86 protein-coding genes and 2 pseudogenes (1 of these 88 running past the window's edge) are annotated in these 115,343 nt (G+C 59.8%); 52 read left to right on the plus strand and 36 right to left on the minus strand.

Annotated features, from left to right (window positions below; all coding sequences use genetic code 11):
* Window positions 1-170 precede the first annotated feature (170 nt).
* From BK659_RS03070 to BK659_RS03080, 3 genes are all read right to left on the minus strand, one after another.
* Window positions 171-557 carry a DUF6124 family protein gene (locus BK659_RS03070; protein WP_123423665.1) on the minus strand — a complete coding sequence of 129 codons (387 nt, stop codon included), beginning with the start codon at window positions 555-557 and terminating at the stop codon, window positions 171-173.
* 616 nt (window positions 558-1,173) lie between these two features.
* Complete coding sequence (locus BK659_RS03075; RefSeq protein WP_123424069.1) at window positions 1,174-1,953, minus strand: response regulator transcription factor; 780 nt, start codon at window positions 1,951-1,953, stop codon at window positions 1,174-1,176.
* Window positions 1,954-2,078: 125 nt separating this feature from the next.
* The gene (locus tag BK659_RS03080; protein WP_123423666.1) at window positions 2,079-2,549 is read right to left on the minus strand and encodes a prepilin peptidase; all 471 of its coding nucleotides are present in this window, start codon (window positions 2,547-2,549) and stop codon (window positions 2,079-2,081) included.
* Window positions 2,550-2,624: 75 nt separating this feature from the next.
* Here BK659_RS03080 and BK659_RS03085 point away from each other — a divergent pair, with 75 nt between their 5' ends.
* Both BK659_RS03085 and BK659_RS03090 read left to right on the plus strand, forming a co-directional pair.
* The gene (locus BK659_RS03085) at window positions 2,625-3,065 is read left to right on the plus strand and encodes a TadE/TadG family type IV pilus assembly protein (protein ID WP_123423667.1); all 441 of its coding nucleotides are present in this window, start codon (window positions 2,625-2,627) and stop codon (window positions 3,063-3,065) included.
* Entirely contained in the window at window positions 3,062-5,815 is a 2,754-nt protein-coding gene (locus BK659_RS03090) for a PAS domain-containing sensor histidine kinase (RefSeq protein ID WP_123423668.1), read from the plus strand. The genes BK659_RS03085 and BK659_RS03090 overlap by 4 nt, the downstream gene beginning before the upstream one ends.
* Here BK659_RS03090 and BK659_RS03095 read toward each other — a convergent pair.
* From BK659_RS03095 to pbpC, 6 genes are all read right to left on the minus strand, one after another.
* Window positions 5,812-7,740 carry a pilus assembly protein TadG-related protein gene (locus BK659_RS03095; protein ID WP_123423669.1) on the minus strand — a complete coding sequence of 643 codons (1,929 nt, stop codon included), beginning with the start codon at window positions 7,738-7,740 and terminating at the stop codon, window positions 5,812-5,814. The genes BK659_RS03090 and BK659_RS03095 overlap by 4 nt on opposite strands.
* A gap of 192 nt (window positions 7,741-7,932) precedes the next feature.
* Complete coding sequence (locus tag BK659_RS03100) at window positions 7,933-8,490, minus strand: DUF4136 domain-containing protein (protein WP_123423670.1); 558 nt, start codon at window positions 8,488-8,490, stop codon at window positions 7,933-7,935.
* Between the two features lie 28 nt (window positions 8,491-8,518).
* The gene (locus BK659_RS03105; protein WP_123423671.1) at window positions 8,519-9,127 is read right to left on the minus strand and encodes a DUF4136 domain-containing protein; all 609 of its coding nucleotides are present in this window, start codon (window positions 9,125-9,127) and stop codon (window positions 8,519-8,521) included.
* Between the two features lie 179 nt (window positions 9,128-9,306).
* Window positions 9,307-10,056 carry a methyltransferase domain-containing protein gene (locus BK659_RS03110; protein ID WP_123423672.1) on the minus strand — a complete coding sequence of 250 codons (750 nt, stop codon included), beginning with the start codon at window positions 10,054-10,056 and terminating at the stop codon, window positions 9,307-9,309.
* Entirely contained in the window at window positions 10,056-10,358 is a 303-nt protein-coding gene (locus BK659_RS03115) for a MazG-like family protein (protein WP_123423673.1), read from the minus strand. The genes BK659_RS03110 and BK659_RS03115 overlap by 1 nt, the downstream gene beginning before the upstream one ends.
* A 149-nt stretch (window positions 10,359-10,507) precedes the next feature.
* Window positions 10,508-12,820 carry a peptidoglycan glycosyltransferase PbpC gene (gene pbpC, locus BK659_RS03120; RefSeq protein ID WP_123424070.1) on the minus strand — a complete coding sequence of 771 codons (2,313 nt, stop codon included), beginning with the start codon at window positions 12,818-12,820 and terminating at the stop codon, window positions 10,508-10,510.
* Window positions 12,821-12,962: 142 nt separating this feature from the next.
* Here pbpC and BK659_RS03125 point away from each other — a divergent pair, with 142 nt between their 5' ends.
* On the plus strand, window positions 12,963-13,256 hold the full coding sequence (locus BK659_RS03125; RefSeq protein WP_123423674.1) for a hypothetical protein: 294 nt from the start codon (window positions 12,963-12,965) through the stop codon (window positions 13,254-13,256).
* 137 nt (window positions 13,257-13,393) lie between these two features.
* Here BK659_RS03125 and BK659_RS03130 read toward each other — a convergent pair whose 3' ends face one another.
* Window positions 13,394-18,292: an alpha-2-macroglobulin family protein gene (locus BK659_RS03130; protein ID WP_123423675.1), complete on the minus strand. Its 4,899-nt coding sequence runs from the start codon at window positions 18,290-18,292 to the stop codon at window positions 13,394-13,396.
* Between the two features lie 234 nt (window positions 18,293-18,526).
* Between BK659_RS03130 and BK659_RS03135 the strand changes: the two genes are divergently transcribed.
* Window positions 18,527-19,867, plus strand: a complete 1,341-nt coding sequence (locus BK659_RS03135) for an MATE family efflux transporter (protein ID WP_123423676.1) — start codon at window positions 18,527-18,529, stop codon at window positions 19,865-19,867.
* A 190-nt stretch (window positions 19,868-20,057) separates the two neighbouring features.
* On the opposite strand, the gene BK659_RS03140 is transcribed toward BK659_RS03135, so the two are convergent.
* The 6 genes from BK659_RS03140 to BK659_RS03165 all read right to left on the minus strand — a co-directional run bounded on the left by BK659_RS03140 (window position 20,058) and on the right by BK659_RS03165 (window position 26,838).
* Window positions 20,058-20,843, minus strand: a complete 786-nt coding sequence (locus BK659_RS03140; RefSeq protein WP_123423677.1) for a DUF4123 domain-containing protein — start codon at window positions 20,841-20,843, stop codon at window positions 20,058-20,060.
* Window positions 20,840-22,279: a contractile injection system protein, VgrG/Pvc8 family gene (locus BK659_RS03145; RefSeq protein WP_123423678.1), complete on the minus strand. Its 1,440-nt coding sequence runs from the start codon at window positions 22,277-22,279 to the stop codon at window positions 20,840-20,842. The genes BK659_RS03140 and BK659_RS03145 overlap by 4 nt, the downstream gene beginning before the upstream one ends.
* 233 nt (window positions 22,280-22,512) lie before the next feature.
* Window positions 22,513-24,426, minus strand: a complete 1,914-nt coding sequence (speA, locus tag BK659_RS03150) for an arginine decarboxylase (protein ID WP_123423679.1) — start codon at window positions 24,424-24,426, stop codon at window positions 22,513-22,515.
* 221 nt (window positions 24,427-24,647) lie between these two features.
* Complete coding sequence (locus BK659_RS03155; RefSeq protein ID WP_123423680.1) at window positions 24,648-25,019, minus strand: translation initiation factor Sui1; 372 nt, start codon at window positions 25,017-25,019, stop codon at window positions 24,648-24,650.
* Window positions 25,020-25,197: 178 nt separating this feature from the next.
* On the minus strand, window positions 25,198-25,767 hold the full coding sequence (locus tag BK659_RS03160) for an NUDIX hydrolase (protein ID WP_123423681.1): 570 nt from the start codon (window positions 25,765-25,767) through the stop codon (window positions 25,198-25,200).
* A 3-nt stretch (window positions 25,768-25,770) separates the two neighbouring features.
* On the minus strand, window positions 25,771-26,838 hold the full coding sequence (locus BK659_RS03165) for a DUF2333 family protein (RefSeq protein WP_123423682.1): 1,068 nt from the start codon (window positions 26,836-26,838) through the stop codon (window positions 25,771-25,773).
* A 374-nt stretch (window positions 26,839-27,212) separates the two neighbouring features.
* Here BK659_RS03165 and BK659_RS03170 point away from each other — a divergent pair, with 374 nt between their 5' ends.
* From BK659_RS03170 to BK659_RS03260, 17 genes are all read left to right on the plus strand, one after another.
* The gene (locus BK659_RS03170; RefSeq protein WP_123423683.1) at window positions 27,213-29,033 is read left to right on the plus strand and encodes a phospholipase effector Tle1 domain-containing protein; all 1,821 of its coding nucleotides are present in this window, start codon (window positions 27,213-27,215) and stop codon (window positions 29,031-29,033) included.
* Window positions 29,034-29,044: 11 nt separating this feature from the next.
* Window positions 29,045-29,692 carry a DUF2931 family protein gene (locus tag BK659_RS03175; protein WP_123423684.1) on the plus strand — a complete coding sequence of 216 codons (648 nt, stop codon included), beginning with the start codon at window positions 29,045-29,047 and terminating at the stop codon, window positions 29,690-29,692.
* 14 nt (window positions 29,693-29,706) lie between these two features.
* A complete protein-coding gene (locus BK659_RS03180) occupies window positions 29,707-30,792 on the plus strand; it encodes a hypothetical protein (protein ID WP_123423685.1) in 1,086 nt (361 codons plus the stop codon).
* 255 nt (window positions 30,793-31,047) lie between these two features.
* Window positions 31,048-32,718, plus strand: a complete 1,671-nt coding sequence (gene gcbA / locus BK659_RS03185; RefSeq protein WP_123423686.1) for a diguanylate cyclase GcbA — start codon at window positions 31,048-31,050, stop codon at window positions 32,716-32,718.
* A gap of 967 nt (window positions 32,719-33,685) precedes the next feature.
* Complete coding sequence (locus BK659_RS28215) at window positions 33,686-34,729, plus strand: methyl-accepting chemotaxis protein (RefSeq protein ID WP_404942508.1); 1,044 nt, start codon at window positions 33,686-33,688, stop codon at window positions 34,727-34,729.
* 176 nt (window positions 34,730-34,905) lie between these two features.
* Entirely contained in the window at window positions 34,906-36,669 is a 1,764-nt protein-coding gene (locus tag BK659_RS03195; RefSeq protein WP_123424071.1) for a protein-disulfide reductase DsbD, read from the plus strand.
* Window positions 36,670-36,800: 131 nt separating this feature from the next.
* A complete protein-coding gene (gene aroQ, locus BK659_RS03200; protein ID WP_019693755.1) occupies window positions 36,801-37,253 on the plus strand; it encodes a type II 3-dehydroquinate dehydratase in 453 nt (150 codons plus the stop codon).
* Window positions 37,254-37,301: 48 nt separating this feature from the next.
* Entirely contained in the window at window positions 37,302-37,766 is a 465-nt protein-coding gene (gene accB / locus BK659_RS03205; RefSeq protein WP_123423688.1) for an acetyl-CoA carboxylase biotin carboxyl carrier protein, read from the plus strand.
* A gap of 17 nt (window positions 37,767-37,783) precedes the next feature.
* Entirely contained in the window at window positions 37,784-39,148 is a 1,365-nt protein-coding gene (gene accC / locus BK659_RS03210) for an acetyl-CoA carboxylase biotin carboxylase subunit (protein WP_123423689.1), read from the plus strand.
* Window positions 39,149-39,453: 305 nt separating this feature from the next.
* Window positions 39,454-40,332 (plus strand): 50S ribosomal protein L11 methyltransferase, encoded by an 879-nt coding sequence (prmA, locus tag BK659_RS03220; protein ID WP_123423690.1) that lies wholly within the window; start codon window positions 39,454-39,456, stop codon window positions 40,330-40,332.
* 30 nt (window positions 40,333-40,362) lie between these two features.
* Entirely contained in the window at window positions 40,363-41,622 is a 1,260-nt protein-coding gene (locus BK659_RS03225) for a DUF3426 domain-containing protein (RefSeq protein WP_123423691.1), read from the plus strand.
* A 197-nt stretch (window positions 41,623-41,819) separates the two neighbouring features.
* Complete coding sequence (dusB, locus tag BK659_RS03235; protein WP_123423693.1) at window positions 41,820-42,830, plus strand: tRNA dihydrouridine synthase DusB; 1,011 nt, start codon at window positions 41,820-41,822, stop codon at window positions 42,828-42,830.
* Window positions 42,827-43,147 (plus strand): DNA-binding transcriptional regulator Fis, encoded by a 321-nt coding sequence (gene fis, locus BK659_RS03240; protein WP_007921650.1) that lies wholly within the window; start codon window positions 42,827-42,829, stop codon window positions 43,145-43,147. Before dusB ends, fis begins: the two co-directional genes overlap by 4 nt.
* 82 nt (window positions 43,148-43,229) lie before the next feature.
* Window positions 43,230-44,837 carry a bifunctional phosphoribosylaminoimidazolecarboxamide formyltransferase/IMP cyclohydrolase gene (purH, locus tag BK659_RS03245; RefSeq protein WP_123423694.1) on the plus strand — a complete coding sequence of 536 codons (1,608 nt, stop codon included), beginning with the start codon at window positions 43,230-43,232 and terminating at the stop codon, window positions 44,835-44,837.
* A 168-nt stretch (window positions 44,838-45,005) separates the two neighbouring features.
* The gene (gene purD, locus BK659_RS03250; protein WP_123423695.1) at window positions 45,006-46,301 is read left to right on the plus strand and encodes a phosphoribosylamine--glycine ligase; all 1,296 of its coding nucleotides are present in this window, start codon (window positions 45,006-45,008) and stop codon (window positions 46,299-46,301) included.
* A 99-nt stretch (window positions 46,302-46,400) separates the two neighbouring features.
* Window positions 46,401-49,178, plus strand: a complete 2,778-nt coding sequence (locus tag BK659_RS03255) for a hybrid sensor histidine kinase/response regulator (RefSeq protein WP_123423696.1) — start codon at window positions 46,401-46,403, stop codon at window positions 49,176-49,178.
* Window positions 49,179-49,242: 64 nt separating this feature from the next.
* Window positions 49,243-49,839, plus strand: a complete 597-nt coding sequence (locus BK659_RS03260; RefSeq protein ID WP_123423697.1) for a MarC family protein — start codon at window positions 49,243-49,245, stop codon at window positions 49,837-49,839.
* Window positions 49,840-49,922: 83 nt separating this feature from the next.
* On the opposite strand, the gene BK659_RS03265 is transcribed toward BK659_RS03260, so the two are convergent.
* The 6 genes from BK659_RS03265 to cobG form a co-directional block, all read right to left on the minus strand.
* Window positions 49,923-50,573, minus strand: coding sequence for a hypothetical protein (locus BK659_RS03265; RefSeq protein ID WP_123424072.1), 651 nt, complete (start codon window positions 50,571-50,573; stop codon window positions 49,923-49,925).
* 66 nt (window positions 50,574-50,639) lie between these two features.
* Entirely contained in the window at window positions 50,640-51,452 is an 813-nt protein-coding gene (locus BK659_RS03270; protein WP_123423698.1) for a hypothetical protein, read from the minus strand.
* A 244-nt stretch (window positions 51,453-51,696) separates the two neighbouring features.
* Window positions 51,697-53,397: a precorrin-3B C(17)-methyltransferase gene (gene cobJ / locus BK659_RS03275; RefSeq protein ID WP_123423699.1), complete on the minus strand. Its 1,701-nt coding sequence runs from the start codon at window positions 53,395-53,397 to the stop codon at window positions 51,697-51,699.
* Complete coding sequence (locus tag BK659_RS03280; protein WP_123424073.1) at window positions 53,397-54,128, minus strand: precorrin-2 C(20)-methyltransferase; 732 nt, start codon at window positions 54,126-54,128, stop codon at window positions 53,397-53,399. Before BK659_RS03280 ends, cobJ begins: the two co-directional genes overlap by 1 nt.
* Entirely contained in the window at window positions 54,128-54,754 is a 627-nt protein-coding gene (locus BK659_RS03285; RefSeq protein ID WP_123423700.1) for a precorrin-8X methylmutase, read from the minus strand. Before BK659_RS03285 ends, BK659_RS03280 begins: the two co-directional genes overlap by 1 nt.
* Window positions 54,747-56,054: a precorrin-3B synthase gene (cobG, locus tag BK659_RS03290; RefSeq protein ID WP_123423701.1), complete on the minus strand. Its 1,308-nt coding sequence runs from the start codon at window positions 56,052-56,054 to the stop codon at window positions 54,747-54,749. The genes BK659_RS03285 and cobG overlap by 8 nt, the downstream gene beginning before the upstream one ends.
* Before the next feature lie 132 nt (window positions 56,055-56,186).
* Between cobG and cbiE the strand changes: the two genes are divergently transcribed.
* The 18 genes and pseudogenes from cbiE (at window position 56,187) to urtD (ending at window position 73,857) form a co-directional block, all read left to right on the plus strand.
* Window positions 56,187-57,398, plus strand: coding sequence for a precorrin-6y C5,15-methyltransferase (decarboxylating) subunit CbiE (gene cbiE, locus BK659_RS03295; RefSeq protein ID WP_123423702.1), 1,212 nt, complete (start codon window positions 56,187-56,189; stop codon window positions 57,396-57,398).
* Window positions 57,391-58,488, plus strand: a complete 1,098-nt coding sequence (locus BK659_RS03300) for a cobalt-precorrin-5B (C(1))-methyltransferase (RefSeq protein ID WP_123423703.1) — start codon at window positions 57,391-57,393, stop codon at window positions 58,486-58,488. Before cbiE ends, BK659_RS03300 begins: the two co-directional genes overlap by 8 nt.
* Entirely contained in the window at window positions 58,485-59,210 is a 726-nt protein-coding gene (locus BK659_RS03305; protein WP_123423704.1) for a cobalt-precorrin-6A reductase, read from the plus strand. The genes BK659_RS03300 and BK659_RS03305 overlap by 4 nt, the downstream gene beginning before the upstream one ends.
* A 56-nt stretch (window positions 59,211-59,266) precedes the next feature.
* Window positions 59,267-59,602 (plus strand): type II toxin-antitoxin system RelE/ParE family toxin, encoded by a 336-nt coding sequence (locus BK659_RS03310; protein ID WP_123423705.1) that lies wholly within the window; start codon window positions 59,267-59,269, stop codon window positions 59,600-59,602.
* Between the two features lie 4 nt (window positions 59,603-59,606).
* Window positions 59,607-59,930 carry a helix-turn-helix domain-containing transcriptional regulator gene (locus BK659_RS03315; protein ID WP_123423706.1) on the plus strand — a complete coding sequence of 108 codons (324 nt, stop codon included), beginning with the start codon at window positions 59,607-59,609 and terminating at the stop codon, window positions 59,928-59,930.
* A 112-nt stretch (window positions 59,931-60,042) separates the two neighbouring features.
* The gene (locus tag BK659_RS03320; protein ID WP_123423707.1) at window positions 60,043-60,444 is read left to right on the plus strand and encodes a DUF2946 domain-containing protein; all 402 of its coding nucleotides are present in this window, start codon (window positions 60,043-60,045) and stop codon (window positions 60,442-60,444) included.
* A gap of 47 nt (window positions 60,445-60,491) precedes the next feature.
* Window positions 60,492-60,971, plus strand: coding sequence for a copper chaperone PCu(A)C (locus BK659_RS03325; protein WP_123423708.1), 480 nt, complete (start codon window positions 60,492-60,494; stop codon window positions 60,969-60,971).
* A gap of 54 nt (window positions 60,972-61,025) precedes the next feature.
* Window positions 61,026-61,445, plus strand: a complete 420-nt coding sequence (locus tag BK659_RS03330) for a DUF2946 domain-containing protein (protein ID WP_123423709.1) — start codon at window positions 61,026-61,028, stop codon at window positions 61,443-61,445.
* A gap of 91 nt (window positions 61,446-61,536) precedes the next feature.
* Window positions 61,537-63,654: a TonB-dependent copper receptor gene (locus tag BK659_RS03335; RefSeq protein WP_123423710.1), complete on the plus strand. Its 2,118-nt coding sequence runs from the start codon at window positions 61,537-61,539 to the stop codon at window positions 63,652-63,654.
* Window positions 63,655-63,865: 211 nt separating this feature from the next.
* Window positions 63,866-65,248: a PepSY-associated TM helix domain-containing protein gene (locus BK659_RS03340; protein ID WP_123423711.1), complete on the plus strand. Its 1,383-nt coding sequence runs from the start codon at window positions 63,866-63,868 to the stop codon at window positions 65,246-65,248.
* A 78-nt stretch (window positions 65,249-65,326) separates the two neighbouring features.
* A pseudogene (locus BK659_RS03345) lies at window positions 65,327-66,109 on the plus strand (ABC transporter ATP-binding protein); the annotation flags it as partial.
* 1 nt (window position 66,110) lies between these two features.
* Window positions 66,111-67,070 carry an ABC transporter substrate-binding protein gene (locus tag BK659_RS03350; protein WP_123423712.1) on the plus strand — a complete coding sequence of 320 codons (960 nt, stop codon included), beginning with the start codon at window positions 66,111-66,113 and terminating at the stop codon, window positions 67,068-67,070.
* Window positions 67,067-68,077, plus strand: coding sequence for a FecCD family ABC transporter permease (locus BK659_RS03355; RefSeq protein ID WP_123423713.1), 1,011 nt, complete (start codon window positions 67,067-67,069; stop codon window positions 68,075-68,077). The genes BK659_RS03350 and BK659_RS03355 overlap by 4 nt, the downstream gene beginning before the upstream one ends.
* A 261-nt stretch (window positions 68,078-68,338) precedes the next feature.
* Window positions 68,339-68,761 carry a hypothetical protein gene (locus tag BK659_RS03360; protein WP_123423714.1) on the plus strand — a complete coding sequence of 141 codons (423 nt, stop codon included), beginning with the start codon at window positions 68,339-68,341 and terminating at the stop codon, window positions 68,759-68,761.
* Window positions 68,762-68,991: 230 nt separating this feature from the next.
* Window positions 68,992-70,257 (plus strand): urea ABC transporter substrate-binding protein, encoded by a 1,266-nt coding sequence (gene urtA, locus BK659_RS03365; RefSeq protein ID WP_123423715.1) that lies wholly within the window; start codon window positions 68,992-68,994, stop codon window positions 70,255-70,257.
* A 161-nt stretch (window positions 70,258-70,418) separates the two neighbouring features.
* On the plus strand, window positions 70,419-71,921 hold the full coding sequence (urtB, locus tag BK659_RS03370) for an urea ABC transporter permease subunit UrtB (RefSeq protein ID WP_123423716.1): 1,503 nt from the start codon (window positions 70,419-70,421) through the stop codon (window positions 71,919-71,921).
* Window positions 71,921-73,000 carry an urea ABC transporter permease subunit UrtC gene (urtC, locus tag BK659_RS03375; RefSeq protein WP_123423717.1) on the plus strand — a complete coding sequence of 360 codons (1,080 nt, stop codon included), beginning with the start codon at window positions 71,921-71,923 and terminating at the stop codon, window positions 72,998-73,000. Before urtB ends, urtC begins: the two co-directional genes overlap by 1 nt.
* The gene (gene urtD, locus BK659_RS03380) at window positions 72,997-73,857 is read left to right on the plus strand and encodes an urea ABC transporter ATP-binding protein UrtD (protein ID WP_123423718.1); all 861 of its coding nucleotides are present in this window, start codon (window positions 72,997-72,999) and stop codon (window positions 73,855-73,857) included. Before urtC ends, urtD begins: the two co-directional genes overlap by 4 nt.
* Window positions 73,858-73,880: 23 nt before the next feature.
* Here the strand turns inward: urtD and BK659_RS28150 are convergent.
* Window positions 73,881-73,967 (minus strand): annotated as a pseudogene (locus BK659_RS28150) (DUF4381 domain-containing protein); the annotation flags it as partial.
* A 32-nt stretch (window positions 73,968-73,999) separates the two neighbouring features.
* On the opposite strand from BK659_RS28150, the gene urtE reads away from it, so the two are divergent.
* The 7 genes from urtE to ureC all read left to right on the plus strand — a co-directional run bounded on the left by urtE (window position 74,000) and on the right by ureC (window position 79,302).
* Window positions 74,000-74,698, plus strand: coding sequence for an urea ABC transporter ATP-binding subunit UrtE (gene urtE / locus BK659_RS03390; protein ID WP_123423719.1), 699 nt, complete (start codon window positions 74,000-74,002; stop codon window positions 74,696-74,698).
* A 54-nt stretch (window positions 74,699-74,752) separates the two neighbouring features.
* A complete protein-coding gene (locus BK659_RS03395; RefSeq protein ID WP_185015282.1) occupies window positions 74,753-75,580 on the plus strand; it encodes an urease accessory protein UreD in 828 nt (275 codons plus the stop codon).
* A gap of 157 nt (window positions 75,581-75,737) precedes the next feature.
* Window positions 75,738-76,040, plus strand: a complete 303-nt coding sequence (gene ureA / locus BK659_RS03400) for an urease subunit gamma (protein WP_123423721.1) — start codon at window positions 75,738-75,740, stop codon at window positions 76,038-76,040.
* Window positions 76,041-76,049: 9 nt separating this feature from the next.
* Complete coding sequence (locus BK659_RS03405) at window positions 76,050-76,583, plus strand: GNAT family N-acetyltransferase (protein WP_123423722.1); 534 nt, start codon at window positions 76,050-76,052, stop codon at window positions 76,581-76,583.
* Between the two features lie 6 nt (window positions 76,584-76,589).
* Window positions 76,590-77,123: a GNAT family N-acetyltransferase gene (locus tag BK659_RS03410; protein WP_123423723.1), complete on the plus strand. Its 534-nt coding sequence runs from the start codon at window positions 76,590-76,592 to the stop codon at window positions 77,121-77,123.
* The gene (locus BK659_RS03415) at window positions 77,120-77,428 is read left to right on the plus strand and encodes an urease subunit beta (RefSeq protein ID WP_123423724.1); all 309 of its coding nucleotides are present in this window, start codon (window positions 77,120-77,122) and stop codon (window positions 77,426-77,428) included. Before BK659_RS03410 ends, BK659_RS03415 begins: the two co-directional genes overlap by 4 nt.
* 173 nt (window positions 77,429-77,601) lie before the next feature.
* Complete coding sequence (ureC, locus tag BK659_RS03420; RefSeq protein WP_123423725.1) at window positions 77,602-79,302, plus strand: urease subunit alpha; 1,701 nt, start codon at window positions 77,602-77,604, stop codon at window positions 79,300-79,302.
* A gap of 72 nt (window positions 79,303-79,374) precedes the next feature.
* Here ureC and BK659_RS03425 read toward each other — a convergent pair whose 3' ends face one another.
* From BK659_RS03425 to BK659_RS03435, 3 genes are all read right to left on the minus strand, one after another.
* Entirely contained in the window at window positions 79,375-85,497 is a 6,123-nt protein-coding gene (locus BK659_RS03425) for an NEL-type E3 ubiquitin ligase domain-containing protein (protein ID WP_148050414.1), read from the minus strand.
* A gap of 22 nt (window positions 85,498-85,519) precedes the next feature.
* Window positions 85,520-90,817: an NEL-type E3 ubiquitin ligase domain-containing protein gene (locus BK659_RS03430; RefSeq protein WP_123423727.1), complete on the minus strand. Its 5,298-nt coding sequence runs from the start codon at window positions 90,815-90,817 to the stop codon at window positions 85,520-85,522.
* Between the two features lie 241 nt (window positions 90,818-91,058).
* A complete protein-coding gene (locus BK659_RS03435; RefSeq protein ID WP_185015280.1) occupies window positions 91,059-95,957 on the minus strand; it encodes an NEL-type E3 ubiquitin ligase domain-containing protein in 4,899 nt (1,632 codons plus the stop codon).
* A 282-nt stretch (window positions 95,958-96,239) separates the two neighbouring features.
* Between BK659_RS03435 and BK659_RS03440 the strand changes: the two genes are divergently transcribed.
* Together BK659_RS03440 and BK659_RS03445 are read left to right on the plus strand one after the other, a co-directional pair.
* Window positions 96,240-97,379: a sensor histidine kinase gene (locus BK659_RS03440; RefSeq protein ID WP_123423729.1), complete on the plus strand. Its 1,140-nt coding sequence runs from the start codon at window positions 96,240-96,242 to the stop codon at window positions 97,377-97,379.
* Between the two features lie 172 nt (window positions 97,380-97,551).
* The gene (locus tag BK659_RS03445) at window positions 97,552-97,911 is read left to right on the plus strand and encodes a DUF6124 family protein (RefSeq protein ID WP_123423730.1); all 360 of its coding nucleotides are present in this window, start codon (window positions 97,552-97,554) and stop codon (window positions 97,909-97,911) included.
* A 575-nt stretch (window positions 97,912-98,486) separates the two neighbouring features.
* On the opposite strand, the gene BK659_RS03450 is transcribed toward BK659_RS03445, so the two are convergent.
* Together BK659_RS03450 and BK659_RS03455 are read right to left on the minus strand one after the other, a co-directional pair.
* The gene (locus tag BK659_RS03450; RefSeq protein WP_123423731.1) at window positions 98,487-98,792 is read right to left on the minus strand and encodes a chaperone modulator CbpM; all 306 of its coding nucleotides are present in this window, start codon (window positions 98,790-98,792) and stop codon (window positions 98,487-98,489) included.
* 25 nt (window positions 98,793-98,817) lie between these two features.
* Window positions 98,818-99,765 carry a DnaJ C-terminal domain-containing protein gene (locus BK659_RS03455; RefSeq protein ID WP_123424074.1) on the minus strand — a complete coding sequence of 316 codons (948 nt, stop codon included), beginning with the start codon at window positions 99,763-99,765 and terminating at the stop codon, window positions 98,818-98,820.
* Between the two features lie 204 nt (window positions 99,766-99,969).
* Between BK659_RS03455 and BK659_RS03460 the strand changes: the two genes are divergently transcribed.
* On the plus strand, window positions 99,970-101,244 hold the full coding sequence (locus BK659_RS03460; RefSeq protein ID WP_123423732.1) for an Hsp70 family protein: 1,275 nt from the start codon (window positions 99,970-99,972) through the stop codon (window positions 101,242-101,244).
* Between the two features lie 123 nt (window positions 101,245-101,367).
* Here BK659_RS03460 and BK659_RS03465 read toward each other — a convergent pair whose 3' ends face one another.
* From BK659_RS03465 to BK659_RS03480, 4 genes are all read right to left on the minus strand, one after another.
* The gene (locus tag BK659_RS03465) at window positions 101,368-102,381 is read right to left on the minus strand and encodes an AI-2E family transporter (RefSeq protein ID WP_123423733.1); all 1,014 of its coding nucleotides are present in this window, start codon (window positions 102,379-102,381) and stop codon (window positions 101,368-101,370) included.
* A gap of 263 nt (window positions 102,382-102,644) precedes the next feature.
* Window positions 102,645-102,950, minus strand: coding sequence for a PsiF family protein (locus tag BK659_RS03470; RefSeq protein ID WP_123423734.1), 306 nt, complete (start codon window positions 102,948-102,950; stop codon window positions 102,645-102,647).
* A 151-nt stretch (window positions 102,951-103,101) separates the two neighbouring features.
* A complete protein-coding gene (locus BK659_RS03475; protein WP_259740204.1) occupies window positions 103,102-107,511 on the minus strand; it encodes a dermonecrotic toxin domain-containing protein in 4,410 nt (1,469 codons plus the stop codon).
* A 260-nt stretch (window positions 107,512-107,771) separates the two neighbouring features.
* Window positions 107,772-108,554 (minus strand): AraC family transcriptional regulator, encoded by a 783-nt coding sequence (locus tag BK659_RS03480; RefSeq protein ID WP_123423736.1) that lies wholly within the window; start codon window positions 108,552-108,554, stop codon window positions 107,772-107,774.
* A gap of 95 nt (window positions 108,555-108,649) precedes the next feature.
* On the opposite strand from BK659_RS03480, the gene BK659_RS03485 reads away from it, so the two are divergent.
* Window positions 108,650-109,537, plus strand: coding sequence for a DMT family transporter (locus tag BK659_RS03485; RefSeq protein WP_123423737.1), 888 nt, complete (start codon window positions 108,650-108,652; stop codon window positions 109,535-109,537).
* 107 nt (window positions 109,538-109,644) lie between these two features.
* Here the strand turns inward: BK659_RS03485 and BK659_RS03490 are convergent, their stop codons facing one another.
* The 3 genes from BK659_RS03490 to BK659_RS03500 all read right to left on the minus strand — a co-directional run bounded on the left by BK659_RS03490 (window position 109,645) and on the right by BK659_RS03500 (window position 111,596).
* Window positions 109,645-110,535, minus strand: coding sequence for an esterase/lipase family protein (locus BK659_RS03490; protein ID WP_123423738.1), 891 nt, complete (start codon window positions 110,533-110,535; stop codon window positions 109,645-109,647).
* A gap of 115 nt (window positions 110,536-110,650) precedes the next feature.
* The gene (locus BK659_RS03495) at window positions 110,651-110,956 is read right to left on the minus strand and encodes a DMT family transporter (RefSeq protein WP_123423739.1); all 306 of its coding nucleotides are present in this window, start codon (window positions 110,954-110,956) and stop codon (window positions 110,651-110,653) included.
* Window position 110,957: 1 nt separating this feature from the next.
* Entirely contained in the window at window positions 110,958-111,596 is a 639-nt protein-coding gene (locus BK659_RS03500) for an FMN-dependent NADH-azoreductase (protein WP_123423740.1), read from the minus strand.
* Window positions 111,597-111,737: 141 nt separating this feature from the next.
* Between BK659_RS03500 and BK659_RS03505 the strand changes: the two genes are divergently transcribed.
* The gene (locus BK659_RS03505) at window positions 111,738-112,664 is read left to right on the plus strand and encodes a LysR substrate-binding domain-containing protein (RefSeq protein ID WP_123423741.1); all 927 of its coding nucleotides are present in this window, start codon (window positions 111,738-111,740) and stop codon (window positions 112,662-112,664) included.
* Between the two features lie 56 nt (window positions 112,665-112,720).
* On the opposite strand, the gene BK659_RS03510 is transcribed toward BK659_RS03505, so the two are convergent.
* Window positions 112,721-114,796: an AsmA family protein gene (locus BK659_RS03510; RefSeq protein ID WP_123423742.1), complete on the minus strand. Its 2,076-nt coding sequence runs from the start codon at window positions 114,794-114,796 to the stop codon at window positions 112,721-112,723.
* Between the two features lie 388 nt (window positions 114,797-115,184).
* Between BK659_RS03510 and BK659_RS03515 the strand changes: the two genes are divergently transcribed.
* Window positions 115,185-115,343, plus strand: the beginning of a protein-coding gene (locus BK659_RS03515; RefSeq protein WP_123423743.1) for a hypothetical protein. Its footprint extends 318 nt past the window's final position; the window shows 159 of its 477 coding nt (coding positions 1-159); it begins with the start codon at window positions 115,185-115,187; the stop codon falls past the right edge of the window.

Genomic DNA, 115,343 nt, shown 5'->3' on the forward strand with positions numbered 1-115,343 from the left:
AAAGCGGTCGTAAAATCGGGCAACGCGTTCTATCAGGCAATCCGCGTATATAGGGTTTGCGAGGACTTCGTCCTCGAACGCAGCCTCGCAGGCTCGACAGCTGCTACGAGCGGTTCATCCGCCGTATTTCAATGTTGTGTTGCCGCCAAAATAATCGCCGTCCCAAGCGGTTAAGGTTTGACGACATATTCCGCCGGTTCTTCAGGATCCAGATTGTCCAGCGCCCGGTCTACCAGCAGCCGGATTCCGTCAAGCATCCTGCAGATGCCCAATGCCACATTGCGTCGCGAGCCTTCGATTTCGAATGCCAGATCGGCGGCCATGGCTTTGACGGAGGCCAGGTCTTCGGAAGCGTTCGCCAACAGACTTTCGGTGTCGATATCCGGGTTGACGGCAAACAACCTGTCCGAATGGAGATCACTGAAGCGTAGCTTCACAAGGGTCGGTTTCAGGTAATGATCGAGTGCACGGTGGGCAGCGTCGTGGAGTTTTTTCGAGTCGGGAGAATCGTAGGGGGAAACGTCGTCGGTTTCGGGGGGGATTGGGGATGGATATATGCATGTCGGTACTCCGAATATGAAATGGATATACCAAGTTATTCGGGCCGCGACGCCCGGACGCTGAATAGGCAGCGACGTTCAAAGGCTAGAGGTGGCGCTTCCGAGCGGCAACCTGAAAGACATGTCGGAGATTTCTACGTTGCTCGTGATGCTGTCATCGAATTCAAGCCGCTTCCTACGGGCATTACACAAGCCCCAATAACGTAGAAACAATCGAGCAAGATCAAAAGATCGCAGCCTGCGGCAGCTCCTACGAAGATCATCACCAGTGGCGCGCCTTTACCACTCAGGCCGGCTGTCAGGCCGCCGTGCTTTGCTTGTGATCCACCCGCCCCTTTCGGGAGGCCGAGTGGAGGTGTTCATCAGGGGGTGGGCGCACAGCGCCGTACGGCGCAGCCGGACACATCGAGAGGAGGTCGTCGCGAAGCAGACCGTAGGCGATGCCCCCTGATGGACACCGGAGCGAGGGAACGCCGAGCCTAGGCGAGGTGCCGTACGCTTGGGGCGAGCGTTTTTTTGCTTACTTTTTTTAGGCGCTTGTAAAAAAAGTGAGTCGCCGTCAGGCGAAACCCTAAGTGGCCGTTACCGCAGCAACGGATATGTACCCCAGACCCTAGTGCGCCGTCACCCGCGCCCGCCCCCCAGAACCACTCGGCGACAGAGCCAACGCCAACTGCGTCCGATTATGCATATGCGTCAACCGCAGCACCTGCGACACATACAACTTCACCGTGTTCTCGGTAATCCCCAACTCGCAGGCAATCTGGTAATTGGTCTGCCCCTTGCCCACCAATCGGGCCACATCAAGTTGACGAGGCGACAGCTGATTGAAAATCGCCGGCATCCCCTCACGATCCACCTCACCGCCTGAACTCCCGGATGGCGACACTAGCGGAACACGGCGAACTTTATCGAGGTCCTGATAAAGGTCATCGATGGATTCCGAAAGGCATTGCAACTTCTGATTCAAATACCCCAGCTGGACACTTCTTTGCCGTTCCTGGAGCGCGACTTCCTGACGCTGTACCCCTTCGAGCAGCTCTTGCAGGTCAATCGGCTTCTGATAGTAGTCCGCGATCCCGGCGCGCAATGCCTTGATCACATCCTGTTTGTCGGCACGGCCGGTCAGCATGATCGCTTCGAATGCCCGGTGCTTGCCGGCGATGCGTTGCAGCTCCTGAACCAGTTGAATACCGTCGAGCCCAGGCATGTGCAAATCACAAAGCACCAGGCCAATGTCGACGTCTTCGCCGAAGCGCGCGATGGCTTGCTGGCTGGACTCACACGGGACGCAACGGTAGCCGCCGCTTTCAAGAAACTCGCAAAGCTCTTCCACAATCAACGGTTGATCATCGACCACCAGCACTTTTACTGCAGAGGTAGGCTTGTTCACTTGCAACTCCATGCCCTGTCCGAAGACTGTCAGTTCCTGTACCGACAACGACAGGTTGTACAGGCTCCGAGTTGAAAGTAGACCTACTTTCCTACTATGTACATAGCGCTAGTCGCGCCACGCGACTAGTGGATCCAAGGCAGTGTCAGCAGCATGCCGATCAGCACGAAAGGCGCGAAGGGTGGATTTTTTGACAGTTCTGGCGCCAGGTACTGAAGACGACCTCTAAGTCCTTGACTCATATGCGGCCAGATTTTTTGAGCGATCAATAACCACAGTAGGCTGGCCACCCCGGCGCCGATAAAACTGCCGAGTAAATGCAGGCTGTCGGTCGCCAGACCGATCGTCGCCATCAGCTTCACATCAGCGGCCCCCATCCGCCCCAACACATAACCGGGCACGGTAAACAGCAGCGCCAGCAACAGTGCCCAACCACCCTGGGCAGCCGGCGCGCCCAGCCAGGTGGTGCCGGTCCAGAGCAAATAAATCAGCGCCAACAACCCTGCTCCCAACGTCAGGCTGTTGGCGATATGCCGTTGCTGAACATCCTGCGCCGCGCAGAGCGCCAGCCAGATCAGTAAGACAAAACTCTGCATCTGGTAAAAATCGTCCGCTTTGGCTGAATGATTCTATGCTGATACCACGTAGTCGTTGTCAGGGTAGACGCACTCATGAAATCAGGCCTCCCTAGAAAGCAAAAAGGCGCTGTGGCGATTGAGTTCGCCTTGGTATTCGTAATCTTTTTTGCGGTGTTTTACGGAATCGTCAGTTACAGCCTGCCGCTGTTGCTGGTGCAGTCATTCAACGAGGCTACTGCCGAGGCGGTCCGGCAAAGCGTCGCACTGGACCCGAACACGACCAACTACCCACAAGCCGTGCAGGACTTGGCAAATAGCGTACTGAAAAATCAGCTGTCCTGGGTGCCGAGCGCCTTCAACATCACCTACGGTGTGGACACCACCGCGGCCTATAGCGCAGGTGTGCTGACAGTCAGCGTGAAATACCCCACCAGCAAGCTCAATCAAGTCATCCCGTTCCTCGTCCTGCCAGGTGTCGGCACGGTGCCCAATCTGCCGACGAATCTGACTGCGCAATCGAGTCTTCAATTTTGACGCCAGGGGAAAAGCTCTTCGGCCGGCTGCTCAATCGTCCGCCGTTCCAGGAACCCGACACGCCCTACAGCCTGGTGACGCAGAACGTCGGATTACACCTGCTGCTGAACCACCAGGGACGGGTGCTGCAAATGAGCGGACCGTTGCGCCATGCGCTGGCGCAGCATCCGCCCGCCGACCAGTCCCCGCCGCTGATCAACTACCTGCTCCCCCACAGCCACCTGGCCGTCGAAGGCACACCCGCTGACTGGCAAGGCCAAAGTCTGGATCTGGACTTCTGCGGCATCGGCGGACAAACCTTGCACCTGCGCGGCTGGGTTCTGCCGGCGCCTGACGGCTGGCTGCTGCAGTTGCTCGACATTGGCGATCTGCTCCACGAACGTCAACAGGCCCACAGTCGCGAGGAGTGTCAGGTGTTCGAGGGGCACATGAGCGAACAGCTTCGCCAGTGCAGCCTGATGCGCCTGCCGGACGTTCTGACCGAGCAGCTACAAGGTTTGGCTCAGCGCTGGCACATCCCTTGTGTCGCCATCGCCCTGCTCGATGAGCAAGAACAAAGCTGGCTGATCCACAGTCAGTACCGCGCACACGATGCGCCTGAGCTGTGGCAAACCGGTCAGTCGCTGGGCACTAGCCTGGACAGTTTGAGCGGTAATACCCCGCTGCGTTTGAGTGTGGTTCACGGCCTCAGCGAGCATCCGCGGTTGCAGGGGACTTTCGGTAATACCGACGGGTTTCTGGTGCCTTATCGCGATGATCACGGTGTCGCGGCCTGGTTGCTCTGTGGCTTTTACCCGGTGCAACAGCGCGCTCCGGAGCTCAGCGAGCGTGACTGGTTGCTGCTGGCCGCAGCGTTGGCCGGGCCGCTACTGGGGCGTTTGCGCGAGCAGCATCAACATCAGCAACTGGAACGACTCGAAGCCCTGCAAGGCTTGCTCGGCACCGGTTGGTGGGAGCTGTTCGGCCACACTGACGAGGTTCAACTGGCGCCGCAATTGGCCCTCACTCTGCATCTGGAGAGCGCCCGGTTAGCGCTGGCTGAGTGGTTGACGCTGATCCATCCGGCCGCCCGCCAAGAGCTGACCAGCCGCGTGCAAGACCTGCAACTACACGGCAAAACCTTACTGCTGTGCGTGCGCCTGCACCGACCCGACGACGCCCACACACCGATCTGGTATCGCTTGCAAGGTCAGGCGCTGGGCGTGGGTGAGCAGCGGCGGCTGGTGGGTTTCATGCTCGACATCAGCGACATCAAAAATCAACAACAGCAAGCCGCCGCTGCCCATGCCCGGCTGGACAACCTGATCGCCAGTTCGCCGGCGGTGATCTACGTGCAGCGCTATGTCGAAGGTGCGCTGCAACCGAGTTTTTTCAGCGACAGCCTGCTGCCGTTGCTCGGCTGGAACCTGAACGATTTTGCTGACAACGCGATGATCGAGCGGGTTCATCCTGAAGACCGCGACCTGTATTTCGAGCGCACCCGCCAGTTGCTGCGCGAGGGATCCGTACGCGCGCGTTACCGTCTGCGCGACCAGCGTGGCGACTACCATTGGCTGCTCGATGAAGCGAAGTTGCTGCGCGATGATCTCGGGCTGCCGGTGGAGGCGGTCGGCTTGTGGCTGGATGTCACCGAAGCGACCCTTGCTGCCGAACAGGTCAAGCAAAGCGAGGAGCGTTACCGGATTCTGGTGGAAGATTCGCCCGCGATGATCTGCCGCTACCGTCCCGACTTGACGCTGACGTTTGGTAATCGTCCATTGGCGACGTACCTGGAATGCGCTCCCGAACAACTGCCCGGTGTCGATCTGGGCAGTTGGTTGTCGGCCGAACAGCGCGAAGCCTTTGTACAGCGATTGCGCCAACTGACGCCAGAATTTCCGGTGAATACTGCCGAGATCAGCCTGCAACTTCCCGGGCGCGAACACGCCTGGTGGGTCTGGTCGGATCGCGGGGTGTTCGATGAGCAGGGTCGTCTGGTGGAAATTCAGGCCGTGGGCCGTGACAACACCGAGGTCCGCCGCTCGCAACAACAGCTCACGCAAAGCGCAAAAATGGCCACCCTGGGGGAAATGGCGACCGGGCTGGCGCATGAAATCAACCAGCCGCTGAACGTGATGCGCATGGCCATCGTCAACGTGCTCAAGCGCTTGAGCAGCGGCGATGTGCAGATCGATTACCTGCAAGACAAACTCAAGCGCATCGACGCCCAGGTCCAGCGCGCGGCACGGGTGGTCGATCACATGCGGGTGTTCGGCCGGCGCTCGGAGATCGAGCAACAGTTGTTCAACCCGGCACAAGCGGTGGAAGGCACGCTGGCGTTGCTGGCCGAAGGCATGCGTGGCAAAGGCGTCGACTTGCGGATCAGCGAGTTCGGTTTCGAGGCCAACGTACGCGGTTACGTTGATCAGCTGGAACAGGTGCTGATCAACCTGATGGTCAACGCTCGCGACGCGCTGCTGAGCAAGCGCGAAGGCGATTCAGCGTTCAAGCCGTGGATTTCGCTGTATGCCGAACGCGACCACAGCTCGCTGCGGCTATGGGTGGAAGACAACGGCGGTGGCATCGATCCACGTTTGCTGGAGCGAATCTTCGAGCCGTTCTTCACCACCAAACCGGTGGGTGTCGGCACTGGGCTGGGGCTGTCGGTGAGCTACGGCATCGTCGAAAACATGGGCGGACGGCTGAGCGTGCGCAACTCGATCCAGGGCGCGCGGTTCTGTATCGAACTGCCGATTGCGCTGGGTGACTAGATCGCCAGGTAGGCTTTGCCTTTCTGCCCACAGGTCAAATTGAAACCCACATCGACCTTGTTGACGTCGATCCCCAGATTGAGCAACAGGTTATTGACCAACGGATCGACCAATGGCGCGAGCAAACCATCGATTGCACCGATCAGCAGCGTTGTTGCATTTGCCAGCAGCGATGACAACGTGTTGAGCAGTAAAGCCGTCAGACCGCCAATCGTCGGCGTGTGCTGAATGAGCGTTACACCTCCTAACGTCCCGCTCAAACTGCCTACGACACCCGATACCGAAACGGTGTGAGTCGGCAGTGGCGGGACATTGATTTCCTTGGGGTTGTTGTAGGTGTAATTCGGGTCGCTGGTTCCGGCGATCGGGCTGTCGATCATGATTTCGCTGCCACCACCGGTAAACGGTGTGCGTGGGCCGCAGATGAAGGTCAATCCGTGGCAGGTCCTGCTGCCGATATCGACCAGGGTTAATGGCGAAAGAGCTGACAACGGTGACGAGGAAAACCAAATCGCGGGGTCTATTCTGCCGACTTTGACTTTGAGCGCGGTAATGTCCGTGGTGGCGGTGAGACTTTTACTGGTCGGACTGACACATGAGTAATCGGTGACATAACTACTACCCACACCGGCTTCCAGCCCCACGTCCAGATTGAGACCCTCAGGCGCTATTTGCAGATCGGTTTGAGTGCAGGTTGCCAACAGACACCCCGGTGCCAGCAGCGTGTTAATGGAAACGATGATCGGGCTCAACAGCGTATTAACCAGCTGTAACACAGCGTTGATCAGGGAAAGGTCGACCGTTGTGAGAACTCTTACCTGTGCCGTTTTCACATAGATTCGGTTCACGCCCAACGGGTCAGCCTTGGCCAGTTCCGGATCGCCGATGGCAGAAAACTGCGGCGGCTCAATCACTTTTATACGAGTCGTCACACCCAGCAGACCCAATACGTTGACCGGTAGAACGGCGGTCACTGTACTGTTTTTATTCGCCAGTTGGACAACCCCCTGAACCAGTTGGAACAGTTGCACCGTGGCGTCCAGACTGGCCGCCGAGCTGCCCGCCTGAAGTTGAAGTACATCGCCGAGTTTGATCGGCGGTGCATTGTCGGTCCCCAGCTGCAAACTGGTCAAAGCCGTCGTTACGTCGGCCGAGGCACCATTCTGACCCGCAACCGTTGCAGCGGCGTGGATGAACTGAGTCACCGTTCCTTGCGCGCTGAGCAATGCCGTGTAATCACCTGCGGTTACCCCCAGCTCGATGGCTAACTGGTCCATGAAACTGAGCAGGTTGATATCGGTATTGACCAATCCATCCCAGCCCAACGCTGTCAGGCTCACGTTGCCGCCCAGAAGGCTCGAGAACAGTGGATTCAAGAGGTTCGACCTGGCGGTGTCGACACTTACGAGTGAGCTGCGAATACTCAACTGCGCCAGCGTCGGCTTGGGCGCCGCTGCCACCGCCGTAGCCGTCAACAGGGTATTGGCACTGGCCGAAGCCCCACTGAACAACGCTTGAAGAGCACCCGCCGCACTGGTCGGCACCACGTTGGTGGCAACTACCTGAATGGCCGTCGATTGCGCGGCATTGGCGACGAAGGTGCGCAGGTTGGTCGGCGCCGTTACCAGCGAGCCGCAGGTGGTGGTCAGGGTGCTGGTGGCGCTGACGATGAACGAGTTACGAACCGCGCTTTGCCCGGCGTAACTGGCCGCCGTCAGGCCCGGCAGGCAGTTGCCACCGCGGCTGACCGCTTCCAGCGCGGCGTTGTCCGCCACCCGTTGCAACTTGCGCTGTTCCAGATAGAGCCGGCCGCTGTCGACCACCAACAGTGCAAACAATAGCGCGAGGCCGAAGGTCATTGCCGCGAGCAAACCGATAGCGCCACGTTGCCGGGCCGGGCCGCGAAACTGCAAACGAGGAGACATCGAGCACTCCTTTGCCGGCGCACTGCCGAGCGCTACCTCCAGCAGTGTAGTAGGAGCTGCCGAAGGCTGCGATCTTTTGATCTTGGCGTCCGTTCAGCAACGAATCGTCTGTCGGGAAGATCAAAGGATCGCAGCCTTCGGCAGCTCCTACGCAGGGTCAGTATGAGGTCGGTGTTCGGATGTTTTTTCGCTTTATCTCGGTGGGTAGTTGCTCAATATCCGCCCTACTGTCTCGCGAATCGCGGCGCTGCGGTCGGCGGGCTGAGGCGATCGGCTGAGCAACTGCTCATCGCTGCCACGCCAGACCAGCTTGCCATCCTTGCCATCGAACAGGTCGATCTGAAGCGTGGCGACCTTGTAAGAGACGTTGCGGGTTTCGTTGTACATCGGTGCGCCCCAGTAACCGTTCCAGGGGCCACCCCAGCCACCACCGTAGTTAGTGGTGATCTGTTGCTGGCGATCCTCGACGATCAGGTAGGTCCGCACATTGACGTCAGCCTTGGCACCAGTAGCTGCCGGGCGCAGACCACGCTGGTCGAGTTGGTCGGCGACGGCCTGACGAATGCGTTGTTCGGTGAGGTCGCTCTTGATCCGGGGATCGTCGGGACGGTATTGCAAGGCAGGCTCTTTCCAGGCCCAGCTACGATAGGCGGCGAAGTCGCGGCTGGCATCAAAATCGTGATTGACCTGGTTCGATTGGCAAGCGCTGAGCAGCACAGCGCACGCCAGTACGGCGAGACGGCGGGACATGATTTTTCTCCGGTTCTAGTCAGGGAACCTAACTGGGAGGATACGCCGCTACCGCCTTTTCTACAGCTGTTCGTAACGCATCGCCACGCTCTATTTCGTTGCCCTGAAGGCCGGTTTCAGCGCTGGCACTCCAGACCGGTTGCCCGGTGCCGGCATCGAACAAGTCCACCCGAATCACCAGCACTTGTACCTGATAGGTACGGACGATCGGCACCGTGTTGTACATGCCGTAGCCGTTGCCGTAACGGTTATAACCACCGTAGCCGCCATAGCCGTAATCGTCCTGAACCTGTTTCAGGCGGGTTTCCTGGTGCAGGTCGGCGCTGACCCACAGGTCGGCCGGACGATTGTCGTGCAGCGGGCGTAACCCTCGTTGATCCAGCGCATTGCTGACCGCTTCGGCGATCTGCGCCGAGTCGGCCCAGGCCGAGCCGTTGGGCAACCGACCGTTGAGCCAGGCCCAACTGTGGTAGCGAGCGTAATCACGCGGTGGCGCCGGGTAGGCGCTGCGATCAAACGTCTTGGCAGCTTGCGGTGGGGCCGGCGGTAGAGGGTTGGAGCTGGCGATATACGGATTGCTGCCCTGACAGGCACCGAGCCCCAGACACAACATGATCAATCCCAAACGGCGTTTCATTGTCCTCTCCACAGAAGCATCAGCGTTCTAACCCTTGTAGCAGCTGCCGAGCCTGCGAGGCTGCGTTCGGCTGCGGAGCAGTCGTTGAATCAGGCCACGAGTTCCTGGTCCAGGATTTACGAGGACTTCGTCCTCGAACGCAGCCTCGCAGCCTCGACAGCTGCTACGGAAACCATGGTTCAGACCGGGCGGCAGATCCAGTGCAGGTAACGCCCCAGACCCGCAAAGCTCGGGTGACGACGGTGGGCCAGTTCCATTTCCAGCAAGTCGATGAGTTCGGCACGGGCCTGGAATTCCAGCGGCATGTAGTCGTGAAAAACCCGCACTCCGCTCTGGGTTTCGACCTGCCACAGGCCTTCCAGTTGCGTCGCCAGTTCGCGCGGATCCAGCGGCATTTGCGGGGTCAGGCTCTGCTTCTCGCCCGCCATGTCGTTCTTGCGCATCTTGCGGAAATGCCCCTTGAGCAAGTTGCGGTAAATCAGCGCATCGCGGTTATAGAACGCCAGCGACAGCCAGCCGTCTTTAGTCGTCAGCTGATGCAGTACCGGCAGAATCGCGTGAGGCTCGGCCAGCCACTCCAGCACCGCGTGGCACAGCACCAGGTCGTAGGGTTCGGTGAGCTGACCCAGCAGCTCTTGCCACGGTGCCTGGATAAACGTTGCCGTTTGCCCTGCATCGGCGAAGCGCTGGCGGGCGCCTTCGAGCATTGGTTCGGCAGGCTCGGCCAGGGTCACTTGATGGCCGCGCTGGGCCAGCCATAACGACATGTGTCCCAGACCGGCGCCGATATCCAGCACCCGCAATGGTCGATCCGGCAGGGCTTCAGCCAGATCGGCCTGAAGCACCGCCAGACGGATCGCGCCTTTGGCACCGCCGTAGATTTTTTCGGCGAAACGGGTCGCCAACTGATCGAAATGACGGTCGCTCATCAGCTGAACCGCCGTTCGCTGTCAGTCAGCTTGCTGCGTACTACCTGTTCCATGTCCAACCCCAACTCGCTGCACAGCAGCAGTAGATAGAGCACGATGTCACCGACTTCCTGACCGGCATGGGCGAGTTTGTCCGCCGACAACTGGCGCGACTGGTCTTCGCTCAGCCACTGGAAAATTTCCACCAGCTCGGCCATTTCGACGCTGGCGGCCATCGCCAGGTTTTTCGGGCTGTGAAATTGCCGCCAGTCGTTGCGGTCACGGATGCAGTGTAGGCGTTCGGTCAGTTCAACAAGGTTCATCGGGCTCTCCTGAAGGCGTATAGCTTCGGGCCGATTTTCTCAGGAAGCAAGCTGTCGCTGCGCGACAGATCGCGAGCAAGCTCGCTCCCACATTAGTTTTGCGCTCACCGCGGATCCCCTGTGGGAGCGAGCTTGCTCGCGATGGCGGACTAATCGACGACGTTGAACTCGACCCGTGCCGTCTGTCCGCCTTCATCGAGCACACTCAACTCAACGCGCCCGAGCTGTTCAAAGGTGGCGTTGATGCTCTCTTGATTAGCGCTGTCGCCCAGCGGCGTGCCGTTGACGAACCACCAGCGCCGTCCACTGCCGCCGAGTGCCGACAGCTTCAGCCGCAGCAGTTCCTGACTGGCCGCTGGCCGGCGCAGTTGATCACCTTCACGTACGCCAACAATCGACAGCGGCGAAGACGCCGCCAACACTGGCCCTGGGCAATCCGGGTCGTTGGCCGGCAAGCGCGCTTCACGGCGCTCGACCCGTGGCAGCCAAGGCTCCAGCGGTGCCGGCCACAAGGCAATATCCCGAGCCACGGCGCCTGGGCATTTGGCGTCGACCCGCAGACCTTTGGCGTTGACCCAGACCTTCTCCAGCAGTCCCACGCTCAGCGGCTGATCCATAGCCTGAAGCGTCGGCGGCGTAGTGCCGTCCAACGTCCAGGCGAAGCGCTGGCGACGGCAGTTCGGGTCATTGCGGCTCATCGGCTGACCCAGCGGCCAACAGATCGCCGCCACCCCGACGTTCAACGGCACCGGTTCTACCGGCGCGCTGATGCCACGCTGGCTGTCGCGGTTGATCAACACATCGTGGACTTGCAGCATCAACGGTGCTGCCGACGCCAAGCCAAATTGACCCGGCACCGGCGTGCCGTCCGGGCGACCGATCCAGATGCCGATCAGGTAACGCGGCCCGACGCCAATCGCCCAGGCATCGCGAAAGCCATAGCTGGTGCCGGTTTTCCAGGCCAGCACCGGGCGCTGCACCAGCTCGGCGCGCGGATCGCGGTCGGGACGCGCCTGCCCACTGAGAATCCGCCGCACGATCCACGCCGAACCCGGTGACAGCAGCGGCCGCTCACGCAGTTCATCGTCGGGCTGTAAACGGAGGTTGGCGCTCTTGCCGCCACGGGCGAACGCGCTGTAACCGCTGACCAGATCCTCCAGACGACTACCAGCACCGCCAAGGATCAACGCCAGGTTCGGCTCGGCCAGTGGCGGCAAGGTCAACGGCATGCCGCCGATACGCATTTCGGCGGCAAAGCGTTTCGGCCCGTAGGCTTCCAGCAACTGCACTGCCGGCAGATTCAATGAGGTCGACAGCGCGCTGCTGGCCGGCACCGGGCCGCTGAAGCCCATGGAAAAGTTGCCCGGCCGATAATCGCCGTAACGCCGAGGTACATCCTGCAGCAGCGATTCGGAATGAATCAGACCGGCGTCCATGGCCATGCCGTAAAGAAAGGGTTTGAGGGTGGAACCGGGCGAACGCATCGCACTGATCATGTCCACATGGCCGAATCGCCGGTCGTCATTGATATCCACCGAACCGAGATAGGCGCGCACCGCCATGCTTTCTTCCTCGACCACCAGAATCGCCGCCGACGTGTACTCCGGCAGGCGTGCGCGCCAGCCCAGCAGCAAGTCTTCGAGACGCCGTTGCAGGTTGGCGTCGAGGGTGGTGCGAATCAGTGGCGGGCTGTCCGGACGGTTCAAGCGCCGCGCCAATAGTGGCGCGAGGCTCGGCTCCAGACGGGGCGCCAGCAGCAACGGTTCTTCCAGTGCTTCATCGACCGCCGATTGCGGCCACACCTGAAATTGCGCCAGACGCCGCAGCACTTTGTCCCGCGCCACCTGCGCGCGCGCCGCGTGTCGATCCGGACGCAAGCGGCTCGGAGCTTGCGGCAATACCGCCAGCAACGCGGCTTCGGCGTGGGTCAGGTGTTGCGGCGACTTGCCCAGATAAGCCCAACTCGCCGCCGCCACACCTTGAAGCGTGCCGCCGAACGGTGCGCGGTTGAGGTAAAGGTTGAGAATCTGATCCTTGGACAGGTGCCATTCCAGTTGTGCGGTACGCCACAATTGGCGCAGCTTGCCGAACAGCGTTCGCGAATGCGGATCGAGCAGCCGCGCGACCTGCATCGATAAAGTGCTGCCGCCGGACAACACCCGTCCGCCGGTGAGGTTTTGCCACGTCGCCCGACCGAGCGCCAAGGGGTTCACGCCGGGATGCCGATAGAACCAGCGGTCCTCATAGGTCAGCAGCGCGTCAAGGTAATAGGGCGATACCTGCGACGTTTCCACCGGATAGCGCCACACGCCGTTGGCATCGGCGAACCGCCACAGCGGCGTGCCGTCTTCGGCCAGCACCACCCGCGCCAGGTCGTCCTTGGGCAAGGGCAACGGCCAGATCCGGTCAGCCAGCCACAGCAGCGCGACCAGAAGCAGCACACTACCTGAAGCCCAACGCAGAAGCTTGCCCAGTGGGCGCAGACGTTCAGTTACTATTCGCAAATTCAAACCACCAAACCTCTATGCTTCAAGGGCGCTCGCCAGCACTGACAATGGCCAAAGAGTTCAGCTCTGGCTCCCACTCTTCCATCAGGACGTACACATGCAGGTAGATAGCTTTTTCGAATGGCTCGGCCAGGCGCTGGGTTCGGTCATCCGGTTCATCGTCGATACGCTCAGTGGGTTGTTCAATGCCTTGACTCACGCCAGCGGCAACTTTGTCGACGGGCTGTCGCGGGCACTCGGCATGGAGCCCTCGATCATCAGCATTCTCGTGCTGATCATCGGTTTGATGCTGTTGTACTCGGCGATCCGCGCCTTTATGCGTGCGTCGATCATCGCAGGGGTAATCTGGCTGGTACTGGGGTTGTGGGTGCTGAGCTGGGTTGTTCACTAATCCGAATCAGTGCCACGACTCTGTGGGAGCGAGCTTGCTCGCGATGATGGCTTCACATTCAACAAATATGTTGCCTGCCAGACCGCTATCGCGAGCAAGCTCGCTCCCACAATGTACTGATGCATCATCTCTTTCGGTTAGTGGCCCTTGATCACCATCTCCGGCACGGTTTCGCCCACGGCTTGCCAGTTCGGCCGGTACATCGATTCCACTTGCGGTGGCGGTACGCGATAGGTGCCGGGGGTGACGGCCCGCGCCAGGTACAGCAAATGCGTGGTGCCGTAGCTGTCCAGGTTCAGCGCCGCAACGTAACGGTCATCGCGAAATTCCTGATGCTTGAGGCTGGCGTTCTGCATCGAACCGCGCCACTCCTTGACCTTGCTGCTGGCGTTTTCCAGGCTCGCGGCGCTTTGCGCCAGGTTCTGGTTTTCCAGTTCCAGACCGGCCGGCAGCAAGTCCACCACTAACGCATCCGGTACTCGCTGCTTGGCGGCGACCGCAATATGCACCAGCACCAGATCGCCGCTGGCCAAAGCCTGGAGGTTCAACGGCTGGCCGTTCATGCCCAGGTACTCGCGGCGAATGCTCAGGTTCTCGCCACCGGGAACCGGAGCCTGAACCGGATACCCGGAAATGGTCAGTTGCTGATAGACCGGTTCGCTGCCCTCATTTTTCAAGGTCAATGCCGATGACAACAGCTTGCCTTCCAGTCCCAGAGCTGGCCGATCATTGTTCAGTTCGACTTCAGCGTTGCCACTCACCAGAACCTTCCAGCTGGCTTCCGGTTTACCGATCAAGCCGCGACCTGCAAGAAACAGCGAGTTGCGCTCCTGGGTCGACAGGTAGCGACTGGCGGCCAGTTGATCGGACAGTTCGAACAACCGTTCTTCGAGCTTGCCCTTGCCCAAATCGTTTTCTTCCAGCAACGCCAGAATCAGTGCCTGATCGCGCAATGGACTGCCGTAATCGGCCAACCAGTCATTCGGCTTGCGTGAGGCCGCAAGCCCCGCGAGCAAGGCCTGATCAGCACGCGGTTGATCGCCCATCTTCTGCAAGGCGATCGACAGCTGCACCAGCGGCAAACCGGAACGGGCATCGGTGCGACGATCGAACAGGCTGCGCAGCGCGCCCAACGGTGCCTGCTGGCTACGGGCCAACACCAGACCGGCGTAGGCCTGCACTGCAAAACGGGTGTGCTCAGCGTTTTCGCTGTAGTTCACTTCGATCAGGTTGCGTTCTTGCAGGTAACGCAATAGTCGCTCGCTGGCTTTTTTCAGCGCCTCGGGCGGCACACCAAAACCCTGGTCGCGAGCACGCAGCAGGAAATCGGTGACATAGGCGGTCAACCAGTATTCTTCTTCACCCTCGGCGCCCCACAGACCAAAGCTGCCGTTGTAGCGCTGCATGCCCAGTAAGCGCTCGATACCGAGTTCGATCTTGCGTTTGCGGTCGGCGTCCGGCTCGCCTTCCAGGCCAAGCCGTTTCAGGCTCGCGGCGTCGGCATAGAGCGATGGGTAGAGTCCGCTGGTGGTTTGTTCCAGGCAACCGTAAGGGTAAGCCTTGAGTGCCCGAATCTGCTCGCCAAGGTTCAGCGGCGGCCGGCTCGACAGGCTGAGCAAGGCCTCACGCCCGGACGCGTCGAACAGCGACAACTCACCCTCCGGCAAACTCCACGGCTGATCCTTGAGCACCGCACGATAGTGCTTGAGCAACGCCGGATACGCCGGACGCACGCCCAAGGTCCACTCGCGAGTGAATGGCGGCAGGTTCTCGCCCGGCAGGTCGAGGCCATTGACCAGCACCTTGACCTTGCCCTGACCAAAACCACCCTGTGCACGCACCGGGATCCGCAGCGTAGTGCGCTGGCCCTGAGTCAGCTGCACGCGGTGCACCTCCTCGTTGTTCAGGTCCAACGGGCCTTGGGTGCTCAATTGCACCTCCAACGTCTGTGCCTTACCCGAGAGGTTCGACAGGTCCAGCGCCAACGTCGTCTGGTCGCCACCCGCGAGGAAGCGCGGCGCCGACAGTTCAGCAATCAGCGGCGCAGCGATCACGGTTTTGCCTTCGGCCATGCCATAACGATCATCGGTCCAGGCCTGGGCCATCAACCGCAGTTCACCGTTGAAGTCCGGGATGTTGACGCTGACCTCACCTTCGCCCTGCTCGTTCAACGTCACCGGTGCGCTTTGCAAAGCGACGATGGTCACGCTGGTGTCCGGACGTTTGCCGCCCTTGGCCAGCGCCGCGTCACCACCGAAGGCCAGACTGGCCAAACGACCCTGACCAGCTTCGATCAGTTGCCCGTAAACGTCGAGTTGGTCGGCGCTATAGGCCTTGCGACCAAACAGGCTGGAGTACGGATCCGGCGTCGGGTATTCGGTGATATTGAGGATGCCGACGTCCACCGCCGCCAGCAGCACATGCACCTGTTTCGGCACGCTGCCATCGGCGTTTTTCGCTTGAATCTTCACGCTCAGCGGTTGTTTCGGGCGCATTTTTTCCGGCGCCGTCAGGCTCAGGCCGAGTTTGCGCTGAGTCCGGTCCAGCGGCAGATGCAGCACGCCGACTGCACGTTTCGGGGTGACGTTAGCCTTGCGTTCGCCGGGACGAATCACCAGCGCACTGACGTACAGATCGTGGCGTGCCCACTTCGGATCAAGCTTCACCGCGAAGCTTTTGCCCTCGGCCGGCACATCGATTTCCTGCCACCACAACGGGCCATCGGCCGATTCCACCAGCAAATAGCCATTGCCGGCAGCCGGTGGGGTCACGGTGACGTTGGCGGTATCGTCATCGCCATAGGCGGGCTTATCCAGCGCCAGTTTGACCTGGTCCGGACGCACCGCGCCGCCTTGGGCGTTGTCTTGGGCACGGTAGCCGGCCCAGAAGCGCAGACTGCTGACGATGCCGGTTTGCGGGTCTTCAACTTCGACGCGATACGGGCCCCACTCCACCGGGAAGCTGATCTTCGCCGTATCGCCGGCCTTGATGCTGACGGTTTCTTCGTCGAGGTTGAGGAATTTTTCGTTGAAGTGATAGCTCCAGCCATCGCTCTCCGAGTAGTTCCAGTAGTAGTCGCGGCGCTCACGGACCAGCCGCACCTTGAGGTTGTCGGCGGCCAGTTTCTGGCCTTCATTGTTGGCCATCAACAGTTCGAATTCGACCGGGCCATCGCCGTTGGTTTCCTGGCCATTGAACAATGCGCGCAGACCCGGCAAGCGATCCGCCGGCCAGACCGGTTGCACCACGCGCCGGGTAATCGGCCGGCCACCGGACTCGTGCAGGCTGGCCTGGACGATCAGTTGCAGCGGCGACTTGGCCCCGGCCCATTTGCTCTCAAGCGAAATCACCGCCTTGCCGTCGGCGTCCAGTGCAGTTTCATCCAGTTCCAGGTCCTGGCTCAGTTCTTCTTCGGTGACCGAGCCGAATTGATAGCCCGGTAAACCTTTGACCGCCTCACGCAATGGCCGTACGTAAACCTGACCACTCAAGCGATTGCCTGACGCCGGCGCGCCGTAGAGGTAGCGACCGTTGACGCTGATTTCAGCGGTGTCGGCCGGTTTGATTGGCGTATCGCTGCCCTTGAGCTCCAGTGCCAGACGCTCAGGCAGGAAGTCCTCGACCAGAAACTCGTAGAGCTGCGGCTTGCCGTCGCCCAGATCGAACACCAGTTGCCAACGCCCGGTCGGCGCTTCGCCGGCCAGTTGCAGTTGATATTGATAGAGGCCCGAGGCATCGGCGTCCCAGACGAACTTGCGACTGACCTGCGCATCCGGCCGACGCACTTCGACGCTGACCGGCTGCGGTTTGACCGCGTTGCCGTCCTTGTCCCGCAACAGAGCGTTGAGCAGCACGGTTTCGCCGGGGCGATAGAGGTCACGCGGGCCAAACACGAAGAATTGCAGCGGATGGGCTTGTGGCCCACCGATATTGAACTCGGCCAGATCCAGCGCCGCGCTGTTAAGGCGCAGCATGCTGGTCTGTTCGCCCTGATGGGCCAGTAGCACTTCGGCCTTTTTCGCCAGCGGCAACTCGGCGTGGCCACCCTTCTCGGTTTTGCCCTGACCGACCACTCGGCCATTGGCGTCGAGCAGTTCGAGGCTGACGTCGTCCAGCGCTTTGCCGCCTTCCAGCGCTTGGGTAAACACGTCCAGACGGTTCTGGTAACGGTGCACCGACAGGCCGATATCGCTGAGGGTGAACAGGGTCGCCGGTTGCGAGTAACTGTAGGTGCCGGAGGCGCGCATCACCGCCAGGTAGACACCCGGCTGTTGCAACGGCTTGAGGCCGGCAATTGGCAGCAGCAGGGTTTCACGGGTGTTGCGCGCCGGGTTCAGGTCGAAACGGCCGCCGTACACCAGATCGGCCATCGGCAGCAGTTCACGCGACTCATAGCTTTGCAGGCTGCTGTTGCGGCCCCATTGGGTGAGGAACGCCGGCAGCGATTCGGGCTTGATGCGGAAGAATTCGACATCGATCCTGGCGACGTTCAAGGCGATTACCGGCAGACCTTCCGCCAGGCGAGTCGGCAGCAAGGTGCCACGGCTGGCGAAACCCACAGTCGGTTGCAGGTCGCGGGTTTCCAGACGACTGCTGTATTCGGTGGCCAGTTTGGTGTCGTTTACCCCCAGCAGTCCGGCGTCGATGGTCAGCACCAATTTGCGCTGTGGCTCAAGGTGGCGCAGGCGCAGCTCCATCAGGTTGTCCGAAAGCTCCCAGGCGCCATCGACCTTGCCAGTCTTGCTGTCCACCAGATGCAGTTTGTCGGCGAACTTCTGCTCCGGGTCCAGCGGCACCGAGAAACTCACCGACAGTGTGCTGGCACCGTCGAGCTGGATTTCCGAGACATCCACCACGCTCAGTTCTCGACCGGTGTAACGCTGCTTCAGCGTAGCGACATCCTGCACAGCCTTGGCCTTGGGTGTCGTAACCGGCGCCGCTGGCGCAGGACTGGCCGGCGCTTTGGTCGAGGTCGATGAATCGCAGGCGCTGAGCAGCATCAGCGCGCAGGCCAGAAACAATCCTTTGTTAAGCATGGGGCACTCGTCGGCAAGAGTATCGAAGGGGTGAACTATAGCCCAAGCGCTCGCCGGGCTGGTCAGATTGACCTAAAAGCCGCCGCACGACTCGTAGCAGCTGGCGAAGCCTGCTGCTACGGATCGTGTAACGGCCTAACTTACCGGCATCCCTCCTCACAAAAAGCCTGCTTTTCACAAGACTACTGTCGGTCGGATCTACCGCTACAATGCCAGCTCCCCCAAGGAGCCTGCATGTCTACGCTGATTACCGACTGGCGCGATCGCCCGACTCATCGCCGCGTCTGGGCGCTTGCCGCGCCGATGATTCTTTCGAACATTTCCGTGCCGCTGGTGGCGCTGGTCGACAGCACGGTGATCGGCCACCTGCCCCACGCGCATCAGCTCGGCGCCGTCGCGGTGGGCGCCAGTCTGTACACTTTTCTGGCCTGGGCCATGGGTTTCCTGCGCATGGGCTCCACCGGGTTTGCCGCGCAGGCGGCCGGACGCGGTGACGGCGCAGCGCTGCGGCAGATCCTGCTGCAAGGCTTGCTATTGGCGATGGGCTTGTCGCTGCTGCTTGGAATGCTTGGCGTACCGCTGAGCGGTGTGGCGCTGCACTTCATGCAACCGTCTGCCGAGCTCGATCAACTGACCCGCGAGTTTTTCCACACCCGGTTGTTTGGCTTACCGGCGGCGCTGGCCAGTTATGCGCTGGTCGGCTGGTTCCTCGGCACCCAAAACGCCCGCGCGCCGCTGGCGATTCTGTTGACCACCAATCTGGTGAACATCGCTCTCAACCTGTGGTTCGTCCTGGGTCTGGAATGGGGTGTCGTCGGGGCGGCCCGCGCGTCAGTGATCGCCGAATGGACCGGCACCCTGCTCGGCCTGGCCATGACCCGTAACGCCCTGCGCGCCTACCCCGGGCATATCGCCTGGGCGGCACTGGCACTGTGGCAGAGTTGGCGACCGCTGCTGGCGGTCAACCGCGACATCTTCATTCGCAGCCTGGCGCTGCAATCGGTGTTTTTCATGGTCACCGTGCAAGGCGCACGGCTCGGCGATGCGACGGTGGCGGCGAATGCCCTGCTGTTGAATGGCTTGCTGTTGACGGCTCATGCCCTGGATGGCCTGGCCCATGCGGTGGAAGCTCTTTGCGGCCACGCCATCGGCGCCCGCGACCGTCAGGCCTTGCGTCGGTCCTTGGTGGTGGCCTGCGGCTGGTCACTGATTGCCAGCCTGGGTTTTGCGCTGTTGTTCCTGTGCGCCGGGCATCTGTTCATCGAAATGCAAACCAGCATCCAAAGCGTGCGCGACACCGCATTCATCTATTTGCCGTACCTCGCAGCCCTGCCGCTGATCGCCGTCTGGAGCTACTTGCTCGATGGTCTGTTCATCGGCGCCACCCGTGCCCGGGAAATGCGCAACGGCATGCTGCTGACGGTACTTGTGCTGCTGCCATTTGCCTGGGCGTTGCGAGATTTCGGCAACCACGGACTGTGGTTGACCTTTCTGCTGTTCATGTTATTGCGCAGCCTGACGCTTGGGACTTTCGCCTGGAACCTGCGCAAGAACGATGGCTGGTTCGCAGTCTGAATATCGTGCTGTTCCGTAGCAGCTGTCGAGCCTGCGAGGCTGCGTTCGGCCGCGCAGCGGTCGTAATATCAGACAGCGCGTTCTTTCAGGCAAACCGCGTACTCAGGATTTACGAGGACTTCGTCCTCGAACGCTGCCTCGCGGGCTCGACAGCTGCTACGAGTGCAGTTCTTCGTCGTAATTTATGAATTCAGGAGCGATGGCTCTGCCAGCGGTTGCGCAAGCTGTCGAGTCGCTCTTGCTGAGTCCGCCCCGGCAGGTGTTCTTCAGGCGTGGCTGACGGGTACTGCAAGCGCAGCCGCAACCAGCCATCGAGTACGGCGCTTTCGCTGAAACCCTGCTCGAGTCCTTCCTGCACACAGGACCAGATCGCGTCAAAGTCGTGGCCCGTCGAGCGACTCCAGTGCCAGGCATGCCGCTCCAGCAGGCACACCTGCAACTTGCCCTGCTGGTGAAGACTGAGGTTGTCTTCGATGGCCAATTCGCTGACGGTCAACCGGGGGTTGACCAAGTGTTGCCAACCCAGACTGCCGATCGCCCGGTCTGCCCAGGTGCCGCCATACCAGTACACTTTATCGATCGGCCCCAGCCAGCGGCTCAACTCGCGGGCATCACAGGCATCAAAAAAGTAACTGGCGATAAACGGGTTGTAGTAGCTCAGCAGGCCCTTGTAATGAAGCCCGAAGGTGACCGTGAGCATACGGCGAAGGTGCCCGAGCAATTGCTCCGATCGCACGGAACTGACCAGCAGCAACCCCGGCCAGTCCGCTGGCTCGCCGTGGCAACATTGCGCCAGAGACGATTGCGCCGAGAGTTCGATCAGCTGTGGTCCCTGGTCGCGCAACGCATGCAGGTCGGTGTTCTCGAACAGCGCGTAACACGGTGCATCGGCAAAACGCTGCTGCAGGTTCCACCCGGCGTCCGGCGAACCCGGTACATCCAGCAAAAGCCATTGCGCCGACTGGACAGCGATCATGCCGCACCACTTTGGCCAAGCCCTGCCACCGTGCGGCAGACACAGATCGCTTGCCGGCAATACATCAAGCTCCCCCCGCCGGGTATCAAACACAGCAACACCAAGGGCTGACTGCTCTGGACCAACGTCAACAAGTCATGCCGGCCAGCCGGCGGCAAATCCGCAAACGTCGGGGTCTGCTCCCCGACCAGTGCTTGCTCCACGGTCTTGAGGCTGACCGGGAGTGGCAACAGCGCCTCGTTTGCCATGGCTGGGGGAGCCTCGTCGGGAGGCAGCAGCGTGTCGGCGATAAACGTCGGCCCGCGAAATACACCGGTGATCAATGGCTGGTCCGGGTCACCCTCGATAAAGCTCACACAGACCTCAACCCCCGTCGTTAAACCGGCAACCGTTTCGGCACACAGTCGGGGCGAAACCGGTAGCCAGCAATGGCTGGGCCGTGCGCCCTCGCCCTGATAAAGCCAATCGAACTGTACGGCGATGCGTTGCGCGCAGTCGCTGCGCACTTCGTCCACCTCGACCACCCAACCACGTTGCACGCTATTCATCCGCGGCTTCGCGCTTGGACAAGACGCTGCAAACGGCGTCTCCCAAGGAATCGCACCAATACGATTCCGGTAGTACGGCATCTGCACCTGGCTACCCGAATGCTCGACTCGAGTCAGCAACCACAAGTGATTCCAGTCGGCACAGGGATGCCCCGACAACGGCATCAACACACCGCTACGCACGTTCGGCAGGTCCGTTTCGCCTTCGACGACAGGTTTCAGCGCTCCATCCTGACCGGGCATATCGGCGTGAGCATGAACCTTGAACCGCCTGACCGCAGGTGCAGTGCCCAGCTCGTCAAACGTCGCGCTGTCGCCTGGACGAAAGCTTCGTTGAGAGTCGGCAAAGATCAGGAGATGACCACCTTTGCGGTGCTGGAAATGGTAGTGAATCCGTTCTTCTTCGCACAGGCGCTGCACAAACGCCAAATCCGATTCGCGGTACTGGGTGCAAAAGTCCCGCACGGGGTAGTCGTCCCTGAGCTCAAATCGACAGGCTTTTTCGTTTATGCCGTGCTCCCTCAGCACCTGAACCAGAATCTGCGGGACGGACAGCCCGGTAAAAATCCGCTGGTTGAAGCGTTGCGCCAGGCAGGCCAGTTTCGGCCCAAGGCACAGACGCCAGAGCGCAGGCATCGCGTCGTCATGAAGCGGAGTGAGGTCATGAATCTGTCCATGGATACCGCTGCCCGCGCTCCCGAAACCCAAATAGGCTGAACGGAACATCAGGCTGGCGATGTCCAGTCGCCGCTCATCGAGCTGCAGATCCAGCTCGAAGGCAAAGGGCTGGCTGATAGACTCGCTACCGATAAAGGCTACAACGGTAAAGGGTTGGGGCTGACCCGCTATCTCCAGACGAAATGACGGCTCGTTGACGGAATCGAACATCGGCGTTTCTCTACAGGAGGGGCGGCCGGGGATTCTCGCTGAGAGACATGGCCGAGTAGAGTGCCGAAATACAACTTAGGAAATGACCTACGCGAAATGAGGACCACGCATCGTTGATAGTGCGCAGGCGCGGCAATTCGCTACAAAAATCAGGAAATGCCGTACCAGATCCTCCGAAAATTCCACATTACGCGGAGTATTTTCAGACAACCTGGTCACAGCAGTTCGCTACCTCAAGAAGACAGGTAAGACGAGCGAGTCAGACCCAGACGCAACGCATCCAGGTACTGGGTACGCTCGGAGGCACTGATTCGGGCGCTGGCAACCTTGTCGCGGTAATGCGTCATCAGCTCTTCTGGCGACAAGTGCACGTAACGCAGCATGTCTTCGATGGTGTCGTGGGTTTCGATACCGGCGTGGTAAACGCTGCCGTCGGCATTCTGGTAGATGTTCACCGAATCGGTGTCACCAAACAGGTTGTGCATGTCACCGAGAATTTCCTGGTAAGCCCCCACCAGGAAGATCCCCAGCAGGTAATCTTCGCCATCGTTCAACCCGTGTACCGGCAGGCTGGTTTCGATGCTCTGCTCGTCGACGTACTGCTTGATCTTGCCGTCGGAATCGCAGGTCAGGTCTTGCAGCACGGCACGGCGCATCGGCTCTTCATCAAGACGGTGCAGCGGCAGGATCGGCAGTACCTGGCCGATGGCCCAGGTGTCCGGCAGGCTCTGGAATACCGAGAAGTTGCAGATGTATTTGTCGGCCAGCTTGTCGTTGAGTTCGTCGAGCACCTGACGGTGCGAGCGCTGACGGGCTTTCAACGAGTTGTGCAGGCGACGGCAAACAGCGAAGTAGCATTGCTCGGCCAGGGCTTTCTCGGCCAGGGTCAGCTTGCCATCGGCGTACTGGGTGGCCACGTCGCTCATGTAGTGAGTGGCGCGCCAGTAGGTTTCGGTGACCATTTCGATGTCGGTCGGACCGAGCAGGTCTACCAGCCATTGCACGGTTTCCGGCAGCTCTTCCTTGTTCTCGATCATCGGCACGTCGTCGTTGTGTTTCTCGACGTCGGTGACCTGTACCACCAGCATGGCGTGGTGAGCGGTCAGCGAACGGCCACTCTCGGAGAAAATGTTCGGGTGCGGCAGGTTCTGCGCGTCGCAGAACTCCTTGAGCATGCCGACCACGACACCGGCGTAATCGTCCATGTCGTAGTTGATCGAACTGGCGTTACGCGAGTGGGTACCGTCGTAGTCGACGCCCAGGCCACCGCCAACGTCGATGTGATCCACCGGCAGGCCAAGGTTGCGCAGCTCGCCGTAGTAACGGATCGCTTCCTTGAAGCCGTGCTGGTAGTCCGCCAGGTTGGCAATCTGCGAGCCCATGTGGAAGTGCAGCAAGCGAATGCCCTGATCCAGGCCCGCCGCGCGGAAGCGTTCAACCACCGACAACAGTTGCGCGGCAGACAGACCGAACTTGGATTTTTCGCCGCCCGTGTCAGCCCATTTGCTCGATGCCAGGGACGACAGGCGAACCCGCAGACCGACTTGAGGCTTGACCTTCAGCGAGGCGGCTTCTTCGATCACCAGCCCGACTTCGGATTCCTTCTCGATCACGATGAACACATTGTGGCCGAGCTTCTGGCCCATCAGTGCCAGACGGATGAACTCACGGTCCTTGTAACCGTTGCAGACAATGGTGCCGCCTTTTGGCGCCAGGGCCAGCACGGCCAGCAGCTCCGGCTTGGAGCCAGCTTCCAGACCGATCGAAACGTTCTGGGTGGCGATGATGTTCTCGATCACCGCTTCTTGCTGGTTAACCTTGATCGGGTACAGCGCGGTGTACTTGCTCTGGTATTCCAGACGCTCGATGTTTGCGTCAAAGGCGCCGGTCAGCTGACGAACGCGGTCTTGCAGAATATCGGGAAAACGCACCAGCAGTGGCAAGGACAGGCCGCTTTTGCGCAGCTGTGCGACTTGTTCGAACAGATCGATAGGTGCGCTGCTCGGGCCGTTCGGACGAACTTCTACGCGACCGGCGTCACTGATCGCGAAATACCCGGCCCCCCAATGGCGAATCCCGTAAACACTGCGGCTGTCCGCAACTGTCCATTGGCTGCCATCGTCTTTGCGTGTGCGTCGTACGGACATCGAAGTCCCCTATAAAGAAGTCAAAGAGCGCCACCCGGGTTGAGGGCTGGCGCAGTCTAAAGAATGAAAATGACGATTAGCCTGCAACGGGCTTGTAGACCTCGTTATCAGCGCTGAGTTTAGAAACCGGTCAGAACAGGCTCTGTGAAAACCATGGAGACGACGTTAAACCTGAATCGGATCAGGACTGCATCAAGTCGGGGTGGTTTTCACAGAGGCTGCTAGCCGCCGGATTTCTTCGCTTTGAAACCAAGTTTGATCAGCTCTGCCAAGAGTAGCTCGACATGATCACCCTGGATCTCGATGATCCCGTCCTTCAACGCGCCACCCGTACCGCAACGTTTCTTCAATGTCGTGGCAAGCGTATTGAGCGCATCGATGGCCAGCGGCACGCCGCTGATGGTGGTCACCGTCTTGCCGCCACGGCCCTTGCTTTCGCGACGCACGCGCGCGATGCCGTCGCCGGCAGGGATAACGGTTTGTTTGCAGATGCAGGCTGCCACCGGCTGGCTACAGTCCGGGCAATGTCGACCTGCGTCGGTGGAGAATACCAGGCCACCAAGGGCGGCGAAGGATGCGGCTTTTTTGGCCACCGGCAATCCTCTTGGGAGGACAAAGACTGGTCGCAGCAACGTTGGCACGTGCTATCGACCGCGAAGCCCCACTCAGGCAGGGGCAGCGCTACTGGACCAGGCAACGCCGGTTCAGCTTGAAAAGGTCGCGCAGTGTAACGGCAAAAAGCGCACTTGCTAAGAGCCAATCGGCGCCAATTTATAGATCTTTTGCGACGCCCTTTACAGCGTCACCCCCTCTTGAGCGCAGATAGCGCTTCAACGCCGCCAGAGAGTCCGGGCAATAAGGCTTTTGCTGTATTTCCTGCATCACTTGTTCGATGGGAATAAAGCGTGCCTGGAGCACTTCTTCCGGCTGCAGGTTCAACGGACCGTCCCAGACCGCCGAGAACGCCGAACACCACAGGCGGTTGCCGGTGTCTTCGAAGAAAAAATGATCATGGGCGGTCAGCTCGACCCCACTGACACCCAACTCTTCTTCCAGCTCACGGGCCGCCGACTCGGCGTAGGTTTCGGTCGCCAGCACCATCCCGCCCGCCGCTACATCCCAGTATCCCGGATAGATGGCTTTGCTGAACGTGCGCTGATGCACGCACAGCTCACCGGCAGAGTTGAACAGCATGATGTAAGTGCCGCGCCCGATCAGCCCGCGCTCACGCAAATCCGAGCGCACCAGGGAGCCGAGCAGGTTGTCCTGCTCGTCGACCCAGGCGATCTGTTCGGCGTCAGAGGCCGCGCGGTGCGCAGCCTCATTGGAGGTGGCGACCATGACTTAGCCCTGGTTAAGCAGTTGACGCAAGTCGATAACCGCCGCGTTGGCCCGCGAGATGTAGTTGGCCATGACCAGCGAGTGGTTAGCCAGTATCCCGAAACCGCTGCCGTTGAGGATCATCGGGCTCCAGACCGGCTCCTGCGAAGCCTCCAGCTCACGAATGATCTGACGCACGCTGACCGTGGCGTTCTTCTTCGCCAGCACATCGGCGAAGTCGACTTCGATGGCGCGCAGCAAATGCGACAGCGCCCAGGCCTGACCGCGCGCTTCGTAGAATACGTCGTCGATCTGCAGCCAAGGGGTTTCCACCCGCTCTTCATCCACCTGCGGCACCTGGCCCGGCGCCAGGGTTTCGGTTTTCAGCGCGGTGTTCAGCTTGACCCGGCCAACGCTGGCCGACAGCCGTTGCGACAGTGAACCCAAACGGGTCGCGACATCACCCAGCCAGTTGTTCAGGTTGTCGGCACGCGCATAGAACTGGGCATTTTTTTGCGTTGGATCGGACAGACGAGCCTGGTAGCGGCTCAGGGAGTTGATGCCTTCCTGGTACTCCGACTCGCTGGACGGCAGCATCCAGCTCTTGTTGTCGAAGTTGAAGCGCGGCTCGGCCTTGGCCAGATCGGCGTCTTCAGCCGATTGCGATTGCGAACGGGCAAAGTCTTTACGCAAGGCGCGGGTCAGATCGCGCACTTGCACCAGCACGCCGTATTCCCAATTTGGCATGTCATCCAGCCACAAGCCCGGCGGAAAACGGTCGTTGGAAATATAGCCACCCGGTTTGTTCAGCAAGGTACCGGCGACAGTCTTGAGGGTTTCCACCGTGGTGTAGCCGACGACCATCTGTCTGCCTTCCTTCTCGGCGGCCAGTTGCGCGCTCTGCTGAACCGGGAACAGCGCAGGCTCATGGCTCCAGTACCAGCCCACGGCGAGAGTCACCAGTAAATACAGGCCGATCAACGTGGCCAATGCACGGCTGAACAGCAGGCCACCGAAATAGCTGCGGGTTGCCGACTTGGGTTCGGCGGCACGTTCAGGCGCGCTGCCTGTGCGGTTCTTCCAGTCCAGCATGGCGATATCCTTTCAATCACTTGAGTTCATCGGTTCGACCACAACCATACAACAACCGGCCTTTGACCGGCACTTGCCGTTGAGCTTATGCCAAAAAAAAGGTTGCTCTTAAACACCGGCGCCAGCGGTTCGTTCGTGACGCGATTACTGCCGCGAAAAATCCTCGGCGGGGGTTTCACCCACTTAATGCCCCCTGTTTCTGAAACCTATTCCTTAAACATTCGTGGGACATTTCCTGTTCGCTCCCAGTGCCTTGAATTACCTCTCTGCCCAAGTACTTTGCGCCAGCACAATTCATTCCTGAGTCGGTGCAACCCATCGTTAACAGCAGCGCGCCCCTCGCTTGGGGCGCCAAAGGACAGGGAGTTCAAACAATGGCGGTCGGACATTTTATTAGACTGGGCGACAAGACCACCTGCGGTGGCAAGGTGCTGGAAGGCGATACACGCGTCATGATGCATGACATCCCCCATGCTCGCGCAGGGGATCGGGTTTCCTGTGGCAAGGACAACAAAACCTACGTGATCGAGGGCGGCATTTCATACATCGACAGTCACGGACGATTGGCGGCCGGCACACTGGACAGCATCAGCAGTTGCCCCTGCAAAGCCGAACTGATCCCTTCGTTGCTCACTTCCACTTACCTGTCCAAGAAGGCCCCTGCCCCCAAAACCAGCAGGGTCGTTGCTCAACCCGCCCCCCAACCTGCCCGCTTTTCATCGACAACGCAGGCCCCAACCCAGCAACAACCACCCTCGGGCTTGATGGCGAAGCAGCCGACACCGAACAAAATCAGCATTGCGCTGCGTATCGGGGTGTTCTTCGATGGCACCGGCAATAACGCCGACAACACGGCCCGAGGTCTGGCGTGCGGTGCACACCATCCCATCACCCCTGAAGATCTGGACGCCAGCTGCAAGCCGTATATGAGTGACCCGGATAGCAGTTACGGCAATGATCTGACCAACATAAAGAAGCTGAGCGATCTTTACTCTGCACCTGAGGGACTGGAAGGAGAAGGCTCGAACAAAGTGGCGCAGCGCATGATCTATGTGGAGGGCATCGGCACCCAGGCTGGCGAAAAAGACAGTCTGATGGGCGCGGGGACCGGGCGGGGTGACACCGGCGTTGTTGGTCGAGTACAGCAGGCGTTTGATTTCATCGCCAACCTTATCGACAGAGTTGTCCAGGAAAACCCGGACGGCGAAATCACCTCGCTGACCTTCGACACCTTCGGCTTCAGTCGTGGCGCAGCGGCGGCCCGGCACTTCGCCAATGAGGTGGCGCTGGGTGGCCGGGGATTGCTGGAAAGGGTCCTGATCAGCAATGCCCAGGGTTTTAGCCGCCACTTCCTCGGCCAGTACAACCATGATATTCACGTGGGCTTTATCGGGCTGTTCGACACCGTCGCCTCGATTGCCGGTTTCACCAACCTGGGCAATGTCCAAAGCGCGGTCGCCCCAGGCCTGCGCCTGCATCTGCCACGGGCCAAGTTTTCCAATGTGGTGCATCTGGTGGCCAGTGATGAGCACCGGGCCAATTACCCCTTGAGCCGGGTCAGGCCCGATCACCCTGAAATCGTCTTGCCCGGCGTGCATTCGAACATTGGGGGCGGCTATCGGGTCGAGGCGCAGGAACAAGTGCTGATCGGCCCGATGCAAGGGCTGACCGTGACCCAGGGCACGGAGGTGACGAGCACCTCGATCTACCGTGATGCGCAGTGGTACAAAAACCAGATGATCGAACTGGGTTGGCCGGCCGCCGTGCTGGAGATTGTCACCCCAGCGCCAAAACTGCTGCCCCGGGACCAGCAAGACCCTTCAGGCGTGCGGGAGCAACGGGTCTACGCCGGCTTGCAGCTTAAGCGTTCAGTACGGGGTGAGCTGTCGCGTGTGTACTTGCGGGTGATGTATGCGTTGGCCAAACAAAAAGGCGTGCGGTTTGAGGATATTGATGAACATGACCCCGATTACACCGTTCCGACAGAGCTTCAACCACTGTGCAGCCGGTTTGTCGCCGGTGACTACCGGGTGACAGCGGCCGAGGAAGCGCTGCTCAAGCTGCGCTACATCCATACTTCGGCGCACTGGAATCACCCACTGGATAAAACCGTGCAACGCGAAGCCAAACTGTTCTATATCAATGCCCCCACCGCCGATGCCATGCGTGTGCAGCACCCCCACGTACCCGACTGAGATCAAGGAAGATGAACATATTGATGGCCCTCATGGGCCTGTTGCTGATCAGTGGTTGTCAGGCCACGGACCCATTGTCGGCTGAGCAGGACCCACACTCGCCTTGGTGGAGTATTGATTTTCAAGGGCCAAAATACATGGTCGGCTGGGTCGAAAACAGTACCGTAGAAGACATTAATGGGCGGCTTTTCAATAACCATAGTGGGGGGACGATTGGGACATCGACCCCTGAAGATGGCACTGAATCCGCTCGAGGCTGGCGCGAGATCAGCGGGAATGTCAGGCCTGTGACCGGTGCCGCCCTGCCCAAGCGCATCTTTGTTCGTTGGCAGTCGGTCGTCGAGCCGCAAACCTACAAGGGCTGGGTGGAAATCCCGGAGGAGGCGCGCGAGGTCATGCGCACGTCAATCAGTCGGCGCTGCGCGCAAACCGGTCGATCCCCCTACGTGGCCTCGCTGATTTTGGGATTAGCCCCCGGTGGCGTGGTGCAGGTGTGGGTGACGGATAGTTGTCATGACGCGATCAAGGTTGCTCGGGCTCAAGTTGGGATAGAGCCCTTGGGGCCTCACCGGGGTAAGTCCAATGGACACTACTACCCACAATCCGAGAAATCTAAGCGCTACATCGAGCGCTACGGCATCCCCTATGGCAGTTGGTGAGGAGCGGTTATTACATGGATTTAAGAACATTCTTTTGGATAGGCCTTATGTGTTTGCCTACCGCTTACGCCAAAGCAGAACCCACCACGCTGGAGGGGCATTACTACTTGCACGGGGTAATGGAAATGGGCGCAGAGTTGCTGCTTCGAAAAGACGGGACTTTCTCCGGCGGGGTGGAATATGGAAGTGCCAGTGGTATTGCCAAGGGGAAGTGGTATGTCGAGGATGAGCTCCTGAGTCTAGAGAGCGATGCCGACTCTCAGCCGGCGAAGAAACTTGCCTTCAGCTTTTCCACGGAAACTACCTTGCAGCAACTTGAGAGGTATGCCCAATACCAGAATGACGACTTCGTTGATTTGTGGCGAAAAAACCATGTTTTAGAGATGCGATACGCTCGCTACCTACAACCACCGATCATGAAGCCTGAGTACGTCTATTTTGAATTCGACCAAGGGCCTGGCGGTCGATTGCGGTTGAGTTCGAATGAGCCAGCCTACCTGTGGATCCCTTACGATCCACAGAGAACCTTAAAAAAAATCGGTTTTAGCACCGGTCGCAATTCCGGGCCAAGCCAATGGTTCGATGTCTCACCTGTCAGCCGCCTATTCACCATCAACTGGAAAAAGCCGAAAAACCAGCCCATCTCATTTACTCAACCTGAAGAAAACGGGCTGGCTGAAGCTCAACGCTTCCTGGACAACGATGAGCAGAATCGTATCAAGACCAACTACAGGGTTAGCCTGTATCACTACCACCCTATGCCACCGCCCTCTATCAAACCGGTCGACGTGTATTGGCAGTTTCAGGACGGGGCGACCCGGCAAAAGGTTTGGGCGGACTCGAACCAGCGGGATGTGATCCTGCCCTACACCGGCGCAAGCCCCCTGCAAAAAATTGGCATGCGCATGCAGGGCGCGACTGGGGACATTAAATGGTTCGAAGTCACCCCGGATGCCCGGTATGTACGATTAGAATGGGAAGCCTACCCCGATCCCGCCAATGGCGAGTTGTCGTTGCTGTTTCAGGATCTACAGCTAGCGATTGAGCCAAACTGCCTGGCGGTGAATTTTGGGACTGGTAAAGGCTGCTTTCGTCGCTGATAGTGGCCCAAAGGTGATCCGACGCGGATATCGAGCGCTACGGCATCCCCTATGGCAGTTGATGAACCCTCCAGTGGTATCGATGCCCCCAAAAGCATCCGCCTGCTACCGCAGAATCGGCTACGACTACTCAGTCACAAACTGAATAACGTCGCTTTGCAGATTATTGATGTACGACACTCATGCAACTGAAAAGAGGTGCTAGCATAGAGCCACCAGTCGATCTCAGCATGCACCCTAACTAGTAGTCAGGATATGACCGAGCCAGAAGACCCCAGCCGTGAGCGCCTCAAGCACCACTTTGCCCAGCGGGTAATTCATCAAGCACGTCAAATTCTTGAGATATGGCAGCGCCTGCAACGCAGCGAATGGTCTGGCACCGACCTCGCGGAGCTGGGTGAAGCGAACCTGCGCCTGCTGCGTTTCGCCGAACGTTTCGAACAACCCGAACACACCCACCTGGCGCACGGCATCAGCCAGTCGCTTGCAGCCGTCGATGCCAACCGCGGGCGCCTGAGCAGCGGGCTGATCACCGATCTCAATCGCCTGATGCAGCGTCTGTCGCGCACCGGCCTGCGGCACGGCGATCAGCTCGAACAAACCTTTCTACCGCCTCTGCGCAAACCGATCTACGTGATGCTGCAAGATCACGACCGCGCCGAGCGACTGGCCAAGCAACTCGAATTTTTCGGTCTCAGCGCACAATCGCTGGCCAGCGTGGCGGCGTTTCGCTCCTCAATGGTCGAGCGGCTGCCGGCAGCGATTGTCATGGACGTTGACTTCAGCGGTCCGGGCATGGGCCTGCAACTGGCGGCCGAAGCTCAAACAGGGCTGGAGCACCCACTGCCGCTGCTGTTTTTCAGCCTGCTGGAAACCGACACCCCGACTCGCCTCGCGGCCGTCCGCGCCGGTGGCCAGGAGTTTCTGACCGGCACCCTCGAAGCGTCGAGCCTGCTGGAAAAGATCGAGGTGCTGACCTGCGTCGCGCAGTATGAACCGTATAAAGTGCTGATCATCGACGACTCCCGCGCCCAGGCCCTGCACACCGAGCGCCTGCTCAACAGCGCCGGAATCGTCACCCGCACCTTGATCGAACCGATCCAGGCGATGGCCGAACTGGCGGACTTCCAGCCGGACCTGATCATCCTCGACATGTACATGCCCGCCTGCACCGGCACCGAGCTGGCCAAGGTGATCCGCCACAACGACCGTTACGTCAGTGTGCCGATCATTTACCTGTCGGCCGAAGACGACCTGGACAAGCAACTCGACGCCATGAGCGAGGGCGGCGACGACTTCCTGACCAAGCCGATCAAGCCACGGCACCTGATCACCACCGTGCGCAACCGCGCAGCCCGGGCGCGCAACCTCAAGGCGCGGATGGTCCGTGACAGCCTGACCGGCCTCTATAACCACACCCACATTCTGCAATTGCTCGAAGACTGCAGCTTCCGCGCCCGCCGCGAGAACAAGCCGCTGAGCTTTGCGATGCTCGACATCGACCACTTCAAACGGGTCAACGACAGCCACGGCCACCCGATGGGCGACCGGGTGATCAAGAGCCTGGCGCTGTTTCTCAAGCAGCGCCTGCGCAAGACCGACTTCATCGGCCGATATGGCGGCGAAGAGTTCGCCATCGTCATGCCGGACACCGATATAGAGTCCGCCTACAAAGTGCTTGATGAAATCCGCCAGCGCTTTGCCGAGATCCACTACCCGGCCCAACCGCAGGACCTTTGGTGCACCTTCAGCGCCGGAGTGGTGGACCTGCACGAAGACTCCGACAGCCTGATGATGGCCAGCCAGGCGGACGAGGCGCTGTACCGCGCCAAGGATGCCGGACGCAATCGCGTGCAAGCGGCGCGACAGTCGAATCAAAGTGCCACTTTTTCACCTGAATCCACTGATTCGGTCATAACCCTGTAACACAAACGCAATAACTTCAGGCACTTACCATTCTGTCGTTGGTAGAACCGCGATGCGCCTGAAGTTGCTGACCAATCTCAATACCCTGCTTTTAGTCGCGGTGTGCCTCGCACTCGGCGCCACGCTCTGGTGGTCGCAAAAAGCCCTGGAGCGCCCTTATCTGTTGATGGAGCGCTACCTGGGGCTGTCGCAGCAATTTCAAAATCAAGTGGCGCGCAACGTCGAAGATTACCTGGCCAGCGGCGATGCCCTGCGCCTGAGCAGCGCCAGCCAAGCCATCGAGACCCTGCAAAAAGAACTCACCGAGCTGCCGCCCGACCTGGCTGAAAGCTTGCGTCCAAGCCTTGCCAGCCTGGATGAATTCAGCAAGACCGACTTGCTGGCCGCCGGCAAACTGGCGGGTGATCCGCAAGCCTTGCTGCTCCAGGCCGAGCGCGAGCTTGGCGCCAGCCTGGAGCAACTCAGCCAATACGCCACCGGCGCCAACACGCCAGCCGCCGCCTATCTTCCACCCCTGCTGGCCGCCTCGCAGCACGTGGGCAAGCTCTCACTGGCCCGGGACAAACTGGTCAGCAGTGGCCGCAGCGAACTGGCGGCCGATGTCGAGCGCGAAGTCAGCAGCATTCGAGCCCAGGCCGAGCTGATCGAAGCGCTGCCGCTGCTTGGCGTGACCGCCAGCAAAGAATCGAACACCGACGATTTCTCGGCGATGATGGGTCTGGAGAACACCGAAAAAGCCGTCGCCGAAGATGCCGGTATCGGCTTCAAACGTGAACTCGCCAGCCTGCTCACCCGCTACCCTGCCGAACTCGGCCGCACCCGCGATCAGATTCAGAAACGCGCCGACCTCAGCGCCGCCACCCACCTGAAAATTTCCGCCGTGCAGCAAGCCATCGCCGGGCTGGAACCGACCGTTCGCGCTCAACATGGGCAAATCCAGGGTGAAGTGCGGCTCATGCAGGGCGTGATGATCGGCCTGATCCTGTTGATCGCACTGCTGATCGACACCTTGCAACGGCGCCTCGCCCGAGTATTGACCAACCTCGCGCCAGCGCTGTCGACCTGGGCCGAAGGCGACTTCAGTCGGGACATCCAGCTCGGCGCAACCAACCGTGAGCTTCACGACATTCAAGAGTCGCTGAATCGCCTGCGCGCCTATCTGGTGGATCTGGTCGGGACGATCCGCCTGAACGCCGAACAGGTGGCCGGCAGCAGCCGGGTGCTGGCCGAGTTGAGCAGCGACTTGCACAGCGGTGCCGAACATCAGGCCGGCGACACCGCGCTGATCCGCGATTCCCTTGGCGAGCTGGAAGCCACTATCCAACAAGTGGCCGGCGATGCGAGCCAGGCCGCCGAAGCCAGCCGCCACGCCGGACTTGCGGTCGAGCACGGGCAAAAGGTCATTGGCTTGAGCCTGACCGGACTGCACGCGTTGGTCGGCGAAGTCCAGGGCAATGCCCAAATGATCGAGCATCTGGCCGAAGAGTCGGCGACCATCGGCGGCGTACTGACGGTGATTCGATCGATTGCCGATCAGACCAACCTCCTCGCCCTGAACGCCGCGATCGAAGCCGCCCGCGCCGGGGAAATGGGTCGTGGTTTTGCGGTGGTCGCCGAGGAAGTTCGCTCGCTGGCGCAACGCACTGCCGGCGCCACCGCAGAAATCCAGACTTTGATTGCCGGCCTGCAATCGGCCGCACGGCAATCGGTGGAAGGCATGCGCGCCCAGGTCGAACACGCCGAAGCGACCGCCAACCAGGCACAAGCAGCCGATGGTGCGCTGGACAAAATCGTCGGGGCGATCCAGACCATTGCCGACACCGCCGTGCGCATCGCCGATGTGACGGCGCAGCAAAGTGGCGCGGTCAGTGAGATCCGTGATCACAGCGAGCGGATTCATCAGTTGGGTGGGGACAACCTGGTGCGCATCGGCGAAGGTCGCAGCCAGGGCGAGAATCTGCTGGTGCTGGGCGGCCAGTTGCATACCGCCGTTCAAGCATTCCGCGTCTGATAGATCGCCATCGCGAGCAAGCTCGCTCCCACAGGTGACCGAGTTCGCCCAAGGGAATGCGGTCGAGCGTGGGAGCGAGCTTGCTCGCGATGGCGCCCGAACAGCCACCGAACGATCAAAGGCAACTCGCGCCGCCGTCCGCTATCATGCGCTCACTTCCGATACGCGAGATTGTCATGCGCCGTCTGCTCTACCTGATGCTGTTAGTGCTGGTCCTGCCGGTGAATGCCGCTGGCCTTTTGGACAGTCGCCCCAGTTCGACCCTGGGTTCGATCAACAACAGCGCCGACTTCCTGCCCGTGCGCGAAGCCTTTCAGCTGAGTCTGGTAGAGAGCACACCGCAATCGATCAAGCTGCGTTTCGTCGCCACCGAGGGTTACTACCTCTATCGTCATCGCTTCCAGTTTCGCAGCGAGCCCGCCGACATCGGTCTGGGCGCCGCGCAACTGCCTTCGGGCGAAAAAAAGCATGACGAGTACTTCGGCGATGTCGAGGTCTACCACGGCATCCTCGACGTAGACCTGCCACGCAACAACGCCGATCAACGGGCTTTCACGCTGGCCGTCACCTACCAGGGCTGCGCCGATAAAGGCCTGTGTTATCCACCGGAAACCGAACGCCTGAAGATCGACGGCGCAGCCGCCACGACTACGACCAGCGCCAGCACCTGGAGCTGGCGTGAACTGGCGTTGTTTTTCCTCGCAGGCCTTGGCCTGACCTTTACGCCTTGCGTGCTGCCAATGCTGCCGATCCTCTCCGGCGTAGTGTTGCGTGGTCAGGTCGGCGGGCTACGCGGTTTTAATCTGTCGCTGGCGTACGTCTTGCCAATGGCTGCCTGCTTCGCCGCACTGGGCGCATTGATGGGGATGTTCGGCGCCCAGCTGAACCTTCAGGCACGCCTGCAATCTGCGTGGGTGCTGGTGCCGTTCGCCCTGTTCTTCGCGGTATTTGCCTTGGCGATGTTTGGGGTTTTCGAACTGAAACTGCCCCACGCCGTCAGCAGCCGCCTGGACCGCATTGCCGGTCGCACCGAAGGCGGTTCGCTGTGGGGCGCGGCGGTGCTCGGCGTGGTGTCGAGCCTGCTGGTTTCGCCGTGCGTGTCTGCACCGTTGGCCGGTGCGCTGCTGTATATCAGCGCCAGCGGCGACGCGCTGGGTGGCGCGCTGAAGCTATTCGTTCTGGGCCTGGGGATGGGCACGCCGTTGTTGCTGGTGGCCACCGGCGGTGCGGCCTGGTTGCCGAAAAGCGGCCCTTGGCTGGTCTACGTGAAAAACGCGATTGGCGTGCTGCTACTGGGGCTGGCGGTCGGTTTGCTCAGCCGGGTACTGCCGGGGCCATTCACCTTGCTGCTGATCGGCTTGCTGGCGGCCGGGGTCGGCTTGTTCCTGGGTGCGCTGGAGTTCGTCTACAAACCACCGCGAAAGCGCCTGGGCCAACTGCTCGGCATGTTCCTGGTGTTTTATGCGCTGGCCTGCTGGTACGGCGCCTTCAGTGGCCAGAGCAATCCGTTCAGTCCGATTGGCCAACCTGCGGTCGTCAACCTCGCGGGCAACCCTCAAGCGCAAAAAACCAGCGAATGGCAGACCATCAGCACCCCGGTAGAACTCGATCGCGTCCTCGCCGAAGCGAAATCCGCCAACACTCAGTTGCTGCTCGACTGGTACGCCGACTGGTGCATCAGCTGCAAAGTCATCGAACACGAGGTGCTCAACGATGCCAACGTCGTCGAACGACTCAAAGGCTATCGACTGATTCGCTTCGACATCACCGCCAGCAACGCCGAACAACGCGCCCTGCTCGACCGTTACAAACTGTTCGGGCCACCCGCGCTGATGTTTTTCGGCAAAGACGGCAAGGAACGTGGCGATGTGCGGGTGATCGGCGAGATCAACGCAAAGGACTTCGCCGAACGTGTCGCTAAAGCGAATGACCAGATTTAATCAGTTGGTCACATAATTCGCGCAATCATCGGTCATTGTGCTGGCTATTGCAGAGAACTGGACAGTCACAAACGCTTTGCGGCATAGTCGCCGGGTTCTGATAACTGCACACGGATAACAAGGAACAGCAGATGGCGACCCTACTGGTTTTGCACGGACCCAACCTGAACCTGCTCGGCACCCGCGAACCGGGCGTCTACGGGGCTGTGACCCTGGCCGAGATCAATCAGGATCTGGAGCAACGCGCGCGCAATGCCGGCCACCATTTGCTCTACCTGCAAAGCAACGCCGAGTATGAATTGATCGACCGCATTCACGCCGCTCGCGGCGAGGGTGTGGACTTCATTTTGATCAATCCAGCAGCTTTTACACATACAAGTGTCGCATTACGTGACGCGCTGCTGGCGGTGAGCATCCCATTCATCGAAGTGCATTTGTCTAACGTGCACAAACGCGAACCTTTCCGCCATCACTCTTACTTCTCCGATGTTGCGGTGGGAGTGATCTGCGGCCTTGGCGCCAGCGGTTATCGACTGGCCCTGGAGGCCGCCCTAGAGCAGCTTGAAAGACAGGCAACAGCTTGAACAACAAGCGTTAAACGCCCCTGACCGACCCTTGGGAGTTGATGATTCATGGATATCCGTAAAGTTAAGAAACTGATCGAACTGCTGGAAGAGTCCGGCATCGACGAGCTCGAGATCAAGGAAGGCGAAGAGTCTGTTCGCATCAGCCGCCACAGCAAAACCCCGGCTCAGCAGTACTACGCTCCTGCGCCAATGCACGCTCCGGCTCCGGCACCTGTCGCTGCTGCCGCGCCTGCTGTCGCCGCTGCACCTGCCGCTCCTGCAGCGCCAGTGCTGAACGGCAACGTTGCCCGTTCGCCAATGGTTGGTACCTTCTATCGCAAATCTTCGCCGTCCTCGCCGTCCTTCGTTGAAGTTGGCCAGAGCGTGAAGAAAGGCGACACCCTGTGCATCGTCGAAGCCATGAAGATGATGAACCACATCGAAGCTGAATCCAGCGGTGTGATCGAATCCATCCTCGTCGAAGACGGCCAGCCGGTTGAGTACGACCAACCGCTGTTCACCATCGTTTGAACCGCGGAGAGCCAACGATGTTGAAACCTGCGAAGTTGGAAAAAGTTCTGATCGCCAACCGCGGTGAAATCGCCCTGCGGATCCTGCGTGCCTGCAAAGAGATGGGCATCAAGACCGTCGCCGTTTACTCCAAGGCCGACAAGGAGCTGATGCACCTGGGCCTGGCAGACGAATCCGTTTGCATCGGTCCGGCATCGGCCGCGCACTCTTACCTGCACATTCCGGCGATCATCGCCGCGGCTGAAGTGACCGGCGCTACCGCCATTCACCCAGGCTACGGCTTCCTCGCGGAAAACGCCGACTTCGCCGAACAGGTGGAAAACTCCGGCTTCGCCTTCATCGGCCCGAAAGCTGAAACCATCCGCCTGATGGGCGACAAGGTTTCGGCCAAGCACGCCATGATCGCTGCCGGCGTTCCAACCGTTCCGGGTTCCGACGGCCCGCTGCCGGAAGACGAAGAAACCGCTCTGCGCATTGGTCGCGAAGTCGGTTACCCGGTGATCATCAAAGCCGCTGGCGGCGGTGGTGGTCGTGGCATGCGCGTTGTGCACAAAGAAGAAGACCTGATTTCCTCGGCCAAACTGACCCGCTCCGAAGCAGGCGCGGCGTTCGGTAACCCGATGGTCTATCTGGAAAAATTCCTGACCAACCCACGTCATGTGGAAGTTCAGGTACTTTCCGATGGCCAGGGCCATGCAATCCATCTGGGTGACCGCGATTGCTCGCTGCAACGTCGCCACCAGAAGGTTCTCGAAGAAGCGCCGGCACCGGGCATCGACGAGAAGGCTCGCCAGGAAGTCTTCGCTCGCTGCGTCAAGGCGTGCATCGACATCGGTTACCGTGGCGCAGGGACTTTCGAGTTCCTGTACGAGAACGGCAACTTCTACTTCATCGAGATGAACACTCGTGTCCAGGTAGAACACCCGGTTTCGGAAATGGTCACCGGCATCGACATCGTCAAGGAGATGCTCAGCATCGCCGCCGGCAACCCACTGTCGTTCACCCAGGAAGACGTCGTCATCCGCGGTCACGCACTGGAATGCCGGATCAACGCCGAAGACCCGAAAACCTTCATGCCAAGCCCAGGCACGGTCAAGCATTTCCATGCACCGGGCGGCAACGGCGTACGGGTCGACTCGCACCTGTACAGCGGCTACGCAGTTCCGCCGAACTACGATTCGTTGATCGGCAAACTGATCACTTACGGGGCAACCCGTGAAGAAGCCATGGCGCGCATGCGCAATGCGCTGGACGAAATCGTTGTCGACGGGATCAAGACCAACATCCCGCTGCACCGCGATCTGACCCGCGACGAAGGCTTCTGCAAAGGTGGAGTGAACATCCACTACCTGGAACACAAGCTGGCTGGCGACAAGCACTAAGCTTGAGCCGGTATACAACAAAGCCGCCTTCGGGCGGCTTTGTTGTATCTGAAGGTTTCATCCGTCCTGTTGCCCCCCCCTGTGGGAGCGAGCTTGCTCGCGATGGCGGTGTGTCAGTCGACATCAATACTGGATTTACCGGCCTCTTCGCGAGCAAGCTCGCTCCCACAGGGTACGGGGTCAATCAGGAACCACGCAGCGGGCACAGACCAAGACGGCTCCCACAAAAGCCCCGCTCTCGCGTAAACTTGCGCGCTTCTCGCAGCCCGCTAGGCTGCACATTACACTTTCCAAAGGTGCCCGCCATGCCTTGGCTGCAAGTCCGTCTCGCCATCAGCCCAGAACAAGCCGAAACCTACGAAGACGCTTTCCTTGAAGTGGGCGCCGTATCGGTGACCTTCATGGACGCCGAAGATCAGCCGATCTTCGAGCCGGAACTGAATACCACCCCACTGTGGTCGCACACTCACCTGCTGGCCCTGTTCGAAGGCGGCACCGAAGCTGCCAGCGTACTGGCCCACCTTGAGTTGCTGACCGGCAGCCCGCTGCCCGAGCATCACAGCGAAGTCATCGAAGATCAGGACTGGGAACGCAGCTGGATGGACAACTTCCAGCCAATGCGCTTCGGTCAGCGCCTGTGGATCGTCCCGAGCTGGCACGCCGCGCCCGAGCCTGATGCGGTCAACCTGTTGCTCGACCCAGGCCTGGCGTTCGGCACCGGCACCCACCCAACCACCGCACTGTGCCTGGAATGGCTCGACGGCCAGGACCTGAAAGACTGCCACGTACTCGACTTCGGCTGTGGCTCGGGGATCCTCGCGATCGCTGCCCTGTTGCTGGGCGCCAAGGAAGCGGTCGGCACCGACATCGACGTGCAGGCGCTGGAAGCCTCCCGCGACAACGCCGGGCGCAACAACATCGACGAAGCGCTGTTCCCGCTGTACCTGCCAGAAGATCTGCCACAGGTGCAGGCTGACGTGCTGGTGGCCAACATCCTCGCCGGCCCGCTGGTTTCCCTGGCCCCGCAACTGTCCAGCCTGGTCAAGCCCGGCGGTCGCCTGGCGCTGTCGGGCATCCTCGCCGAGCAAGGCCCGGAAGTCGCAGAGGCTTATGCCAAGGACTTTGAGCTGGACCCGATAGCCAATCGCGATGGCTGGGTGCGCATCACTGGCCGTCGGCGCTAAAATGAGCGCCTGCATACTCCGGATGGCCGCATGACCGATAGCTTCGTCACCCAGTGCCCGCATTGCCAGACCAGTTTCCGCGTCAGCCACGCCCAATTGAGCGTGGCCCGTGGAGTGGTTCGCTGCGGCTCCTGCCTGCAAGTGTTCAATGCTGCGCGGCAGTTGCTCGAGCAACGCATGGGCAAGGAAGCTATCGCCCTCACGACCCCGCCTCCGGTTGAGCCTCCCACGCAACGGGCCATCAGCCAGAAGCAGTGGACAGCCGCCGAACTGGATCTGGACAGCCTCGACCTCGACGAAGAACTCGCCAAGCTCGAACAACGGGAAATCCAGCCCACCAAAGAGTTCGGCCAGGAACGCGAGCACAAGGAAGACTCACTGAGCGCCCGTCGGGATACGCCCGAAGGCGAAGAGCCTTGGTCCGACAGCCTGTTCAGCGATTCAGCCGCCGAGCGCGCGCTGGCCAGCGAAAACGCACGCACACTGACCGAGAGCCACCGATCGGCAGACCTCGCCGACGAGCCGGAAAAACCCTCGCGTACCGAACCCTCGCTGTCGCTCGAACCGCTCGACCTCGACGATGAGCCGCAGGCACCGCCGCTGCGTCTGGAGCAGCCATTCGAAACGCCGGAGCCTCCAGCGAAACACGAACGCCTGTCCGCGACTGATGAGGATATCGACGACGAAGCCCATGAGCCCGAGCCTGTACGCAAAAAGCGCACGCGCAACGAGCCGGCCATGCATGACGAGGTGCTACAGGACCTGGTCGACGACCCACTGCAGCTCGACTGGCAAAAACGCCGCTCACCCTGGGGCCGCCGATTCTTCTGGGGCCTGATGGTTCTGCTGGGCGCCGCAGCCCTTGCCGGCCAGTACATTACCTATCACTTCGACGAACTGGCCCGCCAGGACCAGTACCGCCCGTGGTTCCAGCGATTGTGCCCGCAGATTGGCTGCAGCGTGCCGTCCAAGGTCGATATCGCGAAAATCAAAAGCAGCAACCTGGTGGTGCGTAGCCACCCGGACTTCAGCGGCGCACTGGTGGTCGACGCGATCATCTACAACCGCGCGCCGTTCTCACAGCCGTTCCCGTTGCTGGAACTGCGCTTTGCCGACCTCAACGGCCACCTGATCGCCAGCCGCCGCTTCAAGCCAGGCGAATACCTCAACGGCGACCTTGCGGACCTCGCAGAAATGCCACCGCAGACGCCCATTCATATTGCCCTGGACATCCTCGATCCTGGCCCAAAAGCCGTGAATTACAGCCTGAGCTTCCACTCGCCCGAGTGAATCACCTCACTCGGCGCTGAGTCTCGCGCAATTGACGGCAATTTTCTGACTCCCGGCACAGCGAACCAAACTGCTGGCAATAACAGAATAACTGTTCAGATTTTATCCAATTCAGCCTTTATCCAGTCATCGAGAGCGGGTATCATGCCAACCCTTTTTCGAACTCTCATGATCCGACCCCACAACAGGGAAGTCCTATGTCGGCGGTACGCATCGGCCCATATACATTGCACAACGGCTTGATTCTCGCCCCGATGGCGGGGGTCACCGACCAACCCTTTCGTCAGCTGTGCAAACGATTGGGCGCAGGGCTTGTAGTCTCGGAAATGGTCACCAGCGACATGAGTTTGTGGAACACCCGCAAATCGCGTCTGCGCATGGTCCACGAAGGTGATCCCGAGCCACGCTCGGTACAGATCGCTGGTGGTGATGCACAGATGCTGGCGGAGGCCGCACGCGCCAACGTCGAGCTGGGTGCGCAGATTATTGATATCAACATGGGTTGTCCGGCAAAGAAGGTCTGCAACAAGGCCGCCGGCTCCGCGTTACTGAAAGATGAAGACCTGGTGACCGAGATCCTGCACGCCGTCGTGGCGGCGGTTGATGTGCCGGTCACCCTGAAGATCCGCACGGGCTGGGACCGGGCGAACAAGAACGGCCTGACGGTGGCGAAGATCGCCGAACAGGCAGGTATCACGGCGCTGGCGGTGCATGGCCGGACCCGTGCCGATCTGTACACAGGCGTTGCCGAGTACGACACCATTGCCGCGATCAAGCAGGCAGTGTCGATTCCGGTCTTCGCCAATGGCGATATCGACTCGCCCGAGAAGGCCCGGTACGTGCTTGACGCGACCGGTGCCGATGGCCTGCTGATAGGCCGGGCTGCCCAAGGGCGGCCATGGATTTTTCGTGAGATCGAACATTTTCTGCGTACCGGCGAAAAACTCCCGGCACCAGAGTTGATCGAGGTGGAACGTATTCTGCTTGAGCATCTGGCCGCGCTACATGCCTTCTATGGAGATGTCATGGGCGTACGCATCGCTCGCAAGCATGTGGGCTGGTATCTCGCAACCCTGCCGGGCGCCAGGGAGTTTCGCGCCCACTTCAATCGTTTGGATGGTACGGAAACACAATGCGCCAACGTTCGGGAGTTTTTTGCCGAGCGCTACAAGAGCCTGACAGGGGACGGAGAAGGGGTGGCCGCATGACGATGATGACCGAGACTTTAGTGAGTGGAACAGCACCCGTGAGCGACAACGTAAATTTGAAACAGCACCTCAATACACCGAGCGAAGAAGGCCAGACCCTTCGCGGGAGTGTCGAGAAGGCGCTGCACAATTATTTCGCCCACCTTGAAGGCGCTGCCGTCACGGATGTGTACAACCTGGTGCTCTCCGAAGTCGAGGCTCCCCTGCTCGAAAGCGTGATGAACTACGTCAAGGGCAATCAGACCAAGGCCAGTGAGCTGCTGGGACTGAACCGCGGCACCTTGCGCAAGAAACTCAAGCAGTACGATTTGCTGTAAGCATTCAATCAAACCAGAAAGGCGCCCGCTTAACACCGGTCGCCTTTTTTGCTGACTTCCTTTGCTTTTGATGGAAATTGAGATGACCGACCAGACCACCCGCCTGCCGATCCGCCGCGCCTTGATCAGCGTTTCCGACAAGACCGGGATCCTCGAATTCGCCAAGGAGCTCGAAGCGCTCGGCGTTGAGATCCTCTCCACCGGCGGGACGTTCAAGTTGCTGCAGGACAATGGCGTAGCCGCTGTGGAAGTCGCGGATTACACCGGTTTCGCAGAAATGATGGACGGTCGGGTGAAAACCCTGCACCCGAAAATCCATGGCGGGATCCTCGGTCGTCGTGGTATCGACGACGCCATCATGAACGAGCACGGCATCAAGCCGATCGATCTGGTCGCCGTTAACCTCTACCCGTTCCAAGCCACCATCAACAAGCCAGGCTGCGACCTGCCGACCGCCATCGAAAACATCGATATCGGCGGCCCGACCATGGTTCGCTCGGCCGCCAAGAACCACAAAGACGTGGCCATCGTGGTGAACGCCAGCGATTACGCCAGCGTACTGGAAAACCTCAAGGCCGGTGGCCTGACCTACGCCCAGCGTTTCGACCTGATGCTCAAGGCTTTCGAACACACCGCCGCCTACGACGGCATGATCGCCAACTACATGGGCACCGTGAACCAGGCTGCTGAAACCCTCACCACCGAAGGTCGCAGCGAATTCCCGCGCACCTTCAACAGCCAGTTCATCAAGGCCCAGGAAATGCGCTACGGCGAGAACCCGCACCAGAGCGCGGCGTTCTACGTTGAAGCCAAACCCGCCGAAGTTGGCATCGCCACCGCGACCCAGCTGCAAGGCAAAGAACTGTCGTACAACAACGTGGCCGACACCGACGCCGCGCTGGAATGCGTGAAGAGCTTCGTCAAGCCAGCCTGCGTGATCGTCAAGCACGCCAACCCGTGCGGCGTTGCCGTGAGCCCGGATGCTGAAGGCGGTATCCGCCAGGCGTACGAACTGGCTTACGCCACCGACACCGAGTCGGCCTTCGGCGGCATCATCGCGTTCAACCGCGAACTGGACGCTGAAACCGCCAAAGCCATCGTCGAGCGTCAGTTCGTCGAAGTGATCATTGCCCCATCGGTCAGCGACGAAGCCCGTGCCATCGTCGCTGCCAAAGCCAACGTTCGCCTGCTGGCCTGTGGCCAATGGTCGGCGGATCGTGCCGCTGCCTGGGACTACAAACGCGTCAATGGCGGTTTGCTGGTACAGAGCCGCGACATCGGCATGATCGGCAGCGAAGACCTGAAAGTGGTGACCAAGCGCGCACCGACCGAGCAAGAGATCAACGATTTGATCTTCGCCTGGAAAGTCGCCAAGTACGTCAAATCCAACGCTATCGTCTACGCCAAGAACCGCCAGACTATCGGTGTCGGCGCTGGCCAGATGAGCCGCGTGAACTCTGCGCGCATCGCCGCCATCAAAGCTGAACACGCTGGCCTGCAAGTGCAAGGCGCGGTCATGGCCTCGGACGCGTTCTTCCCGTTCCGCGACGGCATCGACAACGCCGCCAAGGTCGGCATCACTGCGGTGATTCAACCGGGTGGCTCGATGCGTGACAACGAAGTGATTGCTGCGGCTGATGAAGCCGGCATTGCCATGGTATTCACCGGCATGCGCCACTTCCGTCACTAATACGTTGCCCTCTGTGGGCGAACTCCTGTGGGAGCGAGCTTGCTCGCGATAGCGATCTATCAGACACATTAATGCTGGATGTGTCGCCGCCTTCGCGAGCAAGCTCGCTCCCACATAAGAGCACCCCTGTGGTGCTATCAAGAATTAGCGTCATCCGAGGTTTTTGAAATGAATGTTTTGATCATTGGCAGCGGTGGCCGTGAACACGCCCTGGCCTGGAAAGTCGCTCAGGATCCGCGCGTACAGAAAGTCTTCGTTGCTCCGGGCAACGCCGGCACTGCCATTGAAGCCAAGTGCGAGAACGTCGCTATCGACGTGCTGGCCCTTGAGCAACTGGCAGATTTTGCCGAGAAAAATGTCTCCCTGACCATCGTCGGTCCGGAAGTTCCGCTGGTGGCGGGCGTGGTCGATCTGTTCCGCAAACGCGGCCTGGACTGCTTCGGCCCAACCGCTGGCGCTGCTCAGCTGGAAGGCTCCAAGGCATTCACCAAGGATTTCCTGGCTCGCCACAAGATCCCGACAGCCGACTACCAGAACTTCACCGAGATCGAGCCAGCCCTGGCTTATCTGCGTGAAAAAGGTGCGCCGATCGTGATCAAGGCCGACGGCCTGGCTGCCGGTAAAGGCGTGATCGTCGCCATGACCCTGACCGAAGCCGAAGACGCCGTACGCGACATGCTCGCCGGCAATGCATTCGGCGACGCCGGCTCGCGTGTGGTCATCGAAGAGTTCCTCGATGGCGAAGAAGCCAGCTTCATCGTCATGGTCGACGGCAAGAACGTGCTGCCGATGGCCACCAGCCAGGACCACAAACGTGTTGGCGATGCCGACACCGGCCCGAACACGGGCGGCATGGGGGCCTACTCCCCTGCCCCGGTGGTCACCAGCGAAGTGCACCAGCGCGTCATGGACCTGGTAATCTGGCCAACCGTGCGGGGCATGGCCGAAGAAGGCAACGTCTACACCGGCTTCCTCTATGCAGGCCTGATGATCGACAAAGCCGGTAACCCGAAAGTCATCGAATTCAACTGCCGTTTCGGCGACCCCGAGACCCAACCGGTGATGCTGCGCCTGCAGTCGAGCCTGGTATTGCTGGTTGAAGCGGCGCTGGCACAGGCGCTGGACAAGGTCGAAGCTCAGTGGGACTCGCGCCCAAGCGTCGGTATCGTACTGGCTGCTGGCGGCTACCCAGGTGATTACGCCAAGGGCGCGGCCATCGAAGGTCTGGATGCCGCCGCTGCGCTGGAAGGCAAAGTCTTCCACGCCGGTACCGCGCTCAAGGACGGCAAGGTTGTGACCGCCGGTGGTCGGGTGCTCTGCGCCACCGCCATGGGCGCGAGCGTCGATGCCGCCCAGCAGCAGGCTTACAAGCTGGCCGCCAAAATCAACTGGGAAGGCTGCTTCTACCGCAAGGACATTGGCTACCGCGCCATTGCCCGTGAGCGTGGCGAAAATCAGGAATAAGCTATCCATTCGGCTAGGCAGGGGCCTATGGCCCTTGCCGTACTATTCCGGCGCCGCGCATAGTTATAATCTGGCATCAACCTACGAAGGGATTTCGCCGTGCGCTGGCTCAGGATTGCCATAGGCTTCACCGTCACTCTGCTGACCCTGCTCTGCATGCTCCCGGCCCAGGCCGCGCAAGGCAGTGGCTGGGCGGTATTGCTCGACGAACAGGGCATCCTGCAACTGAGCGACATCCGCTCGGCTCGCTACACCAATCAATTCAGCCCGATTGAACTCGACCAGATCACTGCCGCCGAACCCAGTGGCGCGTTGTGGCTGCGTTTCAAACTCAGTCCCGGCAAACACGAACAACTGCTGCGCATCTTCGCCCCCGATTTGTCGCACCTGAACCTCTACGTTCTGGACGGCGACACGCTGATCGAGCAACGGACCAGCGGCAACGAGCAGCCCCAGAGCGAACGGCCGCTCCCCAGCAGCGACTTCATGTTGCCGCTGCCTCAAAGCGACAAGCCCCTCGACGTCTATCTGCGACTGGTTTCCGAGCACGAGTTGCGGCCCTATATCACCCTGCAATCGGCGGTGATGGTGGCGGCGAACCAGAACCAGACGCTGATCTACGGCCTGTTTTTTGGCTGCATCGCGATGCTGATCCTGTATAACCTCACGCGCTACGGCTATAGCCGCTCGCGAAGCAGTCTCTGGCTGGCCGCGTGCGAGGGGTTGTTGCTGCTGAGCCTGGTACTGCTGCTGAACCTGGCGGGCCCATGGCTACCTGACTGGCATGCCGTGCAAACACCCGGCGCCTACCTGTCGCTGCTGCTGACGGCCCCTTGCGGCCTGATGTTCGCCTACCGCTTCTTCGCCCCGCTTGGCCCGCATCCACTGAACAAGCTGCTGCTGGGGGACATCCTGTTCATTGTCCTGTGCAGCCTGCTGTTGCTGTTCGTCGACACCTTGCCGCTGAACATCATCACCTATGCGCTGGTGGCATTGGCGGGCCTGAGCATGCTCTTCGTCAGCGCCTACCACTGGCAAAAGGGTTACCGACCGGCACGCCTGTTCGTCTCAGCGATGGTGGTGTTCAACGTCGGCACGCTGATCATCCTGCCAGCACTGCTGGGTCTGACCCTGGTTGCGCCGCAAGGCCTGATCATGACCTTGATGGCCTTCATCTGCATCAGCGGCGTGCTGATGAGCATCGCCCTGAGCGAACGCCAGCGCAGCATCACCGAAGACCGCTTCAGCGTCAGCCGCGACCTGGCGGCGAGCAACGCCGAGATCAATGCCAAGGCCGAGTTCCTCGCAAAAATCAGCCACGAAATCCGTACTCCGATGAATGGCGTGCTGGGCATGACCGAGCTGTTGCTGGGCACCCCGCTGTCGGTCAAACAGCGCGACTACGTGCAAACCATCCACAGCGCCGGCAATGAACTGCTGACGTTGATCAATGAAATCCTCGACATCTCCAAGCTCGAGTCCGGACAAATCGAACTCGATGACGTGCAGTTCGACCTCAACGCACTGATCGAAGACTGCCTGAGCATCTTCCGCGCCAAGGCCGAACAGCAGAACGTCGAGCTGATCAGCTTCATCCAGCCACAAGTGCCACGGGTCATCAGCGGTGACCCGACACGTCTGCGCCAGACGCTGCTGAGCCTGCTGGAAAACGCCCTGAAGAAAACCGACGAAGGCGAGATCCTGATCGTCGTCGCACTCGACGAGCGCAGCCACAAACCGCGTCTGCGCATTGCCGTGCAAGACAGCGGGCAACCCATGGATGCCGAAGAACGAGAAGCCCTGCTGCACGCCGAACTGCACAGCAAGAACTTCCTTTCCGCCACACGCCTGGGCGGTAACCTTGGGCTGGTGATCGCCCGCCAATTGATTCTGCTGATGCACGGCGAGTTCGGCATCAAGAGCGGCAGCAATCAGGGCAGCACACTGTGGCTGACCTTGCCGCTGGACCCTGAGCGCCTCGAACACCCGACCTGCGATCTCGATGGCCCGCTGCAAGGCGCCCGCGTATTGGTGGTCGACGACAACGACACCTGCCGCAAAGTCCTGGTGCAGCAATGCAGCGCCTGGGGTCTGAACGTCAGCGCCGTACCTTCCGGCAAGGAAGCCCTCGCCCTGCTGCGCACCAAGGCGCACCTGCGTGACTACTTCGACGTGGTCCTGCTCGACCAGAACATGCCCGGCATGACCGGCATGCAGCTGGCGGCGAAGATCAAGGAAGACCCGAGCCTGAATCACGACATTCTACTGATCATGCTCACCGGCATCAGCAACGCACCGAGCAAGGTCATCGCACGCAATGCCGGGATCAAACGCATCCTGGCCAAACCCGTGGCCGGCTACACCCTCAAGACCACGCTGGCGGACGAACTGAGCCAACGCAACAAAGGCCTGGCTGTCTCGCAGCAGCTGCCAACCGGCATACCTGCGGTGGTCAAGGTGCCGAGCGATTTCCGCATTCTGGTGGCCGAAGACAACAGCATTTCGACCAAAGTGATTCGCGGCATGCTCGGCAAGCTCAACCTGGAACCAGACACCGCCAGCAACGGCGAAGAAGCCTTGAAAGCGATGAAGGCCCAGCGCTACGACCTGGTGTTGATGGACTGCGAAATGCCCATCCTCGATGGTTTCTCCGCCACCCAGCAATTGCGTGCCTGGGAAGTCGGCAATCAGCGAATTCGCACACCGGTAGTGGCACTCACCGCACACATCCTCGCCGAACACAAAGAGCGCGCGCGCCAGGCCGGCATGGATGGACACATGGCCAAGCCCGTCGAACTGTCACAACTGCGTGAACTGATCGAGCATTGGGTCGACCAGCGTGATCAACTCAATCGGACAACGGCTCAACCTTCCTGAGCCGACAGACCGCGCAACCCCTGATAGACTCCCCGTCGACTTCCCTCGCCAGTGAGCTTGCACCATGCTCCATGTGTTGTTCAGTGTTTACCTGAAGATGCTGGTGCTCTACAGCCCATTCTTCGTGTTGTCCTGCTTCATCAGCCTGACCCGTGGCTACTCCAACAAGGAGCGGCGACGACTGGCCTGGAATGTCGCCCTCGCGACCCTGGTCTCCAGCGTTCTCTTGTATTTGTTCGGGCGAGTGATTTTCAGCGTGTTCGGCATCACCGTAGACGCCTTCCGCATTGGCGCCGGCAGCGTGCTGTTCATCTCGGCATTGGGTATGGCTCAGGGCAAGTCGGCAATCCAGACCGACAACGTGCAGCAGGACGTGACCATCGTCCCACTGACCATTCCGCTCACGGTCGGCCCCGGCACCATCGGGGCCTTGCTGGTGATGGGCGTCAGCCAGCCGCACTGGGACGACAAACTCACCGCCATCCTCAGCATTGCCATGGCCAGCCTGACCGTCGGCGTGGTGCTGTACCTGTCCAACCGCATCGAACGGATCCTCGGCGACCAGGGTTTGCAGATTGTCAGCCGGTTGATGGGGTTGTTTGTGTGTGCGTTGGCGGCGCAGATTATCTTTACCGGGGTGAAAGGGTATTTGGTGCCCTAGCTCACTGCGAGGTTGTCGAAACAAAAAACAAGGCCTTGTCGTTAACCCACAAGGCCTTGCCAATATTGATCAAACCTAATGACTCAGGGGATCAGTTTCCTCACCAGAATCTTGTCTGAGTAAGTGTCAATCTTCTCGTGAACCCGTGTACGGTAGCTTTCAAACACCTCTCGATTGAAAGCAAAAACGCCGCCATCCGGGATGACGAGTACTTCTTTGTCGAATTCACTCCAAAAAAAGAAGTCTTCCTCAAACACCGTGGTGCTATAGCGCAAACCATACAGGCAGACGACCACGTCGCCGGAGTCAAGGCGCTCGCAAGGCGCAAACTTGAGAATACCCGAACCACCGTTCGCGATATTGCCGCGAAAGAAGTTCCAGGCAAACTCGTCCAGCTTCAAAGCCCCGTAGGTTTCCTCAATAAGCTGACCTAAACGTTCCACCCCCAAACGACCAATAATCGTATGGCTGATGCTCAACAGCTGATTAACATTCGACACCCTTAGCGGTTCAGAGGGGACGATAGCCTTCAGTGTGAAACCTGCCTTTAACAGCCGGCCCTGGTAATAATCGAACCAGACTTTTTTTGATACTTGCCCTGGGTACTTATCATTAGCCGCCAGTTCCGCATACAGCAAACAGTCCTGTATATCTTGTTGATCCTGCGGGCGAACCTCGGGCGTAAAGGACAACAGACAACTACCCACTACAGCAGCATCAGCAAGCACTGGCATGTTGGACACCTCGCTCATCCACAGTTAAAAGCTTGACGACTTTCATTGACAGACTTCCTTAAAGCATTATTGCCCTGTCAGCTTTTTAAATAGGTCATCGCCGAACTGATCAATATAGGTGTACATCATGGCTTTCTTTCGTTCAAACGCGCGCCGATTAAACTTACGAACACCCGCAGCCTGAAAAAGCTGAATACCTTCGGTTTTGTAAGTAACAAACAGGAAATTACCATCGTAGTCTTTATCGACCAGGTCCAGCCCTCCCAACAGCAGTGCCATGCCACCTCCAGGTGCAACGATGCAAGGAACGGCCTTGAAACTGACGACATCGTTATGCTTACTGCCAACATCAACTATTTTTAACGCTTCTTTGTCGCCCTTCAACTTACTGAACCCCGAAGCAACTAGACTCAGGACATTCCCGGTACTGCCTGCAATGACCGTCTCAAGCACCTGCAGCACCGCATCGTTCATCGTGAGTGTGAGTTGCTTGCTAACATATTTTTTATGCGTGAAGCCTTCTGAAACCCAACCAACCGCCAACAGCGCATCGTTGTACTGTACATAGCGCTGTTCATTCGACGTTTCTTTCGGCAGGCGCCGGACAACCGCTTCTGCAAACATCTGGCAGTCAAGTGCATCAAGCCTGTCGTCTTCTGAAAGTCTCTCATCAAACACCATCAGCGACGGGCCGACGACAGACGCGTCAGTACCTGTTGTCAGATCACGGACTGTACTAATAGCAAGTCGGGCAGAGCGCATAAATTTCGAACGTGGTGCGACGGCAGTGAGTTCAGACTCAATACGTTCAAAATACTTATCTTGCATGGCCTCATCAAAAGCCATCGAAACAACAGCGTGAGTACTTTTATCAGTCATGTAAACTTCCTTTTAATTAATGATCGCCTCTTGCGACAACTCAGAAACTAAAACACTCACCCTTGACTGTCAAAGTTTACCCACCGACAAACATGTGCCAATCATTACCAACAATTAGAAAGCATTTACATTGGTATAGGGTTAGAGGCACACAGTAACCTGCCAATGCCAATGCCAATGCCAATGCCCATGACTTTGATGTGTGAAGGGGAATCAAGCGGCCTCAGGGTGAGGCCGCAGATACTCAGGAGGTCGGTTTGGTGTCGTACCAGCGTGGTGTGTAGATCCAGTTACCACCCTCGGTGCGCGGAAACACACAGGTTGTGGATGAGCCAATCAGCACCATGGTGCGCATGTCCACCTGATCAGGCGTTAATGCGCCGAGGGTCGTGACCCGCAGCGTCTGTCCCGGACGCCCAATATCCCGCCCCAGCACCACAGGCGTTTGCGGCGTGCGGTGCTGAGCAACGATTTCCAGCGCACGGCCCAATTGCCATGGCCGTGATCGCGAGATCGGGTTGTAAAAGGCCAGAGCGAGATCGGCCTCTGCCGCCAGATCCAGACGCTTCTCGATAATTGCCCAAGGCTTGAGGTTGTCCGACAGAGACATCACACAAAAGTCGTGTCCCAGCGGCGCACCGGCCTGAGCGGCAGTGGCCAGGGATGCGGAAACACCGGGAAGGATTTCCAGATCAACGTTGTGCCAGTTCGCATCGCTGGATTCGTGCAGCGCTTCCAGCACCGCCGCCGCCATGGCGAACACGCCTGGGTCTCCGGATGACACCACCACCACCGAACGCCCTTGGGCCGCCAGTTCGAACGCGTGACGCGCGCGCTGCATTTCTTCGCGGTTATCGGTGCAGTGCAGCACCTGATCAGCGCGGAATGGGCCGGCCATGCGCACGTAGGTTTCATAGCCGAGTACGTCGTTGGCACGAGCCAGTTCCGCCTTGACCGCCGGCACCATCAGTTCCGCAGCGCCGGGGCCCAGACCGATCACTGCCAAGCGCCCACGAGGGCGACCGATCAGTAATGGGTCCAGCGGCCGGTTGGCAACTACGATGGCAATCCCGTTGTTTGCATGGATAGACACGGATTGCCCAACAGCGTTTTCCGCCAGTTCAGCCACAGAGCCAGCCGTCGCAAAACGCAGCGGCACACCCAATTCCAGCGCCGCCTCGCGCAGTGCTGGACTGGCCATTTGCTGATCACTGGCCAACAGGCATGCCAGCGATTGCACGGCGATTTTTGCCTGGCGCAAGGCATCGCGTATCGCGTTTGGCAACTCTGCAACGTCGGCGCTCACCGCGACCAGAATGTTTTGCGGATAAATCAGCAATTCATTGGCCGCCGGCTCACGTTCGACATTGCCGACATGAATGGCCAAATGCGCCTGCGGATCCTGCGGCAACTGCGCTTGATCCAACCATGGGGCGGCGCCTTCGATACGCACGCTCTCACCGGCCAGCAAGTCGGAAACAAAGCGCTTGCCCAGTTCCAGATCACCCAGCGCATAGCCACTCGGCGGGCTGAGCAAGCATGTGCCGAAGCGCAACTCACCGCTGGTGGTAATGGCAGCCGCCACACCCAGCCCATCCGCAATCTCGCGGGCCAACACATTCACTCCGCCCAGACCACCGAGCAACGGCACGACCGCGCTGCCATCTTCAGCGACGGCCAGCACCGCCGGCTCTGCACCTTTTTCCAGGAGCAATGGCGCCAGGGTACGAATGACAATGCCAGCGGCGCACAAGGCGATGATCGGCGTGTCGTGTTGATAGAGCTGACGCAGGGTCGCGCCGAACTCGTGATAAACGCGATCCGCACCTTCAACCCGTTCAGCCAGACCGTAAATCAACGCATCTGGATAGAGCTGCTGGATCTTGCGCGCAGTAGCGAGGCCGCCATTGCCAAGAATGACAATCGCTGGAACGGGACGAGTCATCAGCCTTGCCACCTTTCACCGGGAACGATGATCAACGAAAAGTACGGCGAGGACATCGGCTCGACCTGATCCAGCGGCACGATTTTCTGATTGGCCATGGTTGCGCGCTCAACGTACAGCGCGCGCTCTGCCAGACCGAGTTCTTCCAGCACCTGACGGACCTTGGGAAAGTTACGCCCCAGCTTCATCACCACCGCCGCGTCGGCATCGGCCAAACGGCGTTTGAGTTCTTCGTGGGGCAACACGCCGGACAGCACCGACAGGCTTTGATTGCGATACACCAGTGGCGCACCGAGCACCGAGGCGCCGCCGAGCATCGAGCAGACGCCCGGCACCACTTCAGCCTCATAACGCTCCGCCAGACGATCATGCAGATACATGTAGGAACCGTAGAAGAACGGATCACCTTCGCAGATCACCGCCACATCGCGGCCGGCATCCAGATGCGCGGCGAGCTGCTCGCCAGCAGCATCATAGAAGTCGCTGATCACTTGCTCGTAGGACAGCGGCGGCGTCAAGGCCTCGGTGGTCACCGGGTAGACCAGCGGCAGCAGAGTCTGTACTTCCTGCAGATGCGCTTCGATGATGCCGAACGCATTGCCCTTTTTACCCTTGGCGACGAAGTACGCCACCACCGGAGACTCACGCAACAGGCGCAAGGCTTTGACGGTGATCAGTTCCGGATCACCAGGACCAACGCCGAGGCCGATCAAACGTCCAGGCTGCTGCATCATTCAATCTCCGTGGCGAGGGCATTGACCGCTGCGGCAGCCATGGCGCTGCCGCCCAGCCGACCTTGCATGATCACAAACGGCACGCCACGGCTGTCAGCCGCAAGCATCGCCTTGGATTCGGCGGCACCGACGAAGCCCACCGGGAAGCCGAGAATCAGCGCCGGTTTTGGCGCGCCGGCATCGAGCATTTCCAGCAAGTAGAACAGTGCGGTCGGGGCGTTGCCGATCACCACCACGCTGCCTTCCAGGTGTGGACGCCAAAGCTCCAATGCAGCGGCCGAACGGGTGTTGCCCAGTTCACGGGCCAGGTCTGGAACGCTCTCGTCGCGCAAGGTGCAGATCACCGGATTGTTCGCCGGCAAGCGCGCGCGGGTCACGCCTTCGGAGACCATTCGCGCATCACACAGAATCGCTGCACCGGCAGCCAGCGCATCGCGCCCGGCCTTGCCCGCACCTTCGGAAAATTGCAGGCCATCGATGGCATCGACCATGCCGCAGGCGTGGATCACCCGCACTGCGAGTTTTTCCAGATCAGCCGGGATCCGGTCGAGGTTGGCCTCGGCGCGAATGATCGCGAAGGAGTTGCGATAGATCTCCTGACCGTCGCGGATGTAATCAAGCATCAAGGGGGCTCCGTGGGCGGGCATCGAGCAATGCGCCGGCCGCTTCAATAGTGAGGTTGCGTGCTTGCAGGGCGCCGAAACCCGGCTGCCCTGCATCGCGAAAATAGAGGTCGTAATGACCGGGGCTGACCGCCAGCAAGGTAACTGGCGCAACGTGCGCGGCGGCGCAGGATCTCGAGCAGCCGGACAGGTGAACTTGAACCCGGTCGCCATGCCCTTGCAGTTGTGTGGACAGTTGCAAGGCATCACTCTTTGTATCTGCCAGACCTTTTCCGCACCCGGCGGAACCGGTGCAGGCCACCAGATGGGCCAACGTTTGATCGGCACCCAGCAGAAAACCCAGGGCCTGCAATCGCTCACTGAGCGCCGGGGCATCCTGCTGGCGAATGTTCGGCAGCAGCAGGCTTTGCCAAGGCGTCAGACGCAGGCTGCCGTCACCAAACGCCTCGGCCAGACGCGCCGCGCCTTTAAGCATCGAAGAATCCAGGCGTCCCAGAGGCGGGACAGCGCCGACATAAACCCGGTCTTCCTGGCGCTGTGGATAAGTGCCGATGTGCAACCCTGGCCGCGACCCGGGACGTTGCCAGCCACTGATCGGGGCCAACGGCACACGCTCGGCCAGTGCCTGCAACACCGACTCCAGCGAACGCTCGGCCAGCACATGCCGCATGCGGGTCTGGTCCGGTCGCGCCAGATCGAGAAACAGCTCCAGCACCGCCACCACCAAAGCATGACCGTCATTGCGCAACACCGCCCCTGCCGGCGTGTCCGTGGGGCACCCCGCCAGTCCGAAGGCCAGCACTGGCTCACCGTTGCATTCAACGGCGCTCAACCAAAGGTCGTGAGGATGTTCGAGCATCGCCAACGCCTCGCCGCCGTCCAGCTGCACGGCAAACTTGGCCGACAGCTGGTGAAAACGTTCGTGGCTTTGCAAGGTGACGAGTATCTGCTCGGCCAGCGGGCGAGTGTCGAACAGCATATGCCGATCGATGCCGGCACCAGGGCTGAGCATCAGGTTGCGTACATCATCTCCGGCCGCAGTCTTTGGACCCAACCCGGCCGCCAGCAGGCTGTCGATCAATAACCGGTGCTCGCTGCCGATCCCGCGAATCTGCAGATTGGCACGGTTGGTCGCTTCGATCACTCCGCCGGCGTAACGCTCGGCGGCCTCGGCCACGGCCACGGCCTGGGCAGTGCTGATCGACCCGCCATTCAACTTGATCCGGCAGATGCCGCCGTCCGATGCCTGGACAATACGCAGCAACCCCGGGCAGGCCGAGGGGCGTAAGGCGGTGTGCATCTGACGTTCGTTCAAGGGGGCGACCGGCTAAGAGGTAGGAGCACTTCGCGGGCGAAGGCGCGGTATTATGCCTGCTTTGTCTGACGGCATGAAAAGCCTGCCCGTCGGAACACTAAAGTTTGAGGAATATAAATGGCCCCCTGGCTGACAGTAGTAGGCATCGGTGAAGACGGCTTCAAGGGTCTGGGCAAGAATGCCCGGCGCGCGTTGCTCGGTGCCTCGCGGATTGTCGGTGGTCAACGGCAACTGGATCTGCTGCCCGTGTGCATTCGCGGTGAACGGCAGCTCTGGCCGAGTCCATTTTCCCTTGAGCCGGTACTGGCGCAACGCGGTGAGCCGATCTGTGTACTGGCCAGCGGCGATCCGATGCTGTTCGGCGTGGGCGCCAGCCTCGCGCGGCAAGTGCCGAGCAACGAGATACTGATTATCCCGGTCCCCTCTTCTTGTTCATTGGCGGCCGCGCGAATGGGCTGGCCGTTGCAAGAAGTCGTCACGCTGTCAGTAGTCGCCCGGCCCATCGCTGCGCTGAACGCTCAGTTGTTCAGCGGTGTTCGACTGCTGGTGCTCAGCAACGACGGACACAGCCCTGCCGCAATTGCCGCGCTGTTGCGCGAGCGAGGTTTCGGGCCGAGCCGGATGAGCGTACTGGAACACCTGGGCGGCGAGAGCGAACGACGTGTCGATGGCATCGCCAGCGACTGGACGGACCCGGCTATCGCCGACTTGAACCTGATTGCCATTGAATGCATTGCCGAACCCGACACGCCGCGCCTGTCGCGACTGGCCGGCCTGCCAGATGCAGCTTTCAAGCACGACGGCCAACTGACCAAGCGCGACGTGCGCGCCATCACTCTTGCCCGCCTGGCGCCGATGCCCGGTGAACTGTTGTGGGATGTCGGTGCCGGCAGCGGCTCGATCGGCATCGAGTGGATGCGTGCTCATCCGAGTTGCCGCACGCAGGCGATCGAGGCCGATGCTGGCCGCCAGCAACTGATCGAACACAACCGCGACGCCCTCGGCGTGCCCGGACTGCAACTGATTCGCGGCAGTGCGCCGCAAGCGCTGGCCGGCCTTGAGCGGCCCGATGCGATCTTCATCGGTGGCGGCGTGACTCGTGACGGCGTGCTCGACACCTGCTGGGCGCAGCTCAAACCCGGTGGTCGGCTGGTCGCCAACGCGGTCACCCTGCAAAGCGAAATGACCTTGATGGCCTGGCGCGAACAACACGGTGGCGAGCTGACGCGGATTCATATCGCTCAGGCGCAGCCACTGGGAGAGTTCGACACCTGGCGTCAGGCGTTGCCGATTACCTTGCTGGACGTGGTTAAACCCTTTGATGCGTGACGAAACCGCCGAACAACCCGCGCCCCTGCGCAGTGGCCTGACCACTGGCAGCTGCGCCACCGCGACCAGCCTCGCCGCCGCACGCCTGCTGCTCGGCGCGGTGACTAGCGATGCGGTAGAAATCATCCTGCCCAAAGGCAAGCAGGTGCAGATGCGCCTGGAGTTTTGTCGCCTCACGGGTGATGGCGCCGAAGCCGGCACCCTCAAGGATGCCGGCGACGACCCGGACGTGACCCACGGTGCATTGCTCTACAGTCAGGTGCGTTTGATCAGCGAGCCCGGTATTCGCTTCAGTGCCGGCAAAGGGGTTGGCACTGTCACGCGCCCAGGGCTGGTATTGAGTGTCGGCGAACCGGCGATCAATCCGGTGCCGCGCAAGATGATCACCGACCACCTGCTACTGCTCGCGCAAGAGTTCAGCTACGGCGGCGGTTTTGAAGTGACGGTCAACGTCGAGGACGGCGAGGCCCTGGCGCTGAAAACCATGAACCCGCGATTGGGCATTCTTGGCGGGCTGTCGATCCTCGGCACCAGCGGCATCGTCCGGCCGTTTTCCTGCGCGGCGTATATCGCCTCTATCCACCAGGGCATCGACGTCGCCAAAACCAACGGTTACCTGCATATCGCCGCCTGCACCGGCAACGCCAGCGAGGACACCATGCGCCGGGTCTATGACCTGCCGGAAATCGCCCTGATCGAAATGGGCGACTTCGTCGGTGCGGTGCTCAAACATCTACGCAAAGTGCCTGTGGATAAACTGAGCATTTGCGGCGGCTTCGGCAAGATCAGCAAACTCGCCGCCGGACATATGGATCTGCACAGTCGCCACTCCAGCATCGACCTGCCGCAACTGGCCGAATGGGCGGCGGACGTTGGCGCAGACCCGGCATTGCAGCAAGGCATTCGCGAGGCCAATACCAGCCAGCAAGCCCTGGCGATGGCCAGCGCCGCCGGTATCGCCCTCGGTGATGCGGTGTGCCAGCACGCGCTGGATTTCGCCCGCAGCGTGGTGCCCTCGCAGGTTCAGGTCGAGGTGTTTGCCATCGATCGCCAAGGTGGCATCGTCGGCCACGCCGGGGGATTTCAATGAAACGTCTGTTACTGCTCGGCGGCGTCACCGAAGCCTTGGCGATTGCCCGAACCCTCGGTCCGCAACATATCTATAGCCTGGCGGGCGTGGGTCGGGTGCCGACCGATCTGAACTGCCAGGTGCGTGTCGGTGGCTATGGCGGCGCTGAAGGCCTGACGCAATTCATCAAGGATCAAGGCATTGAGCTGTTGCTCGACGCCACTCACCCCTACGCCGCGCAAATCAGCCAGAACGCCGCCATCGCCGCGCGACAAAGCGGCATCCCGTGCTGGGCACTGCGCCGCCCGGCATGGCAAGCGCAGGCTGGAGATGACTGGCGCGAAGTCAGCGACTGGGCCGAGCTGATCGAAGCGCTGAAACCGTTCAAGCGTCCACTGTTTACCTTGGGCCGCGAGCCGTTGCAGCACCTGGATGAAATCCCGCCCGAGCAGTTCTGGACCTTGCGCGCGCTGGAGGTTTATCCCGGCAACGAGCGTTGTGAAGTGATCGGTGCACGCGGACCGTTTTTCATCGAAGACGAACGCGCGCTGTTCGAACGCCGGCAGATCGATGTGCTGATCAGCAAAAACAGCGGCAGCAGCGCCACCGAACCCAAGCTTGAAGTGGCCCGCGAACGCGGGGTGCCGGTGTTGATCCTCAAGCGGCCGGTGTTGCCGGGGGTTGAGCGGGAGTTCTTGACGCTCGAGGAAACACTTGAGGCGTTGGCTGCCTTCAGTCGATGAGGCAGGATCACTTGCTTGCATGAACAGTAACCTATTTGTTACCTTCAGGGCCGCCTGTGATCACACTCGAAGAATACCTTCAGGACAACGATACAAGCCCGTTCGGGCGCTGGTTCTCCACCTTGGACGCGCAGGCGGCACGCAAGGTGTCCAACGCTCTGGTGCGACTGGAAATCGGCAATACATCCAACATCAAATGGTTCGACGGTCTCGGCGAATACCGCATCAATTGGGGTCCGGGATACAGAATCTATTTGGTGCAAGAGGGTAAGCGTCTCATCATCCTGTTTGGAGGAGGCGATAAGTCCACCCAGAAAAAGGATATCAAACAGGCAAAAACACTCGTTGCCGAATTTCGGACCCGGAAAAAAGCTGAAAGGAACATGAGGTAACGCAATGGCTCTCACCCGAAGTTACAAACATACGATTGCCGAACGCGCCCAGCGTGACCCTGAGTTCGCCCAGGCGTTATTGGATGAGGCTGCTACTCTGTTCCTCAATGGAGAACCGGAAATCGCCCGGATCATTCTTCGCGACCTGGTCAATGCCACCGTAGGTTTCGAAGAGTTGGCAAAGGAAACGTCAAAACCCAGCAAGAGCTTGCATAGAATGTTGTCTGCCAAGGGCAACCCAAGCATGGATAACCTGGCGGCGATATTTGCAGTCATTCGAACGACACTCGGCGTAGATATACAAGTGCATGCCGTACCTGCTCACTGACAGGAATGAATCGAAGGCCGCTGCGACACCACACCGCACGGCGGTTTTTTACTTATCGCCCCCGATCAGGCTAAATACCCGGCTTGATCATCCACCCAACCGGATATGAACCATGTCCCGACAACGGCTAGCATTTGCCTGGATCGCCTGCTTCGCAGTGCTGTTCAACATGCTTGCCATGCCGATGTCCGGTGCGATGGCGCAAGGTACCAGTCAGTCGCCGGCCGAACAATTGTTGTGGGGCAGTTTCTGCTCGTCCAGCGGGACGAAGCTGGTGGCGATTTCTCTGGGCAAGCTTGAGCAAAAAGCCCCTTCGGGCGACGATCACTCGAACATGCAGCATTGCTGGTGTTGCTCAGGCTCGGCGCCTCTGGTGGCGTTGCCGGGCCATGTTCCGCAGCTGTATTTCGCGCGTTTCGAGGCCAATCGAAGCCGACCTGCACCGACCCTCGACATCCCCACGCCGCGCCAGCAATGGCCCAGCCTCAATCCCCGAGCGTCTCCTCTAGTCTGATTACCGTCGCAATTGATCTGCGTGTTTAATCGTTCTGGAGAACTGCCATGTTGAAGAAACTCATCGTTCTGGCCGCCTTGTTGCTGCCCGCCTGCTTTGCCAATGCCCACGAATACAAAGCCGGCGAACTGGAAATCGCGCACCCTTGGTCGCAAGAGCTACCGCCCAACGCGCCAACGGTTGCGGCCTATTTCGTGATTCACAACAACGGCAAAACCGCCGACCGCTTGCTTGGCGTTGCTTCGCCGATCTCGGGAAAAGCCGAGCTGCACGAGCATGTGAAGCAAAATGATCTGATGAAGATGCAGCAAGTGCCAAGCGTCGAGATTCCGGCGGGCGGCGACATCACGTTCGCGCCGATGGCTTATCACGTGATGCTGCTGGAGCTCAAAGACCGCAGCCTGCTCCACGATGGCAAGCGCTTCCCGCTGACCCTGCATTTCGAAAAATCCGGCGACGTGACCGTTGAGGTCGCGGTACAGAAACAACCGCCCGCCGGCACCGAAGAGCACAAGCACGCCCAGTAATCACAGCCTGAAAACCCTGTGAACGCACGGCGCTCGCTCAGCGTCAGGCGACCAGTGCCGCGTAATACCTCGTTGAAGGTTGCGCGCGGTAGCTGGATCAGCCTGTTCGCCATGTTGATGATCTTTATCGGCCCACTGATCTCTCAGTCGATGCCGATGGATCAACGCATGCCGATGCCTGTAAACATGAGCATGTCGATGGACATGGACATGTCGGCAAACGCCCATGCCGAGCACGGAGCGCAAGCGGCTGCCAAACACTGCGCACCAAAACCCGATCACCACGCGCTCTGGGAGAAATGCGGCTATTGCAGCCTGCTCTTCAACTGCCCCGCGCTGCCCGGCGGTGTGTCATTCGCTGCTTTCGACACCCCGCCCGCCCATAGTTTCATCAGCCCCTCCCCCCGCCTGGGCCATGCCCGGCAAACGGTCTTCCCCGGCGCCCGTACACGCGCCCCGCCCATCCTCGCGTAAACACCCACACCCCTACTCATACGGCCGACTGTAGAGAACGACAGCCGCAGGCTGCTGGCCGTGTTGTTGACGACTGATTGATGGAACCTTTATGTCCAGGTTTTCTGCTGACACACGCTTGAGCGCTGCTCAGGCATTCTTCGCCCTGAACGCGCCACGCGCCCATTTCAAACAGGCCACTGCCGTTCTGTGCGGCGCCCTGCTTTCCCCGCTGGCCAGCGCGGCCGAGCAACCGATAGATCACAGCCAGCACACCGAAGAGCTGAGCCCGACGGTCATCACCGCCATCGCCCCAAGCTCACCGCTGACCATCGTCACCAACCCCAAAGATCCGCGCCAACCGGTGCCGGCCAGCGACGGTGGCGACTATCTGAAGACCATTCCCGGCTTCGCGCTGGTTCGCAATGGCGGCACCAACGGCGATCCGGTGCTGCGCGGCATGTTCGGCTCAAGGCTGAACATTCTCACCAATGGCGGCATGATCCTCGGTGCCTGCCCTGGCCGCATGGACGCCCCGACCTCCTACATTTCACCGGAAACCTACGACAAGCTGACCGTCATCAAAGGCCCGCAAACCGTACTCTGGGGACCTGGCGCTTCTGCCGGCACCATCCTGTTCGACCGCGAACCGGAAAGCTTCGGCGAACTGGGCACTCGGGTGAACGCCAGCCTGCTGGCCGGCTCCAACGGGCGTTTCGACAAACTCGTCGACGCCGCTGCCGGTGGCCCACAGGGCTACATACGGGTGATCGGCAATACCGCTCACGCCGACGATTACCGTGACGGCAACAACGATACCGTGCCATCGCGCTACGACAAATGGAACGGCGATGTCGCCCTGGGCTGGACGCCCGACGCCGATACGCTGCTGGAACTGACCGCCGGCAAGGGCGACGGTGAGGCACGTTCTGCCGGTCGCGGCATGGACGGTTCGCAGTTCAAGCGCGAAAGCCTGGGCCTGCGTTTCGAGAAGTCGAACCTCGGCGAGGTGCTGGATAAGCTCGAAGCACAGGTCTACTACAACTACGCCGACCACGTGATGGACAACTACACCCTGCGCACGCCGTCCGGCACTGGAATGATGTCTGGCCCCATGGCCTCCAACGTCGACCGCCGAACGCTTGGCGCACGAATCAAGGCCACCTGGCGCTGGGCCGATGTGCAGTTGATCAGTGGTATCGATGCGCAGACCAACGAACACCGTAAGCGTGCCGCCATGGGCATCGATACTTACAAGGACGTGCCACGCGAAAATGATGCGGACTTCCACAATTACGGAGTTTTCGGTGAGCTGACCTGGTACGCCACCGACCGTGATCGCCTGATCAGCGGTGCGCGACTGGACCGCGCCTCGGCCAGGGATTTTCGCCAGACTATCGGCTCCGGGAAGAACCCGACTGCCGACGAGACCCGTGCCGATACCTTGCCAAGCGGTTTCGTGCGCTACGAGCATGACCTGGCGGACAGCCCGACCACGCTCTACGCAGGTCTCGGCCACGCTGAACGCTTCCCGGATTACTGGGAGCTGTTCTCGCCGAAATCCGGCCCTGCCGGTTCGCTCAACGCCTTCGATTCGATCAAGCCTGAGAAAACCACCCAGCTCGATGTCGGCCTGCAATACAAAACCCAGGACCTCGAAGCCTGGGTCTCGGGTTATGTCGGCGAAGTGCACGACTACATCCTGTTCGATTACACCCCCGGCATGATGGGCATGACCTCACGGGCCGAGAACATCAATGCGCGAATCATGGGTGGCGAACTCGGCGCAGCCTACAACCTCACCTCCCACTGGAAAGCCGACGCGACCCTGGCCTACGCCTGGGGCAAAGACACCACCCACGACACGGCACTGCCGCAAATGCCACCGCTGGAGGCACGTTTCGGCCTGACCTACAGCGAAGACAACTGGAGTGCCGGCGCCTTGTGGCGAGTGGTCGCGGCGCAGAACCGCATCGAGCAGAACAAGGGCAACGTGGTCGGCAAGGACTACGGCACCAGCCCTGGTTTCGGTGTGTTCTCGCTCAACGGCGCCTACCGCATCGACAAGCACTGGAAGGTCAGCACGGGCGTCGACAACCTGTTTGGCAAGGCTTACGCCGAGCACTTGAACCTGGCCGGCAACGCCGGGTTCGGCTACCCGGCCAATGACCCGCAAGCGATCAACGAACCAGGGCGCACGTTCTGGACCAAGGTCGATATGAGCTTCTAAAACACCAGGCAAGGACGCCATACCCGTAGCAGCTGGCGAAGCCTGCGTTCGGCCGCGTAGCGGTCGTAATCCACACGATGCGATCCATCTGGATAACCGCGAACTGAGGTTTTACGACTGCTGCGCAGCCGAACGCAGGCTGCGCCAGCTGCTACGGGACCGAGGCATCACTCGAACAATTACAGATTCATTGCCAAGCGGAGCGCTCCCAATGAGCCAACCTAAAGTGTCCTTCTACAACCTGGCCTGGCGCTGGCATTTTTATGCCGGGCTGTTTGTTGCGCCGTTCATGGTGATGCTGGCCTTGACCGGCATCGTTTACCTGTTCAAACCGCAACTCGATCCGCTGATGTATGGCAGCCTGCTCAATGTGCCGGCCGGCCATCACACGGTCAGTGCCGACGAACTGCTGCGGCGTGTCAAAGAGGCTTATCCACAAGGCCAGATCAAACAGTACCTGCCACCGGTCAATGCCGAGCGCAGTGCGCAGTTTGTCGTTAAAAATGCCGGCAGCGAGCTCAACGTCTTCATCGACCCGTATCACGCCGATATCCTCGGCGAGCAGGACGCGAAGAACAACCTGCAAGCCATTGCCCGGGCGATTCACGGCGAGTTGATGATCGGCACCGTCGGTGATCGGCTGGTCGAACTCGCTGCTGGCTGGGGCGTTGTGCTGGTGGTTTCCGGGGTATTTCTCTGGTGGCCACGCGGGCGAACCGGCGCCGGGATCTTGTGGCCGCGATTCAGCAGTCGCGGACGTGTGCTCTGGCGTGATCTGCATGCCGTGACCGGATTCTGGGGCGCGGCGTTTCTGTTGGTGATGCTGCTCAGCGGCATGACCTGGACCGGTTTCTGGGGCAAGCAATACGCTGAAGTCTGGAACCGTTTTCCGGCGGCCATGTGGGACAACGTACCCACATCCGATCAGCAAGCCCGCAGCCTCAACACCGCTACCCGTCAGACCGTGCCCTGGGCCATGGAAAACACCCCGATGCCAATGTCCGGTGACCACGCCGAACACATGGCTCACAACGGCGGCAGCAGCGCCCCGGCCGCGCCGACCATCAACCTGCAAGACGTGCAGGACATCGCCGTTCAACACAAGGTCGAACCGGGTTACAGCATCACCTTTCCGACCACCGCCAGCGGCGTGTTCACCATCGCCGTGTTCGCCGATGATCCGCGCAACGACGCCACCCTGCATGTCGACCAGTACAGCGGCAAAGTGCTGGCCGACGTGCGCTGGCAGCAATACGGTAACGTCGCCCGCGCCACGGAAATGGGGGTGATGCTGCACGAAGGCAAGCTGTTCGGGCCGCTCAATCAGATCGTCGTGTTGCTGATCTGCCTGATGATCCTGCTCAGCGCCGTCAGTGGAGTGGTGATCTGGTGGAAGCGCCGCCCGCAAGGCAAGCTCGGTGTTCCGCCGTTGCGTCACGACCTGCCGACCTGGAAAACCGGGGTGGTGATCATCCTCGCATTGGCGGTGGTATTCCCGTTGGTGGGTGCTTCGCTGATCGCGGTGTGGCTGCTGGACCGCGTGTTGCTGTCGCGCTTGAACCGCCAGCCTGAATCGGCCTCATCTTCATCCTGAATACAGCGAGATGCCTACGGCAGCGCGGTTGACCTTACAATGTCGGCCCGCTGCAAACACCCGCCGAACGAGCACGCAATGACCTCGCTGAACCTCACTCATCTCGCCTGGACACCACTGGGCCATGGCCACTGTCATCATCAGTTCCAACTGTGTGAGGCCAGTCTGCACGTGGCGGCCGGTGAGTTCGTCGGTTTGATCGGGCCCAACGGCAGCGGCAAGACCAGCCTGCTGCGCTGTGCCTATCGGTTCAGCAAACCGCAATCCGGCGAGGTGCATCTTGCCCATCACAACGTCTGGAAGCAGTCGTCGCGCTGGTGTGCGCAACGCATTGCGGTGGTGTTGCAGGAGTTTCCCGATGCCTTCGGCCTGACGGTCGACGAAGTGGTCGCCATGGGCCGCACTCCGCACAAAGGCCTGTTCGATGGCGATACCCTGGAAGACCGTCGGATCGCCGGGCAGGCACTGGAATCGGTGGGTCTCAAAGGCTTTGAAGACCACGCCTTTGCGACGTTGTCGGGCGGCGAAAAACAACGCGTCATCCTCGCCCGAGCCCTGACTCAGCAACCGCAATTGCTGATCCTCGATGAGCCGACCAACCACCTCGACCCACGCTATCAGCTCGAACTGCTGCAATTGGTCAAGCGCTTGCAGATCGGCACCCTGGCAAGCATCCACGACCTCAACCTGGCCGCTGCGTTCTGCGATCGGCTGTACGTGATCAACCACGGACGCATCGTCGCCAGCGGCACGCCAAAAGAAGTGCTGACCACCACGCTGCTGCGTGAAGTGTTCGGCGTCGAAGCGCTGATCGATGAACACCCGCTGTCTGGCTACCCCCGAATTACCTGGATAACCCAACATGACCTTGCGCACCCTGCTCCGCTCCAGCCTGTCCATCGCCCTGCTGCTGGGCAGTGCCCAGACGTTCGCCGAAGCGACCCGTTACCCGTTGACGATACAGAGCTGCAACCGTGAAGTGACGTTCAAGGAGGCGCCGAAACACGCGCTCAGTCACGACATCAACATGACCCAGATGATGCTCGCCCTCGGCCTCAAACCACGAATGGTCGGCTACAGCGGCATCAGTGGCTGGAAAGCCGTGACGCCCGAGATGCGGAGTATTCTCGACGGTCTGCCGGAACTCGCGGCCAAGTACCCGTCGGTGGAAACCCTGCTCAACGCCAACGTCGATTTCTTCTTCGCCGGCTGGGATTACGGCATGCGCATTGGCGGCGACCTGACGCCACAAACCCTCGGGCCGCTGGGGATCAACGTTTATGAGCTGAGCGAGTCCTGCGCCTTCGTGATGAAGCGCCCGGCCGCCAGCCTGGATGACACCTACAACGACCTGCGCAACCTCGGCAAGATCTTCGACGTGCAGGATCGCGCCAACCGGTTGATCGGCGATATGCAGGCGCAAGTGGCCGAGGTTCGCAAAGACCTGCCAACGGAAAAACCGCGCGTGTTCCTCTACGACAGTGGCGAGGACCGGGCCATGACCTCGGGACGCCTGGGTATGCCGCAAGCACTGATCGATGCCGCCGGCGGGCGCAATATTCTCGACGATGTCGAGGCGAGCTGGACCCGGGTCAACTGGGAGAACGTCGTCGAGCGCAACCCGCAGGTGATCGTGATCGTCGACTACGGCGAAGTCAGCGCCGAGCAAAAGGAGCAATTTTTGCTGAACAACAAGGCCCTGCAATCGGTGGACGCGATCAAGAACCAGCGCTTCATCGTCATCCCTTACGTGCAAGCCACGCCAGGGATCGACAACGTGCTGGCGGTTGAAACCCTGGCCAAGGGTTTCCACGGCGAATGATCAATCGTCGCTATGCCTTGTTGCTGATTGCCCTCGGCGCGCTGTTGCTGGTGTCTTGTGTGGTATCGCTGGGCTTTGGCTCGGCACGGGTGCCGGTGGACGTGGTCTGGCGGATTCTGCTGCACAAGGCATTCGGTGCTGGCGAAGTGAACTGGAGCGCCGGACAGGAACATATCGTCTGGCTGATCCGCGTACCGCGCATGTTGCTTGGTGCGCTAGTGGGGGCCGGGCTGGCGCTGATCGGCGCGGTACTGCAAGCGGTGACGCGCAACCCGTTGGCCGATCCCCACCTGCTGGGCGTGACCTCTGGCGCGACCCTTGGCGCGGTGATCGTGGTGCTGCATGTCGGTGAAATCGTCGGCCTGCTGACCTTGCCCATCGCCGCGTTTATCGGTGCGTTGTTGAGCATGCTGATCGTCCTGGCCATCGCCAACCGCAACGGTCGGCTGGACAGTGATCGGCTGCTGCTGTGCGGCGTGGCGGTGTCCTTCGTGATGATGGCGATTGCCAACCTGCTGCTGTTTCTTGGCGATCACCGCGCCAGTTCCGCGGTGATGTTCTGGATGCTCGGCGGCCTCGGGCTGGCGCGCTGGGAGTTGCTGGCAGTGCCGGCGGCCAGCGTGCTGCTCGGGCTGGTTTTACTGCTGGGTATGGCCCGGCCGCTGAATGCCTTGATGGCTGGCGAGCAAACCGCTGTCACACTCGGTCTGAACGCTCGCACGGTGCGTTTGCGGGTGTTTCTGATTGCCTCGCTGATGACCGGAGTGCTGGTGTCGATCAGCGGCTCCATTGGTTTTGTCGGGCTGATGGTGCCGCACATTGCGCGGCGTCTGGTCGGGGCCGAGCATCGGCGATTGCTGCCGGTGTGCGTGCTGCTGGGGAGTGTGTTTCTGGTGTGGGTCGATGTCGCGGCGCGCACCCTGATCGCCCCGGAGGATTTACCGATTGGGGTGGCCACGGCAGCCATTGGCGGGTTGTTTTTTATCGGGTTGATGCGCCGACGTTAACGCCGCAACAGCGACAACGTGTGGTGCGAGTGTATTTAAATTATATCCAATACACACTCGCACCTCATCCAAAAAGCCACCACGAGCCGAACGGCACAACTTCGAAAAATTTTGTTTTAAGTTGGCTTTGAGTAAGCAGGCAAATAAAACCCATAATCTCCGAGTTGCGAACAAGACAATAATTCATGCTCGCACGCCTCGACAAAGCTTATTCCCTACAGCCAAACAACATAACTCCTACAAGAACGAAAAGAGGTCAACATGATCAAGAAGATCGTCGCATCCATCGCGTTCATTTCGGCTCCTGCATTGGCAGCCCAGCCCCCCTTCACAGGCACTGATTACAGCGGCCACTATGAATGCACGGGCATGGATAGCCATATCGGCGAATTTAAAGGCGTCGTCGACATGAAACTCAATCCAGAGCAAAGTACCGGCGAATACGGCGCCTACCGCTTTACGCTGACCCTTACCGACAATTCCAGATACGACGGTTTCGCTGCCGCTTACTTGAAATCACTGGCAATCTACTTCGCCCATACAGATCCGACACTAAAAGATTACGGTGTCGGCATTGCGAACGTTTCTTCAACTCCTGACGGAAAAGTCTCTTTCACCAAGTATTATTACGGCCCGGAGTACGAGGGCGGCGGTCACGGCATGGAAACCTGCGTCAGACGCTAACTTCCTTTTGCCCACGCGCCAGTATCGGTTGCTGTGACAAGCACCAATCTGGCGCTCGCATCGCACCGCAGCGCACACCCCGCCCACTCATGGTGCGCAACTTCACTGCGAGCGTGCGCAAACACTGTTATTACTTGCCTTTCCCCAACCGGGCACAGCCCTTGCTAAAGACCCTTCAGTAGTCCGCATCTGCCAACCAAGAAAACTCATAAGTTCATGGAGATCGCACAATGAAGCGTCGCAGTTTGATCAAGGCTTTCACACTATCGGCAAGCATTGCCGCGATGGGCATGACCTGGAGTATCCAGGCCGCCGAGACCATCAAGGTCGGGATCCTGCACTCGTTGTCCGGGACCATGGCGATCTCCGAAACCTCGCTTAAAGACATGGCGCTGATGACCATCGACGAGATCAACGCCAAGGGCGGGGTCAACGGCAAGATGCTCGAACCGGTGGTGGTCGACCCGGCGTCGAACTGGCCGCTGTTCGCGGAAAAGGGCCGACAATTGCTGACCCAGGACAAGGTCGCGGTGGTGTTCGGCTGCTGGACATCGGTGTCGCGTAAATCGGTATTACCGGTGTTCGAAGAGCTCAACGGCCTGCTGTTCTACCCGGTGCAGTACGAAGGCGAAGAGATGTCGCCGAACGTCTTCTACACCGGCGCTGCGCCGAACCAACAGGCGATCCCGGCGGTGGAATACCTGATGAGTGAAGAAGGCGGCAGCGCCAAGCGTTACTTCCTGCTCGGCACCGACTATGTCTATCCGCGCACCACCAACAAGATCCTGCGCTCGTTCCTGCACTCCAAAGGTGTGGCGGACAAGGACATCGAAGAGGTCTATACGCCGTTCGGTCACAGCGACTATCAAACCATCGTCGCCAACATCAAAAAATTCTCGGCTGGCGGCAAGACGGCGGTCATTTCCACGGTCAACGGCGACTCCAACGTGCCGTTCTATAAAGAACTGGCCAACCAGGGCCTGAAAGCCACCGACGTACCGGTCGTGGCCTTCTCGGTGGGCGAAGAGGAACTGCGCGGCATCGACACCAAACCGCTGGTGGGCAACCTGGCCGCGTGGAACTACTTCGAATCGGTGGAGAACCCGGTGAACCAGAAGTTCGTCGCCGACTGGAAAGCCTACGCCAAGAAACACAACCTGCCGGGCGCCGATAAAGCCGTGACCAACGACCCGATGGAAGCCACTTACGTCGGCATCCACATGTGGGCGCAGGCTGCAGAAAAAGCCAAATCCACCGATGTCGACAAGGTCCGTGAAGCTTTGGCTGGCCAGACCTTCGCCGCACCGTCCGGCTACACCCTGACCATGGACAAGACCAACCACCACCTGCACAAGCCGGTGATGATCGGCGAGATCCAGGCCAACGGTCAGTTCAACGTGGTATGGCAGACCGAAGGGCCGATCCGCGCCCAGCCATGGAGCCCGTTCATACCGGGTAACGACAAGAAGCCGGAGTATGCGGTGAAGAGCAACTGAGCCACTGGATGCCAGGCCCGAGCACCACGCCCGGGCCCGACACAACTCCTGTGGGAGCGAGCTTGCTCGCGATTACGGTTTATCAATCAACATCAATGTTGCCTGACCCACCGCTATCGCGAGCAAGCTCGCTCCCACATTGTCCGCGTAAGGCCAATGACATGCCCACTGCCCTTTACCGCTTCATCCTCGCCATCGCGCTGTTGTTGCCGATGGCCGCCAATGCCGGGGACGCCGAAGATTTCGTCGCGGCCAATCCCGTGCAGCAAGCCAAGCTGTTGGAAGCCTGGGCCGCGCAACCCGATCCGGCGCGCATCGAACTGATCAACGCCTTGCAGCAGGGCCAGTTGACCGTCGACGGCGAAGCCAAAACCCTGCGCCTGAACAACCGCCTGCGAGGCTTGGTCGACACCGCGCTGGCCAGCCACCAACTGCTCGCCGCTGACGCCAAAGTGCGCTTGAGCGCCGCGCAGCAACTGCAAAAAAGTGCCAAACCGGCGCAACTGAAATTCCTCGATAAGCAACTGGCGGGCGAAAAAGACCCCAGCGTTCACGACGCCCTGAGCCTGGCGCTGGCCAACCTGCAACTGGTCGACAGTGACCCGGCCGTACGCCTCGCGGCCGTGCGCTTGCTCGGCGAAACCGGCGACCCACTGGCCCGCACCCGCCTCGAAGGCTTGCTCCAACCCGGCGTCGAAGCCGATGCCACGGTGCGCACGGCAGCTGAAACCAGCCTGGCCCAGGTCAAACGCAAACTGCTGGTCGGCGAATTGCTCGGCCAGGCCTTCAGCGGCATGTCCCTGGGTTCGATCCTGTTGCTGGCCGCCCTCGGTCTGGCGATCACTTTCGGCCTGCTCGGGGTGATCAACATGGCCCATGGCGAGATGCTGATGCTCGGCGCCTACTCCACGTACGTGGTGCAGCTGCTGTTCCAGCGCTTCCTGCCGCAAGCCATCGAGTTCTACCCGCTGGTGGCATTGCCGGTGGCGTTTTTTGTCACCGCCGGCATCGGTATGGCACTGGAACGCACGGTGATTCGCCACCTCTATGGTCGGCCACTGGAAACCCTGCTCGCCACTTGGGGCATCAGCCTGATGCTGATTCAGCTGGTCCGATTGCTGTTCGGTGCGCAAAACGTCGAAGTGGCGAACCCGGCCTGGCTCTCGGGCGGGATTCAGGTACTGCCCAATCTGGTGCTGCCGTACAACCGCATCGTGATCATCGCGTTCGCGCTGTTTGTGGTGGTACTGACCTGGCTGCTGCTGAACAAGACCCGCCTCGGCTTGAACGTGCGCGCGGTCACCCAGAATCGCAACATGGCTGCCTGCTGTGGCGTACCCACCGGGCGCGTCGACATGCTCGCCTTTGGGCTCGGCTCGGGTATCGCCGGGCTTGGCGGCGTGGCCCTGAGTCAGGTCGGCAACGTCGGCCCGGATCTGGGCCAGAGCTACATCATCGACTCGTTCCTGGTGGTGGTGCTCGGCGGCGTTGGCCAACTGGCCGGCAGCGTGCTCGCCGCGTTCGGCCTGGGGATCGCCAACAAGATTCTTGAACCGCAAATCGGTGCCGTACTTGGCAAGATCCTGATCCTCGCGCTGATCATTCTGTTCATTCAGAAACGCCCGCAAGGACTCTTCGCACTGAAAGGACGGGTGATCGACTGATGAACCAGCCCCTGATGCTTACGGCCACCCAAAAGGCCGGCCCCAAGGTCACGATCGCTATGGGCGCGGTGATTCTCGCGCTGCTACTGGCGCTGCCGCTGCTTTCGCTGGTATCGCCGGACAACCCGCTGCATGTCTCGGCCTACACCCTGACGCTGGTCGGCAAAATTCTCTGCTACGCCATCGTTGCGCTGGCCCTGGATTTGGTCTGGGGATACGCCGGTTTGCTTTCGCTCGGCCATGGCCTGTTCTTCGCCCTCGGTGGTTACGCGATGGGCATGTACCTGATGCGCCAGGCTTCGGGCGATGGCCTGCCGGCGTTCATGACCTTCCTCTCGTGGACCGAGCTGCCGTGGTACTGGACCGGCACCAGCAGCTTTATCTGGGCGATGTGCCTGGTGGTGCTGGCGCCGGGTTTGCTGGCGCTGGTGTTCGGCTTCTTCGCCTTCCGCTCGCGGATCAAGGGCGTGTACTTCTCGATCATGACCCAGGCCCTGACCTTCGCCGGGATGCTGCTGTTTTTCCGCAACGAGACCGGGTTTGGCGGCAACAACGGCTTCACCAACTTCCGCACGATCCTCGGCTTCGGCATCACTGAACCGGGCACTCGCGCGGTGCTGTTCGTCGCCACCGTGCTGTTGCTGGTCGCCAGCCTGTTCATCGGCTGGCGTCTGGCGCAAAGCAAATTTGGTCGGGTACTGACCGCCCTGCGCGATGCGGAAAACCGGCTGATGTTCTGCGGTTACGACCCACGCGGTTTCAAGCTGTTTGTCTGGGTCTTGAGCGCGGTGTTGTGCGGCCTGGCCGGTGCGCTGTATGTGCCGCAAGTGGGAATCATCAACCCCAGCGAAATGTCGCCGACCAACTCCATCGAAGCCGCCGTGTGGGTCGCGCTCGGCGGGCGCGGCACATTGATCGGACCGCTGCTCGGCGCGGGTGTGGTCAATGGCATGAAGAGCTGGTTCACCGTGGCGTTCCCCGAATACTGGCTGTTCTTCCTCGGCGCGCTGTTCATCGTCGTAACCCTGTACCTGCCCAAAGGCGTGATCGGTTTGCTGAAGAAAAGGAGCGAGCAATGAGAATCACACCGACGGCGGAATTCATGCTTGAGCCGATCCTCGAACCGAACAAAGACGCCGGCAGCAGTCGCGACACCATCGGCCTCGGCCAACGCGTAGGCTCAGGCCTGAACACCCTCCACGGCACGATCCTCACGCTTGAAGACATCAGCGTCAGCTTCGATGGTTTCAAGGCCCTGAACGATCTGAACCTGTACATCGGTGTCGGCGAACTGCGCTGCATCATCGGCCCCAACGGCGCGGGCAAAACCACGTTGATGGACGTGATCACCGGCAAGACCCGACCCAGCCACGGCAAGGCCTGGTTTGGTGAAACCCTGGACCTGACACAGATGAGTGAAGTGCAGATCGCCCAGGCCGGGATCGGCCGCAAGTTCCAGAAGCCGACCGTGTTCGAAGCCTTGAGCGTGTTTGAAAACCTTGAACTGGCGCAGAAAACCGACAAGTCGGTGTGGGCCAGTTTGCGGGCAAAACTCAATGGCGAACAACGAGACCGGATCTGCGAGGTGCTGGAAACCATTCGCCTGACCAGCTCGGTCAATCGCCCGGCCGGCCTGCTGTCGCATGGACAGAAGCAGTTTCTGGAAATCGGCATGCTGCTGATGCAAGACCCGCATCTGCTGCTGCTCGATGAACCGGTGGCGGGCATGACCGACGCCGAAACCGAATTCACCGCCGAGCTGTTCAAGCGCCTGGCCGGCAAGCATTCGCTGATGGTGGTGGAACACGACATGGGCTTCGTCGGCTCGATTGCCGACCACGTCACCGTGTTGCACCAAGGCAGCGTGCTGGCCGAAGGGTCGCTTGCACAGGTGCAGGATAACGAACGGGTGATCGAGGTTTACCTCGGCCGCTGAATTCTATGAGCACTGCTTTTATGTGGGAGCGAGCTTGCTCGCGATAGCGGTGTGTCATGCGACTCATGTGTTGAATGTGCCTGCGCCTTCGCGAGCAAGCTCGCTCCCACAGGGGGCGGTGTGAACTACAAGGAATTTGAACATGCTGCAAGTCGACAAGCTGCACCAGTACTACGGCGGTAGCCACATTCTGCGGGGGCTGAGCTTTGAGGTGAAGGTCGGTGAAGTCACCTGCCTGCTCGGGCGCAACGGCGTCGGCAAAACCACCCTGCTCAAATGCCTGATGGGCCTGCTGCCCGCATCGGGCGGCGCGGTGAACTGGGAAGACAAGGCCATCACCTCGTTCAAGCCGCATCAACGGGTTCACGCCGGTATTGCTTACGTGCCGCAGGGCCGGGAGATTTTCGGGCGGCTGACAGTGGAGGAAAATCTGCTGATGGGTCTGTCCCGCTTCCCGGGCTCCGAGGCCAGGGAAGTCCCGGCGTTCATCTACGAGCTGTTCCCGGTGTTGTTGCAAATGAAGCAGCGTCGCGGCGGCGATCTGTCGGGTGGTCAGCAGCAACAGTTGGCCATTGGCCGAGCGCTGGCCAGTCGACCACGCTTGCTGATCCTCGATGAGCCTACCGAAGGCATTCAGCCGTCGGTGATCAAGGAGATTGGCGCAGTGATCAAAAAACTCGCAGCCCGTGGTGACATGGCGATCCTGTTGGTCGAGCAGTTCTACGATTTCGCCGCCGAGCTGGCCGATCAATACCTGGTGATGTCCCGGGGCGAGATTGTCCAGCAAGGTCGCGGAGAAAATATGGAAGCCGAAGGTGTGCGCGGGCTGGTTACGATCTAGTCTGAAGCGTCCTGACGATAATTAGAATTTATGACTGTCCCTGCCCCTATTTCAATCACTGCAGCGCTGTTTACCCCAAGCTGGCACGCCGAGCTGGAACTCGGCTACGCGCGATTCGGCGACAGCACGCGCCCGGTCCAACGCCGCCACAAGGGCCCGCTGCGGGTGCAAAAGCACCTGTACGCCGAAGGCCCCGAGGTGTGCCAGCACATCATCGTTCACCCGCCGGGCGGCATTGCTGGCGGTGATCGGCTGGACATTACTGCTTGCGTCGGTGCCGACGCGTGGGCGCAGTTGACCAGCCCCGGTGCCGCCAAGTGGTATCGCGCCGCCGGACCAGCCTATCAGCAGCTCGATTTGCACGTCGCGGCCGGCGCTACGCTGGAGTGGCTACCGCAAGAAACCATCGTCTTCAGCGCCGCCCAGGCGGAGCTCAGCACGTCTATTGAACTGCAAGGTGACGCGCGGTTGTTTTACTGGGACGTGGTGGCGCTGGGCCGGCCAGCCAGCGGCGAACGCTTCGAACACGGGCATTTTCAGTCACAGCTGGAAATCCGCCGCGACGGCCAGTTGCTCTGGCACGAACGCCAGCGCATTGTCGGGGATGACGGTTTGCTTGATTCACCGATAGGGCTCGATGGGCAGCCGGTGTTTGCAACGTTGCTGGTGACCGGAGAAATCGACAGCGAATTGCTGGAGGCCTGCCGTTCGTTGACCAATGACGTGCGCGGGGATCTGAGCCAGTTGCCAGGTTTGTTGGTTGCCAGATGCCTGGCCAGTGAAGCGTTACTGGCACGCGGCTGGTTGATTGATTTGTGGAAGTTGCTGCGCCCGGCGTTGCTCGGCCGCGAAGCAGTCCCACCCAGAATCTGGAGCACCTGATGTGTGCTTTTTGTGGGAGCGAGCTTGCTCGCGATGGCGATCTTGCAGCCAACATCTTTGTTGAATGTGATGGCCTCATCGCGAGCAAGCTCGCTCCCACAGGGTTTGTATTCACAGCCCGAATACCTTTTTTACTGCCCAATACGGATTTCTAACGATGGACCTGACCCCACGCGAAAAAGACAAGCTGCTGATCTTCACCGCCGGCCTCGTCGCCGAGCGGCGTTTGGCGCGCGGCGTGAAACTCAACTACCCGGAAGCCATGGCCTACATTTGCGCGGCGCTGCTCGAAGGTGCGCGTGACGGCCAGACCGTGGCCGAACTCATGCACTACGGCACCACCCTGCTGAACCGCGAACAAGTGATGGAAGGCATCCCGGAAATGATCCCGGAGATCCAGGTCGAGGCGACCTTTCCCGACGGCACCAAACTGGTCACCGTCCATCAACCCATCGTCTGAGGCCGCGCCATGACTTATCACATCCGTGATGCCGTGCACGCCGACCTGCCGGCGATCCGCGACATCTACAACGACGCCGTCCTCAATACGACGGCGATCTGGAACGAACAGGCCGTGGACCTCGGTAACCGCCAGGCCTGGTTCAGCGCCCGGCAATCCCAGGGCTATCCTGTGCTGGTAATCGTCGACGCCGACAACAACGTGCTCGGCTACGCTTCGTTCGGTGACTGGCGGCCGTTCGACGGGTTCCGCCACACAGTCGAACATTCGGTGTACGTGCGCAGCGATCAGCGCGGCAATGGCCTCGGCCCGCAGTTGATGGACGAACTGATCGAACGCGCCAAGAGCTGCAATAAACATGTGATGGTCGCCGCCATCGAAAGCGCTAACACCGCCTCGATTCGCCTGCACGAACGGGTCGGTTTCGTCACCACCGGGCACATGCCGCAAGTGGGCACCAAGTTCGGCCGCTGGCTCGACCTGACCTTCATGCAGCTGACTCTCAACCCGGGCGCGGAGCCGCCTGTCGCCAACAAGGAGTGATACACCATGAACACTGCCCAACTGCGACGCGTGAACGCCGAGAGCTTTGCGCACTACCGTCAGGGCTTGATCGATTTGCTGTTTGACGCCGTAAAGCACGGCGCCTCTATCGGCTTCATGGCCGACATTGATGACGCCCAGGCTCGCGCCTACATCAACAGTGTCCAGGCTGACCTTGAGGACGGCAGTCTGTTGCTGTGGGTAGTCGTTCACGATGAAAAGGTCCTGGCCAGCGTGCAACTGGCCCTGTGCCAGAAAGCCAACGGCCGCAATCGTGCCGAAGTAAAAAAACTGCAGGTGCTGCACAGGGCGCGGCGACGTGGCCTTGCTCAGCAGCTGATGGAAGTGCTGGAGCTTACCGCGCGTCAGTACAAACGTGGCCTGCTGTACCTCGACACCGAAGCCGGCTCACCGGCCGAAGCGTTCTATCAGTCCCTGGGCTACACCCGCGTCGGTGAGCTGCCCAACTACTGCCAAAGCCCGGACGGCCGTTACACCCCGACCGCCATTTACTTCAAGACTCTGGAACAACCCGAATGATTCCTGGCGAATTTCAGATCCAGCCCGGCGATATCGAGCTCAACGCCGGCCGTCGCACCCTGAGCCTGACCGTGGCCAACAGCGGTGACCGGCCGATTCAGGTCGGTTCGCACTACCACTTTTTCGAAACCAACGACGCCCTGACATTCGACCGTGCCGCCAGCCGCGGCATGCGCCTGAACATCCCGGCCGGCACCGCCGTGCGCTTCGAACCGGGACAACGCCGCGAGGTCGAGTTGGTGGACCTGGCCGGACATCGCCGGGTGTTCGGGTTTGCCGGGCGGATCATGGGCGACCTCGACTGACATCTGCGGCGCGCCCAAAAGATCGCAGCCTCGCGTTGCTCGACAGCTCCTACAGGGGCCGAGAGCACCGAAAATTTGTGTGAACACCCCCGTAGGAGCTGTCGAGCAACGCGAGGCTGCGATAGCGAGCAACGCGAGCGGTCCCAAACCCAATTGAATCCCAAGGCAAGCCCATGAAAATCTCAAGACAAGCCTACGTCGACATGTTCGGCCCCACCGTCGGCGACAAGGTCCGTCTGGCCGACACCGAGCTGTGGATCGAAGTCGAAAAGGATTTCACCACCTACGGCGAAGAAGTGAAATTCGGCGGCGGCAAAGTGATCCGCGACGGTCAGGGCCAAAGCCAATTGCTCGCCGCCGAAGTTGTCGACACGCTGATCACCAACGCGCTGATCATCGACCACTGGGGCATCGTCAAAGCCGACGTCGGCCTCAAGGACGGACGCATTGCGGCCATCGGCAAGGCCGGCAACCCGGACGTGCAGCCCAACGTGACCATCGCCATCGGCGCCAGCACCGAAGTGATCGCCGGCGAAGGCATGATCCTCACCGCAGGCGGCATCGACACGCACATCCACTTCATCTGCCCGCAGCAGATCGAAGAAGCACTGATGAGCGGCGTCACCACCATGATCGGCGGCGGCACGGGACCAGCGACGGGCACCAACGCCACCACCTGCACCTCAGGCCCATGGCACCTGGCGCGGATGCTTCAGGCGGCAGACGCCTTCCCGATGAACATCGGCCTCACCGGCAAGGGCAACGCCAGCCTGCCGGAGCCGCTGATCGAGCAGGTCAAGGCCGGCGCCATCGGCCTCAAATTGCACGAAGATTGGGGCACCACACCGGCGAGCATCGACAACTGCCTGAGCGTCGCCGACCAGTTCGACGTGCAAGTGGCGATTCACACCGACACCCTCAACGAGTCGGGTTTCGTTGAAACCACCCTCGCCGCCTTCAAGGGCCGGACCATCCACACCTACCACACCGAAGGGGCCGGTGGCGGTCATGCGCCGGACATCATCAAGGCCTGCGGTTTCGCCAACGTGCTGCCGAGTTCGACCAACCCGACCCGGCCGTTCACCCGCAACACCATCGACGAGCACCTCGACATGCTGATGGTCTGCCACCACCTGGACCCGAGCATCGCCGAAGACGTGGCCTTCGCCGAAAGCCGCATCCGCCGCGAAACCATCGCCGCCGAAGACATCCTTCACGACCTCGGAGCCTTCTCGATGATCAGCTCCGACAGCCAGGCCATGGGCCGCGTCGGCGAAGTCATCACGCGCACCTGGCAAACCGCCGACAAGATGAAAAAGCAGCGTGGCCCGCTGCCGGGTGATGGCGAGGGCAACGACAACTTCCGCGCCAAACGCTACATCGCCAAATACACCATCAACCCGGCCATCACCCACGGCATCAGCCATGAAGTGGGCTCTATCGAAGTCGGTAAATGGGCTGATCTGGTGCTCTGGCGCCCGGCGTTTTTCGGCGTGAAACCGACATTGATTCTCAAGGGCGGCGCCATCGCCGCCAGCCTGATGGGCGACGCCAACGCCTCGATCCCGACGCCGCAACCGGTGCATTACCGACCGATGTTCGCAAGCTTTGGCGGCTCATTGCACGCCACCAGCCTGACCTTCATCAGCCAGGCGGCACAAGACGCCGGCTTACCTGAAGCCTTGGGTTTGAAGAAGAAAATCGCCGTGGTCAAAGGCTGCCGCGAGGTGCAGAAAACCGACCTGATCCACAACGACTACTTGCCGAACATCGATGTCGACCCACAGACTTATCAGGTCAAGGCCGACGGCGTATTGCTGTGGTGCGAGCCGGCGGAGGTGTTGCCCATGGCGCAGCGCTACTTCCTGTTCTGAAGTTCAAGCCACAAGAAAAACCCTGAGTGCACCCACACACACTCAGGGTTCTACTGTTGTATCACCCGTTCCTTAAAGCGGGTTTTCAGCCAGCTCTTGTCGAGTCAGCGTCTCGACCAGTGCTGCCTCCTCGATTTGCAATTGGGCATCCAGGTCGGCGGACTGTTCTTTATACGAAGCCTGCGAGAGTTCTCCCGACTCCAGTGTTTCGTACAGGCTAGCCTGTTTTGTCTGGTAGGGCGTTTGCTGCGTTTCGAATTGCGATGTGTACTTGTTCGCCAGATAACTCTTCCAGAAATCGCGTTCAACCAGTGCCTGGAGCTCTTCAGGTGAGTTGTCCAGGGCCAGTACTTGAGCTTGTGCGCTATCAAGCATCTGCGGCGTAACGCGGCCCAGGCGGGTAAACCGGACATATTGCGGCTGCCCTGGCAGACCGAGCCGGTCCTTCAGACCGAAGCGGTAGGCCAGCCTTATCTCAACCTCTTCCAGAAGCTTGATGTGCCGCGCTTTCTGAGCCGACGACCACCCAGGCGTGGCATTGATTGCCGCTGTGCGTCGATCGATATCGGAAAGTGCGATCTTCTCGACCTTGTCCAGGCGAAACAAGCCTCTGGACAACTTCAGCAGGGCCGCGCCTTGCTGCCCGTCCAGGGCCAACGTCCGGGCCTTGTAGACCATGGCCATGATTTCCAGATTACTGAACGACAAGGCGGCGCGATCACAGCAGGCCGGCCTTCCCGCCCATTCGAACATTGCCTCGCGCAGCTGTTCGGACTCGAGGTTGGGCTGCGTGACGCTGTCGATAACCCCCCATACCCGTTGCTGGAGATCCTCGTGACCGGCACCGGACTCTTGGAGATCAGCGAGTACCGAGAAGAACCCCGCTGATTCCCGTTGAGCGGATAACGTACGCCATTGAGTTCTTCTGGTCGCCAACAGCTCGATAGACATGTCCAGAGTCCAACGTCCGAGAGCCGCCTCTGTTTCAGCCGCCAAAGGGACAGCCGTATCCCTCGGGGCAGGCGCTCGGTATTCGAACGCCCGGGCGCCCGTATTTTGCCTGCGTTCCAGGTACAGGTCAGGGCGCTCGTGTTCAAGTCGACTCCAGTATTCGACCAACTGGCCCTGAGTCGCCTCGGAAAGCGGATTACCCTGAATGTAAGTGACATTATTGATGCGCGCTGACTGCTCAAGGCGCTCGGAGGAAGGCGCGATGAGACTGTCCGGAATCGTCACAATCCGGTTGTAGCTCAGATCAATGCCATCGAGCGCAGGCTGCTCGGCCAATCCGACTGGCCAGGTATCAATACCGGTCGCCCCCAACGTTAAACTACGCATATCCGTAAGGTGACTGAAGTCAGGCGCCATGCCCAACGGATTGCCGTACAGACTCAAGGCTCTGAGTGTGGTTCGCTCTGCCAGTATCCGGGCGGTCTCCGGCGTCAGCCGAATCCGGTTGTCCTGCAAGAACAACCGGGTCAAGCCATTCATTTCATTCAGTGCCCGGGGTAACTCTGTCAGCTGGTTACCCGACAGATCGAGCCAGCGCACACCACTGTTACGCCGCAAAAAAGCTTCTGGCGTGACGGTCAGTCTCATGTTGCTCAGTTTCAGAGACCCGACATGACTGAAATCGGCGTCGAGCTCAGGCAGGTTCGGCAACATCAGACCACTGAGGTCAAGTTCAAGACCGATCGGCGATCCGTCATAGGCGAGCACTGGTTGTGTGCGCCTCTGCCAGCAGGCGCGAATACGGTCGGCGGCTAAATAGCGATCTTCCCTGAGGCCCAGGTTTGCCCGGTTTCTCACATAGACGTATTGCTGGGGTTCTTCACCCGTGTATGCCCACTCGGACAACTGGCTGTTCAGTCTGCGAAACGCCGCTTCCTGCCGAACCACTTCTGCTTCGATTCGTACCTCGGTGCCCAACCCGTTGAAGTAGTCTTCGACCTGCCCATAGGTAGCATCCGGATAGACAGCGCGATACCGGCGGTGCAAAGGCGGATTGACTTCAAACGCCCCCTCCAGCCCCCCTTCCAGCCACTCGGGATGCGTCTGCATCAAGCGTTGCCGAAAGTCCCAGAGTTGCAGCGCGCTTTGGCGGGTGAACGGATTGCCTTCCAGCAGCGTCACCCGGTTGACCCTCGCGACCGCTTCAAGCTGTTCGGCGGCCGGATTGAGCAGCGCGTGCGGCACCTCACGCAAGCGGTTGTTACGCAGATCGACCGTGCGCAGACCGCTTTGATCACGCAACCCCACGGGCCACTGGTCGATTGCCGTTCTCTCCAGGCGCACTTCCTGTAACCGCGGCATGGTGCTGAAGTCCGGCAACCTGCCAAGCGGGTTGCCGTTGAGTTTCAACACTTCAAGGGTACCCATCCCGCCGAGCAAATTGGCACTCTGTTCGGTCAGCACGATCGATTGCCAGTTCAGATCCAGGTGGGTCAGGCCTTTCATCTGGCCGATGCTCTCGGGCAGCTGGGTAAGGCCCTCCGATGCGCGATTGATCGTCAACCGTTTGAGGTTCTTGAAGCCCTTGAGGAAGCCGTCGGTCCGTGCCCTGAAACCCCCCGATATGAATGTCAGTTCCTCAATATGATCGAAATCCACGCTCAACGCCGGTAGCTCTACCCAATGATCGATCTTCAGTGTTGAACCTGTTTCCCGGCGCCAGCAGCGTTTGATCTTGCTGGCCACGTAGGACTGCGGTGTCCCTTTGATCCCCAGGCTTGGCGAACGATGCTCAAAAACCCAAGCCTTCAATTCGCGTTTCAAGGTTGCATACTCGGCTTCCAGCCGGGTCAATGAGCTGCGGGGATCGGGTCCCAGCGACTGGATAAACGTTTCGACATCGGCGTCCTGGAAACTGGGGAACAGCTTGCGAACCCGTGCCCGGCTGGTTTTGAAAAAACTGGCGACCTGCAGCGCACTCGGCAAGGGATAACCGGCGCCGCCGAGCAGTTTGTTTTCCGGATCGAAAGCAGGCCGCAGTTGACGATGCTGCGCAAGCACATCCCTGAACGAGTCTCGCGACAATGGCGTTCGTTGCACGGTCTGCTTCAGACTTTCGGCCTCCTGCTCGGTGAACCCGAGCGCCAGGCGTTGATCTTCCGACAAGGCCTGCAGCACCGCCGAATAAAGACCTTCGGAAGCATCCGCTCCATACAGACCGTTTTCAGCGGATACCAGTACCTTGCGCACGGGTGCATCCGGCGCACCGACCGCGTCAATCAATCGCCCCTTCGCCCAGTATTCACGCAATTCGAAGCGCACATCCTTCGGCCAGCCCGGCAGTGTTGCCAGGCTACGCAGGGCCAGTCGCTGGCCGTCCAGATTGGAAGAAGCATCGAGATAGAACCCTTCATAGGCCCGTGCCACGCGCAACTCTTGCCGGCACCAGCGGGCTTGCTCATAAATCCGCTGGGGCAAGGGCCCGGGTTCGCCGAGTCCAGCCAGCTCTTGCGTGGTCGCGCCCTCGATAATCTGATTAACGACCGCCCCCGGCAACTTCGGGAAAAAAGCCTTTATCCGCCGTCCGTAAGCATCCACCACGGCGTCCTGCTTTCGATAGAGCGATTCGAACAACGTGGCTTTTCTACGTTGCACGCCACGGGCGATTTCCTTGCGCAGTGCCGTGGCCCGCAGGTCCATTGACGTTCCCGGCTCTCCCGGAGCCTGTGCAAGATCGACACCTTGCGCCTCGAGTGTCTCCAGCAGCGACTTGAGCAACTGGCCCCTCGCCAGACTCGACTCACTCAGCACCATGTCCAGCCTGCGCGGTGACGAGCCGCTGCCTGACGGGTCCTCCCAGAGAATGTTCGCCTGGCTGTCCATGACCCGCACCGGCGGGCGCCCCGGTATCAGTTCTTGACTGTCCATGACCTGAAATTGCAGGCGTATATCTGCCTTTGCGTAAACACTCGGATCATCGCTGCCGATCTGCCTGCTGAAGGTTTCAATGTCCCGATCGATCCGAAAGCGCGTGAGCGTATCGGTCAACAGCGCTGAGGGTGGCTCCTGTTCGACATGCATCCGGCGCAACTGGTCCTGTTCGATGCCACTGGCGATCCGAACCTGTTCCAGCTGAGTGTCGGTAAACGCGTCCGAACGATAGCCCAGCCTGCGCATCAGCGTCGGACCTTCCCAGCTCAACGGCTCTTCTCCTTCATGAACCCAGGCACCGTCACCGTTGTGCTCGACGAGGGGATGATAAGCATCAGGCCGTCCCGGATGCTGGATACGATACTCACCCGTGGCCGGGTTCTCTTTCACCACATAAAGCTGATTGCCCAGGGGCAGAACCTCCTGACCGCCGACCTGGTGCAAACCCGACTCGTTGTGCACCGAATCTTCCGGCAGATAGACACTCGCCCCGTAGGGTGTCGGATCCGGTTTCCACAGGCGGGTTTCGCCCGAAGGCAATTGAACCGGTTTCAGGCTGTCGACAAAGGGCGAAGCCTTCACACCCTTGAGAGCCCGCCCGCCCACAGCCATCACGCCTATCAGCGCGAGGTTCTCGGCCACGTCACTCAAATGCGCCCAGGCGGCTTCCCGATCGCCTTCGCTCCACTCGATGGAGCCCTCAAGCGTTTCGTACATCAATTGACCCGCCATGACCACCAACATGACTTCCCCCAGCACCGGTACAAACATCGACACCAGATTCAGGGCAGCCATTGCGCCTTCCAGCAGATGGGCGATCCTGTCGGCGCGGCTCTTGGCATCGGCATCAGAGGTCGGAACCGCGTGGCTGCGGGCATCCGAGATAATCTTGTCCCTCGAACGTTGATAGAGTTGCGCCCACAGGTCAGCGTTTTCGGCCCAATAGCCGTCTCTGTTGCGGTAGGCCAGACGTATATCCAGCTCAGTCACGGGCACACGTGGCGCCGGCTTTGCCGGTGGTAGCTCGTTCGGCGTCAGACTCGTGCCCAGCGCTCCACCGGTTATCGATATGAATTCCCCGGTGATCGTGGAACGAAAGAGGGCCAATGGGTCCGAAGGTGCATCGGCGGCTTCCTTCGTGAGGCGATTGAAAAAATACGGACGATCCTTGTAGTCAAGGAACTGGCTCAGAAAGTCCGAATAATCAGTGGCACCGGACTTTTCGGATGCCTTGCTCGGTGCCAATAACTGACGGGTCAGTTCATCAGGCGCTTCCATTCCCCGGTATTTCTTTACCGGATGTTCGGGATCATGAGGGATGTACAAAATGACTTCTTTTATGTCCCTGCGGTGCGCTTCGACCGTTACGAACGCCAGACATCCGGTGAGTATCTTGTGCAGAATCACCGGCTCCCAGAACCAGACCGGCGTGTTGCCGTTCATGACCTTTTTTTCGCCGGCAATTGCCGAAAGAATGATGTTGTAATCATTCGGTTCGATATCGTTCTTGACCAATGCCATGTAAGCGGCGGCTTTCAATGCATCCTTCTGACACGCGATAAACTTGAGCGATAGATAGGCTTCGGCAACGGGTTCGCCAGACAGCAGAACAGACTTGAGATAGTCCTGATATTTTTGACCGATATCCAGCGTGCGGCACACCGCTATAAAGTTCTGGGCCGTTAGCGTGGTTGTGATCGTTTCAAACTTTCCATCCCGGTCCGGTTCAGTCACGAAACCTGACGAGTCGTCGAATGCCCCTCTGTCGTTTTCAAACGCTTCGAAGTTATGAAGCGCCGCGTCCAGCAACGACACTGTCATGACCGGGAAGGCACCGATCTTTATACCCAGCGGCCCGACGGTCAGAGGCTTCATTAACCTCAAACAGGTTTTATTGACATCCAGCGTCACATTACATCGTTGGTACAACGCATTAATTAACAAAGGCTGGGCGAAGGTCTTGATGTCTTGCACCCTGGCCATGACTTTATCGAGAGCGGTCTGCGACTTGATGCTCGCCTCGGTCAAGCGCTTTATCTCTTGGCGCTGCTCGACCGTGGCGTTTTTGTACCAGTCCAGAATCTGCGCGGGGGCTTGTCGAAAGGCCTCGCGCCTTGCAGGCGTGGCCCTGATCAGCCAGTCCGGGATGGCATTTTTTATAAACTCGGTATTGGGGCCGTGTTCTTCAGTATTTAACGAGCCCGATCGAAGGGCGTCGTTGCTTCCTTGCAACGTAGTCATCGCATAGCTCCTTAATGGTTTTTTTCGATGCAACTCTTTCAGCACCCTCGATGCGAAGGATTGCGCCTTCACATCGAGGCAAAAACAACCGTGGTCAGCTACGGGTGTCCACCGTAAACAGAGGAGGTTCAACCCGTCGCAGTTTTGCCCGGTCAATGGCTTGCTGAGTCAGTTGCTTGAGAAGGGTTTCGCGCTCGTCCTTGATCAGGTCGAGCTCTGCGGCATACGCTTCATCGGTCACGACTTGCCCCGGCTCAAAGGCGCTTTCAGGTTTACCAAGCTCGGCGGCCAGTACCCTTATTTCTTCCTTTAGCTTCTCTCGCTCTTCCAGTGTCAGGTCCGTGCGGGAGGCTCGTTCGTCAAGAGCAACCTTGAACTCGGTCGTCGCTACCGTCTTGCGATCAAACGCCCTGAAACGTGCGCGATTCGAACGCTGCACATAGGTCCGCCAAAATGGCTGCTCGGCAATCGAATCACGCAGCAGATCACCCTCCTCCAGCCCCAAAACTCGCTGGTAGGCGTTCTCGATCATTTCGCCGGTAACGCCTGCGATCTGGCGAAACTGCATTCCACGCGCCTGCCAAGGCAGGTCAAGTCGCTCTGCCAGGTCCGTCATGAACGCGAGGTGAACTTCGACCTCGTCGATGGTTCCGGTCACATCGCCGTCGTTATCGACGCGCCGAAAACGTTCGCCCGCTGCCTCACGTGCGATGATGTGACGACGGGCGATCCGCTCGATTTCATCGAGGCGTGCCTTGCCTTGGGCCAACTCGACCAGCTGCGCTTCGATCAAACTGGCGTTGCCCAATTCGAGGGCTTCCTGGACCAGGACATCAACCCCCAGTACGTTGAATAGCTGGGTCGCGCCATCCACGCATTGGCTGCGCGCCGTGGCCTCGGTAAAAAACTTCGTGCGCAATTCAGCGTCCCGGGACATGGTCTCGACCATTCGCCACACCTTCGCCGTCAAATCGGTTCGATAGGCGCTACCCGCGGTAAAGTCCGCCGATTGGGTCAGACGCCTGATCTCATCGAAGAATCCAGTCGAGTTGAACTCATCTTCAAGCACATCCCAGAGCATTTGCTTCGCCACCCACTCGTCAAAGGTCACGCCTTGCCTCCATTCCACGGAGTCGCGCACGCCTCTGGGGGGATAAGGGCGTTCAGGGTCCAGCCCCGTTGACCTGATGTAGTCTTTGAGCAGCTTCAGGTTTTCGGGTGACATCCAGGGCGGTTGGCGGCTGAGCAATGTACGCGCCAGCAACTCCGCATCGGCTGACCCGGGCGTGACTTCGGGTATGTGTGTGAGCAGGTTGCGCTGCATGTCCAGATAGATATGCCGGGGGCGCGGAAGGTCAAACAACCCCGGCGGCCAGGTGGTCGCTCCGGTATCGTACAGAAGCAGCGTATGCAGATCGGGCATGCGACTGAGGTTCGGCAGCAGACCCAGCGGATTTCCGGCCAGCCCCAGGGTTTGCATCTGCGTGCGACGGCTAAGCATTTCAACGTCGGCGGGCGTCAGAACGATCCGGTTGCCCGAAAGTTCGAGGAAGTTGAGATGCGGCATCCCGTCGATGTGTCGCGGCAACGTTGTCAGTTTATTGCCTCCAAGGTCCAGGGCACGCAACTTGCCAAACGGCTGAAGAAAGGACTGTTCAGCATCGGAAATACCGGTGTTATGCATTTTCAGATACGTGACATGGTCGAAGTTGCCCTCCAGCGTGGGCATCCTTGCGAAATGCAGGTTCAGCGGAAAATTGCTCAGGTCCAGTTTCTGCCCAACCACATTGCCAAACGAGTCGAGCTGTGTTGGTCCGGTACGCTGCCAGCACTGCCTGATTTTTAGGGCAAACTGATTCCTCGCATTCCACTCCCCAACGCCGCTCGGGCCAAACCGGAAATCTCGGGTCGGCGAGTTAACCCATCGCGTCAATTTTGAACTCAACTGTTCGAATTCAAGTTCAAGCTCTTCCAGCTGCATGTCGACCGGCATCCCCTGCCGGTTGAAACGCTCCAGCAACGCAGCGGACTCCACTTCCGTGAAAGCGGGGTAGAGCCTACTTATCCGCGCCTGCGGACTTTGCCCCCACTGCCTGTCTACGTGTTCACGTAAATATCCCAACTTGCCGCCTGGCAAGCGCATGGTTTGCGGGTCGTACAACGGTTTACGGATTGGCTGCTCAAGCAGGATCGATTCGAATTGTTCGTGGCTGAGCGGTGAACCCCGAACCGCATTCTTGAGCTGCACACCTTCGTGAACTTCATAGCCCAGAGCGTTGCGCTGCGTGTCGGGCAAGGCATGCAACACCGAGGCGTAGAGATCGTCGGTACCATGCAGGTGCTGGTCATCGGTGTCCCGTGCCTGGTAAAGACCGTCCTCGTCCAGCACCAGCACTTTTCGGATCGGCGCATCCGCCGCGCCCACACTGCCGAGCAGATCCCCGGAGAATCCCAAATGACGAATTTCGATCCGGACGTCCGCCGACCACCCGGGCAGGCTGGCCAGCGTGGCCAGTTCGAGCCGGCGGGTGTCGGCATTTTCCAGTTCCTCTAGGTAAAGTCCCTCGTACGCGCGGTTCAAGCGCACACGCTCCTGCGCCCGGCGTGTCTGCTGGCGCAAACGCAGCGGCAGGCGCTGTTTCTCGGCCAAGTGTTGCAGGTCGGTGGGTTCGGCGCTGTCCAGTAACTCTTGCGCAACGCTGCCGGGCAGTTGCGGGGAGTCGTCCACCAGCAAGCGCACCTGCGGGTTGCCGGACACATCGCGGCTCTTGTACAGCGCGTCAAACAGACGCTTGCGTTGTTTCTGCGCCTGCATGGCCAATCGGCTGCGCAACGCGTCGATCCATGAGGCCGTGTCATCGGCGACCCGTGCGCCAAGCATCTCCCGTAGTTCGGTCGTGTTCAGGGATTCAATCACTCGCTCAGGCAGTTTCCCGGCCACCAGCTCCGAGCGGCTGATTTTGATGGTCTGTGGCTCAGCGGCCATGGGGTTGCCATGTTTGAAGGACGTCCCGGTGCGATCATCCCCTTCAAACACCTCCAGAGCCCGGGACTCCGGCCAGCGCGGCAGTTCGACCAGAGTCGCCGGCAGAAAACCGGCCATCTCCTCCGGCACCCGGTTCGACAGGATTTGCTCGGGATAGCGTTGCACGTCGGCGTAGGTATTGAAGCGCGTGAGCGTGTCGCGCAACAGCGCCGGCGGCGTTTCATGCTCGACATGCAGCCGGCGTAACAGCCCCTCCTCCACGCCGCTCACATGGTGGATTTTAACCAGGGTAGAGGCCGAGTACTGCTCCAGCGAGTTGTCCAGGCGATAGATCAGGCGAGCCGCGTCCCAGGTCAGTGGTTGCTCGGTTTCAGCTTTCCAGGCACCGGCATTATTGTGCTCCACCCTCGGCTGATAGGCGCTTGGCCGGGTCGGGTGCTGCAGACGATGCTCGCCCGTCACCGGGTCCTGGCGCACCTGGTAATTCTTTTCTTCCAGGTGCAGCCACTGTTGATCGTTGTGCTGATAAAGCCCCAGGTCATCGGGTTTGGCCTCGGCCGGCAGCTTCACCGGGTGCTCGTATGGGCTCAGGTCCGGTTTCCACAGGCGGCTCTTGCCGTTGGGCAGCTCCACCGGTTTGAGGCTGTCGATCAGCGGGCTGGGGGTTACCGGCACCCGGACGCCCTTGGGCAATACGTGCCCGGCGGCCATCAAGGCCAGTTGCGCAAAGTTGATCAAGACGCTGTTGATGTGCGCCGACGCTTCGTCCCGGTCGCCCTTGCTCCAGTCTTCGATACCTTCCAGCAGCTCTTCGGCGATCTGCGCCACCATCAGCGCCAGCATGGCTTCGCCCAGCCCCGGCACCAGCATCGCGGCAAAGTTGAACACGTTCCAGCCAATGTCCAGGTAGCTGGTCAGGCGCTTCCAGCGAGTGGCAGCGTCTTCATCGCCGGTCGGCACGGCAATCACCCGCGCGTCGCTGATCGCCTTGTCGCGCTTGAGACGATACAGCTGTGGCCACAGCTCCCCCGACAGCCGGTTGGTGATCGGCTCGGCATTGGGGTTCTCAATCGCGGTTTCTCGCCACCATGGCCCCATGTCCAGCGGTTCACGCTGCTGCCAGGTGATCCGGCTCAGACGCTCCCTGACCCGGGCAAAGAACCGGCCCTTGTCCTTCTGCTCCACGAAGCGGCTGAAGAACGCCTGATAGTCCGGCTCGCGCAGTTGGCTGATCAGCACTTTCATGAAGTCCGTCAGCGAGGCGTACTCTTTCAACGGGTGCAGCGGGTCGTCCGGGACATAGGCAATCACCGGGCCGCTCAAGCGGCTTTGCTGGTAGATGTCCTGCTGGCGCAGCATCTCTTCGCTGACTCCGCTGGGGCCATTGGCGAAAAACGCCTGCAGCAGTTTGAACTTGTCGACATCGTTGCCCGGTAACACCACCGATAAAATGCTCGACAGGTTGAGCCAGGAGGCACGTTCGTCAGGCGCCAGGGCCTCCACCTCCGCCTGGATTTGGCCGCCGTCGCCCTCGGCACTGAACAACACCACACCGTGCAGCGCGAAGCCCATCAGCGACAGCCGATGCAAATGCAGCGGGCGACGGTGGAAACTGATGGCGCTTTTATTCTCGCGAACCTCGCGCAGGACACCGTAGGCATACGAACTGATGTCGTCTTTCAGCAGGGCGATCAGTGAGGCCAGTTCAAACGCCGCTTTCTCACTGGCCGCGCCGTGCTGTTCCAGCGCTTGCCTTTGCTGCGGGTCGGCCGGCAGCAGCAGGGATTTCAGATGGGTTTGATACTGCGCGCCAATGTCCAGTCGACGACACAGCGTGGCTATTTTACTGACCGTCATCGGCGGGATCAGCGACAGCTCCCCTCTAAAGTTGGTGCGATAGACACCGGAACCACTGCGGAAATAATCGGCGGCGGTTTCCGGCGCTTCAAAGTTATGCAGCGCCGCGTCCAATAGGGTGGACTCGCGCAGAGGACTGGCGCCGCTATCGATACCGAAGATGATCCGGTCCGGCACATACAGCCTCAGCGTCAGTTGGCTGACGTCGTCATGGCTGTTGAAGTTCGAACTCATCAACCAGGACAGCATGGGTTTGGCAAACGCCCTGATGTCCTGTTGCAGGTCTTGCAATGGCGCATCCACCAGCCGCTGCAACAACCAGCGTTTATCGATCAACTCCTTGAGGTATTGCCGATCAACTGCGGAAGCGTTCAGGTACCAACCCGGTGTCGAGACCGTGGTGCTGGCGAGCAACGACAACCTGCCCGGCGACGCATGGGTGACGGCCGCCGGAAGTGCCTGAACAATACGGTCATAATGAATGCCTTTGTTTTCCGCAGGTAATACTGGAGGCCTTGAACCCCCACTAACATCCTGTAACTTATCCATATACTTAAAACCAAAGACAGCCCGATAAGTCTTCAGCTTAAGCCCCTGCCAATAAAACAAAAGACTAAAAACCTGCTCGACACAGCCCATGAAAACAGGTCGATAGTTCAAACATTAAAGAGATGAATATATATAAATAACACCACACCTTTGAAACTTATGCCCCACCACCGAGCGCCTATAAAAAAACCCCGAAGATTGCGTTTTCAGCGACCTTCGGGGTATTCAAATACCTAACGCGTTACTCTCCGGCGTTCAAACCGGGCAGCTCCAGTTTTGTCTTGCGGTTGATGAACGCGTCCTCGACCGCTTCAAACTCCCTGGCCAGTTCTGCGCTCTTGATCAGGTATTCCTGACTCGCCAAATCCGCTGCCACCAGCGCGTCCAGCCGTGCGTGCAACGGCTCTTGCTCCAGCAGAAATTCATCGGCGTATTTGTGCTTCAGGAACCCTCGCCAGAAATCACGCTGGGTGGTCGCCGCAAACTCCTGGGGTGAGTTGTCCAGGGCCAACACCCTCTGCTCGGCGGCATCCAGCATCGCCGCCGGCACAGCCCCGCCGATAAATCTGGCCTGCTGCGGCTGCCCGGGCAAACCCAGTCGATCCTTCAGCCCGATACGGTAGGCAAGACGAATCTCGACTCGGTCGACAAGCAGAACCTCTTCAACCTTATGCGCCAGGGTCAAAGCGTGATTTTCCGAAATCTTGCGAATCCGCTCGCTCGCATCCTGTTGTGCAATCCGTTCGACTTCGTCAAGCCTGAACAAGCCCTTTGCCAGTGTGGAAAGCTCCGGGGTCGCCTGCGTGCTCAAGCCGTGGCTGACCAGATTCCTGACCTCCAGGCGACTGAAAATCAGCGCAGCCCCATCGGCACAGGTTTCCACATCCCCGGCCAGGCGGAACAACTCGGTGCGCAATTGTTCGGACTGTGCAGCAGCATCCATCAGCGTCCATACCCTAGCCTGCAGATCAGGATAGGCGTTCCTGTACTCGCCTGTTTGTCGCAGACTCTCCAATAACCTGAAGAACTCCTGACTGTGGGTGTTTTCCCCTTCAAGCAGACTCCACTGCTCTTGTCTGGCGGCACGCTCGCCGGCCGGAATGTCTCGCATCCAGTGCTGCAACCGCTCACTGGAGTTTGCCAAAGGGCCGGCAGCTGCGCGCGGTTGAATGGGCACTGGCACCCCACCCCAGCCTGGCTGAGTGCGCATCCAGGCCTGAGCATAATCTTCCAGAGCCGCTGGCGTGAGCGGGTTGCCGTCCAGAACGGCACTGTTGAATACCCGCTGCGCAGCAACAGCGTTTTCCGCGGAGGGATTGAGGATTTCGTCTGGAACCCGGCTGATGAAGTTGTCGCGCAGATCGACACGTTGAAGCTCCCGTAAACTGTCAAGCCCCGCTGGCCACTCGGTTATTACAGCGTTACGCAGGTTGATTCGTCTTAATGTCGGTATCCGACTGAAGTCCGGAACCCGACCCAGCGGGTTGTAGCTCAGGTTCAGTTGTTGGAGCGACGGGTAACTTTCAAGTGCCACGATGGCTTCCGGACTCAACGAAATGGTATTGCGGGAGAGATTCAGCGCTTCCAGCCTCCGCATCAGCGGCAACGACCCCGGAAGTGTTTGCAGCCGATTGTTCTCCAGGTTCACCTCGCGCAAATTCGGGAACGCTTCGAGAAAAGTGGCCGGCACCTCCCCAAGCGTCATGGCGCTGAGGTCCAGCGAATAAACGTGAGTGAAAAGCGCTCGGGTAAACACCGGAAGCTCCCCGATACGCAGACCGGTCAGGCTGAGAGTGGAATCGGCATAAAAACTGCCGATAGCCTCCCGCGGCGAATTGGTCCGTTGCCAACAACGCCGGAGCAAGTCGGCAACACGCTGCCTGTCCTCCCAGTTGACCGGTTCAATACTCCCATCGGACAAGACGTGCGTCCCCGGCGTATCCACCCAGACATTCGTCTCCTGAAACAGGCTGTCGAGCTCTTGGTCAAGGCCCAGCAAATACTCATCAACTGACAGCGGATAGGTGGGATGTGCCTGCGCACGTTCCGCCTGCGCCAAAACCATTTCGACATCTGCATTGCCAAGGGAGGGGTACAGTTGTCGAACCCTCGCGCGTCGCTCTGCCATCAGCAGATTCATGCCTTGCCCACGACCACTCATAGGATAGCCAAAGGTGCCGTCGCCCCCACGCATCGGAGCCTTGAAAAAAGGTTTGATCGGCTGCATCCGCAACGCCTTACGCAAGTCGTCGCGCGACAGAACACGCTGTTTGATCAACTGCTTCAATTGCGCCCCCTGCCCCACATTGGGAAGCCCCAGCGAGGCGCGATGGTTCTGCGGTAAAGCATGCTGCAGAGCCGCATACACATCGTCAGCGCCGTGCAGATGGTTATCGTCACTGTCACGCGCTTCGTATCGTCCGTCTTCGCTGCGCACCAGTACCTTGCGCTCGGTCGCGTTCTCGGGGCCAATGCTCGCGCGCAGTTCCCCGTTGAAGGAACCATAGCGCACTTCAATTCGCAGATTTTTTATCCCGTTCGGTAATGCTTCCAGTGTGTGGAGAACCAGGGTCTCAGTATCCGGAGTCAACGCGGTCTCCAGGTATAGCCCTTCATAGGCCCGTGACAGACGCACTTCACGTTGTGCATTACGTAGCGCCTCGGCCAGGCGCAGAGGAATAGGCTTGGTCTGTTGCGTGTTCGCAAAATCCCATTGAGCCATTTGTCGGCGCTCGGCGCTGGAAGCACCGCCCAGCACGTCTTCGACAATGTTCGTGGGGAGGCCAGTGAAACGGCTTTTAATCAGCTCGACACGCGGATCAACCGATGCCTGTTGGCTGGCGTAGCGAGTATTGAACAATTCGGTCTTGTGATCGATCGTCGCGTAGACACCCGACTCAGTGCTTTCCATCCGGGAGATAAGGTTTTCGGTCTGTCGGTAGGCGTCGAAACGGCTGAGGGTATCGGCCAGCAATGGCGGCAGCGGCTCGCGCTCGACATACATTTTGCGCAACAGGCCTTCGTGAGTGCCGCTGATCTTGCGGGCCAGCTCAAGCTCGCCATCGCTTAATGCGTCCGCACGGTGACCAAGGCGTCGTAACAAGGCCGGACGCTCCCAGGTCAAGGGTTGCTCGGTGTCATGAATCCAGGCGCCGGCATTATTGTGCTCCACCCTCGGCTGATAGGCGCTTGGCCGGGTCGGATGCTGCAGGCGATGTTCGCCCGTCACCGGGTCCTGGCGCACCTGGTAATTCTTTTCTTCCAGGCGCAGCCACTGTTGATCGTTGTGCCGATAAAGCCCCAGGTCATCGGGTTTGGCCTCGGCCGGCAGCGCCACCGGGTGCTCGTAAGGCGTCAGGTCCGGTTTCCAGAGGCGGCTCTTGCCGGTGGGCAGCTCCACCGGTTTGAGGCTGTCGATCAGCGGGCTGGGGGTTACCGCCACCCGGGCGCCCTTGGGCAATACGTGCCCGGCGGCCATCAAGGCCAGTTGCGCAAAGTTGATCAAGACGCTGTTGATGTGCGCCGACGCTTCGTCCCGGTCGCCCTTGCTCCAGTCTTCGATACCTTCCAGCAGCTCTTCGGCGATCTGCGCCACCATCAACGCCAGCATGGCTTCGCCCAGCCCCGGCACCAGCATCGCGGCAAAGTTGAAGACGTTCCAGCCAATGTCCAGGTAGCTGGTCAGGCGCTTCCAGCGCGTGGCGGCGTCTTCATCGCCGGTCGGCACGGCAATCACCCGCGCATCGCTGATCGCCTTGTCGCGCTTGAGACGATACAGCTGTGGCCACAGCTCCCCCGACAGCCGGTTGGTGATCGGCTCGGCATTGGGGTTCTCGATCGCGGTTTCTCGCCACCATGGCCCCATGTCCAGCGGTTCACGCTGCTGCCAGGTGATCCGGCTCAGACGTTCCCTGACCCGGGCAAAGAACCGGCCCTTGTCCTTCTGCTCCACGAAGCGGCTGAAGAACGCCTGATAGTCCGGCTCGCGCAGTTGGCTGATCAGCACTTTCATGAAGTCCGTCAGCGAGGCGTACTCTTTCAACGGGTGCAGCGGATCGTCCGGCACATAGGCAATCACCGGGCCGCTCAAGCGGCTTTGCTGGTAGATGTCCTGCTGGCGCAGCATCTCTTCGCTGACTCCGCTGGGGCCATTGGCGAAAAACGCCTGCAGCAGTTTGAACTTGTCGACATCGTTGCCCGGTAACATCACCGATAAAATGCTCGACAGGTTGAGCCAGGAGGCACGTTCGTCAGGCGCCAGGGCCTCCACCTCCGCCTGGATTTTGCCGCCGTCGCCCTCGGCACTGAACAACACCACACCGTGCAGCGCGAAGCCCATCAGCGACAGCCGATGCAAATGCAGCGGCCGACGGTGGAAACTGATGGCGCTTTTATTCTCGCGAACCTCGCGCAGGACACCGTAGGCATACGAACTGATGTCGTCTTTCAGCAGAGCGATCAGTGAGGCCAGTTCAAACGCCGCTTTCTCACTGGCCGCGCCGTGCTGTTCCAGCGCTTGCCTTTGCTGCGGGTCAGCCGGCAACAGCAGGGATTTCAGATGGGTTTGATACTGCGCGCCAATGTCCAGTCGACGACACAGCGTGGCTATTTTACTGACCGTCATCGGCGGGATCAGCGACAGCTCCCCTCTAAAGTTGGTGCGATAGACACCGGAACCACTGCGGAAATAATCGGCGGCGGTTTCCGGCGCTTCAAAGTTATGCAGCGCCGCGTCCAATAGGGTGGACTCGCGCAGAGGACTGGCGCCGCTATCGATACCGAAGATGATCCGGTCCGGCACATACAGCCTCAGCGTCAGTTGGCTGACGTCGTCATGGCTGTTGAAGTTCGAACTCATCAACCAGGACAGCATGGGTTTGGCAAACGCCCTGATGTCCTGTTGCAGGTCTTGCAATGGCGCATCCACCAGGCGCTGCAACAACCAGCGTTTATCGATCAACTCCTTGAGGTATTGCCGATCGACTGCGGAAGCGTTCAGGTACCAACCCGGTGTCGAGACCGTGGTGCTGGCGAGCAACGACAACCTGCCCGGCGACGCATGGGTGACGGCCGCCGGAAGTGCCTGAACAATACGGTCATAATGAATGCCTTTGTTTTCGACGGGTGAAACTGAAGGCACTGTAACAACATCCAATCCTTGTGATTCATACATAATATTACGACCAAAGATAATCCAATAAGTCTTCAGCTTAAGCCGTGCCTGATAAAACAAAAGACTAAAAACCTGCTCGGCATTGCCCATAAAAACAGGCCGACTGTTCAAACATTAAAGGACCGAAACTATATATATAACGCCACTGCTTTCCGTTGGTCTTATGTGCTCGTTACACGCTGTTTTAGCCCTGTGCCATGGCGTTATGATGCACGTATTTCCAGTGCTGACTCCCCGGGGCCTTCGACCATGCGTTTAGCTGAATTCATCGTGCAACACGTGGATCGCATCGTCGATGAATGGGAACAGTTCGCCCAATCCATTGCCCCTGAGCCTGAATCCATGGACCGGGCACTCTTGCGCGACCACGCCAAGTCGATCCTGCTGGCCGCTTCCCGTGACATGCAGACCGCCCAGACCGCCCGTGAACAAGCGGCCAAGGCCAGGGGTGAAGGCCCGGAAAAAACCCCGAGCCTGGACAAGGCCGCGGCCAGCCATGGCGAGCTTCGGCATAACGTGGGGTTTGACCTGGTACAGATGACCTCTGAGTTCCGCCACTTGCGGGCCAGCGTGATTCGCCTGTGGATCAACAGCCTGGAGTCGCCGGACCTGGCGTACTTGCAGGACATGATCCGTTTCAACGAAGCCATCGACGAAGCCCTGGCCGAGTCCACCGCGGCCTACGCCGAGCGGGCCAATCGCTCACGAGACATCTTCCTGGCCATTCTCGGCCATGACCTGCGCGCACCGTTGCAAGCAGTGAACATGTCCACCGAGATACTGCTGCGCAAGGCCAAGCTGGACGCCGACGCCCGACGCTACGTGACCAGCATCAAGAGCAGCGCCCGACACATGGCGGCGATGGTGAACGACTTGCTGGAACTGGTGCGCAACCGCTTGGGCAGCGACCTGCCCATCGAACCGGCACCGATGGACCTGGCCGCCGCCGCAAAAGCGGCGCTGGACGAGGCCGGCGCCGGGCAGCCGGACTGCCATTCACAACTGAAAGTCGAAGGCGACACCCAGGGTGTCTGGGACCGCGCGCGCCTCGACCAGTTGCTGCAAAACCTGGTCGGCAACGCCCTGCAGCACGGTACCAATCACCGCCCGGTGACCCTGTGCATCATCGGAGAAAAAGATCAGGTGACGCTGACCATGCACAACCATGGCGAGCCGATTCCCGCCGACGCACTGCCGACGATTTTCGACCCGCTGGTACGCAGCGCCAGCGAAGAACTCGCCGGCCCGTCCACCAGTCTTGGGCTGGGCTTGTTCATCGTCAAACAAGTGGTGGATGCGCATCAGGGCACGATCGAAGTCAGCTCCAGCGAGGCCGAAGGCACGATGTTTAGCGTGGTGTTGCCGAGGGTATCGCGGGTGGTTTTGTAGCGACAGATGGTGATGTTTAAAGGTTGATTACCAGCCGGGAATTGTCCGACGCGCTCTATCGGTTGCGGGTGGGAAGGCCGATCACTAACCTCCAAGGGTCGCTGCCCATGCAGCGACCGGGCCTGGAAACCTGCTGAGCAACACGGCGCAACCTAACAAAAGGAGCGTCACCATGGTCACCCCAAATCCCCCTGAAACCCCAAGCACCTCTCCCTACGCCACCACTGACTCAAAAAAACTCCACGAAGCCGCTGAGCGGGCGCTGGATCATCACCTCAAACCGCCCTTCCCCCAAGCCAACCTGCCCGATAAACGTCCGTCCAACATCTTCACGGTGCTCCCCGACCTGGACAACGAAACCCTGCTGGCTCACGCCTCGGAAACCCTGGCGGCGGTCAATGTGATGGCCAGCGACCTGGCGTTCGAACTCGAAGGTACGCGCCGGCATGTGGCGCTGGCGATCCAGCAGATGATTTCGTTGGGGCTGCTATTGGTGGATCGGGCGTTGGACAACCTCGATCCGCCGGAATAGCGAGATCGCCAAGATCGCAGCCTTCGGCAGCTCCTACGAAGATCATCACCAGTGGCGCGCCTTTACCACTCAGGCCGGCTGTCAGGCCGCCGTGCTTTGCTTTTGACCTGCCCGCCCCTATCGGGAGGCCGAGTGGAGGTGTTCATCAGGGGGTTGGCGCGCAGCGCCGTACGGCGCAGCCGGACACATCGAGAGGAGGTCGTCGCGAAGCAGACCGTAGGCGATGCCCCCTGATGAATGCCGGAGCGAGGGAACGCCGAGCCTAAGCGAGGTGCCGTACGCTTGGGGCGAGCGTTTTTTTGCTTACTTTTTTTAGGCGCTTGTAAAAAAAGTGAGGCGCCGTAAGGGCGAAACCCTAAGCAGCCGTTACCGCAGCAACGGATATGTACACCCGCAAGAGATTGGTCGGCTATCAGGCCGCCATCGCGAGCAAGCTCGCTCCCACAGTTTTGATTGGTGTACATATGCAAGAGATTGGTCGGCTGTCAGGCCGCCATCGCGAGCAGGCTCGCTCCCACAGTGGATTGGTGTACATCCGTAGGAGCTGCCGCAGGCTGCGATCTTTTGATGTTGAGCTACTCGATCACCAACCGCCCCAACCGCTGCCTGAGCATGCGATTCTCGGCGCGCAGTTGCTGCACTTCTTCCAGCAGGTCGAGCGCCAGGGCGACGCCTTCCCATTCCAGTTCCAGGTCACGGCGCAACTTGGCGGCGCGCTTGGCGACCGCCAGTTCGTAGTCGTTGAAACGCCAATCCTTGGGCAGTGCGCCCTGAGGCTCGAGGATGCCGTGTTCGACGATTTCGATCACGTAGACGTCCGACAAATCGGTCGCCTCACAGAATTCTGCCATGTCCAGTTGAACGATCAGGGGGCTGCTCATTGTCAGTGACTCCAGAGTTCCAGGATCAAAAGTGCTCCCGCGGGTTGAAAGCGGCTTTCTTCGCCAGCTCCTGCCACAACGCCTTGACGTCATCGTCGGTGTGTTTGGGCATCACCGCCTTGAGTTGCACGAACAGGTAACCGCGCTGGCCTGCCTTGTTCAGCAGCCCGTGGCCTTTGGCGCGCATGCGCTGGCCGTTCTGGCTGCCGGCCGGAACTTTCAGGTTGATCTTCCCGGTCAGGGTCGGCACCGCGACCTCCGCACCCAGCGCCAGTTCCCACGGGGCCAGCGGCAAGGTGATGATCAGGTTTTCACCTTCAACATCGAATTTCGGGTGCGGCGCAAAACGAATGGTCAGGTACAAGTCGCCATTGGCGCCGCCACCGACACCCGGTGCGCCCTGGCCCTTGAGCCGAATGCGCTCGCCATCGGTCACACCGGCCGGGATTTTTACGTTCAGACTTTTGCTGGTGTTGCTGACATGCTGGCCGGCCGCGTTGTACTGCGGCACCTGGAAGCTGACCTTCTTCGATTCGTTCGAGAGGCTTTCTTCCAGAAAAATCGGTAATTCCATTTCCACGTCTTGCCCTCGACGACCGGCACTGCGGCCAGACTGTCCACCCCCGAAACCCGGGCCACGGTTACCGAAGATCGAACTGAAGAAGTCCGAAAAATCGCCGCCATCCTGTCCACCAAAACCACCCGAACCACCTCGTCCCTGCCAACCCGGCGGGCCCTGGAACGGTTGGCCGTGCTGGCCGTATTTGCGCAAGTCGTCGTATTCGGCGCGCTTGTCGGCGCTTTTCAGCGCTTCATAGGCCTCCGAGGCGTCCTTGAACTTGGCCTCGGCGTCTTTTTCCTTGCTGACGTCGGGGTGGTATTTGCGCGCCAGCTTGCGATAGGCGGCCTTGATCGCCTTATCGTCAGCGGTCGGCTCCACACCGAGAATCTTGTAATAGTCTTTGAAGTCCATCGAGGGAATCACCATCCGTTATCGATATCGCGCAGCCAGACACAGCATGCACTGATTGGCTGCCAAGCCATGCCTGTAAGTTTGGGGGGCAAGGATAGTCTTTCAAGTGAGCGATGACCTTGAATTTAGCAGATAGCCGGCCTTCGATTCTGCGCCGCACTGACATACACTGCGCGGCCGTTTTTTAACCGGAACTCGACAGACATGAAAAACGCATCTCCGGCCCGTGCCTGCGGTATCGACTTCGGCACGTCCAACTCCACTGTCGGCTGGCTGCGCCCTGGCATGGAAACGCTGATCGCGCTGGAGGACGACAAGATCACCCTGCCGTCGGTGGTCTTCTTCAATATGGAAGAACGCCGCCCGGTGTACGGCCGGCTGGCGCTGCACGAGTACCTCGAAGGCTACGAAGGCCGCTTGATGCGCTCGCTCAAGAGCCTGCTGGGTTCCAAGCTGATCAAGCACGATACCAGCGTTCTGGGCACGGCGATGCCGTTCAAGGACCTGCTCGGGCTGTTCATCGGCCAGCTGAAGAAGCGTGCCGAGACCGCCGCCGGTCGGGAATTCGAAGAAGTGGTGCTGGGGCGCCCGGTGTTTTTCGTCGATGACGATGAAATGGCCGACCAGGAAGCCGAAAACACCCTGGTGGACGTGGCCCGCGCTATCGGCTTCAAGGATGTCTCGTTCCAGTACGAGCCGATTGCAGCGGCGTTCGACTATGAGTCGACCATCGAAAAGGAAGAGTTGGTGCTGATCGTCGACATCGGCGGGGGTACTTCGGACTTCTCGCTGGTGCGCCTGTCCCCGGAACGTCGCAACCATGACAACCGCCACGACGACATCCTCGCCACCGGCGGTGTGCACATCGGCGGGACCGATTTCGACAAGCAACTGAGCTTGCAGGGCCTGATGCCGCTGTTCGGCTACGGCAGCCGGATGAAGAGCGGCGCCTACATGCCGACCAGCCACCACATGAACCTGGCGACCTGGCACACGATCAACTCGGTGTACTCGCAGAAGTCGACCCTGGCCCTGGGCAGCATGCGTTACGACATCGAAGACACCGGCGGCATCGACCGCTTGTTCAAGCTGATCGACCAGCGCGCCGGGCATTGGCTGGCGATGGAAGTGGAAGAGACCAAGATCCAGCTGACCCACGCCGACAGTCGCCACGTGCCGCTGGACCGGATCGAGCCGGGTTTGAGCGTGGAGCTGAGCCGGGCGCTGTTCGAGTCGGCCATCGACAACTTGCTGGAGCGGGTGCGTAACAGCGTGACTCAGCTGTTGAACGACGCCAATGTGCGCGTCGATCAGGTCGACACGGTGTTCTTCACCGGTGGTTCGAGCGGGATTCCGGCGCTGCGTAACAGCGTGTCGGCGATGCTGCCGAATGCGCAGCATGTGGAAGGAAATATCTTCGGCAGCATCGGCAGCGGGTTGGCGATCGAAGCGATGAAGCGTTACGGCACTCAGGTCTGATCTGAGGTCAGCGGCGCCCTCATCGCGAGCAAGCTCGCTCCCACATTTGTCCTGCGAACACAGGTCCATTGTGGGAGCGAGCTTGCTCGCGATGGGGCCATGTCAGGCAGTACATCTGCTAGATCAAACCATCTCGATCTGCTTCAACTCGCTCTTCAAATACGCGTAATAAATCGGCCCCGCCACCACCCCCGGCAGGCCGAACGCGGCCTCGAACACCAGCATTGCCAGCAGCAATTCCCAGGACTTGGCACTGATCTGCCCGCCGACGATCCGCGCGTTGAGGAAATATTCCAGCTTGTGGATAAAGATCAGATACCCCAGCGCCGCCACCGCGACCCAGATCGACAGCGATAAGCCAACGATGGTGATCAGCGTGTTGGACATCAGGTTGCCGATCACCGGCAGCAAGCCCAGCAGGAAGGTCAGCACGATCAGGGTTTTGGTCAGCGGCAGCTTGATCCCGAACAACGGCAGGATCACCGCCAGGAAGATCCCGGTGAAGAAGGTGTTGAGCAGGGAAATCTTGATCTGTGCGAAGACGATATTGCGAAACGCTTGAACCAGCAGGTGCAAACGGTCGAACAGCGCAGCTGCCAAGGGTTTGCGCTTGGTCAGGTCAGGGACGCGCTGCAAGGCGATGATCGCCCCCAGCACCATGCCGATCAGCAACGTGACGAACATGTGCGCCGCGTCTTTGCCGACCAGTTGCAGATCGCTCAGGTGTTTGCTCAGCCACTCGCCGATGGCCACGCGAAATTCAGCGGCACTGGCGGGCAGATAAGCATCGATGAACGGCGGTAACTGGCCTCGCGCCTTGTCGACCACCAGCATGAATTTGTCCAGGGAAGCCCCGGGGTTTTCCGCTTCATGCAGCAGAAAACTGATAGCACCGGCAAAGATCAGCGCCAACACGCTGACCACCAGCGTGCCGAGCAAGGCCACGGCCAGCCAGCGTGCGCGCCGTCCTTCGATCAACCGTTGCAGCTGCGGGGTGAGCATGTTGACCAGTTCGAACACCAGCAACCCGGCCAGCAGACTGGGTAACAGTCGCAGTGGTATCACCAGCAGCAACCCACCAAAAATGATCACCCAACTGACCAACAGCAACACGTGACGCTGAGAAAACGTTGGCATACAGCCTCAAAACAAACGGCGTTAAAGGATTGGCAGTCTGCCAGCCTTCCGATGCCAGCACTAGGGATTCGGGCGCAGTGCCGGTATTTCCGCGTTCTTGCCGGCCTCATCGCGAGCAAGCTCGCTCCCACATTTGATCTCGGGTGTTCACAAACCCTGTGTCACGAACAATCCAGTGTGGGAGCGAGCTTGCTCGCGATGAGGCCAGCACCATCACCACAAATTCCCCCGCCCCCCCCTTGATCGCGATCAGTCCCGACTGCTTATTTTTTCTTCAGGCAATCGCTCATGAAGGTTTTACGGGCATCGCCTTTAAGCGCCTGGGTGGTGGCGGTGGCGTTGCAGGTTTTCATCTTCTCTTGTTGAGGCGTCATCGGTTTGGCGGCTTCTGCTGCCGGCGCGGCTTTCAGGCAGGTGCTCATAAAGGTTTTGCGCTCATCACCCTTGAGGGCTTTCGCGGTGGCGTCGGCATTGCAGGTGGTCATTTTGTTCTGCTGGGCAGTGGCGGCAAAGCCCTGGGAACAGAGCAGCAGACCGATCATCAACAAAGGGATACGCAGCATCTTCATGGAGTTTTCTCCTTGTTACCGCACCGAGGGGGGCGGCCTCGACTGGAGTGTAGACAAATGCCGTTACACCTTCACCCATCAACTATGACGGCAAACAAAAAAGCCGAGAGCGAGTTCTCAGTGACTCGCTCTCGGCTCGAACAACGCTCTTTCAGGATCCGCGCTTATCGGCCTCGATCGCACTACGGTAGTTCTCAAATGCCTCGATACGATTCTCGATGACCGAAGCTTTGTGTCGCTCGAAAGAAACCGGACGCTCATCAGGTGCCGCGTAGGTAGTGCCAAGCTCTTTCAATGAGGTCCATTGGGCATAGGCGCCCTTCTCATGCAGTTTGGGAATTTTTATCGCCCTGAGCGTCGAGTCGTCCAACCCCCGAGGCGGCGTAACGGCAGGACCTGCAGGTGCGTCGTTGATAAATGCATACTCGGCAACCGCAGGGCCAGGCGCCAGGGTCAGCACCGGGTCAGGGTCAAACGTGAAGTATCCCTGACCGGTCAGGTGAGCACTGGGAAACTCTGGCCAGGAGTCGGCGACGACCAATTGCTCAGGACGGCTCAAGTCCCCCATGACAACGTATTGATGGTCAAAGTCGCTGGCCCTGACAATGTGTATTTCAGAGGTCCGGGGCTGGTTCGCGAGAATCGAAAACGTCACTTTAGAGTTTTCCGAACAGTTGCCACCCTTGATTTTGATCGCCGCCCGAGCCGCGTCGGCAGTGGTTAACTCGGCCGTCGGCAAACCGGTCGCCAGGTCGATTTTGCGGAGGTTTTTCAGCGCCGCGATGGCCGACCCACCCTTTTCCCAGATGCTCGGCAGTTGATTGCCGGACAAGGGCAGAAGCTCCTTGGCACGGGTGATTGCGCGTTGCGCCATGTTCAAGTCGGCCAGGGTCGATGACGAGACCGGGATGACACTATCGGCATTGACTACAGGGGAACCCAACTCGTTTGCATAGCTGCGCAAGTCCGCCAGCGTTGTGTCTGCCGGTACGTTATTCCCCATCGTGGAGAGGACCAGCGATTCGTACTGATCCGTACGTCCTGTTTTCTCCAGGTAACGAGCAGTCATTGCCAGCTCTCGCTGCGAACTCGACAAGGGCATAGGGACACCTTCGGCGAACATGTCGTCCAGCAAGGTCGCGAATTGCTCGGAGGGCACCAGTTTTTTTAACTCGGGCAACAACTCGACGCTTTGCCTCATCGTTGTTGTCGCCAGAGAGCTTGAATCTTCACCTGCGTAGTGAAAGGCCCACTGGAGAAAAGTCAGGTGCGTTTCGGACAAGTCATTACGTATTAACTCCAATCCATTCAGAAAGTCATTTTTCACCGACGGCAAGGGTTCAGAGGTGTATGCCCGTACGACAAGGTCTTCAAAAACCTCCTGGAGATTCAACGGCTCAGGTTCCACAGCGTCCCCAGCGGGAGCACCGCCACGCAAGCGTAGTATTTCGAGATCGAAAGCTGGTGGTCGAGGGGCCGGGTACTGGGAAAGAATCGCTGGCAACCTGTCAGGCTCTACAGCGTGGTCGCGTATCGCCTGTTTGAGCCTCTGAACGTCGCTCTTGCGCAGATTCAAATCGTTCAGTTCAGCCTGCGGGAGTGCCTGCAAGATCGACGAGTAGAGGTCAGTAGCTGAATGCAAGGTACGGCCTCGATCATCGTAAGCCTGGAAGGTGCCATCTTCACGCGCGACCATCGTGCGTTTGAGCCTCGCATCATCCTTGCCGATACGGTCCACAACCCTGCCATCGTATTCGTACTGCCTGACTTCAATCATCACATCGGCAGACCAGCCCGGCAGGTTTTCAAGCGAATGCAGCACCAGCTTGTCGGTATCGGTGCTGGCTACCGATTCCAGATAAAGCCCCTCATAAGCGCGCGACACCTTCACTTCTTCAAGCGCATAGAGGGCGAGCCCCTTGAGTCGCGATGGCAGCCGCCCGCGTGCGATGGTTTGCAGCTCCTCGGGGGTGGCGACGGCCAGTATCTCTTGAGCCACCGAGCCAGGCAGACCAGAGACTTCCTCCCGAATGAACTGAACCTGAGTATTCCAGCGCAACCCGTGTTCGTTGTAGCGCGCATCGAACAGGAACATGCGCTTTTCTCTCGCACGCCTTGCGAGTTCTGCCCTCAACACTTTTGCATTGGCCTTGGCAGTCATCACCGAAACGCCGAGCTCGCGCTCCATCAATGTTTTTGTTTCGCGTTCATCAAGGTGCGACAGCAAGGTTTCAAGCAGGTCGCCATCGATCAAGCGGCCCTCGTCTATCCGCACAGGTGCAGAGCCGTTGGAACCTGTCTCCCATATGATGTTTCCATCGCGCGCTACAAGTTGCAGTGGCCTTTCACCGGGCCACAAACCATCCAGCAGTTGAAGCTGTGTACGGGCATCGGCTTTCAAGTAGCGCTGTGGTTGTTCACTGCTGATCTGATCGATGAATGTCTGAATGTCCCGATCAATCCTGAATCGCGCAGCGGTGTCGCTCAATAAGGGCAGTGGGGATTCATTGCCGATGTACATCTGACGAAGCGCATTGACGTCGCTTTGGCTGACCGTGCGAATGTCATCGAAGGAGTCCACCAAACCGTCAAGTAGCGGCCCCATTCTCGCCATCAGCGTGTGCTCATCCCACGACTGGGGCTGTTCGCCTTCGATCACGAATGCACCCGCGCCGTTACTCTCGACCACAGGCTGGTAGGCATCTGACCGGGTTGGATGCTGGACCCGATGCTTGCCGGTTTGCGGGTCTTTACCAAGTTCGAAATGACGCGTATCGAGGCGCAGGATCGGCTTGCCTTCGTGCTGATGCAGCCATAAGTCGTCGGGCTTCGAGTCCGCGGACAGGAGCAGATTCTTTCGCAGGTACGGTTCCAGGTCCTGTCCCCACAGGCGTTGATTGCCGTTGGCCAGGGTGACCGGTTTAGTCCCCTCTAGGAACGACGACAGCCTGGGTAGCACCACCTCGCTACCGATTTTCATACCGGCACCGAACAGCCCCAACTGAATCAGGCTTTCGGTGAAACCGATCAGGTTTTCGGCCGCTTCCAGGTACAACCCCTCGGCCAGATCGACGACACCCTCGACAACCTCGCTGACCAGTTGATAAACCATGTAAACCATCATCGCCTCACCCAGACCCGGCACGAACGGCGTCACGACCAACAGCGCGGCATTCACGATGTCGGCGAGCATCTTTTCCAGATTATCGATCCACGCCCAGCGAGCCTCACTGTCCGTATCGGCCGTGGAGATGACCAGTTCCCGGCCGTCGTTCAATATTTTGTTCAGTTGTTGCTCGTACAGATAGACCCAAACATCGCCGCGAAATCGATGTTGGGTATCATCTTCAAAGCGCACGGTGTTGAAGTGCAGGCGCGGATTGTCCACTGGCGTTTCTCGCCAGCTGGGCAAGTCAACGCCCGGTTCTTTCGGGTGCCAGGTGACGTGCGTCAGACGCTGGTTGAGGCCCGCAAAAAAGTGCCCGCGCTGTTGGTGAGCGACGAAACGGCTGAAAAACTGCTGATAACTCCCCCCCGACGGGCACTGGCCCTCGGCCAACTCCGTGTCGGAGTTTCGTAGCTGTCGCGTCAGCTCGTTGAGGAACGCTACAGGTGATGCGTACTCTTTCAGTGGATGCTCGGGGTCATGTGGCACATAGGCAATGACTCGTCTGTTGCCACTGCCGGAGGCATACAGATCGGGCGCGATGAGTACAATTCCGGTCAAGCGTATGTCCATCATTGTCAGGGAGTAATAACGAACCGCGATGCCATCCAGCGTCAGACCTTTGAGGCCCTTGATCATGCCCTGTACAACGAGCCAGGCATCACTGGTGATGTGCTTTTTCACGAGTGCCAGTTGCAGGGCTGCTTTCAGGGCGGCCTTCTGACTCTTGATGACTCTGGATTGCAACACCCCACGGGCCAGACCATCCGCGGGACGTAGATAGCTTTCCAGGTACGCTTTATATCGGGCGCCGATATCCAGCTCCCGACAAAGATCCCTGAACTGCTGAATAGACATTTTCTTGCGTACTTCTTTTACATCGAAATGCCCCAGAGCATCCGGGCGAGTGATGAATTCCGAGTCAGGCAGAAGCACTTCTGAACGTGAGAAGTTGTGCAGTGCCGCGTCCAGCAAGGAAACGGTACGGCTGGTGGTACCGCCATCAAAATCATGAACCCACGGAGAAAGTTTTGCCGGGGAGTACACCTTCAGAAATGTTTCCCTGACATCCTCTTCAACCCCGTACTTTTCCTTTAACTTGCGACGAAGCAATGGCTCGGCGAATGCGTAGACGTCTTGCACGTCCACCAGCATTCTGTCGACATCGTTCTGCGAAGACCAACTCGCCTCCACGACTCGCTTCAAGCTGAGGAGCTCAACCCGGGAGGCGTTTTTGATCCAGTCGGGGATTGCTGAACGCCCCTCTTTCAACGCACAAAGTCGTTGCGGGGTCGAGTTGGCCAGCCAGGCAGGAATAGCGTTTTTGATAAGTTCGTGATGAGCACTTGTTTTAACTGAAACAGGTGACGGGTTGTTTATTGACGACCGACTCATTCGTTAGTGCCTGAGTTAATGGATTAGTTGAACAGCCCCTACTCAAAAAAGCATTGGAGCCGGACAATAAACCGTATAACGCCCGACGAACGATTAATGGAGTACATCGCTGACAGTTCTGTAAGACTTTTCTCGAGCAAGCCGAGATAGTCGTTGCCCCCAGAAAACAGTTTCAACAATGAAACAACTCTGAGGAAGCCCCACCCCCTCTAAAATATATAAAAGCTAATAAACAACCCCATTGATTGCAGTCAAAACGATCAAAGAACTTTGTGTCTTCGATACTGCTCGGGTGTGCAACCGGCTTGACGCTGAAACATCGCGATAAACGCCGACGATGTGCTGTAACCCATATCGAACGCGATCTCCTGAATGCTGCGCGGGCTGTCCAGTGCTTCGATCGAGGCCAGGAAACGCACGCGCTGGCGCCACTCCCCAAAACTCATGCCCAGCTCTCGAACAAACTGCCGGGCCAGGGTTCGTTCGCTGACGTGGATCTGCTCCGCCCACTGCGCCAGTGGCCGGTTGTCGCCCGGCGACGCCTGCAAGGCTTCGAGCACACTGAGCAATCCGCTACTGCTGGTGTAAGGCAAATAACAGTTATGCACCGGCGCTTGTTGCAGCTGGTCGACCAACACCTCGGCCAAGCGTTTATCGGCCGGGTGTTGAGGGATTTTCACGTCGCGGGCAGCGAAGTCCTTGAGGATTGCCTTGAGGATGTCACTGATTGCCAGGGTGCAGGCCTGCTGCGGCAGCTCGCGGCACAGCGACGGTGCGAGGCAGACCGCGCGGTAGTTGATCGGTTGATTGCTGTAAAAACTGTGCTCGATCTGCGGCGGCACCCACACGGCGTACTGGGGCGGCGACATGAAACGACTGCTGCCAATTTCCATGTGCAAAACACCATGAGCCGAATATTCGAGGGTGCCCCACGGGTGGCGGTGGGCCAAGGCATATTCGTGGGTGTCGAAGTCGGCATAACGGAAGTACACCGGGGCCGGCAGTTCGCTGAAGTCCAGCAGGTCGATGTGTTTGCTGTTCATGCTGTCCGAAATCAGGGGCCGATTGTCTGGATCGAAGTATAGGCTTTAATCCAGACAACGGATAATTGCCCTTCATTAACGTTCTGGTTTTCCCCATGCAATACGCTTATCCCCTGCTGGCCATTTTCATCTGGGCCGGCAACACCGTGATCAACAAACTGGCAGTCGGCGCGATCTTCCCCGCCGAAATCGGTTTCTATCGCTGGCTGCTTGCCGGGATGCTGTTCACGCCTTTCATGCTCAAACCGGTCATGACCCATTGGGCGGTGATTCGCCCGAACCTGGGCAAGATTTTCGTCCTCGGCGTGCTCGGCATGGCGGTCTATCAAAGCCTGGCCTACTTCGCCGCAACGATGACCTCGGCCACCAACATGGGCATCATCCTGTCGCTGATGCCGTTGATGTCGCTGGCCATGGCGATCATCAGCCTCGGCCAACGGTTGACCGCCGGTGCGCTGGCCGGTGCGGTGCTGTCGTTTGCCGGCGTGCTGGTGGTGGTTTCGTCCGGCAGCCTGGGTGCGCTGCTGGAGCACGGGGTCAACCTGGGCGATGCGATGATGCTGATCGCCACCCTGGCCTATGCGATCTACAGCACCTTGCTGAAAAAATGGCAGCTGCGTTTGCCGCCGCTGGTGCTGTTGTATTTGCAGGTGCTGGTGGCGGTAGTGGTGCTGTTTCCGCTGTTCCTGGCCTCGCCAAAAGTCGGCCCGACCTTGCAGAACATTCCGCTGGTGCTTTATGCCTGCCTGCTGGCCTCGATGCTCGCGCCACTGGCGTGGATGCAAGCAGTGGTGCGCCTGGGGCCCAGCCGAACCACGCTGTTCTTCAACCTGCTGCCGCTGATTACCGCATTGATTGCGGCGGTGGTGTTGCATGAGCAATTGGCGCTGTACCACCTGGTGGGTGGGATGCTGACGTTGGGCGGGGTGATTCTTTCGGAGCGTTGGACCACGGTGTTGGGCCGCAGGACCTGCGTTGCCTGATCTGACGCCATCGCGAGCAAGCTCGCTCCCACAGGGGATTTGTGAGCGACGCAGATCCAATGTGGGAGCGAGCTTGCTCGCGATGAACGATAACGCAGTCAAAATCCTTACACCCCCGCTGCCTTCAACCGCTGCGCATGCTCGACGAACAACCGCACCGGGTCGGCGCCCTTGCCCACCAGTCCCAGCGACTGGTTGACGATGTCGAAGTGGTCCAGCGGGTATTCATCGCCAATCACCGTGCCCAGATGCGAGCTGTAGCGCCCGACCATGCCGTCGCAATGCCCGGCCTCGCGAACGAAGGTTTTAGCGAACAACCGACAACTGCGGTTGGTGCCGTCAAACAGGTTGCCGCCACGGTCGGTCTTGCCCGGTTGCAACGTCCCCGACCACGAGTAATAACGTACACCGTTGACCAGCTCCGGCCCTTGCCCGCCCCAGGTCTCGGGCAATCCCTGTGGGTAGCGCTGATTGAACAGCGCGACCCCTTCGCTGGTCAGCGAGTTGTGCGAGGCATCGATATCCACCGGCCATTTCGGCCCGCGATAGCCGGTTTCCAACAGGCCCATCAACCACGCGACCATCTGCAACAAGGCGCTCAGCACACGACCCCTCGCACTGTCGGGTGGACAGTGTTTGTGCAGATAGTCCGCCAACTCCGAGCCATGGTTGGGCCCCGCTACCGAGGTCACCGAGGCCACCTGGTCCGGGCGCTTGGCGGCAGCGTAACGGGCGGTCAGCGAACCTTGGCTGTGGCCGATCAGATTGACTTTGCCCGCTCCGGTTTCGCGCAATATTTCATCGATTTGCGCCAATAACTCTTCACCGCGCACTTCATTGGAGTTGACCGGCGAAACCTGTACCGCGATCACTGTCGCCCCACCCCGGCGTAGCGCCGAGATGATCCCGTACCAGTAGGGGTAGAACAGCAGGCGAATGAAGCCGAGCATTCCCGGGACCAGCACCAAGGGGTAGCGCGTGGCGGTCTCTTGCGACATGGGCAGACATCCTTGTGATCGAGTAAGAAGGCCCAAGGCGGGATACAGGCGTCGGCCACGAGCATCGCCACCGAAAATGACACCTTCACGACCAGTCTATGACATTCCAGCCCCCCTACTTCAACCCCACCACCCCCGCCACGATCAACCCCACCGACAGCAATTTGATCAGCGTCAGGCTTTCACCCAGCAAGGCAAACCCCAGAAGCACCGTGCCCAGCGATCCGATGGCGGTCCAGATCGGATAGGCGATGCTCACCGGTAGCTCGCGCATGGCCAGGGTCAGGAAGTAGATCCCGCCGATGGCAGCCACCACGGTGACCAGCGATGGCCACAGCCGGGTGAAACCTTCGGCGTATTTCATGCCCATAGCGAACGTCACTTCGAACGCGGCGGCAATCAGCAGAAACCCCCAGGCCATCTCAAAGCACTCTGGACAGCGCCAATAAGCGTTGCTCAGCCTCGGCGGATGAAACCGCAAACGTCCGTTCGGCGGACTCTTCACCTTCAGCCGCGATCACGGTGATGTCTTCAATGCCGATAAAACCCAGTGCGGTGCGCAGCAGCGGATCGGCGTGGTTCATCGCTTCATTCTCGCCACCGGGGCCAAAACCGAAACCGCCACGGCTGGTGATGATCAGGGCTTTTTTACCCTTCACCAGCGGCTCGTATTGAGCGATGCCATTGTCCAGCGAGTGATTGAAGGTCAAGCCCAGGCGCACGATCTGGTCGATCCAGGCCTTGAGGCCGCTGGGCACACTGAAGTTGTGCATGGGCGTGGAGATCACCAACAAATCGTGGCCGAGCAACTCACCGACCAGTTCATCGCTGAGCGCCAGGTCGGCCTGCATCGACAGCGGCCGAGACTCGGGCTCAGGATGAAACGCCGCGGCGATGAACGCTTCGTTGACCGGCGGAATCAACGCTCGACCGACTTCACGACGGGTCAACCGCGCCTGCGGATGATGGGCCTGCCAGGCGGCAAGAAACACTTCGGCCAACCGCCGTGAGTGCGAACGATCACCGCGAGGGCTGGCGTGTATTGCAAGAATTTTACTCATCTCGACCTCCTGAACTGACTAAACTCGAAAGACTTGGCTGCTTTAAAGCTTGTGGCTTAAAGCTTGACGCTCTCGGCTGCTCCTCTTCAAATGAGCAAAAGTCAGTCAGGATGAATCCATTTCATCCTTGGAGTCTTCCGGATGTTTGCCTCGCTCCCCCTCACCGCCCTGCGCGCGTTCGAATCCGCCTCACGGCTGCTGAGCTTCAAAGCGGCTGCCGATGAACTATCGGTGACGCCGACGGCGATCTCCCATCAAATCCGTTCGCTGGAAAACTGGCTCGGGGTGCCGTTGTTCGAGCGCTTGCCGCGCCGCGTGAAACTGACCGACTGCGGTGAGCGGCTGTTCCGCAGCCTGCATGGCGCCTTGCTCGAAGTGGCGCAAAGCGTCGACACCCTGCGCCCGCAACGCAGCGGCAGCACGCTGATGATTTCCACCACGGCAGCCTTTGCCACGTTGTGGCTGGTGCCGCGTCTGGGACGGTTTTACGCCAGCCACCCAAACATCAAACTGCGACTGGACACCCACTGCGAGGTCATCGACCTGCATCAGGACGCGAGCGTCGACCTGGTGATCCGCTACAGCCTCGACGACTATCCGAACCTCTACGGCCAGTGCCTGTTCGATGAGCAATTCGGGGTCTACGGTTCGCCCGAGCAAGTCGCGCTGGCTGGCAGCCGGCCACCGACGCTGATCAGCGTGAACTGGCACAATTCCAGGCTCTACGCCCATGGCTGGGAAGCCTGGTGCGCACAAGCCGGGGAAACCTGGTTAAGTCACCACCCCGTCACGCGTGAATACGACGAAGAGCATTACGCCCTGCAAGCGGCGATTGCCGGCCAGGGCCTGGTGCTGGCGAGCAATATTCTGGTGTCGGAAAGTGTCGCCAGTGGTTTGCTGGTCGGTTATCGCCCTGAGGTTCAGGTGGACGGCGCCGGCTACAGCGCACTGTGTGTACCCGGACGCGAACGGCATCCACCGGTGCGGGCGTTTTTTCAATGGCTGGATGAAGAGGCAAAGCTTTCGGGGCTCTTGCCAAAATCGCAGCCATCACGCGAACGCCTGTAGGTGCAGCCGCTGACTGCGATGATCGTTCCCGCGCGGGTAAGATCACTTGCAGCCGACTATTTGCTCGGCTTGACCGTCACCGGTGCCTTGCCCTCTTTCATTTGCGCCAGCAACGGCACGCACTGATTCGGCTCGCCGCCACTCGGCGCCACCAGTGCCAGCAGCCCCGCCGCCGGACCTGCAATCACCCCCAGCGCCACCATCCCCGCGCCCCGCAGCATCAATGGCACACCCTTCACACCGGCATCCGGCTTGATGAATTTGCCGCGCACATACAGCGGCGAACGCAACGAGATCAGCCGCACGCCCTTGGACTCTGGCGAGATGGTCAGGTCGAGCTGCTCGCTGGCCATGTTCGCCGTGCCGTCGATGTAGACGATCGCGTTCTCGGTGTCGAACACAAACAGCCGGGAGGTTGCCAGACCGGTCTTGATACCGAAGTCGGCCGCCGCGCAGTTGATCTTCACGTCCTGGTCGCCAAAGATTTTGCCAACCACGTAATTGCCGACGTTCAACCCGGCCAGCTCCATCAGTTGACGACTGATTGCACCGTCGTTCATCAACATCTTCAGATCACCATTGGCGCTGCCCAGCAACGCCGCCACCGAGTTGCCTGTACCTGCAAGGTCGGCGTCACCGTTGAGTTCACCGAAGCTGGTTTTCATCGTCTCGAAGGTCGGGAACAGCTGCTTGAGTTTGAACCCGCGAGCGGTCAGTTTCGCCCGCCCTTCCAGCGGCGTGACACGGCCGTTCAGACGAATCTGCGCGTCGAGTTTTCCGCCCGCCACGCCGAAGCGCAGCGGTTCCAGGCTGAGCTGGCCATCGCTGAGCACCAGATGGGTGTAGAGATCGGTGAACGGCAGCTTCTCGCTTTGAACGATGCGCTTGCCGGTGAATTCGACATCGGCGTCCATATCACGCCAGCGCTCGGTACGGAACTCCTCGACCGGCAACACCTTGTCCGCCGGCTGCTTGCTTTCACCGCCACGGGCCTTTTGCTTGGCGTTGGAGTCGGCGCCGATCAACGGCGCGAGGTCGGCGAACAGCAGTTGATTGGAGATCAGCGCACCACTGAGTTTGGGCCGCGGCTGGCTGGCGACATACGTCAGGTCGCCGTGAATATCGCTGCCGCCGATGGTGCCGTTGAATGTCTCGTAGTGGAACGTTGCACCGTCAGGCGCGCGCAGGTTGGCGATCAAGTGACCGTCGGTGGTGTAAGGCGGCGAAGCCGGCAGGGTCACGCCGGTCAGGGGATAGAGGTTGCCCAGGCTGGTGCCGGCCAGTTTCAGGCGCAGGTCCAGCGCACCGAGGTTCAGCGGGTCGGTCAGGGTGCCGGCCAGCTCGACGCTGGTGTCGGCGATCTTCACTTGCGCGTGCAACGGAAACGGTTTGGCTGCGTCTTGTAATGCCAGCAGCCCACCGACCTTGCCTTCGCCTGCAAGTTTCTGACCGTGGTACTGGCCTTTGACCTTCAGCGCGAACGCATAGTCTTGCGGCGCCGAGCCCTTCTCCAGGGCTTTCTTCGCCGCTTTATCGCCAACGATGTCGCTGAATGGAATCGGCTTGCCCAAAAGGTCGATCAGCAGGTCGAGCTGAGTATTGAGGCTCTGGTCGTCGAGCGTGACGTGGCCCTTGTCGAAGCCGATTGCACCGATGTCTACCACCCAGCGGGACGGTTCGGCGTTCGGGTCTTTCGGGTCGAACGTGAAGGTCCAGTTGGCGCGACCATCGGCCAGGCGTTGCAGGTCGGCATTCGGCTCTGTGAGGTCGATGCGCGGAATCACTACCCGTTGCGCCAATAGCGCCAACGGCGAGATCCGCAACTCGACGCGTTTGAGGCTGACCATTTGCGGCTTTTTCGACCAGTCCGGGTTACCCAGGCTCAAGTCCTCGGCCACCACGTGCGGCCATGGCACCCAGGCGCGCCAACCGCCTTCCTCGACTTCACGCTCCCAGACCACCGTCAGGTTGCCGTTGATGGCAAAGGGGCGGTGCAGTTCTTCGGAGACTTTGGTGTTGAGCGGCGGTTTGATCCGGTTCCAGTCGAAGAACGCGATGATCACCACCAGCAGGGCCATCAGCAGCACGAGGCTGCCGAAAACCCAGGCGAGAATTTTACGAGTGCGCGTCATTGCACGGAGCTCCTGATTACGATTCAGCGCCCGAACTGCGACGCCTGCATGAAACGGTAGGCCAAAAATCGGCTGATTATAGGAACTACGACTGGCAAATGGCCCGCAGGTTTAACGCAAAAACCCTTTCAGACGCTAAAAAGCCAAACTCCCTGACCATCCAGACAGCTTTTCGTTACTCGCCCCGCACTTTTCCGACCCGCAAGTGAGTCGAAAATACCCACCTCGGTGCAAAAGCACTCCCCGGAAACGTCCGCTCTAGAGGCTTTCCGCAGAACAATCAATTCCGTTGATTATTACCATTGTCTTTATGAACTTTTATATCGACTTACCGAGAGTAGCATTAGCTTCGTACCCACTTTATCGCCCTCCCAAGGAGCAACCGATCATGAAACGCCAAATATTGCTTAGCCTGACCCTCTCGATGCTAGCCAGCACTGCTTTTGCCCTGCCAGCTGCCGATCAGGCAACTCCGCAAGTCAAATCCAGCCACTCGGTTTATAGCCAAACGGTTGCCGACGGTGCCAACGGTAACGAACGCCTGAAA

The organism is Pseudomonas brassicacearum (genome assembly GCF_003732225.1).
GTDB classification, from domain to species: domain Bacteria; phylum Pseudomonadota; class Gammaproteobacteria; order Pseudomonadales; family Pseudomonadaceae; genus Aquipseudomonas; species Aquipseudomonas brassicacearum_E.

Coding starts and splice junctions, on each gene's coding strand:
- BK659_RS03080 (WP_123423666.1), bottom strand. CDS start 2,549: ATGCAGAGTTTTGTCTTACTGATCTGGCTGGCGCTCTGCGCGGCGCAG.
- BK659_RS03085 (WP_123423667.1), top strand. CDS start 2,625: ATGAAATCAGGCCTCCCTAGAAAGCAAAAAGGCGCTGTGGCGATTGAG.
- BK659_RS03095 (WP_123423669.1), bottom strand. CDS start 7,740: ATGTCTCCTCGTTTGCAGTTTCGCGGCCCGGCCCGGCAACGTGGCGCT.
- BK659_RS03100 (WP_123423670.1), bottom strand. CDS start 8,490: ATGTCCCGCCGTCTCGCCGTACTGGCGTGCGCTGTGCTGCTCAGCGCT.
- BK659_RS03105 (WP_123423671.1), bottom strand. CDS start 9,127: ATGAAACGCCGTTTGGGATTGATCATGTTGTGTCTGGGGCTCGGTGCC.
- BK659_RS03110 (WP_123423672.1), bottom strand. CDS start 10,056: ATGAGCGACCGTCATTTCGATCAGTTGGCGACCCGTTTCGCCGAAAAA.
- BK659_RS03115 (WP_123423673.1), bottom strand. CDS start 10,358: ATGAACCTTGTTGAACTGACCGAACGCCTACACTGCATCCGTGACCGC.
- BK659_RS03125 (WP_123423674.1), top strand. CDS start 12,963: ATGCAGGTAGATAGCTTTTTCGAATGGCTCGGCCAGGCGCTGGGTTCG.
- BK659_RS03130 (WP_123423675.1), bottom strand. CDS start 18,292: ATGCTTAACAAAGGATTGTTTCTGGCCTGCGCGCTGATGCTGCTCAGC.
- BK659_RS03135 (WP_123423676.1), top strand. CDS start 18,527: ATGTCTACGCTGATTACCGACTGGCGCGATCGCCCGACTCATCGCCGC.
- BK659_RS03140 (WP_123423677.1), bottom strand. CDS start 20,843: ATGATCGCTGTCCAGTCGGCGCAATGGCTTTTGCTGGATGTACCGGGT.
- BK659_RS03145 (WP_123423678.1), bottom strand. CDS start 22,279: ATGTTCGATTCCGTCAACGAGCCGTCATTTCGTCTGGAGATAGCGGGT.
- speA (WP_123423679.1), bottom strand. CDS start 24,426: ATGTCCGTACGACGCACACGCAAAGACGATGGCAGCCAATGGACAGTT.
- BK659_RS03160 (WP_123423681.1), bottom strand. CDS start 25,767: ATGGTCGCCACCTCCAATGAGGCTGCGCACCGCGCGGCCTCTGACGCC.
- BK659_RS03165 (WP_123423682.1), bottom strand. CDS start 26,838: ATGCTGGACTGGAAGAACCGCACAGGCAGCGCGCCTGAACGTGCCGCC.
- BK659_RS03170 (WP_123423683.1), top strand. CDS start 27,213: ATGGCGGTCGGACATTTTATTAGACTGGGCGACAAGACCACCTGCGGT.
- BK659_RS03175 (WP_123423684.1), top strand. CDS start 29,045: ATGAACATATTGATGGCCCTCATGGGCCTGTTGCTGATCAGTGGTTGT.
- BK659_RS03180 (WP_123423685.1), top strand. CDS start 29,707: ATGGATTTAAGAACATTCTTTTGGATAGGCCTTATGTGTTTGCCTACC.
- gcbA (WP_123423686.1), top strand. CDS start 31,048: ATGACCGAGCCAGAAGACCCCAGCCGTGAGCGCCTCAAGCACCACTTT.
- BK659_RS28215 (WP_404942508.1), top strand. CDS start 33,686: ATGATCGGCCTGATCCTGTTGATCGCACTGCTGATCGACACCTTGCAA.
- BK659_RS03195 (WP_123424071.1), top strand. CDS start 34,906: ATGCGCCGTCTGCTCTACCTGATGCTGTTAGTGCTGGTCCTGCCGGTG.
- aroQ (WP_019693755.1), top strand. CDS start 36,801: ATGGCGACCCTACTGGTTTTGCACGGACCCAACCTGAACCTGCTCGGC.
- accB (WP_123423688.1), top strand. CDS start 37,302: ATGGATATCCGTAAAGTTAAGAAACTGATCGAACTGCTGGAAGAGTCC.
- accC (WP_123423689.1), top strand. CDS start 37,784: ATGTTGAAACCTGCGAAGTTGGAAAAAGTTCTGATCGCCAACCGCGGT.
- prmA (WP_123423690.1), top strand. CDS start 39,454: ATGCCTTGGCTGCAAGTCCGTCTCGCCATCAGCCCAGAACAAGCCGAA.
- BK659_RS03225 (WP_123423691.1), top strand. CDS start 40,363: ATGACCGATAGCTTCGTCACCCAGTGCCCGCATTGCCAGACCAGTTTC.
- dusB (WP_123423693.1), top strand. CDS start 41,820: ATGTCGGCGGTACGCATCGGCCCATATACATTGCACAACGGCTTGATT.
- fis (WP_007921650.1), top strand. CDS start 42,827: ATGACGATGATGACCGAGACTTTAGTGAGTGGAACAGCACCCGTGAGC.
- purH (WP_123423694.1), top strand. CDS start 43,230: ATGACCGACCAGACCACCCGCCTGCCGATCCGCCGCGCCTTGATCAGC.
- purD (WP_123423695.1), top strand. CDS start 45,006: ATGAATGTTTTGATCATTGGCAGCGGTGGCCGTGAACACGCCCTGGCC.
- BK659_RS03260 (WP_123423697.1), top strand. CDS start 49,243: ATGCTCCATGTGTTGTTCAGTGTTTACCTGAAGATGCTGGTGCTCTAC.
- BK659_RS03265 (WP_123424072.1), bottom strand. CDS start 50,573: ATGCCAGTGCTTGCTGATGCTGCTGTAGTGGGTAGTTGTCTGTTGTCC.
- BK659_RS03270 (WP_123423698.1), bottom strand. CDS start 51,452: ATGACTGATAAAAGTACTCACGCTGTTGTTTCGATGGCTTTTGATGAG.
- cobJ (WP_123423699.1), bottom strand. CDS start 53,397: ATGACTCGTCCCGTTCCAGCGATTGTCATTCTTGGCAATGGCGGCCTC.
- BK659_RS03280 (WP_123424073.1), bottom strand. CDS start 54,128: ATGCAGCAGCCTGGACGTTTGATCGGCCTCGGCGTTGGTCCTGGTGAT.
- BK659_RS03285 (WP_123423700.1), bottom strand. CDS start 54,754: ATGCTTGATTACATCCGCGACGGTCAGGAGATCTATCGCAACTCCTTC.
- cobG (WP_123423701.1), bottom strand. CDS start 56,054: ATGCACACCGCCTTACGCCCCTCGGCCTGCCCGGGGTTGCTGCGTATT.
- cbiE (WP_123423702.1), top strand. CDS start 56,187: ATGGCCCCCTGGCTGACAGTAGTAGGCATCGGTGAAGACGGCTTCAAG.
- BK659_RS03300 (WP_123423703.1), top strand. CDS start 57,391: ATGCGTGACGAAACCGCCGAACAACCCGCGCCCCTGCGCAGTGGCCTG.
- BK659_RS03305 (WP_123423704.1), top strand. CDS start 58,485: ATGAAACGTCTGTTACTGCTCGGCGGCGTCACCGAAGCCTTGGCGATT.
- BK659_RS03315 (WP_123423706.1), top strand. CDS start 59,607: ATGGCTCTCACCCGAAGTTACAAACATACGATTGCCGAACGCGCCCAG.
- BK659_RS03320 (WP_123423707.1), top strand. CDS start 60,043: ATGTCCCGACAACGGCTAGCATTTGCCTGGATCGCCTGCTTCGCAGTG.
- BK659_RS03325 (WP_123423708.1), top strand. CDS start 60,492: ATGTTGAAGAAACTCATCGTTCTGGCCGCCTTGTTGCTGCCCGCCTGC.
- BK659_RS03335 (WP_123423710.1), top strand. CDS start 61,537: ATGTCCAGGTTTTCTGCTGACACACGCTTGAGCGCTGCTCAGGCATTC.
- BK659_RS03340 (WP_123423711.1), top strand. CDS start 63,866: ATGAGCCAACCTAAAGTGTCCTTCTACAACCTGGCCTGGCGCTGGCAT.
- BK659_RS03350 (WP_123423712.1), top strand. CDS start 66,111: ATGACCTTGCGCACCCTGCTCCGCTCCAGCCTGTCCATCGCCCTGCTG.
- BK659_RS03355 (WP_123423713.1), top strand. CDS start 67,067: ATGATCAATCGTCGCTATGCCTTGTTGCTGATTGCCCTCGGCGCGCTG.
- BK659_RS03360 (WP_123423714.1), top strand. CDS start 68,339: ATGATCAAGAAGATCGTCGCATCCATCGCGTTCATTTCGGCTCCTGCA.
- urtA (WP_123423715.1), top strand. CDS start 68,992: ATGAAGCGTCGCAGTTTGATCAAGGCTTTCACACTATCGGCAAGCATT.
- urtB (WP_123423716.1), top strand. CDS start 70,419: ATGCCCACTGCCCTTTACCGCTTCATCCTCGCCATCGCGCTGTTGTTG.
- urtC (WP_123423717.1), top strand. CDS start 71,921: ATGAACCAGCCCCTGATGCTTACGGCCACCCAAAAGGCCGGCCCCAAG.
- urtD (WP_123423718.1), top strand. CDS start 72,997: ATGAGAATCACACCGACGGCGGAATTCATGCTTGAGCCGATCCTCGAA.
- urtE (WP_123423719.1), top strand. CDS start 74,000: ATGCTGCAAGTCGACAAGCTGCACCAGTACTACGGCGGTAGCCACATT.
- ureA (WP_123423721.1), top strand. CDS start 75,738: ATGGACCTGACCCCACGCGAAAAAGACAAGCTGCTGATCTTCACCGCC.
- BK659_RS03405 (WP_123423722.1), top strand. CDS start 76,050: ATGACTTATCACATCCGTGATGCCGTGCACGCCGACCTGCCGGCGATC.
- BK659_RS03410 (WP_123423723.1), top strand. CDS start 76,590: ATGAACACTGCCCAACTGCGACGCGTGAACGCCGAGAGCTTTGCGCAC.
- BK659_RS03415 (WP_123423724.1), top strand. CDS start 77,120: ATGATTCCTGGCGAATTTCAGATCCAGCCCGGCGATATCGAGCTCAAC.
- ureC (WP_123423725.1), top strand. CDS start 77,602: ATGAAAATCTCAAGACAAGCCTACGTCGACATGTTCGGCCCCACCGTC.
- BK659_RS03430 (WP_123423727.1), bottom strand. CDS start 90,817: ATGGATAAGTTACAGGATGTTAGTGGGGGTTCAAGGCCTCCAGTATTA.
- BK659_RS03440 (WP_123423729.1), top strand. CDS start 96,240: ATGCGTTTAGCTGAATTCATCGTGCAACACGTGGATCGCATCGTCGAT.
- BK659_RS03445 (WP_123423730.1), top strand. CDS start 97,552: ATGGTCACCCCAAATCCCCCTGAAACCCCAAGCACCTCTCCCTACGCC.
- BK659_RS03450 (WP_123423731.1), bottom strand. CDS start 98,792: ATGAGCAGCCCCCTGATCGTTCAACTGGACATGGCAGAATTCTGTGAG.
- BK659_RS03455 (WP_123424074.1), bottom strand. CDS start 99,765: ATGGACTTCAAAGACTATTACAAGATTCTCGGTGTGGAGCCGACCGCT.
- BK659_RS03460 (WP_123423732.1), top strand. CDS start 99,970: ATGAAAAACGCATCTCCGGCCCGTGCCTGCGGTATCGACTTCGGCACG.
- BK659_RS03465 (WP_123423733.1), bottom strand. CDS start 102,381: ATGCCAACGTTTTCTCAGCGTCACGTGTTGCTGTTGGTCAGTTGGGTG.
- BK659_RS03470 (WP_123423734.1), bottom strand. CDS start 102,950: ATGAAGATGCTGCGTATCCCTTTGTTGATGATCGGTCTGCTGCTCTGT.
- BK659_RS03475 (WP_259740204.1), bottom strand. CDS start 107,511: ATGAGTCGGTCGTCAATAAACAACCCGTCACCTGTTTCAGTTAAAACA.
- BK659_RS03480 (WP_123423736.1), bottom strand. CDS start 108,554: ATGAACAGCAAACACATCGACCTGCTGGACTTCAGCGAACTGCCGGCC.
- BK659_RS03485 (WP_123423737.1), top strand. CDS start 108,650: ATGCAATACGCTTATCCCCTGCTGGCCATTTTCATCTGGGCCGGCAAC.
- BK659_RS03490 (WP_123423738.1), bottom strand. CDS start 110,535: ATGTCGCAAGAGACCGCCACGCGCTACCCCTTGGTGCTGGTCCCGGGA.
- BK659_RS03495 (WP_123423739.1), bottom strand. CDS start 110,956: ATGGCCTGGGGGTTTCTGCTGATTGCCGCCGCGTTCGAAGTGACGTTC.
- BK659_RS03500 (WP_123423740.1), bottom strand. CDS start 111,596: ATGAGTAAAATTCTTGCAATACACGCCAGCCCTCGCGGTGATCGTTCG.
- BK659_RS03505 (WP_123423741.1), top strand. CDS start 111,738: ATGTTTGCCTCGCTCCCCCTCACCGCCCTGCGCGCGTTCGAATCCGCC.
- BK659_RS03510 (WP_123423742.1), bottom strand. CDS start 114,796: ATGACGCGCACTCGTAAAATTCTCGCCTGGGTTTTCGGCAGCCTCGTG.